Genomic DNA, 115,343 nt, shown 5'->3' on the forward strand with positions numbered 1-115,343 from the left:
GGCGCGGTCTTGCCGTCCGAGCCGACCACTTCCTTGCCGTCCATCTTCAGCGTCGGTGTCGCGGAGACGCCGCTCTTGTCGAAGGTCTTGGACATCTCCAGCGCCCACCTGTCGTAGGTGCCGTTCTTCACGGCCGCCTGGAAGGACTTGTTGTCCTTGAGGGCGTCCACCGTGTTCGCCACCTTGATCAGGTACGCGTCGTCCTTGAACTTGTCGTCCGTCTCCGCGGGGTGGTACTTCGCCGAGTAGAGGGCGGACTTGTACTCCAGGAACGCGTCGGTGCTCACGTTCAGGGCGGCGCCCATGGCGCTCAGCGCGTTCTTGGACCCCTCGCCGCGCGAACCGATCTGCCCCTGGCCGAGGCTGTCGCCGTCGAGGAACGAGGCGCCGACGTACCGGATCTTGTACTTGCCGTCCTCGACGTCCTTGTCGACGGTCGAGCCCACCGTCTGCTCGAAGCTCGCGCAGATCGGGCAGCGCGGGTCCTCGTACATCTCCAGCGTCTTCCCGGCACCGCTCGCGCCGATGACGACGGTCGTGCCCTTCGCGCCGGTGGTGTGGGCCGGCTTGACCAGCTTCTGGTCCTTGGCCTCCTCCCAGTACCCGGGCTTGTTGTTCTGGACGACGGCGTACCCGATGCCGCCGGCTATCGCCAGGACGCCGACGACCGAGCAGGCCACGACGACCTGTCGCTTGGCCTTGTCGCGCTTGGCCTGGCGCTCGCGCTCCTGGCGCAGCCGCTCACGGGCCGCCATCTTCGAGGCCTGGCTGTTCCGCTTGCTCATAGTGGTGATCTCCATGGGGGACGCGCACACCCGGTACGCGCAATACGTATGGGGGACTGCCGGCGCTCAGGCCGTCGCCGGGCACCTGCTCAGGCGGGGAGAGCCGAGCGGGGCGGTCCGCGCCGTGCCAGGGAGTGCACGAACAGGAACGTCCGGGCGGCGGCGGCGCGGCGCAGCGGCCGCGGCAGCGGGCGGACGGGCGCGAGCGGGGCGGTGACGGCCGCGGCGGCGAGCAACAGGGGCCGGAAGCCGGCGGCGCCGACCGCGCGCAGCAGCTGCGCCAGGGCGCGCTCGCCGCGGCGCAGCCAGGCGGCGGCGAGCAGCCCGACGCCGATGTGCGCGCCCAGCAGCAGCCAGGCGGCACCCGGGTCGGCATGGGCGAGCAGGGCCGCCGGCGAGCCGCCGTGGCCGGCGGTCACGCGGGCGAGCGGGGCGCCGACGTCGGAGCCCCCGCAGAGCATGTCGAGGCCGACGGAGCGCAGCGGGCCGGCGACGGGCCCGCCCGCCCGGCCGTAACAGACGTGCTGGCCCGTGGTGAACACCGTGTCGGCGGCCAGCTCCAGCGGGATCAGCAGGGCCGCGATCCGGCCGAAGCCGCGTTCGCGGCCCGCCAGCGCGTAGGCGACGACGAAGACGGCCCCGGAGATGGCGGCGACGGTGCTCAGGGGAAGCGGCAGCCGGGACAGCAGCACGTGGGACGCCGTCGAGAGCGTCACGACGACGGCCGTGAACAGAGCCGCGCGAAGCGCTCTGAGCTGGGTCCCGGATATGTCCATAGCGCTGGAGAGTGTCCCACGGTCCGCCGTAAGGGCCCCCTAAAGGGTTCCTGTGCGTTACGCGAGCGTTGTACGGCGGGGACCCCTCTCCCGGCCGTGAAACCCCGGCCGGGAGGGGGAGGGACCACGAGGCCGGGGATCCGGCCGGGGGTACTACAGGCCGGGGATCCGGCCGTTGCGGAAGAGGTCCACGAAGATCTGGTGGTCGGCACGCGCGCGTGCCCCGTACTCGTGGGCGAAGTCCACCAGGAGGTCGGCGAAGCCGTCCTCGTCGGCCGCGATCGCCGCGTCGATGGCCCGCTCCGTGGAGAACGGCACCAGGTCCGAGTGGCCGCTCTCGTCGTCCGCCGCGGCGTGCATCGTGGCCGTGGCCCGGCCGAGGTCCGCGACGACCGCCGCGATCTCCTCCGGGTCGTCGATGTCGCCCCAGTCGAGGTCGACCGCGTACGGCGACACCTCGGCGACGAGCTGGCCCGCGCCGTCCAGCTCGGTCCAGCCGAGCCACGGGTCGGCGTGCGCCTGGAGGGCGCGCTGCGAGATCACCGTGCGGTGGCCCTCGTGCTGGAAGTACTCGCGGATGGAGGGGTCGGTGATGTGCCGGGACACGGCCGGGGTCTGGGCCTGCTTGATGTAGATCACCACATCGTTCTCCAGGGCGTCGCTGTTGCCCTCCAGGAGGATGTTGTACGACGGCAGCCCCGCCGAGCCGATGCCGATGCCGCGGCGGCCCACGACGTCCTTCACCCGGTAGGAGTCGGGGCGGGAGAGCGAGGACTCCGGGAGCGTCTCCAGGTAGCCGTCGAAGGCGGCGAGCACCTTGTAGCGGGTGGCCGCGTCCAGCTCCACCGAGCCGCCGCCCTCCGCGAAGCGGCGCTCGAAGTCACGGATCTCCGTCATCGAGTCCAGCAGCCCGAAGCGGGTCAGCGAACGCGCGACGCGCAGCGCGCCGAGCAGCGGGCCCTCGGCGGTGTCCAGCGTGAACGGGGGAACCTCGTCGCTCTTGGCGCCGGTGGACAGGGAGTGGATGCGCTCGCGGTAGGCGGTCGCGTAGACCCTGACCAGCTCGGTGATCTGCTCGTCGCTGAGGGCCTTCGCGTACCCGATCAGCGCGACGGAGGCGGCGAAGCGCTTGAGGTCCCAGGTGAACGGGCCGACGTAGGCCTCGTCGAAGTCGTTCACGTTGAAGATCAGCCGGCCCTGGGCGTCCATGTACGTGCCGAAGTTCTCGGCGTGCAGGTCGCCGTGGATCCACACGCGCGTGGTGCGGTCGTCCAGGTACGGGCCGCCCCGCTTGTCCGCGTCCAGGTCGTGGTAGAAGAGGCCGGCCGTGCCCCGGTAGAACGCGAAGGCGCTGGCCGCCATCTTGCGGAACTTCACGCGGAACGCGGCCGGGTCGGCGGCCAGGAGCTCGCCGAAGGCGGTGTCGAAGACGGCGAGGATCTGCTCGCCGCGTTGCTCGGCGCTGAGCTGCGGGACCGACATCGCTGGGTGCCTCCTGGTGCAGGGTGATGCGTGACATGGGGGACGGCCGGGCCGCCCCGCACGGGGACGGCGGCCCCGTCCACTGACAACGGACGAAGGTACGCGGGAGTGCCCACGCCCCTGCACGAAGGTACGGGGGAGAGCCCCCGGAGTGTCAGTGCCGCGGCATAGACTTCGACGCTGTCCCCCCGGACCGTTCGCAGCCCGCCGCCGATTGTTCTTCCGCTCTTCCTGGAGGCCGAACCCGTGTCAAAGCCGCCGTTCACGCACCTGCACGTCCACACCCAGTACTCGCTGCTGGACGGTGCCGCGCGGCTCAAGGACATGTTCGCCGCGTGCAACGAGATGGGCATGACGCACATCGCGATGAGCGACCACGGCAACCTGCACGGGGCGTACGACTTCTTCCACTCGGCGCAGAAGGCGGGCGTCACGCCGATCATCGGCATCGAGGCGTACGTGGCCCCGGAGTCCCGGCGCAACAAGCGCAAGATCCAGTGGGGCCAGCCGCACCAGAAGCGCGACGACGTGTCCGGTTCGGGTGGCTACACCCACAAGACGATCTGGGCGGCGAACAAGACGGGCCTGCACAACCTGTTCAAGCTCTCCTCGGACGCGTACGCCGAGGGCTGGCTGCAGAAGTGGCCCCGCATGGACAAGGAGACCATCTCCCAGTGGTCGGAGGGGCTCATCGCCTCCACCGGCTGCCCCTCGGGCGAGCTGCAGACCCGGCTGCGCCTCGGCCAGTTCGACGAGGCCCTGAAGGCGGCCGCCGAGTACCAGGAGATCTTCGGCAAGGACCGCTACTTCCTGGAGCTGATGGACCACGGCATCGAGATCGAGCGCCGGGTCCGCGACGGCCTCCTGGAGATCGGCAGGAAGCTCGGCATCCCGCCCCTGGTGACGAACGACTCGCACTACACGTACGCGCACGAGGCGACGGCCCACGACGCCCTGCTCTGCATCCAGACCGGCAAGAACCTCTCGGACCCGGACCGCTTCCGCTTCGACGGCACCGGCTACTACCTGAAGTCCACGGACGAGATGTACGCGATCGACTCCTCGGACGCCTGGCAGGAGGGCTGCGCCAACACCCTCCTGGTCGCCGAGCAGATCGACACCACCGGGATGTTCGAGAAGCGCGACCTCATGCCGAAGTTCGACATCCCCGAGGGCTACACCGAGGTCACCTGGTTCCAGGAGGAGGTCCGGGTCGGCATGAACCGCCGCTACCCGGGCGGGGTCCCCGAGGACCGCCAGAAGCAGGCGGAGTACGAGATGGACGTCATCATCCAGATGGGGTTCCCGGGCTACTTCCTCGTCGTCGCCGACTTCATCATGTGGGCCAAGAAGAACGGCATCGCGGTCGGTCCGGGCCGAGGCTCCGCGGCCGGTTCGATCGTCGCCTACGCCATGGGCATCACCGACCTCGACCCGATCGAGCACGGACTGATCTTCGAGCGGTTCCTCAACCCCGAGCGCGTCTCCATGCCCGACGTCGACATCGACTTCGACGAGCGCCGGCGCGTCGAGGTGATCAGGTACGTGACCGAGAAGTACGGCGCCGACAAGGTCGCCATGATCGGCACGTACGGAAAGATCAAGGCGAAGAACGCGATCAAGGACTCCGCGCGCGTGCTGGGCTACCCGTACGCGATGGGGGACCGGCTCACCAAGGCCATGCCCGCCGACGTCCTCGGCAAGGGCATCGACCTGAACGGCATCACCGACCCCTCGCACCCCCGCTACGGCGAGGCGGGCGAGATCCGCGGGATGTACGAGAACGAGCCGGACGTCAAGAAGGTCATCGACACGGCCAAGGGCGTCGAGGGACTGGTCCGGCAGATGGGCGTGCACGCCGCCGGCGTGATCATGTCCAGCGAGCCCATCGTCGACCACGCCCCGATCTGGGTCCGGCACACCGACGGCGTCACCATCACGCAGTGGGACTACCCCCAGTGCGAGTCGCTCGGCCTGCTGAAGATGGACTTCCTGGGCCTGCGCAACCTGACCATCATGGACGACGCCGTCAAGATGGTGGAGGCCAACAAGGGCGTCAAGCTGGAGCTCCTCGAAGTCCCGCTCGACGACCCCAAGACGTACGAGATGCTCTGCCGCGGTGACACGCTGGGCGTGTTCCAGTTCGACGGCGGGCCGATGCGTTCGCTGCTGCGCCAGATGCAGCCCGACAACTTCGAGGACATCTCCGCCGTCTCGGCCCTGTACCGGCCGGGCCCGATGGGCATGAACTCGCACATCAACTACGCGGAGCGCAAGAACGGGCGCCAGGAGATCACGCCGATCCACCCGGAGCTCGAAGAGCCCCTGAAGGAGACGCTCGGCCTGACCTACGGCCTGATCGTCTACCAGGAGCAGGTGCAGAAGGCCGCCCAGATCATCGCCGGGTACTCGCTCGGCGAGGCCGACATCCTGCGCCGCGTGATGGGCAAGAAGAAGCCCGAGGAGCTGGCGAAGAACTTCACCATCTTCCAGGCCGGGGCCAAGAAGAACGGCTTCTCGGACGAGGCGATCCAGGCCCTGTGGGACGTCCTGGTGCCCTTCGCCGGCTACGCGTTCAACAAGGCGCACTCCTCCGCGTACGGGCTGGTCACCTACTGGACCGCGTTCCTCAAGGCCAACTACCCGGCCGAGTACATGGCGGCGCTGCTGACCTCGGTCAAGGACGACAAGGACAAGTCGGCCGTCTACCTGAACGAGTGCCGCCGCATGGGCATCAAGGTCCTCCCGCCCAACGTGAACGAGTCCGAGCACAACTTCGCCGCCCAGGGCGACGACGTGATCCTCTTCGGCCTCTCCGCCGTGCGCAACGTCGGCACGAACGTGGTCGAGGCGATCATCCGCGGCCGCAAGGCCAAGGGGAAGTACGCGTCCTTCCCCGACTACCTCGACAAGGTCGAGGCGGTCGCCTGCAACAAGCGCACCACCGAATCGCTCATCAAGGCGGGCGCGTTCGACACGATGGGGCACACCCGCAAGGGCCTCACCGCGCAGTACGAGCCGATGATCGACAACGTGGTGCAGGTCAAGCGCAAGGAGGCCGAGGGCCAGTTCGACCTCTTCGGCGGCATGGGCGACGACGCGGCGGACGAGCCGGGCTTCGGCCTCGACGTCGAGTTCACGACCGACGAGTGGGACAAGACGTATCTCCTCGCCCAGGAGCGGGAGATGCTCGGCCTGTACGTCTCCGACCACCCGCTCTTCGGCCTGGAGCACGTCCTGTCCGACAAGGCGGACGCGGGCATCTCCCAGCTCACCGGCGGTGAGCACGCGGACGGCGCGGTGGTCACCATCGGCGGCATCATCTCGGGCCTGCAGCGCAAGATGACCAAGCAGGGCAACGCCTGGGCCATCGCGACGGTGGAGGACCTCGCGGGCTCCATCGAGTGCATGTTCTTCCCGGCGACGTACCAGTTGGTGTCGACCCAACTGGTCGAGGACGCCGTGGTGTTCGTCAAGGGCCGCCTCGACAAGCGCGAGGACGTGCCGCGGCTCGTCGCGATGGAGCTGATGGTCCCCGACCTGTCGAACGCGGGCACCAACGCGCCCGTGATCCTGACCATCCCGGCGGTGAAGGTCACCCCGCCCATGGTCAGCAGGCTCGGGGAGATCCTCACCCACCACCGGGGCGACAGCGAGGTCCGCATCAAGCTCCAGGGCCCCCGCAAGACGACCGTGCTCCGGCTCGACCGGCACCGGGTGAAGCCCGACCCCGCTCTCTTCGGCGACCTGAAGGTGCTGCTCGGACCGTCCTGCCTGGCGGGCTGACGAGCGGACGGCGGCCTGGAGGGGCCGACGGGAAGAACGCAGCGAGGGGCGCACCCACAAGCGGGTGCGCCCCTCGCTGCGTGCTCGGGCTCAACGGCCCTGGCGACGGCCGTTAGTTGTGGCCGAAGCGCTTCTGGTGCTTACGGGCAACATCGGCAGGGCTGCCCTGGACCTGGGCGAGATGCTGTGCCTCGCTCGCGGAGGACCGCGAGTGCTCCGGAGCCTGGTCCGGCTGCGCGGAACGGTCCTGGGCGGCGCCCTGCTTACGGTTCTTGTTCTTGGCCATGGTGATCTGCCTCCTGAAGGGGATCTAGGGGCCAGGGCCGGAACCAGATTCACATGGCCCGACAAGCCGCGCATGTCGGAGAATTACCGTGCGTGACAAGCGCTGTCGGAGAGCGGTCCGCCATTGCGCCACGCCGAAGATCGAGTTCGGGCCGTTAACCTTCGCGCCGTCGGGCAGACTCGAAGCAAGCCCGAAGCAAACCTCCCGGAAACCGGAAAGAGGGTGGACCCGTGGACCGCTGCATCGTCCTGGTGGACGCCGGGTACCTGCTCGGGGCTGCCGCCAGTCTTCTCGCCGGGGAACCCTCACGCTCCCGGATCACCGTCGACCACGCCGCCCTCATCCAGGGGCTGCGCGAGCGCGCCGAGTCCGACACGGAACGGCCCCTGCTGCGCATCTACTGGTTCGACGGCGCCCCCGACCGCGTACCGCAGCCCGAGCACCGCAGACTGCGCGTGATGCCGCGCGTGACGGTGCGCCTGGGCGCGCTGACCCGCAGCGACGGGCGGTGGGCGCAGAAGGGCGTGGACGCCGCCATGCACGCCGAACTGACCGAACTGGCACGCAACCGCGCCTGCTCCGACGTGGTCCTGGTGACCGGCGACGGCGATCTGCTGCCCGGCATGATGGCCGCGAAGGAGCACGGGGTCGCCGTGCACCTGTGGGCCGTGCAGGCCGCCGACGGCGACTACAACCAGTCCGAGGACCTGGTCGCCGAGGCCGACGAGCGCCGCGTCCTCGACCGGATCTGGATCACCAAGGCCGTACGGGCCAAGGACGTGGGCGGGGTCTGCGCACCCCCGCCCGTGCCGCGGCCCGAGATCGCCGCCATCCTCTCCGCCCCGCTGCCCGACTCGGCGCTCGCCACCGGGGCCGACCGCTCCACCGACCGGACCGAGCACGTGACGGCGGCCGAGCCGCACGACGGCCCCCAGGAGCGGGTCCCCGCGGCCAAGGGCGTCCCCACCCCCAAGGACCTGGCCGCCCTGCGCGGGCCCGGCACCCAGCCCGCCCAGCACCCGACGAGCGCGACCCTGCGCTGGTCCTCCGACAAGGGCTGGGTGGAGCGGCCGGGCGGCGCCACGGAGTCCGCGGACGCCGCCTCGCTGCCCACGCTCGCCCAGCTCACCTCGGCCGAGCAGCGCTGGGCGGACCGCGAGGAGGACATCACCACCGTCGGCGGCGACCCGTTCGAGGTCGGGCAGGTCTTCGCGCGCCGCTGGATGGCCCGCCTCACGGACCAGACCCACCTGCAGAAGCTCTCCGCGATGTACCCGCGCGTCCCGCACCGGGTGGACGGCGAGCTGTTGCGCTACGCGGCCCGCTTCGGGCTCCTCGCCCACAAGGACGACCAGATCGACGAACACGACCGGTACGCGATCCGGGCCGGTTTCTGGCGCGAGATCGACGTGCGCACGGCGGCGGAACACGCGCCCGCCGGGGAGTGAGCCACGGCCCCGGGCGCATAACGGGGCATCGGACCCCGTAGTCTCGTCCCTCGTGAGTACGCGCACGGCACAGGCAGTCCGCAGGGGACACGGTGGTGCCGTCGTGTGCGCCGTGCGGGGCCTGACGAAGACCTACCCGGCGGTGCGCGGACGGCGCGGCAGCCCCGCCACGCCCGAGGTGCGGGCCACCGACGAGGTGCGCCTCGACATCCGGCGCGGCGAGATCTTCGGACTGCTCGGGCCCAACGGCGCCGGCAAGTCCACCCTCGTACGGCAGCTGACCGGACTGATGAGGCCCGACAGCGGCAGCGTCGAGATCCTCGGGCACGACATCGTGCGCCACCCGGAGCGGGCGGCGCGCATCCTCGCATACCTGGGCCAGGAGTCCACCGCCCTCGACGACCTGACCGTGTCGCTCGCCGCGGAGACCACCGGCCGGCTGCGCGGACTCGCACTGAAGCAGGCCCGGGCCGAGACGGACGCCGTCCTGGACGAGCTCGGTCTCACGCCGCTCGCCTCCCGCCCGCTGCGCAGGCTCTCCGGCGGACAGCGGCGGCTCGCCTGCTTCGCCGCCACCCTGGTGGGCGAGCGACCGCTGCTCGTCCTGGACGAGCCGACCACCGGCATGGACCCCGTGGCCCGCCGGGCCGTGTGGGCCGCCGTGGACCGGCGCCGGGCCGAGCACGGCACGACCGTCCTGCTGGTCACCCACAACGTCATCGAGGCCGAGACGGTCCTCGACCGGGTCGCCGTCCTCGACCGGGGCCGGGTCATCGCCTGCGACACGCCCTCGGGGCTGAAGGAGCAGGTCGCGGGAGAGGTGCGGGTCGAGCTCGTCTGGCGGCAGAGTGCTCCGCTGCACGTCCCCGAGGTCGCCGCGCTGCGCGACCGCGCCGTCGAGTCGGGCCGCCGCTGGACCCTGCGGCTCGGGCCCGAGGAGGCCCGCGCGGCCGTCGCGACGGTCACCGGGGGCGCCGCCTTCGCGGCCCTGGACGACTTCACGCTGACCACCCCGAGCCTGGAGGACGTGTACCTGGCGCTGGGCGGCAACGGGCAGGGGCTGGTGAAATCGTGAGCGCACAGGCCGCGGTATCCGTACGTGACGCCGGAGGTGCCGCCGCGGGCCGCCCGCGCGGTGTCGCGGGCGCCGGGAAGAGCACGGCTGCCGGAGCGAAGAGGAGCAGCTCGACGTGAGTGTCGTACCCGCTGAGGTGCTGCCCGGCAGTGCCCTGCCCGTCGCCGAGGACGCCGGCGACGCCGCGGAACTGGGGCCGCGGGCCCGGTTGTGGCCGTCGCTGGCCGCCGTGTACCGGGCGCAGCTCTCCCGGGCCCGCGTCGCGCGCATCCCGCTGCTGTTCGTGGCCACCTTCCAGTCCGTCGGGATCATGATCCTGATGCGCGGCGTGGTGGACGGCGGCGGCGAGGCACGGTCCGTGGTGGCCGGGGCGTCGGTCCTGGTGGTGGCCTTCGTCGCCCTCAACCTGCTCGCCCAGTACTTCGGGCAGCTGCGGGCGGGCGGCGGACTCGACCACTACGCCACGCTGCCGGTGCCGCCCGCCGCCGTGGTGCTCGGTGCCGCGGGCGCGTACGCCTCGTTCACGGTGCCGGGGACCTTCGCCACCGCCGTGTTCGGCTGCGTGCTCTTCGGGCTGCCGATGACCCACCTGTGGGTGCTCGTCGCGGTGATCCCGCTCGCGGGTGCCGCGCTCGCCGGACTCGGCGCGGCGCTCGGGCTGCTCGCCCCGCGGCCCGAACTCGCCACGCTCCTCGGGCAGCTGGGCATGTCGGCGGCGCTGCTGCTCGGCGTGCTCCCGCCGGAGCGGCTGCCGACGGTGGTCCGGTACGCCCGTGACCTGCTGCCCTCGACCTACGGCGTCGAGGCGTTCGCGCGGGCCTTCGACACCCACCCCGACTGGGCCTTCGTCCTCGGCGACCTGGGGGTGTGCGCCGGGGTCGGCGTCGCCTCGCTGGCGGTCGCGACCTGGGCGTACCGTCGGGCAGCCGTCCGGTGACGCGGGCCGGAGGCGGGCCTGGCACGATGTCAGGGTGACCGCACCGCTGACTCCGCCTCCGCCGCCGCACCAGGGTCCCCCGCACAACGCCTGGCAGGCACCGCCCGCCGGTGCCGCCGGGGTTTCCGAGTACGAACAGGACGGTCCCGGGATGAAGACCGAAGTGCGGGAGGGCGTCCTCGTCGCTCTGGCCGTGGCGCTCGGCGGGGTGCTGCTCGGTCTGCTGTGGTGGTGGCTGGCTCCGCACGTGCCGCTCGTCGGCGGCATCGTCGACAAGAAGTGGGTCGTCTACTTCAAGGACACCGAGGGCGAGCAGGCCATCGGGGTGGACGGAACGTTTACCCTGCTCGCCGTCGCCTTCGGGGCGCTCAGTGCGCTGGCCGTGTTCCTGGTGCGGCGGCGCGGGGGCGTGCCGCTCGTGGTGGGGCTCGCCGCGGGCGGGCTGCTCGGGTCGGTGCTCGCCTGGCGGATCGGGGTGTGGCTCGGGCCCACCGGGGACGTGATCGCCCACGCCAAGGCCGTGGGCAGGGGGGTGACCTTCTCGGCGCCGCTCAAGCTGAACGCCAAGGGGGCGTTGCTGGCGTGGTCGCTGGCCGGGCTGGTCGTTCACCTCGGGCTGACCGCGCTGTTCGGGCCGCGGGATCCCGAGCCGTATCCCGGTGGGTACGCGGGGGCGTCCGTGCCGCCGGCCGGGTCCTAGGCTCGCGCCCGTCGGTGGGGCCGGTGGTGGGTTCGCCCCCTCCGTCCCTTCCCCGGGGGCTGCGGCCGCCGGTCCCCCCGTCGCGCTTCGCGCTCGTCCTCAGGCGCCGGACGGGCCGGGGATTTCCGCTCGGTCCGTTCGTCGGGGCCGTGCCGGTGCCGGACGGGCCGGACACGTCCGCTACGCCGGGCGCCTGCCGTGGTTCGGGCGGCCCTTGCGTGTGCGCCATTTCCGCTTGCGGGTTCTTTTCGACATGTTCCTGGTACTTAACCGAGGAACGGGTGTCCGTCGAGGGGTCAGGGGCGGGCGACGGGGGCGGAGACCGCTTCCGTGAGGGTGGCGAGGTCACCGGGGGCGAGTTCGACCTCCAGGCCGCGGCGGCCCGCCGAGACGCAGATCGTGCTGTGGCGGGCGGCGGACGCGTCGAGGACGGTGCGGAGCTTCTTGCGCTGCCCCAGCGGGGAGATCCCGCCGCGCACGTAGCCGGTGGTGCGCTCGGCCGCCGCCGGGTCCGCCATGGCGGCCCGCTTGCCGCCGACCGCCGTCGCCAGCGCCTTGAGGTCCAGCGAGCCCGCGACGGGCACCACGGCGACCACGAGGGCGCCGTCGACGTCCGCCACGAGGGTCTTGAAGACCCGGTCGGGGGAGACGCCCATGGCCTCGGCGGCCTCCTCGCCGTACGAGGGGTGCGCCGGGTCGTGCTCGTACGCGTGGACCGTGTACGGGACGCCTGCGGCCGTCAGGGCCACCGTCGCCGGTGTGCCGCCGGGCTGCTGCTTCTTGGACTTCTTCGCCATCGCCTTCTCGGATCCGGGAGACGGGTCGGGACGGACGTCAGTTCAGGCTCGTCGGGCCGCGCGTCAGCTCCGACGCCGGCAGGGACGGCAGGTTGCGGATGATGGCCGTCTCGGCGCGCAGCAGGTTCAGCTCGTCGCGCAGGCGGGCCGCGGTGTCCGGGGCCTGCAGCAGCCGCTGCTTCACCGGGATGTCGTGCATCATGGCCGCGGCCACGAGGTACGAGACGACGGACGGCTCGTCCGGCAGGTCGGCGCCGGTGGCGAGCGAACGCTCCCGGGCACCGGCCAGTCGCTTCTGGTACTGCCGGAAGGCGCGCAGCACGCCCTCGGCGAGCGCGCCGGCCTCGTCGCCCGGGTCCTCCTCCAGCTCCTCCAGCTCGGCCGTGAGGTAGGCGCCCGACGCGTCCACGGACACCAGCCGTACCCGTGTCGTGCCGGTGGCGAGGACCTCGAAGCTGCCGTCGGCGCGCTCGCGGATGGTGGCCGCGTCGGCGATGCAGCCCACCTCGTGGAAGGCCGACGCGGGCTCCTCGCCGAAGCCCGCGGCGGGTCCCCGGTCCAGTACGGCTGTCGGATCCGGCATGCCGGGTGCGCTGGGCGCGACTTCGTGGCCGTCGCGGATGGCGACGACGGCGAACCGGCGCGGTTCGTCCTCGGGGGTCTTCAGAAGATCGCGCATCATGGCGCGATAGCGCTCCTCGAAAATGTTCAGTGGAAGCACGAGCCCCGGGAACAGAACCGAGTTCAGCGGGAAGAGCGGGAGCCGGACGGTGGTCACGACGGCACAGCCTAATGGTCGCCGGAGGCGGGACGTCCGCCCCGCCCACCTTGTGGATGTCCGGCCCGCCCCGACGAGCCCAGCGGGAGCCCGCAGGCCACCTCCAGGCGGATCCCGTCGCGCAGCTCCAGGAACTGCCCCAGCGGGTCCTCCGAGACCCGGTCCCACGGGAACGACGTGGCGTACGGGCCGATCCGCCGCAGCTGTTCCAGGGCGTCCTCCCAGCGTTCGAGCATGACCAGGACGCAGGTCAGGAGATTGCGGACCTCGGCGGGCCACGGATCGGCCGAAGGGTAGGCGGCGGAGACCTCGATGGCGAGGTCGGCCGCCGCGTCCAGCCGGTGGCGCGGCACCGCGGGCCCGCCGCCCTCGGTCAGATGGGCGAAGGCGGCGCGGACGGGCAGCGCCTGCACCAGGGACCCGGGCAGGGCGTCCTGCGCCGCCCGCTCGGCGAAGTCGAGGCACTCGTGATGGGAGCCGTACCAGGCGGCGGAGAGGTACTGCAGCGCCGCCACGTGGCAGCCGTAGTGATGCGGGGAGCGGCGTACGGCCTCGCCCCACAGCTTCTCGAACTCGGTGTGCCCGGCGTTCGTGCCACGGGCGTGGTCCAGCGCGATCCGCCAGGGGACCGGGTCCCGGGGGTCGCCCTCCGCGGCCGCCCCGATCAGCGGGGCGACCTGGCGCAGCAGCTCGACGCGGGCGGGGGACTCCCAGCCCCGCCGGACCGCGAGTTCGGCCTTGACGAGCAGGGCGTCGGGGTCGTGCGGTGCGGCGGCCTGCCACGCGCGGAGCCAGGCGTCGCGGGAGCGCGCGAAGGTGGCCAGGCGGATGGTGTACCGGTCGCGGTTCTCCCACTCGGCGGCGTCCCGCGTGGTGGCCAGGAGCTTGGCGGCGGGTCCGTGATCGCCGCGGCCCGCCGCGACGAGCGCGGGCCCCAGACGCTCGTCGGGCGCGTCGAGGAGCACCTCGTCGTCGGTGGGGAGTCCGGCCGAGAGGCGTGACGTGTGGGCCGCCATCCGGGCCGTACGAATGAGCGCGCGCAGCAGTGCCATGGTGGCCCCATTGAAAACCGCAGGTGGGGACAGGGCCAGGGGGTATGCGGTGACGCTTTCGTAACCGTCGTCCGGTTGCTCGGCCGCCGGTCAAGGGAGGGTAAAGGATCATCCCGGGCCGCCCTGCCGCGGGGCGGCCCGTCAGTTCCTGCGCAGGGTGCGGGTCGCTCCCGCCGCCACCGTCGTCGCCAGGATCCAGCCGAGCAGGATCACGACCGCCGCCAGCCACTGCCAGCCGCCCCGCAGCTGCCAGTAGCCGACCTGGCCGAGATCGATGACCGGCAGCAGCAGGTCCAGGGCGAACAGGGCGGGGTTCCAGGACGGATGCTCGCCGTCCTTGATCGGCGGATGGCTCGCGTGGGCGAAGGCGAAGGAGCCGGCCGCCCACAGCACCGCCATCCAGACGGCGGCCCGGCCGGGGCGGTACCCGTAGGCGACCGTCCAGTCCTGGGCGTACCCCCACAGCTTGCCCGCGAGCGGCAGCGTCTCGCGGCGCCGGCGCTGCTTCTCCAGGAGCACCTCGCGGGCGTCCTCGTCCTCGCCGGAACCGCGCAGCACGGCCGCGAGGCGTTCGTAGGGCTCCGGGTTGTACTCGGCGGTCGCGGCGGCCACCCACTCCAGGCGCCGGGTCAGCGGGAACGCGCCCTGCGGCACCAGGTTCTCGTAGCTGAAGCCGCCCATGTGCAGGCTGCCGGGGCCCGGCCAGCTGGCCGCCCGGTCGACCAGGTTCACCACCCGCGCACCCGACAGGACGACCTTGCCGCGTTCCGGCCTCTCGCCGAGGAAGCGCAGTTCGGGCGTCTGCACCCGGCGCAGCGAGAGCTCCTGGTCGTCCTCCAGGACGAGGCGGGCCTGGTCGAGGTCGAGGGCGTCCCCGAAGCGTCCGTCGTCGAGCCGGATCCCGCCCTGGCAGACGAACCGCTGGAGGCGGGTGCCGCGCGCCGGGGTCCCGCCGCCGGTCAGCAGCGGGCTGCCGACCCCCGCCGGGGTCAGGTACAGCGTGCGCTCGACCGTCAGCTGCGGGGCGTTCAGCGCGAGGCGGCCGTAGGGGTTGGTGAGCCGGCTGCCGCGCAGGCTGAGCGAGACGCCGACCTGGGCCCCGCGCAGGCTCAGCTCGCCGTGCGACTCCAGCAGCTCGGCCTGCAGGTCCTGGCCGACGCTCATGCCGTCGCCGGTGAGGGACCGCATGCGCCGGTCGCGGTAGACCACGGCCTGGTTGAGCAGCAGGTCGGTGCCGATTCGCGCGTCGGTCAGCCGTACGCCGTTGTGGAAGCGGCAGCGGGGCAGATGCAGGTCGCCCTCGGTGTGCACCCGGGCCGCCTCCAGGCGGGGCACCGAGCAGTCGACCAGCCGGACGGTCGTGAACCGGGCCTCCGGCAGGAGGATCTCCTTCTCGAACCGGCACCCCTTGAGCTCCAGGTACGGCTGGATCGTGCCGCCCGCGAGGTCGAGGGTGTCCATGATCTGTACGCCGGTCAGCTTCAGCGAGGAGACCCGGCCGTCCAGCGCGGGCGGGCCGTCCAGCAGCAGCCAGGCCACGATCCGCGCCCGCACCCTGCGCTCGGGCCCCCAGGGATGGCCCCCGTGCGGATCGTCCACGACGGTGTCGCCGCTGCGCAGGTCGTACACGCTGCCGTTGCGGAAGGCCTGCCACATCCCGGCCTCGGCTGCGGTCAGCTCGTCAGGCAGGTCCCCGTTCCTGACGCCGGCACCCTCGGTCACAGTGACATCCTTCCTCCCCGGCTACTCGCCGGTTTCGCACACCCGTTCAATGCCCGTTCGGTGACGGGCGGAACGCTAGCGGTGACGAGGATCTTGCGGGGCGACTGTCGGCCACCGGTTCCGGCCACGGTCCGGCCGTCTGTCCAGGGCTTGTATCAGCCATTGATACGGGCGTCCGGGGCCCGACGGCGGTCTGAGAGAATTGGCCATGTGATCTCCCGAATCGATCTGCGCGGCGACGCCCTCCCCGAGGGCTCCGCCCTGCGCGACCTGCTGCCCCGAGCCGACTTCGACGTATCGGCCGCCCTGGAGAAGGTGCGACCGATCTGCGAGGCCGTGCATCATCGGGGCGACGCGGCGCTGATCGACTACGCGGAACGGTTCGACGGCGTACGCCTGGAGTCCGTACGGGTCCCCGCCCGGGCGCTCACCGACGCCCTGGAGCGGCTCGACCCGGCCGTGCGCGCGGCCCTGGAGGAGTCGATCCGCCGCGCCCGCATCGTCCACCGCGAGCAGCGCCGCACCGCGCACACCACCCAGGTCGTCCCGGGCGGCTCGGTCACCGAGAAGTGGGTGCCCGTGCGGCGCGTCGGGCTGTATGCGCCGGGCGGCCGTTCGGTCTACCCCTCGTCCGTGATCATGAACGTGGTCCCGGCCCAGGAGGCCGGCGTCCGGTCGATCGCGCTCGCCTCGCCCGCCCAGGCCGACTTCGGCGGGCTGCCGCACCCGACGATCCTGGCCGCCTGCGCGCTGCTCGGGGTCGACGAGGTGTACGCGGCGGGCGGCGCCACCGCCGTGGCGATGTTCGCGTACGGCACCGAGTCCTGCGCGTCCGCCGACATGGTCACCGGCCCGGGCAACATCTGGGTCGCCGCCGCCAAGCGCTACTTCGCGGGCCGGATCGGCATCGACGCCGAGGCCGGTCCGACCGAGATCGCGATCCTCGCGGACGACACCGCCGACCCGGCGCACGTCGCCTCCGACCTGATCAGCCAGGCCGAGCACGACCCGCTCGCGGCGGCCGTCCTCGTCACCGACTCCGTCGCGCTCGCCGACGCCGTCGAGAAGGAACTGGCACCCCAGGTCGCGGCCACCAAGCACGTCGAGGACCGGATCGCCCCCGCCCTCGCCGGCCGGCAGTCCGCGATCGTGCTGGTCGACGGCGTGGACGAGGGACTGCGGGTCGTCGACGCGTACGGCGCCGAGCACCTGGAGATCCAGACGGCCGACGCGGCCGCCGTGGCCGACCGGGTCACGAACGCGGGCGCGATCTTCGTCGGCCCCTGGGCGCCGGTGTCGCTCGGCGACTACTGCGCCGGCTCCAACCACGTGCTCCCCACCGGCGGCTGCGCCTGCCACTCCTCGGGCCTGAGCGTGCAGTCCTTCCTGCGCGGCATCCACATCGTGGACTACAGCCGCGACGCCCTCGCCGAGGTCGCCCACCACGTCGTGACGCTCGCCGAGGCCGAGGACCTGCCCGCCCACGGCGCCGCGATCAAGGCGCGCTTCGGATGGAAGGTGCCCACCGAGTGACCGGCATCGACGACCTCCCCGTCCGCGACGAACTGCGCGGCAAGACCCCCTACGGCGCACCCCAGCTCGACGTGCCCGTACGCCTGAACACGAACGAGAACCCGTACCCGCTGCCCGAACCGCTCGTCGAGCGGATCGCCGAGCGCGTGCGCGAGGCCGCGCGCGGCCTCAACCGCTACCCCGACCGGGACGCGGTGGAGCTGCGCACCGAGCTGGCCCGGTACCTGACGACCACCGGCAAGTACGCCGTCGGACCGGAGAACGTCTGGGCGGCCAACGGCTCCAACGAGGTCATCCAGCAACTGCTGCAGACCTTCGGCGGCCCCGGCCGGACCGCGATCGGCTTCGAGCCCTCGTACTCGATGCACGCGCTCATCGCGCGCGGCACGGGCACCGGCTGGATCTCCGGGCCGCGCAACGAGGACTTCACGATCGACCTCGCGGCGGCCGAACAGGCCGTCGCCGAGAACCGGCCGGACGTCGTCTTCATCACGACGCCGAACAACCCCACGGGCAACTCCGTGCCGCCCGAGGCGGTCCTCGCGCTCTACGAGGCGGCCCAGGCGGCGAAGCCCTCCATGGTCGTCGTCGACGAGGCGTACATCGAGTTCAGCCACGGAGCCTCACTCCTGCCGCTGCTCGAAGATCGGCCGAATCTCGTCGTCTCCCGGACGATGTCGAAGGCGTTCGGTGCCGCCGGACTGCGCCTCGGCTACCTCGCCGCGCACCCCGCGGTCGTCGACGCCGTCCAGCTCGTCCGGCTGCCCTACCACCTGTCGGCCGTCACCCAGGCGACCGCGCTGGCCGCCCTGGAGCACACCGACACCCTGCTCGGCTATGTCGAGCAGCTGAAGACCGAGCGGGACCGGCTGGTCGCCGAACTGAGCGCGCTCGGCTACGAGGTCACCGCGTCCGACGCGAACTTCGTCCAGTTCGGGCGGTTCGAGGACGCGCACGAGGTCTGGCAGAGGATCCTCGACCGGGGCGTCCTGGTCCGGGACAACGGCGTACCGGGCCGGCTGCGGGTCTCCGCAGGCACCCCGGCCGAGAACGACGCGTTCCTGGACGCGGTCCGTGAACTGAAGAAGGAGCAGAGCGCATGAGCCGCGTAGGCCGCGTGCAACGTACGACGAAGGAGACGTCGGTCGTCGTCGAGATCGATCTCGACGGCACCGGCAAGGTCGATGTGGCGACGGGCGTCGGCTTCTACGACCACATGCTCGACCAGCTCGGCCGCCACGGTCTGTTCGACCTGACCGTGAAGACCGAGGGCGACCTCCACATCGACTCGCACCACACCATCGAGGACACCGCCCTCGCCCTCGGCGCCGCCTTCCGGCAGGCGCTCGGCGACAAGGTGGGCATCTACCGCTTCGGCAACTGCACCGTCCCGCTGGACGAGTCGCTCGCGCAGGTGACCGTCGACCTCTCGGGCCGCCCGTACCTGGTGCACACCGAGCCGGAGAACATGGCGCCCATGATCGGCGCCTACGACACGACGATGACCCGGCACATCCTGGAGTCCTTCGTCGCCCAGGCGCAGATCGCCCTGCACGTACACGTGCCCTACGGACGCAACGCGCACCACATCGTGGAGTGCCAGTTCAAGGCGCTGGCCCGCGCCCTGCGGTACGCGAGCGAGCACGACCCGCGTGCCGCCGGCATCCTCCCCTCCACGAAGGGCGCGCTGTGACCGGCCTGTCGAGCATTCTGATCGTCGTCGGCCTCTTCCTGCTCGGCGGTATCTACTCCTTCGTCAAGCAGGGCATGCCGAAGAACCTCATCGTGCTGCTCTCGATCGGCGCCGCGATGTGCCTCGTCGCGGGCGTCATGAGGCTGGAGGTGTGGAATTGAGCACCGGCAGGAAGGTCGTCGTCTTCGACTACGGCTTCGGCAACGTCCGGTCCGCCGAGCGCGCCCTCGCCCGCGCCGGGGCCGACGTCGAGATCACCCGTGACTTCGACACCGCCATGAACGCGGACGGCCTGCTGGTGCCGGGCGTCGGTGCCTTCGCCGCCTGCATGCAGGGCCTCAAGGAGGCGCGCGGCGACTGGATCGTGGGCCGCCGCCTGGCGGGCGGCCGCCCGGTGATGGGCATCTGCGTCGGTATGCAGATCCTCTTCGCCCGCGGCATCGAGCACGGCGTGGAGACCGAGGGCCTCGACGAGTGGCCCGGCGCGGTCGAGCCGCTGCAGGCCGACATCGTGCCGCACATGGGCTGGAACACCGTCGAGGCCCCGGCCGGCTCGCAGCTGTTCGCGGGACTCGACGCCGACGCGCGCTTCTACTTCGTCCACTCCTACGCCGTCCACGACTGGTCCCTGGAGACCGCGAACCCGGCGCTGCGGGCACCGCTCGTGACCTGGTCGACGCACGGCAAGCCCTTCGTGGCCGCCGTGGAGAACGGCGCCCTGTGGGCCACCCAGTTCCACCCCGAGAAGTCCGGCGACGCCGGAGCGCAGCTGCTGAACAACTGGATCGGAACCCTCTGATGCCTTCGAAGCTCGAACTCCTCCCCGCCGTCGACGTCCGCGACGGCCAGGCCGTCCGCCTGGTGCACGGCGAGTCCGGGACGGAGACGTCGTACGGCTCCCCGCTGGAGGCCGCCCTCGCCTGGCAGAACTCGGGCGCCGAGTGGCTGCACCTGGTCGACCTGGACGCCGCGTTCGGCACCGGCGACAACCGGGCGCTGATCGCGGAGGTCACGGGGGCGATGGACATCAAGGTGGAGCTCTCCGGCGGCATCCGCGACGACGACACCCTGGCCGCGGCGCTCGCCACCGGCTGCACCCGGGTGAACCTCGGAACGGCCGCCCTGGAGACCCCCGAGTGGGTCGCCAAGATCATCGCCGAGCACGGCGACAAGATCGCGGTCGGTCTCGACGTCCGCGGCACGACGCTGCGCGGCCGGGGCTGGACCCGTGACGGCGGCGACCTGTACGAGACCCTGGAGCGCCTCGACTCCGAGGGCTGCGCCCGGTATGTCGTCACCGACATCGCCAAGGACGGCACGCTCCAGGGACCGAACCTGGAGCTGCTGCGGAACGTGTGTGCGGCGACGGACCGCCCGGTGGTGGCCTCCGGCGGGGTGTCCTCCCTGGACGACCTGCGGGCCATCGCCGAACTCGTGCCCCTCGGTGTCGAGGGCTCGATCGTCGGGAAGGCCCTGTACGCGAAGGCGTTCACCCTGGAAGAGGCCCTGGAGGCGGTTGCTCAGTGAGCGACGTACGACGTGTGACGACGGGCGCCCCCTGGGAGGAGACCTTCGGGTACTCCCGCGCGGTGCAGCTGCCGAACGGCCTGGTGCTGGTCTCCGGCTGCACCTCGATAGTGGACGGCGAGATCGCCGGCGGCGGTCCCTACGAACAGACCATCAACGCCTTCAACGTCGCGCTGGCGGCGCTGAAGCAGCTCGGGCTGGAGCGGGAGGACGTCGTCCGTACACGGATGTACCTCACCCACGCCCGGGACGTGGACGACGTCGGGCGGGCGCACAAGGAGCTGTTCGACTCCGTCCGGCCTGCCGCGTCCATGCTCATCGTCTCTGGTTTCGTCGACCCCAGCCTGGTGGTCGAGGTCGAGGTGGAGGCGTACCGCTCGGGGGCCGGCGCATGACCCTCGCCGTACGCGTCATTCCCTGCCTGGACGTGGACGGCGGCAGGGTCGTCAAGGGCGTCAACTTCCAGAACCTGCGCGACGCGGGCGACCCCGTCGAGATGGCCAAGGTCTACGACGCCGAGGGCGCCGACGAGCTGACCTTCCTGGACATCACGGCGTCCTCCGGCAACCGCGAGACCACGTACGACGTCGTGCGCCGTACGGCGGAGCAGGTGTTCATCCCGCTGACGGTGGGTGGGGGCGTGCGCACCGCCGAGGACGTGGACAAGCTGCTGCGGGCGGGTGCGGACAAGGTGGGCGTGAACACGGCCGCCATCGCCCGCCCCGACCTCATCCGCGAGATCGCCGAGCGGTTCGGCCGGCAGGTGCTCGTTCTGTCGGTGGACGCGCGTCGCACCGAGTCCGGCTCCTTCGAGGTCACCACCCACGGCGGCCGCAAGGGCACCGGCATCGACGCCGTCGAGTGGGCGCACCGGGCCGCCGAGCTGGGCGCGGGTGAGATCCTGCTCAACTCGATGGACGCGGACGGCACGAAGGACGGCTACGACATCGAGATGATCGAGGCCGTCCGCAAGCACGTCGGCGTGCCGCTCATCGCCAGCGGGGGAGCGGGGCGGCTCGACGACTTCGCGCCCGCCGTCGCCGCGGGGGCCGACGCGGTGCTGGCCGCGTCCGTCTTCCACTTCGGCGATCTGCGGATCGGTCAGGTGAAGGGAGCCCTCCGGGAGGCGGGCCACCCCATCCGCTGACGCATCCCACGACTCGGCCGAACGGCCCGTGTCCGGGCAGCCCCGCCGCTGCCGGACGCGGGCCGTTCCGCGTGCGCGGATGAGGAATCCTCCTGGGGACCGCGAGTCGGGGCGGAACGCTGCCGTCGGGCGGGCGCCGGCCCTGGCGCGGAGCGGGGTGCGGCCGGTGGGCCCGGGCCATGGGGTGGGGCTCGGTTGTCGTGGGGTGTGCGCCGGGCGAAGGGCGGGGTGCGGGGCGGCCGTTGGGCGGTGGGCCCGGGGCCATGGGGTGGGGCTCGGTTGTCGTGGGGTGTGCGCCGGTCGAAGGGCGGGGTGCGGGGCGGCCGTTGGGCGGTGGGCCCGGGGCCATGGGGTGGGGCTCCGTTGTCGTGGGATGTGCGCCGGGCGAAGGGCGGGGTGCGGGGCGGCCGTCGGGAGCCCGCCGCGCCGGGAGGTGGACAGGGTGCGGTCCTCGGACGGCCGCTCCCGGCGGGGGGCCGGAGCGGGCGGTCCGGGGTGGCGGTGCCGTCGGCGTCCCGGGCGAGACCGGTGATTCTGCCGATGTGCGGGCGCGGGCGGGCCGGGACAGTTGCCGCTGCAACCAACCGAGACGGACCCCGCCGTGCCGGAGGCGTTCCCTTCCGGCGCCCCACGCCGTGGCGGCACGCCGACCCGCGGCCGGGTCCGTCGCCCCTTCCGAGAGGATGCACACCGTCGTGCAGCAGCCGAGCAGCGAACTCCCCACCGCCGCACCCGTCGACACCGCTTCCGCCGGTCCCCGGCCGAGCCGCCTCAAGTCCCGCCTCGTACGGTCCGGCCTCGCGGCCCTCCTCGCCGTCGGCGGGCTCGTCGCCGGTCAGGCCACCGGAGCGCAGGCCGCCGGGACGGAGGCCGCCGCGAACCCCTACGAGCGCGGTCCCGCGCCGACCGAGTCGAGCATCGAGGCCCTGCGTGGCTCCTACGCCGTCTCCGAGACCTCCGTCTCGTCCCTCTCCGTCACCGGCTTCGGCGGCGGCACCATCTACTACCCGACCTCGACCAGCGACGGCACCTTCGGTGCGATCGCCATCTCGCCGGGCTACACCGCCTACCAGTCGTCCATCGCCTGGCTCGGACCGCGGCTCGCCTCCCAGGGTTTCGTCGTGTTCACCATCGACACCAACACGACGCTGGACCAGCCCGCCAGCCGCGGGGACCAGCTGCTGGCCGCGCTCGACTACCTGACCTCGCGCAGCACCGTCCGTACGCGGATCGACAGCAGCCGGCTCGGCGTCATGGGCCACTCCATGGGCGGCGGAGGCACGCTGGAGGCCGCCAAGGAACGGCCCTCGCTCCAGGCGGCGATCCCGCTCACCGGCTGGAACCTCGACAAGACCTGGCCGGAGATCAAGACGCCGACCCTGATCTTCGGGGCCGACGGCGACACGATCGCACCCGTGGCCACCCACTCGGAGCCCTTCTACACGAGCCTGCCCAGCTCGCTCGACAAGGCGTACCTGGAGCTGAACGGCGCCACGCACTTCACGCCCAACAGCTCCAACACGACGATCGCGAAGTACAGCATTTCCTGGCTGAAGCGGTTCATCGACAATGACACCCGCTACGAGCAGTTCCTCTGCCCGCTGCCCAGGCCGTCCCTCACGATCGACGAGTACCGCGGAAACTGCCCGCACACCTCCTGATTCCGTCGGCGCCACCCGTTGCACCGATGACGGCCGTGTGACACGCGGCCGTCATCGGCGTGTCCGGCCGCGCCCGGCACCGATCGGCGCCGCTCCGGGGCGGCTTGACGGGCTGTGAGGCGTCCCCGGCGCTGTGCGGCTGCACAAGCTTGTCGCGCCGGAGGTGGGACGGTGCCCAGCGGCCGGCGTCCCGACGGGCATGTCCGGGCTGGTCACACGGGTTCTGCGGGCGCACGGGACAAGCGAAGGCGGGACTTCCGCGTTCGGTTACGCGGAAGTAACGTGACGGACGTGACCGGAATGACGACTGCGCGAAGTCCACTCCGGATATACGGCCGGAGTGCTGAACAGCCGCCCGCTCTGGGGGCGTCGGAGGAGCCGGGGCCAGGCCTCGGACATGAGTCGCTGCCCGCTCCCGGGCCGGTGACCGGGCCCGCCCGGACGCCGGCCGACGCTCCCGCGGCGGGGGTCCCGGCGCGGCAGCCGGGCCCGCCCCGGGATCCCGCCGTGACGGATCCCGCCGTATACGGCACCGCGACCGGTGGCGCGCGGGACGGGGGGTGCGGGTGCGCGGCCTCGGCGGCCACCGGCCCCGGTGAGGCCCGAAGCGGGCTCCCGGACAACGGACCTGATGCGAGGTCAGGAAGCCTCTCCGGTGCTGCTTCCCGGGGCGGGAGGCGCGAGCCGCGCGAGGAAGCCGCCCACGGTGCGGGGGAGGAGCGGCGGCCCGTCGACGGGGCCGCGGCCGAGCCGGACGGACTGCTCGCGGCCGTAGGGCAGTTGATGCTGCTGGCGGCGGCCGAGCAGGAGCGGGACGCGGGGGCGGCCGGTGTCGATGCCGGGGTGGTGCTGCGGGCCGCCGAGTCCGCGGGACTGGACGCCGGTGCCGTGGAGGCGGCCGAGGCCGCGGGGGTCGTCCGGCTGGCCGGGGGCCGCCTCCGTTTCGTTGACCCGCTGCGCCCTCGCACGGTCTACGCCGCGGCCCCCCGCGCCCGGCGCCGCGCCGCCCACCGCCTCCTCGCCGACGCGCATGCCGCGGACGGACGCGTCCCGGCGCCCGGCCCGGGCGAACCCCCCGCCGGGGACCGGCACGCGGTGCCGGTGGAGTCCGGCGGGGGCTCGGTCGCGTCCGCCGTGGGTGAGGAGGGCTCCGGTGGTTCCTGCGGTGCTCCGGCGGCGGGCCGGCGTTCCGTGCCGGACGCTGCCCGGCCGGGCTCGGCCGCGGGGGACGGGGGCTCGGGGGACGGGGGCCCGGGGGCTAGGGGCGGGGCCCCTGCCGGGGCCCGGACGGGGGGCCTGCACGCGTTGCCGGTGCTGTACCACCGGGCCTCCGCCGTCGAGGGGCCCGCGCCTGAGCTCGGGGACGAACTGGCCGCCGCCGCGGGTGCCGCCGCCGGTCCGCACCGGCGTCCGACGCACCCGGAGCGTGCGGCCGCGTACGCACGGGCCGCGGAACTCGCCGCGGACGAGGGGCGCCGGGCCGTCCGGCTCACGGCCGCGGCGGAGCACGCCCGGCTCGGCGGACTCCCGGACCGGGCGCGGGAGTTGCTGGAGGCGGCCGGCCGCGAGGACCTGCCGGACGCCGTGCGCGGCGCCGCCGAGCTCGTCCGCGGCCGGCTCTCGCTGGGCGACGGCCCCGTGGCCGACGCCCGCGAAACCCTGCTGCTGGCCGCCGAGTTGCTCGCCCCGCACGACCCTCCCGGCTCCCTCACCGCGCGTCTCGCCGCCATGGAGGCGGCCTGGGCGATGGGCGACGCGGCGGCCTACCTGGAGGCGCTGGACCACCCCTCGGCGCGCAGCGACCCGGACCGGCGCCTCGCCGGATTCCGCGCGGGAATGTCCGAGGTGATGCACGGACGCCTGCACGCGGGCCGGGCGAGGTTACGGGAGTACATGGCCGGCGGACCGGCCGAGACCGTCGACGACCCGGAACGCCTGTTGCGCACCGGCGTCGCCGCCCTCGTCGTCGGCGACCTCGCCGCGGCCTGCCGGCTCAACTCCCGCGCCCTGGCGGTCGCCCGGGCCGGGGGGCCGTACATCCTCGTGCCCCAGGCCCTGGAGCACCTGGCCTACGGCGAACTGCGCGCCGGCCGGCACGCCCGCGCCCGCGCCCACGCGGAGGAGGGCCTGCGCGCCGCGCTCGGCACCGGGCAGCACAACAGCGCGGCGCACCACCACGCCATCCTGGCGCTGGCGGCCTCCGTCGAGGGCGACCCGGACGCCGTGGCCGAGCACGCCGCCGCCGCCGAACGCGTGGCCGCGCCGCACGGCCTGGTGCAGGCCGCCACGCTCGCGCAGTGGGCCCGGGCGCGGGCCGACCTCGGCCGGGGCAGGGTCCCGGAGGCCGCCGCCCGCCTCGGCCCGCTGGTGGGCCCCGGCCCCCGGCACGGCCACTTCGCCGTGCGCATGCTGGCCATCCCCTGCTTCGTGGAGGCGTCGGCCCGGGCCGGTGAACCGGAGGCCGCCCGTGCCGCGGTGGCCGGGTTCGCCCACTGGGCCGCGCAGGGTGCCGACCCGCAGGCCCCGGCCCAGCTGGCCCGCTGCCACGCGCTGCTGGCCGGGCCGGAGGAGTGCGAACCCTTCTTCGCCACGGCGCTGGCCGCCCACGACCGGGCGGGCGGTGACTTCGAGCGCGGTCGCACCCTGCTGCTCTACGGTGCGTGGCTGCGGCGGCGGCGCCGCCCGGGCGAGGCCCGGGGGCGGCTCCGCGACGCCCTGGTGTCCTTCGAGCGCGGCGGCGCCCTGGGCTGGGCCGCGCAGGCACGGGCGGAACTGCGGGCCACCGGCGAGGCCGGAGCCCAGGAGTCGCCGGGGCTCCTGGCGCTCCTCACGCCGCAGCAGCTGCGGATCGCCCGCTGCGTCGCGGAGGGCGCCACCAACCGGGAGGTGGCCCTGCGGCTGTCCGTGAGCCCGCGCACAGTGGACCACCACCTGCGGAACGTCTTCGCAGCTCTGGGGGTCCGTTCCCGTGTGGAGCTGTCCCGACTGGTGGACCGAGCGGAGAAGACCGTCGCACACCCCTAGGTACCGACCGGGCGGTATGTCATCCTGCGGGCTCAGGAAGGTCCGGCGGGACCGGCGTGCCGTGCGGCGGCGCACCGTGCCCGGCCGGTCCGAGCCGATTCCGGTGGAGGACAGCGATGCAGCACCTCGTACAGGACCACGTCCGGACCGTGTCCGGTCCGCGGCCACCCGTACCCGCCACCCGCTCGGCCGTCGACGCGGAGGCGCTCTCCGTGCTGCACCGGTCGGCCCGGGTCCTGCTGGCGGGACTTCCCGAGCTCACCGAGCGTCTGATGGCGGTCCTGCGCGAGCGCGAGCCGGCGTACCGCGCCGCCATGCAGACGGACGTCGACGGCGTGCGCGAGGAGGTGCAGCGCTCGCTGCGGCTCAACGTGGGCTCCCTGCTGCGGCCCGGCGAACTGCGCGAGGCCGCCCGCCGCTGCTCCTGGGGGATCGGCCGGACGCGCGCCGAGCGAGGTCTTCCGCTGGACGCCCTGCTGCGGGCGTTCCGGCTGGGCGGCGGCATGGTGTGGCAGGGCCTCGTCGACGAGACCACGCGCCGCCACCCCTCGGACGTACGCCTTCTCGTGCACGTGGCCGCCGACGTGTGGAACTTCGTCGACGAGCACTGCGCGATCGTCACCGACGCCTACCGGCAGACCGAGCGCGAGCTGACCTGGCGCAGGGAGAACCGGCTCCGGCTGATGACCGCCGCGCTGCTCGACGGCACCGCGCGCATCGCCGACCTGCCGGCGACGGCCACCGCGCTCGGACTCCCGGAGCGTGGGCGGTACGCGGTCGTCCTCGCCCAGCTCCCGCCGGGCCCGGCGCTGGTGAACGGCCGGGCCCCGGTGGATCTCCCGGGCCTGCGCGTGCAGTGGTACCGGGAGTCGGGCGGCGACTACGGCATCGTCCTGCTCGGCGGTCACCCGCACGGCGACGGTCACCCGTTCCCCGGCGGCGAGCGCGGGGACGGCCGCGCCGACGGGGAGGTGCGTCCCCTGCGCGGCCACCTGCCGGCCGAGGGCGAGCACCTGCCCCGCGGCGGCTCGCGTACCGGGGGCGATGCCGAGCACGACCGGGCGGACGGTGACGCGGCGGACGGCGCGGGCGAGGGGGGCGGGGGCCGGGAACGCGCCCGCGCCCACGGCCTGGCCGAGGACGCCGCCGACATCGCGGGCCTGCTGACCGCGCCGCCCGGCACGCGGATCGGGGTGAGCCCGGTGGTCGACGGCCTGGCCTCGGTCGGGGACGCCCGGCGGCTCGCCGACACGGCGTTGCGCGCCTGCCCGCGGGCCGGGGGGACGGTCGTGCTGGAGGAGAACCTCCCCGCCGCCCTGGTCGTCTCCGCGCCCGCCCTCGGCGCGGCGCTCGCCGAGCGGGTCCTCGGTCCCCTGCTGCGCCTGGACCCCTCCGACCGCGACATCCTGCTGGACACCCTCACGGCCTGGCTGGCCTGCGACGGCTCCGCCCAGCGGTCCGCCGCCCGGCTCTACTGCCACCGCAACACCGTCCTGAACCGGCTCCGCCGCTGCGAGCAGTTGACGGGACGCTCGCTGACCCGTCCGTCGGACGTGGTCGAGCTGTCGCTCGCCCTGGCCGCCCGCACCCTGCTCGACCCCTGCCGGACCGGCCGCGCCGGGAGCGGCGGCCCGGAGGGGCCGGTCCGGCAGGAGCCGAGGAACGAAAGGAAAGTTGCGCAGTAGTAATTGCGCAACTTTTCCTTCGTAACTTATCGTGCGGTCATGGCCGACGATCAGCAGCGCCGCATCACGGACCTGGGCACGCTCAAAGCGCTTGCCCACCCGCTCCGTTCACAGCTGTACCGGGCGCTGGTCATGGCGCGCACCGCGACCGCCTCGCAGTTGGCCGAGCAGGCGGACGAGGCGGTCTCGCTGGTCAGCTACCACCTGCGCAAGCTCGCCGACCACGGCCTGATCGAGGAGGCCGAGCCGCAGCGCAAGGACGGCCGTGAACGCTGGTGGCGGCCCGCGTCGGACGGCGTGAACATCCGCGAGGAGGACTTCCGCGACGCACCGGAGAAGGCCGCCGCCCACCAGGCGGCCACCCGCCTCTTCCACGAGCAGCGCACCGAGGCCTACCGGCGCCACCTCGACGAGCGCGCCGCCTGGGACGTCGAGTGGCGCGACGCGTCCGCCGACTCCGAGGCGCTGATGCGGCTGACGGCCGGTGAGCTGTCCGCGCTGACGAGCGAGCTGCTCGGCGTGCTGAAGTCGTACGAGCAGCGGGGCCGCGCCGCCGAGGCGGCCGGTGACACGGAGGGGCGCGAGAACGTGGCGCTGTACGTGCTCGGCTTCCCGTTCCGGGCCTGAGAGGACGCCGCCCATGACCGTCGGCACCGCTCACGCCGCCCCGCCCGCCACCGCGGGCCGGCCCGCCCACCGCGACGGCAACGTCCTGCGCTGGCTCGCGGCCTACACCGCCTCGATGGTGGGCGACAAGGTGTACTACATCGCCCTGTCCTGGGCCGCCGTCCGCGCGGGCACGCCCTCCCAGGCCGGGCTCGTGATGGCGGTCAGCGCCGTGCCCAGGGCCCTGCTGATGCTCGGCGGGGGAGTCGTCGCCGACCGGTTCGGGCCGCGGAAGGTCGTCATCGGCAGCGACGCCGTGCGCTGTGCGGCCGTCCTCGCGGTGGCCGCGCTGCTGTTCGCGTCCGAGCCCGGTCTGTGGCTGCTGGCGCTGCTCGCGCTGGTCTTCGGCACCGTCGACGCCGTCTTCATGCCGGCCGTCGGCGCACTTCCGGCCCGCGTGACCACCCGCGGCCAGCTCGCCCGCGTGCAGGGCATGCGCGGCCTGGCGATCCGCTTCGCCAACGTCGTCGGTGCCCCGCTCGGCGGGCTCGGTGTGGCCGTCGGCGGCGCCGCGGCCGCGTTCGGTCTCGCCGGCCTGCTGATCGCCGTGTCGGTGCCGCTGCTCGTGTCGGTCCGCATGAGGGCTCTCCCGGTCGACGCGTCCGAGGGTGCCGCCGCGTCCGACGGGGCGGATGCGTCCGGTGCGTCCGAGGGGGTGGACGGAAAGACCGCCGGAGAGGCGTCCCGGACCGCCTGGCGGGACCTGCGCGACGGTCTCCGCTACATCCGGCGCCACCCGGTGCTGGCCCCGCTGATCGTCGCCATCGCCCTCGGCGACCTCGGGTTCGTCGGCCCGCTCAACGTCGGACTCGCCCTGCTGGCCGACCAGCGCGGCTGGGGCGCCTCCGGCATGGGCTGGGTGCTCGCCGGCTTCGGCACCGGCGCGGGCCTCGTCTCCCTGCTGCTGACCGCGCGCGGACGCCTGCCCCACGCGGGGCGCGTCATGTCCGTCGCGATCCTGCTGGGGTGCGTGGCGATCGGCTCCCTCGCGTACGTCCCCGGCGTGGCGGTCGCCGTGGGCGTGGCCCTGCTCGTCGGACTCCTCGCCGGGCTGAGCGGCGCGCTGTGCGGCGCCCTGCTGCAGACCGAGACGGACCCCGCCTACCTCGGCCGGGTCAGCGCGGTCGCCGGCCTCGTCAGCCTCGGCTTCGCCCCGCTGAGCATGCCGGTGTCCGCCGCCGCCATCGGACTGTGGGGCACGGGCCCCGTCTTCGTCGTCAGCGCCGCGGTCTGCGGCCTCGGCGGCGTCGTCGCCCTGTGCTCGCCGCCCCTGCGCCGCGCCGAACTGCCCCGGTAGGCGGCAGCGGCACGGACCCGGGGCGCGCGGGGCACCAGGGGGAGGTCAGAGGCCCAGCTGCTTGGCCTCGTTCAGCCGGACGATCGCGTCCTTGTCGCCCTCCAGCTCCACGTCCGCCACGTTCTGGCGTCCGTAGGTGAAGAGGAGCAGCTCGGAGGGCTCGCCGGTCACCGTCACCACCGGCGTGCCCTTGCGGGCGACCGCCGTCTGGCCGTTCGGGCGGCGCAGCACCAGGCCGGTCGGCGCGCCGCGGCCCACCAGCCGCGCCGTACGGTCCAGCCGCGACCACAGCGCGTCCTGGAAGACGGTGTCCAGAGGCCGGGGCGTCCAGCCGGGCCGGGCCCGGCGCACGTCCTCGGTGTGGACGTAGAACTCGATCGTGTTCGACGCCTCGTCGATCTGCTTCACCGAGAACGGCGAGAACTTCGGGGGCCCCGTACGGATGAGCCGGATCAGCTCCTCGTACGGCCTCTCGGCGAACTCCGCCTGGACCCGTTCCAGCCGGGGCATGAGCTGCTTGATCAGGATCCCGCCCGCGGCGTCGGCGCGGCGCTCGCGCACCACGACGTGCGCGGCGAGATCGCGGGTGGTCCAGTCCCCGCACAGGGTGGGGGCGTCCGGTCCCTCGGCCTCCAACAGGTCGGCGAGGAGAAGTCGTTCACGCTTCGCATGGGTCGACATGTGAGCCAGCCTACGACCGTGGCACCGGTCCGCCCAGTGGAGATACGGCCCCGGCGCCGCGCGGTCCGCCCAGTGGACGTCCTCCGGGTGCGCCCGGCCGGGGCGGCACAATGGTCGGCATGACCAGCACGCCCCCTCCCAGCAGCCTCGACCCCGCGATCGCCGCACGCCTCCGGCGCAGCGCCGACGGGCTCGTCCCCGCCATCGCCCAGCAGTACGACACCGGTGAGGTGCTGATGCTCGGCTGGATGGACGACGAGGCGCTGCATCGCACGCTCACCACGGGCCGCTGCACCTACTGGTCGCGCAGCCGCCAGGAGTACTGGGTCAAGGGCGACACCTCGGGACACGTCCAGCAGGTGAAGTCCGTGGCGCTCGACTGCGACGCCGACACCGTCCTGGTCAAGGTCGACCAGACCGGCGCGGCCTGCCACACCGGCGCCCGCACCTGCTTCGACGCCGACGTCCTGCTCGCGGACGCCGTGTCCGGCACACCGGCCGCCGGTCAGTAGGGTCAGCCGCCATGGACCTCGAGACGTTCCGCAAGCTGGCCACCGACCGCCGGGTGATCCCGGTCAGCCGCAAGCTCCTCGCGGACGGCGACACGCCCGTCGCCCTCTACCGCAAGCTGGCCGCCGAGCGCACCGGCACCTTCCTGCTGGAATCGGCCGAGAACGGCCGGTCCTGGTCCCGCTACTCCTTCGTGGGCGTCCGCAGCCACGCGACGCTGACCGAACGCGACGGACAGGCCCACTGGCTCGGTACGCCCCCCGTCGGCGTGCCCGTCGGGGGTGATCCGCTGGTCGCCCTGCGCGCCACGATCGAGGCCCTGCACACGCCGCACGCCGGAGACCTGCCCCCGTTCACCGGCGGCATGGTCGGCTACCTCGGCTACGACATCGTGCGCCGCCTGGAGTGGATCGGCCCCGGCGAGCGGGACGACCTGCGGCTCCCCGAGCTGACCATGCTGCTCACCAGTGACCTCGCCGTCCTCGACCACTGGGACGGCACGGTCCAGTTGATCGCCAACGCGATCAACCACAACGACCTCGACACGGGGGTCGACGAGGCGTACGCGGACGCCGTCGCCCGCCTCGACGCGATGGAGGCCGACCTCTCCCGCGCGGTGTCCCAGCCCCCGGCCGCGCTCCCGCCGTCCGAGCTGCCCGAGTACACCGCGCTGTGGGGCGGCCCGGACTACCAGGACGCCGTCGAGGACATCAAGGAGCGCATCCGGGCCGGCGAGGCCTTCCAGGTCGTCCCGTCGCAGCGCTTCGAGACCCCGTGCACGGCGAGCGCGCTCGACGTCTACCGCGTCCTGCGGGCGACGAACCCCTCGCCGTACATGTACCTATTCCGCTTCGACGGCTTCGACGTCGTGGGCTCCTCGCCCGAGGCCCTGGTCAAGGTCGAGGACGGGCAGGCGATGGTCCACCCGATCGCCGGCACCCGGCCCCGCGGCGCCACCGTCCAGGAGGACCAGGCACTCGCCGACGAGCTGATCGCCGACCCCAAGGAGCGCGCCGAGCACCTGATGCTCGTCGACCTCGGCAGGAACGACCTGGGCAGGGTCTGCGAGCCCGGCTCGGTGGAGGTCGTCGACTTCATGTCCATCGAGCGGTACTCGCACGTCATGCACATCGTCTCGACGGTCACGGGCCGGGTCGCGCCGGGGCGTACGGCCTTCGACGTGCTGACCGCCTGCTTCCCGGCGGGCACCCTCTCCGGCGCGCCCAAGCCGCGCGCCATGCAGATCATCGACGAACTGGAGCCCTCCCGGCGCGGGCTGTACGGCGGCTGCGTCGGCTATCTCGACTTCGCCGGCGACTCCGACACGGCCATCGCCATCCGCACCGCGCTGCTGCGGGACGGCACGGCGTACGTGCAGGCCGGTGCCGGCGTGGTGGCGGACTCCGACCCGGTCGCGGAGGACGACGAGTGCCGCAACAAGGCCGCGGCGGTCCTCCGCGCGGTGCACACGGCGAACCGGCTCGGGAAATAGGACGCGTCTCACGTGAACCCCGGGTGACGGTTCGCCCGGGGTTCAGGCGATAGTGGAGTACGTGACTGCTGTACCTCGCCCCCGATCCGAAGCCGCCGCAGGACCCACCGGGTCCGGCCGCCGCAGCCTCGCCACAGCCCTGTTCTGCGGCGCGCTCGGCGCGGCCGTGACGCTGCTGTCCACCCGGCGGAACTGGTCGGAGGGCACCGCCTCGGTGGCCGGCGGCGAGTTCCCGCTGACCGCCAGCGGCAGCGACGTCACGGGGGTGCCGGCCGCTCTCGCCGTCGTGGGCCTCGCCGCGCTCGTCGCGGTCTTCGCCGTACGCCGGTCCGGGCGGCTCCTGGTGTCCGTGCTGCTCGCGCTGTCGGGCGCGGGCACCGTCGCCGCGGCGCTGCTGGGCGCGAACGACAGCTCCGCGCTCGACGAGAAGGCGGCCGAGGCCTCCGGTGACACGTCCGCCACGGTGGACGCGCTCAGCCACACCGCCTGGCCCTACGTCGCGGCCGTCGGCGGAGCACTCATCCTCCTCGCGGGGCTGCTCGCGCTGCGCTACGGACGGCTGTGGCCGGCCATGTCCGGCCGCTACGAACGGGACGGCACGCCCCGGCCGCGCAAGGCCAAGCCCGTGGACCCCGACCGGCCGGAGGACCTGTGGAAGGCCCTGGACCGCGGAGAGGACCCGACGGGCACCTGAGGGGTGTGATCCAGGCAACACTCCCTGGAGGACCCCGGCCCCTTGCGGGCCCCGGTCGGCGGGACCTTCGGCCCGGGACGTCCGTCCCGACCCGGTCCGCCCGGCCGAAGAGGAGACACCCCGCGCTCAAGGCAGACGCGCGCATACGGGACAATGGACGGCGAGCGTCCGACTCACACACGCACACAGCAACGAGGAGCAAGTCATGGCGGGCAGCAGCCACGGTCACACCCCGGCCGCCTGGACCGGTGTCATCATCGCCTTCATCGGTTTCTGCGTCTCCGGTGCCTTCATGGTGCTGGCCAACCCGCTGGGCTTCTGGGCCGGCATGGTCATCGTCGTCCTCGGTGGTGTCGTCGGCATGGTCATGCGGGCGATGGGCCTGGGCCAGCCGAAGGAGGCGCACGTGCAGAGGCCGCACACGGCGCCCCAGGTCGCGGGCGCGGAGAGCTGATGCCCGCCGCGGCGAACCCGGCCGCGGCAACCTGAAGACGTCGGAAAGCGGCCCCCGGAGCCCTCGGGGGCCGCTTCTGCGTGTCCAGGGACGTCCCGGACCGTTCCGGACGCTCCGAGTGCCGCCGCCCCGCGAGCACCGGCTGTCCCACGTGTGACGGGCGCGCGCGGCGCGCGCGGGGCAGAATGCGTGGGGTGAACGCCGAATCCCAGAGCGTGACTCCGCCCGGAGCCGCCACCCCCGGCCCGGTCGCCGGGGCGGTGCGGCGACTGGCGGTGCCCGCGGGCGTCCTCGCGGTCGTCGTCGGCGCCTTCGCCTACGTCGGAGCCGTCGACCCCAACGAGCCCGGGCACTACCCCGTCTGCCCGCTGCTGCGCTACACCGGGCTCTACTGCCCCGGCTGCGGCGGACTGCGCAGCGCGCACGCGTTCGTGCACGGGGACGTCGCGACGGCGCTCACGGACAACGCGCTCGCCGTCGTGGGATACCTGGTGTTCGCGGTGGTGTGGGCCGTCTGGGCGGTCCGGTCGGCCCGCGGCCGGCCGGTGCGGATCGACCTGGGGACCGCGCAGCTGTGGGGCGCCGGCGTGTTGCTGCTGGTCTTCACCGTTGTCCGGAACCTGCCGTTCGGTGGCTGGCTGCACCCTTGATCATGTGGCAAATGTCCAGGTAGTGGGACCGGCGTCAACCGGATGCGAGGCCTTCGCCTTCCTCCGGATACCATCGCAGTGACCCGTCTGAACCGTCAGGTACGGCGAACCCGGGTCGACCGCTCGACCGCTTCAACCGTCCACCGCTGGGAAGGGGGCCGCTCGCGTGAGTGTGCTCGACGAGATCATCGACGGAGTCCGTGCCGACCTCGCGGAGCGGCAGGCGCGCGTCAGCCTCGACGAGCTCAAGGAGCGCGCCGCCAAGGCTCCCGCGGCCAAGGACGGGGTCGCCGCCCTGCGCGGTGACGGCGTCAAGGTCATCTGCGAGGTCAAGCGCTCCAGCCCCTCCAAGGGCGCGCTGGCCGCGATCGCCGACCCGGCCGCCCTCGCCGCCGATTACGAGGCGGGCGGTGCGGCCGTCATCTCCGTACTGACCGAGCAGCGCCGCTTCGGCGGTTCGCTCGCCGACCTGGAGGCAGTCCGCGCCAAGGTCGACATCCCGGTGCTGCGCAAGGACTTCATCGTCACGTCGTACCAGCTGTGGGAGGCCCGGGCGTACGGCGCCGACCTCGCCCTGCTGATCGTGGCCGCCCTCGACCAGGCCGCCCTGGAGTCCCTCATCGAGCGCGCCGAGTCCATCGGGCTCACCCCGCTCGTCGAGGTGCACGACGAGGACGAGGCCGAGCGGGCGGTGGACGCCGGAGCGAAGGTCATCGGCGTCAACGCGCGCAACCTGAAGACGCTGAAGGTGGACCGCACCACCTTCGAGCGGGTCGCCCCCGAGATCCCGGACTACCTCGTCAAGATCGCCGAGTCGGGGGTCCGCGGACCGCACGACCTGATCGCGTACGCCAACGCCGGCGCCGACGCCGTCCTGGTGGGCGAGTCCCTGGTCACCGGCCGCGACCCGAAGGCCGCCGTCTCCGACCTCGTCGCGGCCGGCGCCCATCCCGCCCTGCGGCACGGACGGGGCTGACGCACCCGTGACCGAGCCGATCGTCTCCCGCCACCGGGTGAGCCTGCGCTCGCCCGGTGCCGACGGGTGCCTGCGATCGGCCGCCCCGCTCCCCGCCGCCCCGGCGGCCCGGGACCCCTACGCCCGACTGGCCCGCGGCTGCCGTCCGCGCGGCTGCCGGGCACCCGCCCGCCGTGTGCACGGCCGCCGGGTCCGTTACGTCATCGGGGACGAACCGGGGCAGGTCAACGGCATGCGATGGCGTCGGCGCGTGCATGCGCCGACGCCGACCCCGGCCCGGACCGCCCTCCCGGCGGTCTGACCGGTCCCTCCACCGCCGCCCCGTGGCCGCGGCGACGGGGACGGGCCGCCGGGTCCGGCGCCCGCGGCGCGTTGTGCGCGTCCGTGGACGAACGTGATCCCAGTCCGACCCCAACCGGGGCAGACGCCCCTGCGAGGTAACCGCATGCCCAGCGAGTTCTTCATTCCCGACCCCGACGGTCAGGTCCCCAGCGCCGAGGGCTACTTCGGCGCGTTCGGCGGCAAGTTCATCCCGGAGGCGCTGGTCGCCGCCGTGGACGAGGTCGCCGTCGAGTACGACAAGGCCAAGGCCGACCCCGAGTTCGCCCGTCAGCTGGACGACCTGCTCGTCCACTACACGGGGCGCCCGAGCTCCCTCACCGAGGTGCCGCGCTTCGCCGAACAGGCCGGCGGCGCCCGGGTGTTCCTCAAGCGCGAGGACCTGAACCACACCGGCTCGCACAAGATCAACAACGTGCTCGGCCAGGCCCTGCTCACCAAGCGCATGGGCAAGACCCGGGTGATCGCCGAGACCGGCGCGGGCCAGCACGGCGTCGCCACCGCCACCGCCTGCGCGCTCTTCGGCCTCGAATGCACCATCTACATGGGCGAGATCGACACCCGGCGCCAGGCGCTGAACGTGGCCCGGATGCGCATGCTCGGCGCCGAGGTCATCGCCGTGAAGTCCGGCAGCCGCACCCTGAAGGACGCCATCAACGAGGCGTTCCGCGACTGGGTCGCCAACGTCGACCGCACGCACTACCTCTTCGGCACCGTGGCGGGCCCCCACCCGTTCCCGGCGATGGTGCGCGACTTCCACCGGGTGATCGGCGTCGAGGCGCGCCGGCAGATCCTGGAGCGCGCCGGACGGCTCCCCGACGCGGCCATCGCCTGCGTCGGCGGCGGTTCCAACGCCATCGGGCTCTTCCACGCCTTCATCCCGGACGCGGACGTCCGCCTCATCGGCTGCGAGCCCGCCGGGCACGGCATCGGGACCGGCGAGCACGCGGCCACGCTGACCGCCGGCGAGCCGGGCATCCTGCACGGCTCGCGGTCCTACGTGCTGCAGGACGAGGAGGGGCAGATCACCGAGCCGTACTCCATCTCGGCGGGACTCGACTACCCCGGCATCGGCCCGGAGCACAGCTACCTCAAGGACAGCGGCCGCGGCGAGTACCGCGCGGTCACCGACGACGCGGCGATGCAGGCACTGCGGCTGCTCTCCCGCACCGAGGGCATCATCCCGGCCATCGAGAGCGCGCACGCGCTGGCCGGCGCCCTGGAGGTCGGCAGGGAGCTGGGCAGGGACGGACTGATCGTCGTCAACCTGTCGGGGCGCGGCGACAAGGACATGGACACGGCCGCCCGCTACTTCGGCCTGTACGACACGGATGCCGTCGTCGAGGCGGACGAGGCCGGCGACGGCGCCGAGATCGAGGGGGATGCCAAGTGAGCGGCAACATCCAGCTGCTGAGCGACACGCTCGCCGGTGCCCGGGCCGAGGGCCGGTCCGCGCTCATCGCCTACCTCCCGGCCGGCTTCCCGACCGTGGACGGCGGCATCGAGGCCGTGAAGGCCGCCTTCGACGGCGGCGCCGACGTCGTCGAGGTGGGGCTGCCGCACAGCGACCCCGTCCTGGACGGGCCCGTCATCCAGACCGCCGACGACATCGCCCTGCGCGGCGGCGTGAGGATCGCGGACGTGATGCGCACGGTCCGCGAGGCGTACGCGGCCACCGGGAAGCCGGTGCTGGTGATGACGTACTGGAACCCCATCGACCGCTACGGCGTCGAGCGCTTCACCGCCGAACTCGCCGAGGCCGGCGGCGCCGGGTGCATCCTGCCCGACCTGCCGGTGCAGGAGTCGGCGCTGTGGAGGGAGCACGCCGAGAAGCACGGCCTCGCGACCGTCTTCGTCGTCGCCCCCAGCAGCAAGGACACCCGCCTCGCCGAGATCACCGCGGCGGGCTCCGGATTCGTGTACGCCGCCTCGCTGATGGGCGTCACCGGCACCCGCGAGTCGGTGGGCGCCCAGGCGCAGGACCTGGTGCGGCGCACCAAGGCCACCACCGAGCTGCCCGTCTGTGTCGGCCTCGGAGTCTCCAACGCCGCGCAGGCCGCCGAGGTGGCCGGCTTCGCCGACGGGGTGATCGTCGGCTCCGCCTTCGTGAAGCGCATGCTCGACGCGCCGGACGAGGCGGCCGGACTGGACGCCGTGCGCGCCCTCGCGAGCGACCTGGCGAAGGGCGTGCGCGGCACGGCCTGACCTCGTCCGTGCGGGCGCGCGGGGCATCCGGCCCCGGGCGCCCGTGCCCGGACGCGCGGCCGGATACCCGCACGTAAAGGACAATCCACTCACTCGAACGGGTGGACCTCGGGCCGGGGAGGCGCGCTGCGCCTCCCCGGTTCGTTCTGCCGGATGTGAGCGAGAAGAACCGTGACGGAAAGCGCAGCGCCCGCGAGCGGCTGGCGGTCGAGCGAGAGAAGCAGAAGTCCGCGGAGAAGCGCCGCCGCGCGCTGATCGTGGGGGCGTCGGTGGTCTGCGTCCTTGGTCTCGCCGCGGTGGTGGGCGTCCTCGCCGCCGGCGCGGGCAAGGACGACAAGAGCGACGCGGCGGGCCCCGTCGTGTCGCCCTCCGGGGCGCAGGGCAAGGACGGTCTCGCGATCCCCGTCGGCCAGGACGGCGCCAAGTCGGCCCTCACGGTCTACGAGGACTTCCGCTGCCCCGCGTGCAAGTCTTTCGAGACGGTCTACCGCCCGACCATCCACGAACTGGTGGCCGCCGGTCAGCTGAAGGTCGACTACCACCTCGCCACCCTCATCGACGGGAACATGGGCGGCAGCGGCTCCCGCCAGGCGGCCAACGCCGCCGCCTGCGCCCAGGACGCCGGGAAGTTCACCGAGTACCACGACGTGCTGTACGACAACCAGCCCCAGGAGACCGACGACGCCTTCGCCGACACCGGCAAGCTCATCGAGCTGGCGGGGAAGGTCGACGGGCTGGACACCCCGGCGTTCCGCACGTGCGTGAAGGACGGCACGCACAACAGCTGGGTCGTGAAGTCGAACCAGGCCTTCCAGGCCGGTCACTTCGGCGGCACGCCGACGGTGCTGCTCGGCGGCAAGAACATCTACGCGGACCGGACGATGACCCCGGCCAAGCTGAAGCAGCTGGTGCAGGCCGAGAACAAGGGCTGAACCGCCCGCGAAGCCCCCCGGCAGGCACGTGCCCCCGGTCTCCCGCAGGCCGGGGGCACTCCCCGTTATGGACCCGTAGCCGGGCTGCCCGCCGTGGGCCGCGTCCGGCACGGTAGCGTCGACCCTGCCATGGAACTTGCCTACATTCCCAGCCCGTCACGCGGTGTGCTGCACCTCGGCCCCATTCCGCTGCGCGGCTACGCGTTCTGCATCATCATCGGCGTCTTCGTGGCCGTCTGGCTCGGCAACAAGCGCTGGATCGCCCGCGGCGGGCGTCCCGGCACGGTCGCCGACATCGCGGTCTGGGCCGTGCCGTTCGGCCTCGTCGGCGGACGGCTCTACCACGTGATCACGGACTACGAGCTGTACTTCAGCGAGGGCCGCGACTGGGTGGACGCCTTCAAGATCTGGGAGGGCGGCCTCGGGATCTGGGGCGCGATCGCACTCGGCGCCGTAGGTGCGTGGATCGGTTGCCGCCGCCGCGGGATCCCGCTGCCCGCGTGGGCCGACGCCCTCGCGCCCGGCATCGTCTTCGCCCAGGCCATCGGCCGCTGGGGCAACTGGTTCAACCAGGAGCTCTACGGCCGGGAGACCTCCGTCCCCTGGGCGCTGCACATCACGTCCTCGACGGACGGGCGGGTGCCGGGCTACTACCACCCGACGTTCCTGTACGAGTCGCTGTGGTGCGTCGGCGTCGGTTTCCTCGTCATCTGGGCGGACCGCCGCTTCAAGCTGGGGCACGGCCGGGCGTTCGCGCTGTACGTCGCCGCGTACTGCGTGGGCCGCGGCTGGATCGAGTACATGCGCGTCGACGACGCCCACCACTTCCTGGGCCTGCGCCTGAACGACTGGACCGCGATGGTGGTCTTCGTCCTCGCCGTGGTCTACATCGTCCTCTCGGCGCGGATGCGGCCGGGACGCGAGGAGGTCGTCGAGCCGGGAGCCGGCACGGAACCCTCGGCAGGGACCGACGGTGACGCCGACGGCCCGGCGGACGACACCAAGGCCGACGGCAAGGCCGACGGTGACGCCGTGGACCTCGGCAAGAAGCCCGGCGCGGCGGACGGGGAGAAGCCCGGCGCGGAGCCCGACGCCGAATCCGCGGAGCCGGCCGGGGCCGAGGCCGCCGCCGACACGGGGACCGACGACTCCGCCGCCCCCGACGACTCCGCCGCTCCCGACGACTCCGCCGCAGCGAAGAAGGACGAGGCGGGTTCGGCCAAGAAGGGCTGACACACCCCTGCATGACGGAGGGCGCCGGATCACGGATCCGGCGCCCTCCGCCCGTGTGCGGGTGGCCGTGGGCACGGATGCCTCATCCGCGGCGGCGGGCCAGGGACAGGGTGCGCCGGGCGCCCGCCACCACCGCCGCGTCCACGAAGCGGCCGTCGGGCAGGGCCTGGGCGCCCGGGTGGGCGGCGGCGGCCTTGAGCACGGCCTCGGCGTACTCGGTCTCCTGTGCCGTGGGCAGATACGCCCGCTCGATCACGGGGAGCTGCCGGGGATGGATGGCCGCGCGCCCCAGGAAGCCCAGCGCATGGCCGTGGGCGCAGGACACGGCCAGCCCGTCCAGGTCCCGGATGTCCGGATAGATCGACTGGGTGGGCGGCGCCAGACCGGCGGCCCGCGCGGCCACGACCACACGGGCACGCGCCCAGTCCAGGCCCGCGTCCTCCCGTACGCCGAGGTCCGCCCGCAGATCGGCCTCGCCGAGCGCGATCCCGCGCAGCGCGTGGTGCGAGGAGGCGATGGCGAAGGCCTGCTCCACGCCGAGGGCCGTCTCCAGGAGCGCGTACAGCCGCGGGGCGCCGCCCTCGGCGGGGACGGCGCTCTCCGCCACGCGCACGACGTCGCGGGGCGAGGTCACCTTCGGGAGCCGCAGACCGGACAGGCCCGGCAGTGGGGCGAGCACCTTCAGGTCGTCCTCGGCCAGCGGCCCGTCCAGGGCGTTGACGCGGACGTGGACGGCGACCGGGTGGACATCGGCCAGCAGGTCCGCCGCGGCCCCGCGCGCGTACTCCTTGCGGTCGGGGGCGACCGCGTCCTCCAGGTCGACGATGACGACGTCCGCGCCGGAGGCGAGGGCCTTGACCATCACGTCGGGGCGGTCGCCGGGTACGTACAGCCAGGTGAGGAGCGGCTCCGGGGTCACAGGGCGCCCTCCGACCGCAGACCCTCGATCTCGGGCTCGGTGAGACCGAGTTCGGCCAGGACCGCCTCCGTGTCCGCGCCGTGCGGGCGGCCCGCCCAGCGGATCGCGCCGGGGGTGGAGGAGAGCCGGAAGAGGACGTTCTGCATGCGCAGCGGGCCCAGTTCGGGGTCGTCGACGGTGGTGAGGGTGTCCAGCGCCGCGTACTGCGGGTCGGCCATGACGTCCCGCACGTCCTGGACGGGCGCCACCGCAGCCTCGGCCTTCTCGAAGGCCTCCAGGACCTCCTCGCGGGTGTGGCGGGCGATCCAGGTGCCGACGGCCTCGTCCAGGACGTCCGCGTTGCGGGCCCGCTCCGCGCCCGTCGCGAACCACGGCTCGTCGATCAGCTCCGGGCGGCCGACCAGGCGCATCAGCCGCTCGGCGACGGACTGCGCCGACGTCGACACCGCGACCCACATGCCGTCGGCCGTCCGGTAGGTGTTGCGGGGCGCGTTGTTGGCGGAGCGGTTGCCGGTACGGGGCTGTACGTGACCGAGCTGGTCGTACCAGAGGGGCTGCGGACCGACCACGGTGAGGATCGGCTCGATGATCGCCATGTCGACCACCTGGCCCTCGCCCGTGCGGTCCCGGGCGGTCAGCGCCGTCATCACCGCGTACGCCGTCGCCAGGCCGGCGATCGAATCGGCGAGGCCGAAGGGCGGCAGGGTGGGCGGGGCGCCCGGTTCGCCGGTGATCGCGGCGAACCCGCTCATCGCCTCGGCCAGTGTGCCGAAACCGGGCCGGTGCGCGTACGGGCCGAACTGGCCGAAGCCGGTGACACGGGCGAGCACCAGCCGCGGATTGACCGCCGACAGCTCCGTGAAGCCGAGACCCCACTTCTCCAGCGTGCCGGGGCGGAAGTTCTCGACGACCACGTCGGCCGTCGCGGCGAGGCGGAGCAGGGTGTCGCGGCCGCCCGGGCTCGACAGGTCGAGTGTGATCGTGCGCTTGTTGCGGCCGAGGAGCTTCCACCACAGGCCGATCCCGTCCTTCGAGGGGCCGTGGCCCCGGGACGGGTCGGGCTTGGCCGGATGTTCCACCTTGATCACCTCGGCGCCGAAGTCGCCGAGCATGGTGGCGGCCAGCGGTCCGGCGAAGAGGGTCGCCAGGTCGAGCACGCGCAGGCCGGTGAGCGGGCCGTGTTCCGTCGCCGTACCGGCTCCGTGCTCGACCGCCGTGCCGGCTCCGTGTTCGGCCGCCGTGCCGGCTCCGTGTTCGGCCGCGGTGCCGGTGAGGTGGTCCGGACGGGCGCTCATGACGCGGGCCGCGACGCCTGGGCGTCGATCTCGGAGCGGAAGGGCATCGAGGACGAGGCGCCCGCCCGCTGCACGGAGAGGGCGGCGGCCGCCGAGGCCCAGGCGAGGGCCGACCGCATCGGCCGGCCCTCGCCGAGCGCGACGGCCAGGGTGCCGACGAAGGTGTCACCCGCGCCGGTGGTGTCCACGGCGGTCACGCGCGGCACCGGGACGCTGATGGGGTCCGAGTCCCGGGCGACGTACAGGCAGCCTCCCGCGCCCAGCGTGACGATCACGGCCGGGACCCGGGCGAGCAGTGCCTTGGCCGCCTCCCGGGGTTCGGAGATCCCGCCGAGTGCCGCCGCTTCGTGCTGGTTGGCGATCAACAGGTCGATGTGGTCGAGGAGTTCGGGTGGCAGGGGCTGGACGGGGGAGGGGGTCAGCACCGTGCGGACGCCGTGGCCGCGGGCGGCCTCGGCGCCCGCGACGACGGCCGCCAGCGGGATCTCCAGCTGGAGCAGCAGGGCGTCCGCGGTGGCGATGAGGGCCTCGTCGCCGGGGGCCAGGTGGTCGACGGTGCCGTTCGCGCCCGGGATGACGACGATGGCGTTGGCGCCCTCGTCGTCCACCACGATGTGGGCGGTGCCGGAGGGGCCCTCGGTGGTGCGCAGGTGGTCGGTGTCCACGCCGGAGTGTTCGAGCGTGGACCGCAGCGCGGTGCCGAAGGCGTCGTTGCCCACCGCGCCGATCATCGAGACGTCGGCGCCCGCGTGGGCCGCGGCGATCGCCTGGTTGGCGCCCTTGCCGCCGGGGATGGTGCGGAACTCCCTTCCCGTCACGGTCTCTCCGCGCTGCGGGGCCCGTGCGACGTAGGCGACGAGATCCATGTTCGTGCTGCCGAGCACGGCGATGTGGGTCATGGGCGGCAGGCCTCCTGGTGGCTCTGGCGGTGGGTGAGCTGGGCGAGGGTGTCGAAGCCGACGCCGTTGAAGTCGGCGATCGAGGTGGCCAGTCGGTTCTTCAGGGGAGCGGTCCACCGGTCGGGCAGGGCTCCGGGGTCCCCGGCGAGCAGACCGGCCACGCTGCCGGCCGTCGCGCCGTTGGAGTCCGTGTCCCAGCCGCCGGACACCGCACGGCAGACGGAGCCCGAGAAGTCGCCGTCCGCGTGGGTGAGCGCGGCGGCGAGCAGGGCGGTGTTGGGGACGGCGTGCACCCAGTGGTAGGCGCTGTGGGTGGCGTGCAGCTCGTCCACGACGACATCGAAGTCCGCTGTCGTACGGGCGAGCCGGACGGCGTGGCGGACCGCCCGGGCCAGCCGGGAGCCGGACGGGACGACGGCGAGGCCCGCCCGGACACAGGCGTGCACGTCGCCGCCTCCGCCGGCCGCCTCGGCGAGGGTCGCCGCCGCGAACATCGCCGCGTACACGCCGTTCGCCGTGTGGGTGAGGACGGCGTCCCGGTGGGCCTGCTCCGCGGCGGCGGCCGGGTCGCCGGGGTTGGTCCAGCCGTGGACGTCGGCGCGGATCAGGGCGCCGATCCACTCGCGGAACGGGTTGCGGTGGCGGGCGGTGCGCGGCGGCTCCACACCGGAGAGGAGGTTGCGGTAGGCGACGCGCTCCGCGGTGAACGTGCGGCCCGCCGGGAGTTCGTCCAGCCAGAGGCGGGCCACGTCCGCGGTCCCGAAGCCCCGGCCGTAGCGCTGGAGCAACAGCACGTTCAGCAAGGGGTAGTTGAGGTCGTCGTCCTCCGGCATGCCGTCGATGTTCTCGGCGAGGGAGGTCGGCGCCGAGCGCGTGTTCCAGGGGTACGCCGCCGCCAGTTCCCCGGGGACTCCGCGGGCCGTGAACCAGGTGTGCAGCGGCCAGTTGCCGGTCGCCCGGGCCAGCGCGCGGATGCCTTCCAGGGGGAGCTTCTCCACGGGCTTGCCGAGGAGGCAGCCCACGGCCCGGCCGAGCCAGGCGGCCTCCAGGGCGCCCGGTCCCGCCGTCCCGGCCGGACCGCGCGCCCGGCGTACCGGCCAGTCCGGGCAGCGGTCCTTGATGAGTGCGAGACCGGTGGGTTCCCGGTCCGCCAACCCGCTGGGCAGATCGGCCAGTTCGTCGAGCAGGTCCTCCGCCAGGACCCGCAGGTACGGGGAGACCGGTGCCGGCGAGGCACCCGCCCGGGTGGGCGCCTCGGGGCCGCCCGCCGCCCGCCAGCGTGCCGCGACGGCCCCGGCCTCACGGCCGTCCTGGGCGGCCTGGCGCAGTTCGTGGCCGAGCAGGTCCTCGGGCTGCACCCAGGTCAGCCGGAGCACGGCGCCCCCATGAGCCCGGCGAACGCGGCCTCGTGGGCGCGCCGGCGCCGTACGTCCCGCTCGAAGATCTCGCGGGTGACCTCGGCGAGCGCCGCCGCGGGCGCGTCCAGGTCGAGACGGCTCGACTCCGCGACCGTCTTGGACCAGTCGCGGGGGATCTCGGAACCCAGGGCGCCGGCGAGGGCGCCGGCCATCGTGGCGATGGAGTCGCAGTCCCGGCCGTAGTTGACCGAGCCCAGCACCGCGTGGCGAAAGTCCCCGTCGGCGACCAGCAACATGCCGAGGGCGACGGGGAGTTCCTCGATCGCGTGCAGCCGGGAGGGGCGGCGGGCGCCGAGCGAGGGGGCGCGGTAGTCGGGGCCGACGGTGTCGTAGGGGGTCACCGCCTCCCGCAGCGGCCGGAGCGCCGACTCGAAGTCCGTATGCCGGGCGGCGACCTCGCAGACCGCCTCCACCGCGGCCCGGGTGCCGTCCTTGGCCAGGGCCAGGCAGGCCTCGACGACGGAGGCGGGGGTGGCGCCGGGGGCACACGCGGCGGCGACGGCCGCCGCGAAGACACCCGCCGCCTCCCGGCCGTAGGACGACTGGTGCGCGCCGGCCACGTCGACCGCCTCGGCGTACGCGGCGGCCGGGTTCGCCGCGTTGACCAGGCCGACCGGGGCCATGTACATCGCCGCACCGCAGTTGACGATGTTCCCGGTGCCGGCCTCACGGGGGTCGACGTGCCCGTAGTGCAGCCGGGCCACCAGCCACTTCTCGGCGAGGAAGATCCGCTGCAGGGGCAGCGCCTCCGCCTCCAGCTCGGGGATCCAGCGCGGGGTGCCCATGAGGTCGGGGACCAGGTGCTCGGCGATCGCGTAGGCGTCGAGGTGGTCGCGGACCCGGGTGTACACGCGCACGAGGGCGTGGGTCATCAAGGTGTCGTCGGTGACGTGTCCGTCACCCTTGTGGTACGGGGCGATCGGGCGCGCGGTGCGCCAGGCGTCGCCGTTCCAGGGGCCGACGACGCCGTGCACGCGGCCGCCGTGCCGTTCGAGGATCTGCTCGGGCGCATACCCCTCGACCGGACCGCCGAGGGCGTCGCCGACGGCGGCTCCGACGAGGGCCCCGGTGATCCGTTCTTCCAGGGTTTCCATGGGTGTGGGCGTCATGCCCGAATCATCCTCCTGGTGTGCTCAGTTCCGTGGCTGCCAGGAGTCCGGCGAGTTCCACCAGGTCGGTGCCCGTGAGACGGGGCAACGCGCAGCCGGAGAGGGTCCGGCAGGCCTCGCGCCAGGCGGCGGGGACCGTGTCGCCGCCGCCGAGTGCGCCGGTCAGGGCACCGGCGAGGGCGGGGGCGGAGTCGGCGACCCGGGACAGGCACGCGGCGGCCGGCACGGCTTCGGCGATCCGGCCCCGTGCGACGAGGGCGAGGGCCAGGGCGACGGGGACGGTCTCCGCGGCGGCGATGCCGTAGCTGTAGACGTGGTCGACGATCTGGTGCTCCAGCAGGGGTACGAGGCCGAAGGTGCTGTCCGCGGCGCGGGCGAGGGCGATCGCGTGCCGGGCGTTGCGGCCGATCTCGGTCGTCTCGGGCAGCTCGGCCAGTGCGGCCGTCACGCACGCGTCGACGTGGGCGCCGCTCAGGGCCAGCGCGAGGGCGGCGGCCATGGCGCGGGCCCCGTGCACGCCGTCGCCGTCCTGGGTGTAGCGGGCGTCGAACTCGGCCAGTTCCGCGGCGAGTCGGGGGTCGCCGGGGTGGGCGACGGCGAGGACGCAGGCGCGTACGCAGGCGGCGTCGTCGAAGTAGTGCGGATTGTCGTGGCCGGTGGCGGGCGGGCGCAGACCGGTGGCGAGGTTGCCGAGACCGGCCCGCACCGAGATCCGGGCGCGCAGCGGCAGCACGGCCGACTCGACCTCCGGTGCGCGTTCGGCCGCGGCGGCCACCTCGCCGGCGACGGCGTTCCACGCCAGGTCGATCGCCGCGCGCATGCGGCGTTCCCGGCTCAGGTCGCCGAGGGCGCCCTCGTCCCCGGCCCGCAGGACGGCCTCGGCCGCGAAGGCCGCCCACTCGGCGTCGTCCGAGGGGCCGAGCCGCAGGGGCTCGGGCGGCTGGTTCAGGGCGATGGGGACGGGCAGGGTGGTGGTCGCGTTCTGCTCCGCGAACGTGTCCAGCTCCCGGGTGAGGCGCCGCGTCCACTCGGGCATCCGCGCGGCCCGGTGCCGGGCCGCCGGCCAGCCCGCCGCGTCCCCCGCGGCCAGCCCCAGCAGCAGCCCCTCGATCCGCCGCACGGACACACCGGCACGGGGCACGACGGCCACGCCGGGCCGCCCTCCTCGCTCGTCGGCGTCCGTCCGCCCGTTCTGCGTCGACCTGACACCGGTCCGGGGTTCGGCGTCCCCGCTCGGCTGGTCGGTGTCTCCGGCCTGCGCGGTGTCCGGCGGTCTCGCGCCGGTCCGGGTGCCGGGGTTCGCCGGCCGCGTCCGCCCCGGCGGCCGGACGCCACGGCGGACGGCGGTCACCGGTGGTCGCCCCCGGGTCCCCGTACCGGCGCCCACCACGCGCCGGCCCGCCGCCGCTCCCGTGCCGGTGTCGTCGGCCGGTCCTGCGTCGGTCCCTGCGTCGGTGTCTTCCGTCGGTTCTGCGCCGGTCCGCGTGCCGGTGTCGTCGGCCGGTCCTGCGTCGGTCCCTGCGTCGGTGTCTTCCATCGGTTCTGCGCCGGTCCGCGTGCCGGTGTCGTCGGCCGGTCCCGCGCCGGTCCCTGCGTCGGTGTCCTCCGTCGGTCCTGCGCCGGTCCGCGTGCCGGTGTCCTCCGTCGGTGACGCGGCGGGCCGTGCTGCCGTCCGTACCGTTGCCGTAGCGTCCGTGAAGGTCGGCGCCTCGGTGGCCGGGGGGACCTCGGACGCCGCGCCCTCGCGGGGTTCGTCTCCTACCAGGCCCGGTGTCATGGGCGTACCTCGTCGGGCTCGGCGGCGGTGAACACGCGGTCGGGGGAGAGCCGGGTGACCTGGAGGGCGGGGCCGGTGCCCGCGAGCACCCCGGCCGGACGGGTGTCGTCGTCGTCCGGCGTCAGCAGGTCCGCCACGTCCAGTACGTGATGGCCCGCCATCGACGGGAGGCAGCTGCCCCGCGCGGGTCCGATGGCCGCCGCCCAGGCCTCCGGGATGGAGCCGGCGCCCCGCGTGGCACCGGCCAGCGCTCCGGCCACCGCCGCGGTGGTGTCGGCGTCGCGGCCCATGTTGACCGCGGTGAGCACCGACTCCGTGAAGTCGCCGTCGGCCGCCGCGTACGCGCCGAAGGCGAGGGCGACGGCCTCCGGCGCCAGGTCCGTCCACGGGTAGCCCCCGACGACCACCGCCGAGCGGACCGCGCGTTCCCCCCGGTGGGCCACCGCGACCGCGCGCCGCAGGGACCTGGCCGTCCACGAGTCGTCCGGGATCACGGCCAGGGCGCAGGCCACGACGGCGATGGCGGGAGCGCCGGTCATCGCCGCCGCGACCCCGGCCGCCACCGCCTGGCCGCCGTAGATGCCCTCGCCCTCGTGACTGACCGAGCCGTCGATCGCCACCAGCCGGGCCGCCTCGGCGGGACGGCCCGCCGCGAAGACGCCGAAGGGGGCCGCGCGCATCGCGAGTCCGTCGCTCCAGGCGTGCCGGTGCTGGGCGGAGATGGGCGCCGTGAGCCCTCTCCGCAGGTTCTCCAGCGTGCCCCGCTCGCTGAAGCCGGCGCCCCGGAAGGGCCCCTCGTCCCGGTCCGCGATCCAGTGGTGCCAGGCCGTCTCCACGTGGGCCGCCGTGAGCGCCGAGCCGTGGCGCGCCAGGAGCAGCCCGGAGAAGATCGCGTACTCGGTGTCGTCGGTACCGGCCGGATGCTCGGCGACGTACCCGGTGATCCGGCCCCACCGGGCGCGGATCTCGGAGGGCTTCATGTTCTCGGCGGGTGCCCCGAGCGCGTCCCCGACGGCGAGGCCGAGCAGCGCACCGCGCGCCCGGTCACGCAGATCGGCGCCGCCCTGGGGTGCCGGGACCGAGGGAATGCAGGCGATGGAAGCCATACGGTGCCTCTCCTCTCGGGGCTCCCGTCGCCGCACGGCGCCGCGGCGCGGAAGCGTGCGGGAACCGCCGTGCGCGAACCGCGGTGCGGAGACCGTGCGCGAACCGCGGTGCGGAACCGTGCGCGGAACCCTTTGCGGATCTGTCCCACCTGAGCGGTTCGGCACTGCCTCACGGCCCGCAGCGTCACCCGGTCGACATCTGTGCGACTCCGACCACGGATGAGCGTCAGAGGGTAAAAGCGCAGGTTAGCGCAGCCTTTCCTTGCTGGCGGAAGAGAAATTCGAGGCGTACCTTCGTTGTTGTCGAAAAGTAGAACACGTCCAAAGAGACCTGCTGGGGGACCGAGATGGCGATCATCGACACCGAGGCCGCGCTGCACGACGCGCACCGCGACAACCACACCCACCGCGACGTCAACGGCGGCTGGCTGCGCCCCGCCGTGTTCGGCGCGATGGACGGCCTCGTCTCCAACCTCGCCCTGATGACGGGTGTCGCCGGCGGATCCGTCGCGCACCAGACCATCGTCATCACCGGCCTCGCCGGTCTCGCGGCCGGCGCGTTCTCGATGGCCGCCGGCGAGTACACCTCCGTCGCCTCCCAGCGTGAACTGGTCGAGGCGGAACTCGACGTCGAGCGGCGGGAATTGCGCAAGCACCCCCAGGACGAGGAGCGCGAGCTCGCCGAGCTGTACGTGGGCCGCGGGGTCGAGCCCGAGCTGGCCAGGGAGGTGGCCAGGCAGCTCTCCCGCGACCCCGAGCAGGCGCTGGAGATCCACGCGCGCGAGGAGCTGGGCATAGACCCCGGCGACCTGCCCTCGCCCACGGTCGCCGCCGTCTCCAGCTTCGGGTCCTTCGCCCTGGGTGCCCTGCTCCCCGTACTGCCCTATCTGCTCGGTGCGACCGCCCTGTGGCCCGCGCTGCTGCTGGCGCTCATCGGACTCTTCGCGTGCGGGGCCGTCGTGGCCAAGGTGACCGCGCGGTCCTGGTGGTACAGCGGGCTGCGGCAGCTCGTCCTTGGGGGCGCCGCGGCGGGTGTGACGTACGCCCTGGGCAGCTGGTTCGGTACCGCCGTAGGATGAGGCCCGGCTCACTTATGCACGGGACTGCATAAGTAGTCGTTACCCGGCGGTTTCGAACGCTTAACCACCGGGCATGAGCCGTAAGCGCTGTGGGCAATGAGGCCCGCGCCGCACCCTGCGCGACGGGCGACGTTGCCCATCGCGACCGGACCCGCGGACATCGATCTGTCCGCTCGGTCCCACCCACTTCACCGCCGTGCGCGGTACCCCCGCCGCGACCCCGCGGTGTCCGCATGTTGGAACGAAGTATCCGGTTCCCGAGAACCGCTCCATCATGTAACCTGCACGAAATTTTGCACTCCACAGCAGAGGGCCAACGTCGTCCCTCGGCAAAACGCTCCCCCAGAGCCGCAGAGCCTGGGAGGTGCCCCCAGCCACGACGACGACGGGAGAGCCGATGCGTTCGCCGCGCCAGCCGTCCCAGCACTCCACGCATGGCCAGAACTGGTCCTTCATGGATGCTCGCCCTGCCGCGCAGGGTATGTACGACCCCCGCAACGAGCACGACGCCTGCGGCGTCGGCTTCGTGGCCACGCTCACCGGCGAGGCGAGCCATGCGCTGGTCGAGCAGGCGCTCACGGTTCTGCGCAACCTGGAGCACCGCGGTGCGACCGGCTCCGAGCCCGACTCGGGCGACGGCGCCGGCATCCTGTCCCAGGTCCCGGACGCGTTCTTCCGTGAGGTCGCGGCCTTCGAGCTGCCCGAGGCCGGTTCGTACGCGGTGGGCATCGCCTTCCTGCCCGAGGACGGCGCCGACGCCGCCGTCTCACGGATCGAGACGTTCGCCGCGGAAGAGGGCCTCACCGTCCTCGGCTGGCGTGAGGTCCCGGTCGCCCCGCAGCTGCTCGGCGCCACCGCGCGCTCGACCATGCCCGCCTTCCGTCAGATCTTCGTGACCGACGGGACCAGCACGGGCATCGCGCTCGACCGCAAGGCGTTCGTGCTGCGCAAGCGCGCCGAACGCGAGGCCGGCGTCTACTTCCCGTCCCTGTCGGCCCGCACCATCGTCTACAAGGGCATGCTGACCACCGGCCAGCTGGAGCCCTTCTTCCCGGACCTGTCCGACCGCCGCTTCGCCTCCGCGATCGCGCTCGTGCACTCCCGGTTCTCCACCAACACCTTCCCGAGCTGGCCGCTCGCCCACCCGTACCGCTTCGTCGCGCACAACGGCGAGATCAACACGGTCAAGGGCAACCGCAACTGGATGAAGGCCCGCGAGTCGCAGCTGGTCTCCGACCTGTTCGGCAGCGACAAGCTCGACCGCATCTTCCCGGTCTGCACGCCCGACGCCTCGGACTCCGCCTCCTTCGACGAGGTCCTGGAGCTGCTGCACCTCGGCGGCCGCTCGCTCCCGCACTCCGTGCTGATGATGATCCCGGAGGCGTGGGAGAACCACGACTCCATGGACCCGGCCCGCCGCGCCTTCTACCAGTACCACGCCACGCAGATGGAGCCCTGGGACGGTCCCGCCTGCGTCACCTTCACCGACGGCACCCAGGTCGGCGCGGTCCTCGACCGCAACGGCCTGCGCCCCGGCCGCTACTGGGTCACCGACGAGGGACTCGTCGTCCTCGGCTCCGAGGTCGGCGTCCTCGACATCGACCCCGCGAAGGTCGTCCGCAAGGGCCGCCTGCAGCCCGGCCGCATGTTCCTCGTGGACACCGCCGAGCACCGCATCATCGAGGACGACGAGATCAAGTCGGCGCTCGCCGCCGAGAACCCGTACGCGGAGTGGCTGGAAGCCGGCGAGATCGAGCTGTCCGACCTGCCCGAGCGCGAGCACATCGTGCACACGCACGCCTCGGTCACCCGCCGCCAGCAGACCTTCGGCTACACCGAGGAGGAGCTGCGCGTCATCGTCGCGCCGATGGCCAAGGCCGCGGCCGAGCCGATCGGCTCCATGGGCACGGACACGCCCATCGCCGCGCTCTCGCAGCGCCCGCGTCTGCTCTTCGACTACTTCACGCAGCTGTTCGCGCAGGTCACCAACCCGCCGCTGGACGCCATCCGCGAGGAGCTCGTCACCTCCCTGCGCTCGTCGCTGGGCCCGCAGGGCAACCTCCTGGAGCCGACCGCCGCGTCCTGTCGCAGCGTCACCCTGCCCTTCCCGGTGATCGACAACGACGAGCTGGCCAAGCTCATCCACATCAACGCCGACGGCGACATGCCGGGCATGAAGGCCGCGACGCTCTCCGGCCTGTACCGGGTCTCCGGCGGCGGCGACTCGCTGGCCGCCCGCATCGAGGAGATCTGCACCGAGGCCGACGCCGCCATCGAGAACGGCGCGCGGCTGATCGTCCTCTCCGACCGGCACTCCGACGCCGAGCACGCGCCGATCCCGTCGCTGCTGCTCACCGCGGCCGTCCACCACCACCTCATCCGCACCAAGCAGCGCACCCAGGTGGGCCTGCTGGTCGAGGCGGGCGACGTCCGCGAGGTCCACCACGTGGCCCTCCTCATCGGCTACGGCGCCGCCGCCGTCAACCCGTACCTGGCCATGGAGTCCGTCGAGGACCTGGTCCGCGCGGGCACCTTCCTCCAGGGCATCGAGCCCGAGCAGGCCATCCGCAACCTGATCTACGCCCTCGGCAAGGGCGTCCTCAAGGTCATGTCGAAGATGGGCATCTCGACCGTCGCCTCCTACCGCGGCGCCCAGGTCTTCGAGGCCGTCGGCCTGGACCGGGCCTTCGTCGAGAAGTACTTCAACGGCACCGCGACGAAGATCGGCGGCGCCGGACTCGACGTCATCGCCAAGGAGGTCGCCGCCCGCCACGCCAAGGCGTACCCGGCCTCCGGCATCGCGCCCGCGCACCGCGCCCTGGAGATAGGGGGCGAGTACCAGTGGCGCCGCGAGGGCGAGCCGCACCTGTTCGACCCCGAGACGGTCTTCCGCCTCCAGCACTCCACGCGCACCCGCCGCTACGACATCTTCAAGAAGTACACGGACCGCGTGAACGAGCAGTCCGAGCGCCTCATGACGCTGCGCGGCCTGTTCGGCTTCACCTCCGGCCGCGAGCCGATCGCCATCGACGAGGTCGAGCCGGTCAGCGAGATCGTCAAGCGCTTCTCCACCGGCGCCATGTCGTACGGCTCCATCTCCAAGGAGGCGCACGAGACCCTCGCCATCGCCATGAACCAGCTGGGCGGCAAGTCCAACACCGGTGAGGGCGGCGAGGACGCGGACCGGCTGTACGACCCCGCGCGCCGTTCGTCGATCAAGCAGGTCGCCTCCGGCCGCTTCGGCGTCACGTCCGAGTACCTGGTCAACGCCGACGACATCCAGATCAAGATGGCGCAGGGCGCCAAGCCCGGCGAGGGCGGCCAGCTGCCCGGCCACAAGGTCTACCCCTGGGTCGCCAAGACCCGGCACAGCACCCCCGGCGTGGGCCTGATCTCCCCGCCGCCGCACCACGACATCTACTCGATCGAGGACCTGGCTCAGCTGATCCACGACCTCAAGAACGCCAACCCGCAGGCCCGCATCCACGTGAAGCTGGTCTCCGAGGTCGGCGTCGGCACGGTCGCCGCGGGTGTGTCCAAGGCGCACGCGGACGTGGTGCTGATCTCCGGCCACGACGGCGGTACGGGTGCCTCCCCGCTCACCTCGCTCAAGCACGCGGGCGGCCCCTGGGAGCTCGGCCTCGCCGAGACCCAGCAGACGCTGCTGCTCAACGGTCTGCGCGACCGCATCGTCGTGCAGACCGACGGCCAGCTGAAGACCGGCCGCGACGTCGTCATCGCCGCGCTGCTCGGCGCCGAGGAGTTCGGTTTCGCGACCGCGCCGCTCGTCGTCTCCGGCTGCGTCATGATGCGCGTCTGCCACCTGGACACCTGCCCGGTCGGCATCGCCACGCAGAACCCGACGCTGCGCGACCGGTTCGCCGGCAAGGCCGAGTACGTCGTGAACTTCTTCCAGTTCATCGCCGAAGAGGTCCGCGAGATCCTCGCCGAGCTGGGCTTCCGCTCCATCGAGGAGGCCGTCGGCCACGCCGAGGCGCTCGACGTCACCCGCGCCGTCGACCACTGGAAGGCGCAGGGCCTGGACCTGTCCCCGCTCTTCTACGTGCCCGAGCTGCCCGAGGGGGCGGCCCTGCACCAGGTGATCGAGCAGGACCACGGTCTGGAGAAGGCGCTCGACAACGAGCTGATCAAGCTCGCCGGCGACGCCCTGGCCGCGAACTCGCAGGCCGACGCCCAGCCGGTCCGCGCCCAGGTCGCGATCCGCAACATCAACCGCACGGTCGGCACCATGCTCGGCCACGAGGTGACGAAGAAGTTCGGCGGTGCGGGCCTGCCCGACGACACCATCGACATCACCTTCACCGGCTCCGCGGGCCAGTCCTTCGGCGCCTTCCTGCCGCGCGGCGTCACGCTGCGCCTGGAGGGCGACGCGAACGACTACGTCGGCAAGGGCCTCTCCGGCGGCCGGGTGATCGTCCGCCCCGACCGGGGCGCCGACCACCTCGCCGAGTACTCGACGATCGCGGGCAACACGATCGGGTACGGCGCGACCGGCGGCGAGCTCTTCCTGCGCGGGCGCACCGGTGAGCGCTTCTGCGTCCGCAACTCCGGTGCCACGGTGGTGTCCGAGGGCGTCGGCGATCACGGCTGCGAGTACATGACCGGTGGTCACGCGGTGGTGCTCGGCGAGACGGGCCGCAACTTCGCGGCCGGTATGTCCGGCGGCATCGCGTACGTCATCGACCTGGACCCCGACAACGTGAACGTGGGCAACGTGAACGCGGTCGAGGCCCTCGACGACACCGACAAGCAGTGGCTGCACGACGTGGTGCGCCGCCACCGGGAGGAGACCGGCTCGACGGTCGCCGAGAAGCTCCTGGCCGAGTGGGACACCGCGGTGGACCGCTTCAGCAAGATCATCCCCAGCACGTACAAGGCAGTGCTCGCCGCCAAGGACGCCGCCGAGCGAGCCGGTCTCTCCGAGACCGAGATCACCGAGAAGATGATGGAGGCGGCGACCAATGGCTGATCCCAAGGGCTTTCTCAACCACGGCCGCGAGGTCGCGCGCAGCCGCCCCGTCGAGGAGCGCGTGCGCGACTGGAACGAGGTCTACGTTCCCGGCTCGCTGCTGCCGATCATCCCCACGCAGGCCTCGCGCTGCATGGACTGCGGCATCCCGTTCTGCCACAACGGCTGTCCGCTCGGGAACCTGATCCCGGAGTGGAACGACTACGCCTACCGCGAGGACTGGCAGGCCGCCTCGGAGCGCCTGCACGCGACCAACAACTTCCCGGAGTTCACCGGTCGCCTGTGCCCGGCCCCTTGCGAGTCGGCCTGTGTCCTCGGCATCAACCAGCCCGCCGTGACCATCAAGAACGTCGAGGTCTCGATCATCGACAAGGCGTGGGACACCGGGGACGTCAACCCCCAGATCCCCGAGCGCCTCAGCGGCAAGACGGTCGCCGTCGTCGGCTCGGGCCCGGCGGGTCTCGCCGCCGCCCAGCAGCTGACCCGGGCCGGTCACACCGTCGCGGTGTACGAGCGTGCGGACCGCGTGGGAGGCCTGCTGCGGTACGGCATCCCCGAGTTCAAGATGGAGAAGCGGCACATCAACCGCCGCATCGAGCAGATGCGCGCGGAGGGCACCCGCTTCCGCACCGGCATCGAGATCGGCCGCGACCTGAAGGCGACGGACCTGCGCAAGCGGTACGACGCCGTGGTCGTCGCCGCCGGTGCCACCACCGCCCGCGACCTGCCCGTCCCGGGCCGCGAACTGAACGGCATCCACCAGGCGATGGAGTACCTGCCCCTCGCCAACAAGGTGCAGGAGGGCGACTACGTGGCGCCCCCGATCACCGCCGAGGGCAAGCACGTCGTCGTGATCGGCGGCGGTGACACCGGCGCGGACTGCGTGGGCACCGCCCACCGCCAGGGCGCCGCCTCCGTCACCCAGCTGGAGATCATGCCGAGGCCCGGCGAGGACCGCGCCGCGCACCAGCCGTGGCCGACCTTCCCGATGCTGTACAAGGTCACCTCCGCGCACGAGGAGGGCGGTGAGCGGGTCTACTCCGTCAACACCACCCACTTCGAGGGCGACGAGGACGGCAACGTCCAGTGGCTGCACCTCGTCGAGGTGGAGTTCGTCGACGGCAAGCTCACCCAGAAGCCGGGCACCGAGCGGAAGATCCCCGCCCAGCTGGTGACGCTGGCGATGGGCTTCACGGGCACGGACGTCCAGAACGGCCTGGTCTCGCAGTTCGGGCTCGACCTCGACGAGCGCGGCAACATCGCCCGTGACGGCGACTACCACACCAACGTGCCGGGCGTCTTCGTCGCCGGTGACGCGGGCCGCGGCCAGTCGCTCATCGTGTGGGCCATCGCGGAGGGCCGCTCGGCCGCCCGCGGGGTCGACCGCTTCCTGACCGGTGCCAGCGACCTGCCGGCCCCGATCCGCCCGACGGACCGCTCGCTGATGGTCTGACGCTCCACCCCACAGTCGTCCCGCACAAAGGCGTGCGGAACTGAACGCGGCGCCTGCCCGTCCCCGACCGGACCTGGGTGGGCGCCGTGGTGCGTCCGCCCGCGGCCGGGTCCGGGTGGGCACGGTGGTGCGGCCTGCGGCCGGCTACTCCACCTCGTAGGTCTCCCCGTAGACCTTCCACGTCAGCGGGGTGTCCAGGTCCAGGTTGCCGTCGTAGAGGAAGCGCCGCTGGGCGGTGTCGATGCGGGTCGTGTCGCGGTGGTCGGGCGAGGCCTTCATGGCCCGTCGGCGGACGTCGAGGAAGATGTCGAGGTACCTCTCCTCGGAGCCGCCCTCGGCCGGGGTGTCCGCCTCGGCCACCGCGCGCTCGCGCAGCCCGTCGAAGCCGTCGCGGCCCCGGCCGGCGCCGTGCATCACCATCGCGTCGTAGTAGACGAACTGCCCGAGCGTGCCGAGGCCGTCGAGCTTGGCGCGCCGGACCGCGGGATCGAAGTACACGCGGTCCCGCTCCTCGTCCTGGACCCGGCGGAACGCCGCGACGCGCGCCTCCGCCTTCCAGGCCCGGGTGAATTCCGGGCCGAGGCCGCGGTGGGAGTCGGTGCCGTCGACCTCGCGCAGGGCGGGGAGGAAGCGGGCGAGCGGATTGCCGGGGTGGTCCTCCGTGTAGAGCTGCACCACCGTGAGCAGGTCGTGGGTGCCGGAGCAGAAGCCGACGATGCCCGCCGTGTAGCCCCGGCCGTCGCCGATGTCCTCGATGTAGCCGTACTGCCCCCGCCAGTCGAGCGTGGAGTTCTCGGCGCTCGAGATCAGCTGCTGGGCCAGTTCCTTCTTGGCCGGTGCCTCCAGGCCGGGCGGCAGGTCCGCCGACCGGCCGCCGTCGGAGGCCGTCGGCCCGGCCGGGGTGGGGTCGGGCCTGGCCTGCCGTGACGCGGCCGCCCGGCCCCTGCCGTCCTCGGTGCCCGTCGGATCGGGCAGCGCGTACCAGACGGCCGCCGTGGCCACGAGGGGGACGACGGCCAGCAGCAGCCCGGCGGCACGTTTCATGGCGCACAGGGTACGGCGGGGCCGCGTGCGCGAGGGGACCCGGGCCGGACGGGTCAGGCCGCTCCGCTCCTCAGGGCCGAGACCTTGGCCACCGCCAGCACCACCAGGAGCGCCGGCAGCACCACGCACGCTCCCGCCTGCACCCAGGCCCTCCTGCGGTCGCGGGGTGCGTAGGCGTAGCCGAGGGTCACGACGCCGCCCGCCAGCAGCCCGCCCAGGTGCCCCTGCCAGGAGGTCAGGCCCGCCGAGATCAGCAGCCAGAGCAGCAGGGCTCCGATCAACCGGTTGACCGGCTGCATGTTCCCGCCGAGCCGGCGGGCCATCACGTAGTACGCGGCACCCAGCCCGAAGATCGCGCCGGACGCGCCGACCGTCGGCGTGGTCGGTGCGATCAGCAGGACGAGGACCGAGCCGCCCAGGGCCGAGAGCAGGTACAGGGCCAGGAAGCGGACCCGTCCGAGCTGGGACTCCACGACGCGGCCAAGGTTCCACAGGCAGGCCATGTTCATCACGAGATGCATGATCCCCAACGGGTTGTCCGCGGCGGAGAGATGGAGGAACGCCCCGGTCAGCAGCCGGTACCACTCCCCGTCGACGAGCCCCTCCGGGTGGTACCCGGCGGGGTAGGCGGACTGCCAGACGTAGTGCCCGCCGTCCGGTCCGGCGAGGCCGGCGCCCAGCATCCGGAAGCGGTCGACGACCTCGGAGCGCGCCAACTCCGCCAGGTAGGCGAGCACGTTGAGCCCGATCAGGACGTACGTCACCACGGGCACCGTCGAGATCCGGCCGCCGAAGACGGTGCGGGCCTGCCGGATCGAGCGAGCGCCCTCCTTCACGCACTCGACGCACTGGTGGCCGACGGCCGCCTCGCGCATGCAGGACGGGCAGATGTAGCGGTCGCAGCGCGTGCAGCGCACGTGCGACTCCACCTTGGGGTGGCGGTAGCAGGTGGTGACGGTGGATTCGCACTCCACGCCGGCTCCTCGGAGTTACGGGTGACACGGGAACGATGAGCCGGTGGGGTCGGCGCCGAACAAAATAGCGAACGCAGGTGGGAGGGCCGGGACGGGGTCCGGGTGGGGCGATCCCGGTGACGTAATCTCGGCACTCCCGTCACCGCACAGCGCACCGAGAAGGGAGCCCGCATGGCCGGGATCAGCCTCACCAAGGTGGAGGAGACGGCGCCCGCGCTCGTCAGCCTGTACAAGACCGCGGGGGTCTCCCTCACCAAGCACGGGCTGAACGGACAGCGGGCCGCCGTCTATCTCGTCGTCGACTACTCGGGCTCGATGAAGCCGTACTACAAGGACGGCAGCGTGCAGGCGCTCGCCGACCGGGTGCTGGGCCTCGCGGCGCACTTCGACGACGACGGATCGGTCCCGGTGGTGTTCTTCTCCACCGACATAGACGCCGTCACCGACATCGCGCTCGTCAACCACCGGGGCCGGATCGAGCACATCGCGGCCGGGCTGGGGCACATGGGCAAGACCAGCTACCACCTGGCGATGGACGCGGTCATCGACCACTACCTCGACAGCGGCTCCACGGACCCGGCCCTGGTCGTCTTCCAGACCGACGGCGGGCCGATCAACAAGCTCGCCGCCGAACGGTATCTGTGCAAGGCGGCCCGACTGCCGCTGTTCTGGCAGTTCATCGGCTTCGGTGACCCCGGCAGCAGGCAGTTCGAGTTCCTGCGCAAGCTGGACGAACTCGCCGTCCCGCACAAGCGCGTCGTCGACAACGCCGGTTTCTTCCACGCCGGTTCGGATCCGCGGAAGGTCTCGGACGGGGACCTGTACGACCGGCTCGTGGGCGAGTTCCCGCAGTGGCTGGCGGCGGCCCGGGCGCAGGGGATCGTCCGGTGATCCGGCTGCTGCCCGCCGCCGGACGGGCCGCCGTGCCCTGGCGGAACGGCGGCGGCGTCACCCGGGAGATCGCCGCCGGGCCGCCGGACGCGGACCTCGCGGACTTCGCGTGGCGGGTGAGCCTCGCCGAGGTCGGCGCGGACGGGCCGTTCTCCGTGTTCCCCGGGGTCGACCGCACCCTGACCGTCGTCGAGGGCGCCGGAATGGACCTGACGGTGGGCGGCGAGCGCCGGCTCGTCGACACGCGCCACGTCCCGCAGGACTTCCGCGGCGACCTGCCGACCCACTGCCGGCTGCTGTCCGGACCCGTCGTGAACCTCAACGTCATGTGGCGCCGGGACGGCGCCCGCCCGGCCCCGACCGTCGCGGTCGTGCGCGGCCGGCTGCCCCTGTCCGCCGGGCCCGCCCTGGTCGTCGCGCTCGACGGGCCCGCCGAGGTGGCCGGGACGGTTCTCGGGCGGTACGACGCGGTGCTGCTGAGCGGTGGGGGCGCGGTGCTGCACGCGCCGGGCCGTACGGCCGTCGTCGGCCTCGCGCCACCGGACTGAGTCGGTCCGCTCTTTTTTCGTCAACTCGCCTGCGGGCAGGCCCCGTTGGCTTCGTGGGGCTCGCGTGACACCCTGGGGTGGTCCGAGGGGAGCGGGGCAATGGGCGTACAAGAGATCGAACCCGGCCGGAGTGCGGGGACGTCGCGGGCCGAGCGGACCGCGCAGCCGGGCAAGGGTGAACGGCTGGCGGACTGGGCGGACGGCCGGGTGGGCCTCTATCCGCAGGCCAAGTTCCTGATGCGCAAGGTGTTTCCGGACCACTGGTCCTTCATGCTGGGCGAGGTCTGCCTCTACAGCTTCATCATCCTGATCCTCACGGGGGTCTACCTCACCCTGTTCTTCGAGCCGAGCGGCGTCGAGGTGGTCTACCACGGTTCCTACGAGCCGCTGAACGGGATCATCATGACCCGGGCGTACGAGTCGACGCTCGACATCAGCTTCGACGTGCGCGGCGGCCTGCTGATCCGGCAGATCCACCACTGGGCGGCGCTGGTCTTCCTCGCCGGGATGCTCGTGCACATGATGCGGGTGTTCTTCACCGGGGCGTACCGCAAACCGCGCGAGGTCAACTGGCTGTTCGGCTGGACGATGCTGATGCTCGCGCTCATCACCGGACTCACCGGCTACTCGCTCCCGGACGACCTGCTGTCCGGCACCGGCATCCGCTTCGCCCAGGGCGCCATCCTGTCGATACCGATCGTGGGAACGTACCTCTCGTTCTTCCTCTTCGGCGGGGAGTTCCCGGGGCACGACATCATCCCGCGGCTGTTCCCGATCCATGTGCTGGTGCTGCCCGGCATCATCCTGGGGCTGATGGTCGCCCATCTCGCCCTGGTCTTCTACCACAAGCACACGCAGTACCCCGGGCCCGGACGGGACGAGAAGTCCGTCGTCGGCATGCCGTTCATGCCGGTCTACGCCGCCAAGGCGGGCGGCTTCTTCTTCCTCGTCTTCGGCGTCCTGTCCTTCATGGGGGCGATCGCGACGATCAACCCGGTGTGGGCCTTCGGGCCCTACCGGCCCGACCTGGTCACCACCGGCGCCCAGCCCGACTGGTACCTGGGCTTCTCCGAGGGACTGATCCGGGTGATGCCGGGATGGGAGATCAACGCCTGGGGCCACACCCTGCAACTGGGCGTCTTCATCCCCTTCATGCTCTTCCCGCTCATCCTCACCGCCATCGGCGCCTATCCGTTCGTCGAGGCGTGGATCACCGGCGACAAACGCGAGCACCACATCCTGGACCGGCCGCGCAACGTGCCCACGCGCACCGGACTCGGCGTCGCCTTCCTCACGCTGTACACGGTGCTGCTGATCGGCGGCGGCAACGACCTGTGGGCCACGCACTTCCACCTGTCGATCAACACGATCACCTGGTTCGTGCGGATCGCGTTCTTCGTCGGGCCGGTGCTCGCCTTCGTCGTCACCAAACGCATCTGCCTGGGGCTGCAGCTCCGCGACCGCGAGAAGGTGCTGCACGGCCGGGAGTCGGGCACCATCAAGCGCCTCCCGCACGGCGAGTACGTCGAGGTCCACGAACCGCTCTCGCAGGCACAGCGGTTCACCCTCACCCAGCACGAGCAGACGGAGCCGTACGAGGTGGGCCCGCTCGTCGACGGGGGCGGCGTCACCCGCCGGGTGGCCCCCTCGCACCGGCTGCGCGCCAGGCTGGCCCGGGCCATGTACGGGCCGGGGACGCAGATCCCCAAGCCGACGGAGGAGGAGTACCGGGAGCTCACCAGCGGCGACCACCACCACTGAGCACCGCGGCCCGGCACGCGGAGGGCGAGCCCCACGCCGTCCGCAGGGCGCGGGCCTTGGTGAGCCAGAGCGAGAGGTCGTACTCGGCGGTGTAGCCGATGGCGCCGTGCAGCTGCAGGGCGGTCCGTGCCGTGGTGTACGCGGCCTCGCAGGCCATGACCTTGGCCGCGGCCACGTCGGCGGGGTCCAGTGTGACGGCGGCCCCGAACAGCATCGGCCGGGCGAACTCCAGGGCGGTCGTGGCGTCGGCGAGCCGGTGCTTGACGGCCTGGAACGAGCCCACGGGGACACCGAACTGGGTACGCCGCCCCACGTACGCGACCGTCCGGTCGAGCAGGGCGAGCCCGGCGCCGAGGGCCTGGGCGGCGGTCGCGAGCCGGGCCCAGGCGAGGGCGCGGGCGCTCGCGCGGACGACGTCGGGACCGGCGGCGAGGAGCTCGCCCCCCGGCCGGGGGAGGGTCAGCCGACGGGCCCGGTCCAGGGAGACGCGCACCGGGCCGTGACCGGGGGCCGCCCGCAGTTCGTCCCCGGTCACCACGAGCAGCACCGAGGCCGCCTCGCCGTCCAGGGCGTACGCGTCCCCGAGGGCGAGGGTCGCGACGGCGCCGCCCGACGCCAGCGCCGGCAGCAGCCGCTTGGCCGGACCCGGGTCGTCGAGGTCCGCGAGCAGTACGGCCGACGCCACGGTCTCCACCAGCGGACCGGGCACCCCGTGCCGCCCCAACTCCAGGAAGGCGACGGCGAGTTCCACGGGAAGCGGGCCGACCCCCTCGTAGGCCTCGGGCACCGGCAGGGCGAGGACGCCCGCGTCGGCGAGCCGGGACCACAGGGTGCGTCCGGGCCCGCGGTCGCCCGCCCCCCAGGCGCGGACGACGGCGGGGGTGTCCGCGGCCGTCAGCATCGCGTCCAGGGAGCGGGCGAAGGCACGCTGTTCGGTGTCGAGGAGGAATCGCATCAGCGGCGGCCCTTCGGCAGGCCGAGCAGCCGCTCGGCGACGATGTCGCGCTGGATCTCGTTGGTGCCCGCGTAGAGGGGGCCGGCGAGGGAGAAGACGTACCCCTGCGACCAGCCGGTGTCGGCCGGTTCCCCCTCCGCGCCCAGCAGATCGAGTGCCGTCTCGTGCAGGGAGATGTCGTACTCCGACCAGAAGAGCTTGTTGAGGCTGGACTCGGGGCCGAGGGACTCGCCCGCGGCGAGGCGGGACGCGTGGGCCCAGGTGAAGAGCTGGTAGGCGCGGGCGCCGATCACCGCGTCGGCCACCCGGTCCCCGAGAGCGGTGTCCGACGGGGCCACCGTGTCCCGCCACAGCGCGGCCAGCCGGTCGGCGGCGGCGAGGAAACGTCCCGGCGAGCGCAGCGTGAGACCGCGTTCGTTGCCCGCCGTCGCCATGGCGACCCGCCAGCCGCCGCCCACCTCGCCGATCACGTCCTCGTCCGGGACGAACACCTCGTCCAGGAAGATCTCCGCGAACGCCGGCTTCCCGTCGAGGCGGCCGACGGGGCGGACGGTGACACCGGGTGCGCGCAGGTCGAACATCAGATACGTCAGTCCCTGGTGCCGCTTCGGGGCGTCCGGGTCGCTGCGGAACAGCCCGAACGCCCGGTCCGCGAACGCCGCCCGCGACGACCACGTCTTCTGGCCGGTCAGCAGCCAGCCGCCGGCGGTCCGCACCGCACGGGAGGTGAGGGAGGCGAGGTCGGACCCCGCCTCGGGTTCGGACCACGCCTGCGCCCAGACGACCTCGCCGCGGGCCATGGGCGGCAGGACGCGGGCGCGCTGCTCCTCGGTGCCGTGGTCGAGCAGGGTCGGGGCGAGCAGGCTGATGCCGTTCTGGCCGACCCGGCCCGGGGCGCCGGCCGCGTAGTACTCCTCCTCGAACAGGAGCCAGCGGAAGACGTCCGCGTCCCGGCCGCCGTACGCCGTCGGCCAGGACACCACCGACCAGCGGTCCGCGGCGAGTTCGGCCTCCCAGGCGCGGTGGGCGGCGAAGCCCTCCGCCGTCTCCAGGGAGGGGAGCGGGTCCGGGGGGACGTGGGCGGCGAGCCAGGCCCGGGCCTCGGCGCGGAACGCCTCGTCGGCGGGGGAGTGCGTGAGATCCATGCGCGGCACCTTTCGGCGGCGGGCTCGGGACGGTTGCGGGTCCTGGCCGGGAGGCTCGGGGTGGCGGTGGGCTCGGGCCGGTGCCGGGCCGGGGACGCCGCCGGGCGCCTTCCCTAACAAGTGTTTGGTAGGTTAGCTTGGGGTCATGAGCGACGTCGAGAGTCCGGCGTACGTCCCCGGGCACGGGCTGCTGAGCGGCCGCACCGCCGTCATCACCGCCGCGGCCGGCGCCGGCATCGGCGGGGCCACCGCCCGCCGCTTCCTGGAGGAGGGCGCACGGGTGCTGATCAGCGACGCGCACGCCCGGCGCCTCGACGACACCGCCGCGGCCCTGGCCGGGGAGTTCGGCGCCGCGAACGTCGCCGCCCTGCCCTGCGACGTGACCGAGGAGGACCAGGTCCAGGCCCTCTTCGACACCGCCGCCCGGCTCCACGGCGGTCTGGACGTCGTCGTCAACAACGCCGGTCTGGGCGGCACTTCGTCCCTGGTCGACATGACGGACGAGCAGTGGTCGAAGGTGCTCGACGTGACCCTGAACGGCACGTTCCGGTGCACCCGGGCCGCGCTGCGCCTGCTGCGACGGCACGGCCGGGGCGGCACCGTCGTCAACAACGCCTCCGTCGTCGGCTGGCGCGCCCAGGCCGGGCAGGCCCACTACGCGGCGGCCAAGGCCGGGGTCATGGCACTCACCCGGTGTGCGGCCGTGGAGGCCGCCGCCTACGGGGTGCGGGTCAACGCCGTCGCGCCGAGCCTCGCCATGCACCCGCACCTGGTGAAGGTGACCACGCCCGAACTCCTCGCGGAACTCACCGCCCAGGAGGCGTTCGGCCGGTACGCCGAGCCCTGGGAGGTGGCCAACGTGATCGTCTTCCTGGCGTCCGGCTACTCGTCCTACATGACGGGCGAGGTCGTGTCCGTCAGCAACCGGCGTGCATAGCACCGCCGGGCGAAGGACCACAATGGACCCGTGCCTACCAAGAAGAAGCCTCAGGTGACCGCGTCACCGGAGCGACGCCGTGAACTCCTCGGCACGGCCGCCGAGGTCTTCGCCGAACAGGGCTACAACGCCACCACCGTACGCAAGATCGCGGACCACGCCGGAATGCTCGCGGGCAGTCTCTACTACCACTTCGACTCCAAGGAATCGATGCTGGAAGAGATCCTGCGGACCTTCCTCGACGAACTCTGGGACGGCTACGACACCGTCCTGACCGCCGAACTCGGCCCCAGGGAGACCCTGGAGGCCCTCGTCACCGAGTCCTTCCGGGAGATCGACCGGCACCGCGCCGCCGTCGCGATCTACCAGAAGGAGTCCCGGCACCTCGCCGCGCAGGAGCGGTTCGCCTTCCTCGCCGACTCGCAGCGCAACTTCGAGAAGGCATGGCTGAGCACCCTGGAGCGCGGCGTCGCCGCCGAGGTCTTCCGAGCCGACCTGGACATCCGGCTCGCCTACCGGTTCGTGCGCGACACCGTATGGGTCGCCGCGTCCTGGTACCGGCCCGGCGGACAGCACAGCCCGGAGGAGATCGCCCGGCAGTACCTGTCGATGGTGCTCGACGGGATCTCCCTGCGCGACACCTGACCCTGGAGGGACACCGTCATGGCCGAGGCCTACATCGTCGAAGCGGTCCGCACCCCCGTCGGGCGACGGGGCGGGGGACTGGCCGGGGTGCATCCGGCGGACCTGGGCGCCCACGTCCTCACGGCCCTCGTCGATCGCTGCGGGGTGGACCCCGCCGCCGTCGAGGACGTCGTCTTCGGATGCCTCGACACCGTCGGGCCCCAGGCCGGGGACATCGCGCGCACCTGCTGGCTGGCGGCCGGGCTGCCCGAGGAGGTGCCGGGTGTCACCGTCGACCGGCAGTGCGGATCCTCCCAGCAGGCCGTCCACTTCGCGGCCCAGGCCGTCCTGTCGGGCACCCAGGACCTGGTGGTCGCGGGCGGCGTCCAGAACATGAGCATGATCCCCATCGCTTTCGCGTCCCGGCAGGCCGCCGAACCGCTCGGCCTCACCGAGGGCCCGTTCGCGGGCAGCGCGGGCTGGCGGGCGCGCTACGGCGACCTGCCCGTCAACCAGTTCCACGGCGCCGAATTGATCGCCGCCAAGTGGGGCATCACCCGCCGCGACCAGGAGGAGTTCGCCCTGCGCTCGCACCGGCGTGCCCTGCGCGCCGTCGACGAGGGGCGCTTCGCGCGCGAGACCGTCGCCCACGGAGAGGTCGCGGTCGACGAGGGCCCGCGCCGGGACACCTCCCTGGAGAAGATGGCCGGCCTGAAACCGGTCGTCGACGGCGGCACGATCACCGCCGCGTGCTCCTCGCAGGTCAGCGACGGCGCCGCCGCGATGCTGCTCGCCTCCGAGCGGGCGGTGCGGGAACACGGGCTGACGCCGCGAGCGCGGGTGCACCACCTCTCCGTACGCGGTGAGGACCCCGTCCGCATGCTGTCCGCGCCCATCCCGGCCACCGCCCACGCCCTGAAGAAGACCGGCATGTCCATCGACGACATCGACCTCGTCGAGATCAACGAGGCGTTCGCGCCGGTCGTCCTCGCCTGGCTCAAGGAGACGGGGGCGGATCCGGAGAAGGTCAACGTCAACGGCGGCGCGATCGCCCTCGGCCACCCGCTCGGCGCCACCGGCGTGAAGCTGATGACGACCCTGCTGCACGAACTGGAGCGCACCGGTGGCCGCTTCGGCCTGCAGACGATGTGCGAGGGCGGCGGCCAGGCGAACGTGACGATCATCGAACGCCTCTGAGGCCCGCCACGCGGGACTGCGCGGGCCCGCCATGCCGGGCTGGTTGCGCCGGTGCGCCTATGCCGGGCTGCGTGTGCGGGTACGCCTGCGCCGGGCTGTGTCTGCACCGCGTCCACGCCGGGCTGCGTGGGCCGGTGCCCCACCACGGACCGCCTGCGCCGGAGCGCTGCGCCGGATCACGGGCGTGGCCGCGCCGAGGCCGGATGGCCTAGGCAAGGGCCCCGCGCCGGTCGCTCCTGGCGACCGGGGCGCCCCGGACATCCGGGTGGTCCCGGGGGCCGGACGCACCGGTCCGCTCACCCGGCCGGGGACGACGCGGGCCCGGTGCCGTCCTCCGGCACGGGCAGCGCGCGGAGGGTCGCGTGGGCCTGCGCCATCACCCGGTCGACCAACTCGGCGCACGAGGGCAGGTCCTCGATCACGCCCGCGACCTGCCCCGCCGCCATCACCCCGAGGTCCGTGCGGCCGTCGACCATCGAGGCCCTGAGCAGCATGGGGGTGTTGGCGGCGAGCAGGACCTGGCCCCAGGTGAGGTCCTTGCCGTGCTTCAGGGCGAGACCGTCGCGGACCATGTCCGACCAGGAGAGGCCGGAGATCCGCCGGAACCTGGCTGCCCGCCGGACGGCACGGGCCAGTGCCCCGGCACGGCCCGACCGCTCCAGGGAGTCGACGAGGCCGGAACGCAGCATGCGGTGCGGGAGACCGTCCACGGCCGTCGTGACCGTGACGTCCTTGACCGTGGCCGCCAGGTACCGCGCCTTCACGGCGGCCGGAACCGTCGAGTCGGACGTCAGCAGGAAGCGGGTGCCCATCGCCACGCCCGCCGCCCCGTACGCCAGTGCGGCCACCAGACCACGCCCGTCGTGGAAGCCGCCCGCCGCGACGACCGGGAGGGCCACGGCGTCCACCACCTGGGGCAGCAGCACGGACGTGGCCACCTCGCCGGTGTGCCCACCTCCCTCGCCGCCCTGCACGATCACCGCGTCGGCGCCCCAGGCGGCCACCTTCTCGGCATGCCGCCGCGCCCCGACCGAGGGGACGACGACGACGCCCGCCGCCTTCAGCTCGGCGATCAGCTCGGGCGAGGGGGAGAGGGCGAAGGAGGCGACGCGCACCCCCTCCTCGACGATGATCCGCACCCGGTCGCCCGCGTCGCCGGCGTCGGCACGCAGGTTCACCCCGAACGGCGCGTCCGTGCGGGACCTGACCTCGCGGATCGCCTCGCGCAGCCGGTCGAGCGTCATCGTCGCGGAGGCCAGGATGCCGAGGGCGCCGGCGTTCGCCGCGGCGGAGACCAGCCGCGGGCCCGCCACCCAGCCCATCCCGGTCTGCACGATGGGGTGGCGGACGCCGACGAGCCGGGTGAGTGCCGTCTCCATCAGCGCCCCGCCTGCCGTCCGGTGGCGGCACCGGGATCGGCGACCTCGCGGTCGCGGGCACCCTCCGGGTCGAGCACCTCGCGCAGCAACTCCCTCTCGTCGGACGTCGGTTCACGGGTGTGGGGCACCTGGTCGGGGACATGGAGCCGGAAGCCGGTCGCCGCCTCGACCTGCTCGACCGTGACGCCGGGATGAGTGCAGACGAGGCGCATCGAGTGGTCGGGGGTCGCGAAGTCGAAGACGCCGAGGTCGGACACGACGCGCCGGAGGCCGTGGAAACGGGTGGCGCTCGGGCCCGCCGCCGCGGCCCGGTCGTACCCCACCCCGCACACGACGTCGACCGCCGCGACGAAGATGCGCCGGGAGTGTCTCGGAACCCAGTAACTGGTCGGGTTGTTCAGCGTGTTGACCGGGGCGCCCCGCATGCCGAGCAGCTGGCGGGCGGGCCGGGACCAGTCGCCGATGCACGAGATGTTCTGGTTGCCGAAGCGGTCGAGCTGGCTCGCACCCATCATCACGTGCCGCCGGCCGCCGGTCACCATGGCCAGGTGCTGCCGGTACGGCAACCAGCCCTCCGGCGTGCCGTCCGGCCGGACGAGCATCGCCTCGCCGTCCGTCAGCAGCAGGTCGGGTGCGAAGGTGAGCCTGGCGAGACGGGCGCCCAGGGACGGGATCGCGCCCATCGGGGAGGCGATCACCTCGCCGTCGCCCCGCCAGGCCTCGGCGCACGCGATCACGCAGTACTCGGCACGGGAGGGCGGGGCCCCTGCCGCGTTCCCGGTGGGCGGTGGTGGTGCCGCGGGTGTGCTCATGAGGTCCGCTCCTTCTGCCAGGCCCGGACGGCATGCTGGTAGGCCTGTTCGTCGCCGCCGAGGAAGCGCTCGGCGAACTCGGCGTACGGCGTGGTCGCGTACAGCTTCTGGAAGGCCTCGTCGCGGCCGTGGTCCGGCACGCAGGAGGTGAAGTGCGCGCCGTTCGGTGTCTCGATCACACCCGTCACGTACGAACGCTTCAGCAGCAGTGTCCGGGGGTCGGCCTCCTTGGTCAGCTCCGCGGTGTCCACGAGCCGCTCGCACGAGACGTAGGCCGCGTCGGCCGCCTCGCAGAACAGGTCGTCGAAGTACGGGTCGGGGCCCAGGTACTGGCCGTTGCCCAGGCGGTCCGCGCGGTTCATGTGGACGAGCGCCGCGTCCAGGCGCAGGGCGGGCATGGCGACGAACTCCTCGCGGAGGCCCGTCGAGGGGTCGGCGTAGGGCGAAGTGACCGTGCGCAGGTCCGGGTTGACCCGCATCACGTCCGAGCCGATCCCGGCCCGCACCGGCAGGAACGGCAGCCGGTTCGCCGCCGCGTGCAGTCCCCACAGGAACATCGCCTCGTCCACTTCCGTCAGCTTGAAGGCGGCCCGCTGCCGCGCCGCGCGGTAGTGCGGTTCGAGGGGGATCGAGTCGAGGGTCACGAAGGCGGTGACGAGCCGGCGGATCCGCCCGGCGGCGGCGAGCAGCCCGACGTCCGGGCCGCCGCAGGAGACGACGGTGAGATCGGTGATCCCGGACCGCAGCAGCGCTCTCACCAGGGCCATCGGCTTGCGGCGCGAGCCCCAGCCGCCGATGCCGAGTGTCATCCCGCTCTCCAGGCGGCCGACGGCCTCCTCTGCGGACATCGTCTTGTCGCTCACCGCGCCTCCTCCTCCCGCCTGCCGAAGCTCTCGCGGACCCGCCCGGCGACTCCGCTGAGGTTGGCCTCGAAGGTGAAGCCCTGCTCGAAGCGGTAGCTGCGGCGCACGTCGACGGGGTCGATGCCGTTGATGGCGGCCTTGGCCAGCCGGATCAGACCGCCGTCCTTGGCGGCCATCTCCCGGGCCAGCTCCAGCGCCTGGTCGTGCAGGCGGTCGCGTGGCACGACCTTCCAGACCGAGCCGTGCGCATGCAGCTCGGCCGCGGTCGCGGTGCGCGAGGTGAAGTACAGGACCCGCATCAGATGAGGCGGCACCAGCCGGGCCAGATGCGTGGCCGCCCCGAGGGCGCCCCGGTCCAGCTCGGGCAGCCCGAACGTGGCGTCCTCGCTCGCCACGATCGCGTCCGCGTTCCCCACCAGGCCTATGCCGCCGCCCAGGCAGAAGCCGTGCACTGCGGCGACGACGGGCACCTCGCACTCGTAGACCGCGGCGAACGCCTCGAAGCAGCCGCGGTTCGCCCCGATGAGCGCGCGGTGCCCCTCGGTGTCCCGCTGCATCTCCTTGATGTCGACGCCCGCGTTGAAACCGCGGCCCTCGGCCCGCAGCACGACGCAGCGGATCCCGGGGTCGCGGCCCGCCGACCGCACGGCGTCGGCCAGGGCGAACCAGCCCCGCACCGGCAGCGCGTTCACCGGCGGGTAGTCGACCGTGACGACGGAAATCCCCTTTTCCGGGGACGAGGTGGAGACACCCATGGGCGCATCAGCTACCTTTCCACCAAACGTTTGTTAGGTGCACTGCCGAAGCTAGCAGCGAACCGATCCGAGCGGGAGGCCCTGTGGACAACGTGGATCTCGGCGGCAGGACCGTCGTCGTCACCGGCGGCACCCGCGGAGTCGGCGCCGGGATCGCGCGCGCCTTCGCCGCAGCGGGCGCCGAGGTCGTGACCTGCGCGCGCAGGCCGCCTCCGCGCCCCCTGCCGGGCGTCGCCCACACCGCCCTGGACCTGCGCGACCCCCTCGCCGTCCGCGACTTCTTCGAGGGACTCGACCGGGTCGACGTCCTGGTCAACAACGCCGGCGGCACCCCCCACCGGCTGCTCGCCGACTCCGAGGCCGAACGGCACGCCCGCGTGATCGAGCTCAACCTCACCGCGCCGCTGACCGCCTCGCTCGCCGCGCGCAGCCGGCTCCTTCGGGCCCGCGGCGCGATCGTGATGATCGGCAGCGTGAGCGGCGGCCGACCGTCGCCCGGCACGGCGGCGTACGGAGCGGCCAAGGCCGGACTGGAGAGCCTGGCCCGCTCGATGGCGGTCGAGTGGGCCCCCGACATCCGGGTCAACACCCTGGTCGTCGGCATGGTCCGCACCGAGCGGTCGTCCCTGCACTACGGCGGCGAGGACGGGCTCGCCGCCGTCGCCCGGACCGTCCCGCTGGGCCGGCTCGCCGAACCCGCCGACGTGGGCCGGGCCGCCGTCTTCCTCGCCTCCGACGCCGCGGCGTACATCAGCGGCGCGAGCCTGCTCGTGCACGGCGGCGGGGAACGGCCCGCCTTCCTCGATGCCGCAACCGTCAACAAGGGGAGCTGAGATGAGCGCACCGCTGCTGTGCGAGGGGCGGGTCGTGGTGGTGACGGGCGCGGGCCGCGGGCTCGGCCGGGCGCACGCCCTCGCGTTCGCGGCCGAGGGCGCGCACGTCGTCGTCAACGACCTCGGGGTCGGCCTGGACGGCACCCCGGACCCGGACAGCCCGGCCGTGCGGGTGGCCGAGGAGATCCGCGCCGCGGGCGGCACGGCGGTGGCCCACGGCGGCGACGTCGCCACGGCCGACGGCGCCGCGTCCCTCATCCGCACCGCCCTGGACACTTACGGGCGCCTGGACACCCTGGTCAACAACGCCGGTTTCCTGCGCGACCGGATGCTCGTCAACCTCGACGAGGACGACTGGGACGCCGTGCTGCGCGTCCATCTCACGGGGCACTTCCTGCCGCTCAGGCACGCGGCCGCGCACTGGCGCGCCGAGACGAAGGCGGGCCGTCCGCCGCGGGCCCGGATCGTCAACACCAGCAGCGGCGCGGGCCTCGCGGGGTCGGTCGGACAGGGGAACTACAGCGCCGCGAAGGCCGGGATCGTCGGGCTGACCCTGGTCGCCGCCGCCGAACTCGGACGGTACGGCGTCCAGGTCAACGCGATCGCGCCCGCGGCCCGTACCCGGATGACCGAGCGGGCCTTCGCCCGGACCATGGCCGCGCCCGGCACCCCCGACGCCTTCGACGCGATGGCGCCCGAGAACGTGTCGCCGCTGGTCGTCTGGCTCGGTTCCGCACACTGCACGGGTGTCACCGGACGGGTCTTCGAGGCCGAGGGCGGACGCATCACGGTGATGGAGGGCTGGCGCCCCGGCCCCACCGCCGACAAGGGCGCGCGGTGGACGCCCGCACAGGCCGGGGAGACGGCGCGGGAGCTGCTGGCGGAAGCGGTGGCACCGGTGCCCGTGTACGGCACCTCGTAGGGCGCGGATGGCCGGCCCGCGGTCCACCGGGACGGGCCCGGGACGGCCGGGTCAGGTGTCGCACTCCAGCACCGTCCGGCACAGGGCGCAGCGGGCCCGTACGCGGCCGCGCACCGGGACGCGGATCCGCTGGTGGCAGGTGGGGCAGGGGAAGGAGACGCGGAGGGGACCGCCGCTGTCCGGGGTGAAGGAGTAGCGGGCGTCCGGCGCGGGCTGCGGCGCCGACCGGTGGTCCTGGGCGTGACGGCGGTCCTTCGCGTAGCGGCGGCGGCCCGCCCAGCCGGCCGCGGTCAGCGGGGGCTGCTGCTCGTCGCGACGGGCCTGGGCCATGCCCTTGGTGTACGCGGTGTACGCCTGCGGACTGGTGAACCAGATCGACGGATCCTCCCCGAAGACCAGGGCGCGCTTGGCCAGGACGTAACCGAACTCCTCCGGTGTGAGGTAACCGAGCTTCTGCGAGGAGGCCGCGTCCTCGCGGAAGGCGTCCAGCAGGAGCCAGCCCGCGCCGAGATACGCCGCCGCCGTGTCCGTGAGGATCTCGTTGTCCCGGGTGCCGGGGAAGGCGAGGTCCAGGCGGTGCAGGTAGACGTGCATCACCTCGTGGGCGAGGGCGGCGCCGATGTCGCGCCGATGGCTGCGGAAGCGGTCGTTCAGTTCGACGAAGTACTCCGGCCCGGCGGTGAGTTCGACGTTCGCCGCATGCGTCATCTCGCGGAAGCCGACGACCATCCGGGCGTCCGGCAGCCGGTAGTGGCGCACCATCTCGCGTGCCACGCGCTGGGCGCCCAGGTGCAGGTCGTCGGTGTCGCAGAAGGCCACGTCGGCGGGGGCCACGCTGCTCGCGAAGGTGCGGACGGTGTCGTAGGACAGCCGTTTGTAGAGCGCGGTGATCGCCGCCCGCACGGTGTCCAGGTGCGGGTAGCCGTGCTCGACCGGTCCGCCGTTCGCCACGTCCGCACCCCCTGAAGACGCCGGAACAGGCCCTGGCAAGGCCTGGACTCCCGTCTCCACTCTAGAGCGCCGGGCGCCGCGGGGAGGCATCGCCGCGGGGCGGGGCGGGCGGTGGGCCGGCCGACGGTCTCGGCCCGGGGCCCCGGGCGGAGTGCGCGGTCGAGGGGCCGGCGGGGCCGGGGCGGGGTGCGCGGTCGATGCAGCGGGTGGGTGCGCGGTCGAAGGGGTCGGTGGGGCCCGGGTGGCACGCGGTCGATGCGTCCCGCGGGCGCCGGCAGGCGCGACACGGCGAAGCCGGTGGGGGCGTGGCCGGAAAGGTCGCCTTGTGGGGTGGCCGCGGGGCTCTCGATAATCCAACCGCGCGTTGGCGGGGTCATGCCATACGGGCTCCGCTTCCTTGTGCAACCCCCCACGAAAGGAAGCACGTTGAAGTCTCTCCGTCATCTCACCGGGCTCAGACGGCTGCTCGCGGCCGGTGCCGTGGCCCTCGCCGCCGTCTCCCTCCAGCCGCTGTCCGCGCAGGCCGCTCCCCAGCCGGTCGTCGGCGGAACCCGCGCCGCGCAGGGCGAGTTCCCGTTCATGGTCCGCCTCTCCATGGGCTGCGGCGGCGCCCTGTACGCCAAGGACGTCGTCCTGACCGCCGCCCACTGCGTGAACGGCTCCGGCACCAACACGTCCATCACCGCCACGGCCGGCGTCGTCGACCTCCAGAGCGGCAGCGCGACCAAGGTCAGGTCGACCAAGGTGCTCCGGGCCCCCGGGTACAACGGCAAGGGCAAGGACTGGGCGCTCATCAAGCTCGCCCGGCCGATCGAGCTGCCCACCCTGAAGATCGCCACCACCACCGCGTACAACAGCGGAAACTTCACCGTCGCCGGATGGGGCGCCGCGCGCGAGGGCGGCGCACAGCAGCGGTACCTGCTCAAGGCGACCGTCCCGTTCGTCGACGACGCCACCTGCCGGCAGGCGTACGGGAGCGACCTCGTCCCCGGTGACGAGATCTGCGCGGGCTTCCCGCAGGGCGGGGTCGACACCTGCCAGGGCGACTCCGGCGGGCCCATGTTCCGCAAGGACGACACCGGCGCCTACCTCCAGGTCGGGATCGTCAGCTGGGGCGAGGGCTGCGCGCGGGCCGGGTATCCCGGCGTCTACAGCGAGGTGTCGACCTTCGCAGCGGACATAGCCCGGGCGGCGGCCGGTCTGTAACCCCCGGCTGACGGCTGACGGCTGACGGCCACCGGGGCCACGGCACGGCTCCGCGCTTCGGCACACCGGATGCACAGAGCAAGGGACGCCCGCGGCCCCGGCCGCGGGCGTCCTGCCGCCGTACACCGCCGTACACCGCCGTACACCGCCGTACACCGCCGTACACCGCCGTACACCGCCGTACGCGGCCGGAGCGCCGCCGGTGCCGTCCCGCCGACTCCTCCCCCCCCCGCCACCCCGCCACCGCGGACCGTCCCCCCGTCGTCCGGCGGCCCGCCGTCGTCCCGATGGAGGAGACGCGCGCCCGGCAACTCGCCGTCGTGCTCCTCCCGTTAGTCCAACTACCGCTCCTCCTTTGTCCATGGGCGCCCCCGTGCCCGGCGGCGCAAGGTGGCGGGCATCGACCGCCGCCCCCCGAGGAGGAGCGCCTTGCAGACGTCAGACACGTACGGCCCGAGTCGCAGAGCAGTCGTCGCCGCGGGAGCCGCCGCCGGGGTCACCGCCGCGTTCGGCCCGCCCGCGGCGGAGGCCGTCGCCTCCGCCGGAGCGGCCGGTGCGCCGCCCGAGGCCGTGATCCGCTCACGCGAGCTGGAGGTGCGCGTGGCCGCCGCCTTCCCGCAGGTCCTCTCCTACACCGACCGTGTCACCGGCGCCGTCCTCCACGGCGGGCAGGACGCCGTCACGTCGGTCCTCATCGACGGCGCCGAGCGCACCCCGACGGTCACGGCCACCCCCGGCGAGGACCGCGTCGCCTACCGGCTCGCCTTCGACGGCGGCACCACGATCGACGTCGTCGTCGAGGTGTCGGGCCGCCGCGTCCACTGGCGGGTGACGCGGATCGCGGACACGGCCGCCCTGCCGGTCGGCACCCTCCAGGTCCCCGGCCTCGCCCTGCTCACCGTGCGCAGCGACCAGCCCGGCGCCCACCTGCTGGCCGCCCGCATCCAGCTGGACAAGGCGAAGAGCGGTGACACCCTCGTCACCCCGGCCCCGGACACCCCCGAGGAAGCGCCCACCGGATGCGCGTACGCCGTCGTCGCGCACGCCGGACTCGCCGCAGCCGTGGAGACCAACACCGTCTACGACCGGCCCGACAGCGCCGCCGGCACCACCTGGGAGAACGGCCGGCTCTGGCGGCGGACCGTCCGCAGGGACGGATACAGCGAGGCGCAGCTGGCACCCGGCCAGTGGACCCACCGCGCGGCGACCTCGCCCGACACCGAGCCCCTGCCCTACGCCACCGTGATCGTCACGGGCGACCGCAACGGTGACGGTGTCGTCGACTGGCAGGACGCCGCGATCGCCTTCCGCGACATCATGGTCACCCCGCTCGGCGCCGACCTGCAGCACCTGCGGGTCGTTCCCCACATCCCCTTCAACTTCGCCTCGCAGGCCACCCATCCGTTCCTCGCCACCCTCGACGACGTCAAGCGGATCCACCTGGCCACGGACGGACTGCGCCAGTTCACCCTGCTGAAGGGCTACCAGTCCGAGGGCCACGACTCCGCCCACCCCGACTACGCGGGCAACTACAACCGGCGGGCCGGCGGTCTCGGCGACCTCAACACGCTGCTCGCACAGGGCGGCAAGTGGAACAGCGACTTCGCCGTCCACGTCAATGCCACCGAGTCCTACCCCGTCGCGCACGCCTTCTCCGAGACCCTGGTCGACAAGACGGACGAGCAGTGGGACTGGCTCGACCAGAGCTACCGCATCGACCAGCGCCGCGACCTCGTCTCCGGTGACATCGTGCGGCGCTTCGCCGACCTCCGTGCCGACACCCACCCCGCCCTCAACTCCCTCTACATCGACGTCTTCCGCGAGTCCGGCTGGACCTCGGACCGGCTCCAGCGCGCGCTGCGGGAGCAGGGTTGGCACGTCACCACGGAGTGGGGCCACGGACTGGAGCGCTCCGCCCTGTGGTCCCACTGGGCCACCGAGACCGACTACGGGCCCGACACCTCGCGCGGCATCAACTCCCGGCTGATCCGCTTCATCCACCACCACCACAAGGACGTCTTCGCCGACAAGTGGCCGACCCTGCTCGGTGTCGCCCGCATGGGCAACTTCGAGGGCTGGACCGGCAAGACCGACTGGAACCGGTTCCACCGGCTGATCTGGACCGACTCACTCCCCGCCAAGTACCTGCAGGCCCACCCGATCAGGACCTGGCGCGAACACGAGATCACCTTCTCCGGCCCCGGAGCCACCACCGTCACCGACACCGACGGCGTCCGGCGCATCACCACCGACGGACGGCTGGTCTACGACGGCGGCCGCTATCTGCTCCCCTGGGAGCCCCGCCGGGCCACCCGCCTCTACCACTACAACCCGGACGGCGGCAGCAGCACCTGGCACCTCCCAGGGCGTGGGAGAACCTCACGCGCGTCGCCCTGTACCGGCTCACCGACCAGGGCCGCGTCTTCCTCGGCCACCTTCCCGTCCGCGCGGGAGCGATCACCATCGACGCACAGGCCGACCAGCCGTACGTCGTCCACCCGACGCGCGTCCCCGACCCCCTGTCCCCCGACTGGGGACAGGGGACCCCGCTGTACGACCCCGGCTTCAACTCCGGTTCGCTGAAGGGCTGGACGGTCACCGGACCCGCCTCCGTCGAGCGCAGCGGTACCGGTGACCACGAGCTGGTGATCGCGCCGGGCGGCGCCGCGTCCGTCGGACAGCGGCTCACCCGCCTGCAACCGGGCACCTACGCCGCCTCCGTCCAGGTCGAGGTGGGGGAGAAGCCCGGCGAGAGCCGCACGGCGTCCCTGCGGATCCGCACCGCCGACGGGGTCACCGCGGCCAACTGGACCCGGACGTCCACGGCCGTCAACCACGTCGCCGCCGACCGCAAGCACGGCACCCGCTTCCAGCGCATGTTCACCTGGTTCACCGTCCCCGAGGGCGGCGGCCCCACCGACCTCGCCCTGTGCGCCGACGCCGGCCGCGCCCGCGTGCGGTTCGACAACGTGCGGATCGTGCCCGCCCGGCGATCCGCCAAGGAGGGAACCCTCGTCTTCGAGGACTTCGAGAACGTCCCCCAGGGCTGGGGCCCGTTCGTGAAGGGCGACGCCGGCGGCGCCACCGACCCGCGCACCCACATCGCCCAGCGCCACGCCCCCTTCACCCGACGCGGCTGGAACGGCAAGGTGATCGACGACGTGATCGACGGCTCGCAGTCGCTGAAGTCGCGCGGCGAGAACGGCGGACTGGTCCACCGCACCGTGCCGCACACCGTCCGGTTCCTCCCCGGCCGCCGCTACCGGGTCTCCTTCCGGTACGAGAACGAGAAGGCCGGCCAGTACGCCTGGATCACCGCCGTCGACCGGGCCGCCGGCACCCGCGAACTCCACCGCCAGGACCTGCCCGCCACCGGCGAACCGGCCACGCACTCCTACGAGTTCACCGCACCGGACCAGGGCGAGGCCTGGGTGGGGCTGCGCAAGACCGGGGACGACGGCACCGCCGAGTTCGTCCTGGACTCCTTCGAGGTCGTCGAGGTCGTCGAGGCCGGGGAGGCCGGCGGAACCGGCTGACCGGCGCCCTCGCACTCCAGCACCCACACCTCGTTGACGCCCTCCCGCAGGACCGGCCCCGGCACGTACAGCGCGTGCTGCGGGCCGGCCGACCAGTAGCGGCCGAGGCAGAAGCCGTTGATCCACGCGAACCCCCGCGTCCAGCCCGGGAGTTCGAGATAGGCGTCACCGGCGCCGCGCACCGTGGCCGTGCCCCGGTACAGGCCGGGGGCGCCGTCCGCCGGCACCTCCTCCAGGGGGACTCCGCCGACGTCGTCCAGCGCGTCGAGCCGCAGCCCGCGCGCCCGCACCCCGTGCAGGTACTGCCGCTCGTGCAGCAGCCCGCCGGTGATGCCCTTCGCCTCACCCGTGCGCGGACCGTAGTTGACCCTCCCCAGCGACTCCACCCACAGCTCCACCCGCGCCGGCCCCGCGACGGGTTCCGCGAGCCGCTCCTCGTCCCCGGTCAGCACCCCCGCGGGCACGCCGTCCACCGTCACCCGGGCGAGGTCCCGCAGCCCGCGCACGGTCAGCGGGTAGGGCCGCCGGGGCCCGGGCACGGTCACCTCGTATTTCACCAGCCCTCGGTCCACGTCCAGCTCCTCGAACGTCGGCGGCACCGGATACTCCCCGCCGGGACCGCCCAGCACCTCCAGCACGGTGTCCAGGGACGCCCACCCGCGCAGGTCCGTCACCGCGGCCGCGCCCAGCGCCGCCGGCGCGGGCGGCACCTCCGGCAGCGGCCCCGGCGCATACGCGGCGAGCACCTCGCGGAAGCGCCGGAACTTCTCCGTGGGGCGGCCCAGTTCGTCGATCGGGGCGTCGTAGTCGTACGAGGTCACGTCCGGCTCCAGCGGTCCCTCGTGCAGCTCGCCGCCGCCCCGGTTGGCGCCCGCCCAGCCCGCGAAGCTCGTCCCGCCGTGCGCCATGTACAGATTGACGGACGCCCCGCACTCCAGAATCTCCCGCAGCGCCTCCGCCGCCTCTCCGGGATCCCGCACGACGTGCTCGGCCCCCCAGTGGTCGAACCAGCCGCACCAGAACTCCATGCACATCAGCGGACCGTCGGGCCGGTGCCTGCGCAGCGTCGCGAACGCCTCCCGCGCCTGCGAACCGAAGTTGGCGGTCGCCAGCACGCCCGGCACGCTGCCGCCGGTCAGCATGTGGTCCTCCGGCCCGTCCGAGGTGAACAGCGGCACGCTCACCCCCTCGGCCCGCAGCAGAGCGGCGAGCCGGTCCAGATACACGTGGTCGGAGCCGTAGCTGCCGTACTCGTTCTCCACCTGCACCATCAGCACCGGACCGCCGCGGTCGACCTGCCGCGGCACGATCTCGGGCAGCAGCCGGCCGAACCAGCGCTCCACCGGTCCCATGAACCGCTCGTCACGGGTACGGAGCGGCACACCGGCACCGGTGAGCCAGTGCGGCAGGCCGCCGTTCTCCCACTCCGCGCAGATGTACGGCCCCGGACGCACGATCGCCCACAGCCCGGCCTCACGCACCGCGTCCAGGAATCGGCCCAGTCGCCCCACATCGTGGAAGCGGCCCGATGACGGCTCGTGGAGATTCCACGGAACGTACGTCTCCACGCAGTTGAGGCCCATCGCGGCCAGCATCCCCAGCCGGTGCCCCCACTGCGCCTCGTGCACCCGGAAGTAGTGCAGCGCACCGGACAGCAGCCGCACCGGGCGCCCGTCCAGCAGAAAGTCGGTGTCCCCCACCGTGAACTCGCTCATGGCGCCACCCTCACCTCTGGCGGCGGCCCCGTCCATGGACAAAGATCAGCGCTGGTTGGACCAATGGAAGCCCCAGGACACGGCCGGCGGTGGCCTCGGCACCGGGTGGAAGGGCGGGACGAAACGGATGTACCACACCTGGATGCGGTATTTCACGCCCGGCCCCGCCCACCACCGGCTCGGGCTCGCCTGCCTCGGCGTGGGACTCCAGCACGGGGAGCTGCCCGTCGTCGGACCCCGCACCCTCGACCACCACGTGGCCGTCGTGATCAGCGCGGGCAGCGGCTGGTTCCAGGACGTCCACGGACGACGCCACCCCGTCACCGCCCCCGCCCTGCTCTGGCTCACCCCCGGCGTACCGCACCACTACGGACCCGACCCCGGCTGGGACGAGTGCTTCGTCGACTTCACCGGGCCCGCCGCCGCCACCTACACCGAACTCGGCTACATCGAACCCGGCCGGCCCGTCGTCCCCCTCTCGGACGCCGCGGGCGCCCGCGGCGTCGTCGGCCGCATCGCCCGCGCCGCCCGCCGCGGCAACCCCCTGCTGGAGGTCGAGACCGGTGCCGCCGTCCACGAACTCCTGGTCGCCCTGCGCCGCGCCCGCGCCGACCTCGCCCCCGACGGCGACGAGGTGCTGCAGGCCCTCGCCCGCGACGCCTTCCAGCCCCTCACCGTCGCCGAACACGCCGCACGGCACGGCATGACCCCCGCCGAACTGCGCACCGCCGTCCGCCGCGGCGCCGGCTCCAGCCCCAAGGACTACCTCGTCGGCATCCGTCTGGGCCGCGCCAAGGAACTCCTCGCCGCCACCGACCTGCCCGTCGCCGCGGTCGCCCGCCGCGTCGGCTACGACGACCCCGCCTACTTCTCCCGCCTGTTCACCCGCCGCGTCGGCGTCCCGCCCGTCCGCTTCCGGGAACAGCAGGGCCGCACCGTGCCCGGCGGCTGGAGCAACCGGATACCCGACCCCGACGATCCGCCGATCATCGAAGGGCCCTCGGCCCCTTAGGGTGGACCCCCATGACCAACGGCAACACCACCGCAGCGACCACCCCGGGCGACGGCAGCGGCATCGACCCCGCCGTGCGCGCCGAACTCGGCAGGCTCCGCGACAGCATCGACAACATCGACGCCGCCGTCGTCCACATGCTCGCCGAGCGCTTCAAGTGCACCCAGCAGGTCGGACACCTCAAGGCCCAGCACCAGCTGCCGCCCGCCGACCCCGCCCGCGAGTCCCGCCAGATCGCCCGCCTCCGCCAGCTCGCCGAGAACGCCAAACTCGACCCCGCCTTCGCGGAGAAGCTCCTGAACTTCATCATCGCCGAGGTGATCAGGCACCACGAGCACATCGCCGACCACGCGGGAAGCGGTCCTTCCGGTCCGGGGGAGTGACAGCGCGCTCGCGCGCGGGCCCCGGGCCCGGGCACTCCTTGTCAGGCCATGGGCACATGCCGTGAACGCGGCCGGGGTCTAAGCTGGTCGGCCAAGCACGGGGGACGTCGGGCCGAGGGGGCGCCGGGCAATGCCGTCGGATGCCAAGATTCTCATCGTCGACGACCATGAGGACACGCTGTACGCGCTGGAGAGCGCACTCGCGCCGCTGGGCTACCGGCTGTCGCGCGCGACCAGCGGCGACGAAGCGCTGAAGGAAGTCCTGCGGGGCCAGGTCGGCCTGCTCCTGCTCGACGTGCGCATGCCCGGCGTCAGCGGCCTGGACGTCGTGCGCTACATGCGCCGCCTGGAACAGACCCAGCACATCCCGGTCATCCTGCTCACCGGCTTCGGCCCCGACTCCGAACTCACCGCCACCGCCTTCCAGCTCGGCGTCGCCGACCTCGTCATGAAACCCGTCGACCCCTGGACCCTGCGCACCAAGGTCCGCTACCTGTACGACGCCCACCGGCGCTCCCGGGCCCTGGAACGCGACGTCCGCGAGCTGCGCGCCCGCGTCGAGGAGCTCTCCCAGGGCCCCGCCCTCGCCCACCCCGACACCCGCGTCCCCGTCCAGCGCGAGGCCCCCGGAACCCGGCTCGAACAGGACCGGACGTGACCGGACGCCCCACGTGAACCGGGGCCCGGCGGACAAAGGGCGCGTACCGATCCGACGCTGTGTCATCCCGGGGGCATCGGGCAGCATGTCCCCCATGTCCGTACTGACGCGCGACGAAGCGCAGACCCGTGCCAAGCTCCTCGACGTCCACCGCTACACGATCGCGCTCGACGTGACCGGCGGAGCCGAGACCTTCGACTCCCGCACCGCCATCCACTTCACGGCCCACGCGGACGCGGACACCTTCGTCGAGCTCAAGCCCGCCGACCTGCGCTCCGTCACCCTCGACGGACAGCCCCTCGACCCGGCGACCCTCACCGGCAACCGGCTGCCGCTGAGCCTCACCGCGGGCAAGCACGAACTGCACGTGGACGCCACCATGCGCTACTCCCGCACCGGCGAGGGCATGCACCGCTTCACCGACCCCGCCGACGGCGAGACCTACCTCTACACCCAGCTGTTCATGGACGACGTCCAGCGCGTCTTCGCCGCCTTCGACCAGCCCGACCTGAAGGCCGTCTTCGAGCTGTCCGTCCAGGCCCCCGACGGCTGGACCGTCCTCGCCAACGGCATCACCGAACACCTCGGCGAAGGCCGCTGGCAGGCCGCGCCCACCCCACCGGTCTCCACCTACCTCGTCGCCGTCGCCGCCGGCCCCTGGCACTCCGTACGCACCGAACACCAGGGCCTGCCCTTCGGCATCCACTGCCGCCGCTCCCTGGCCCCGTACCTGGACGCCGACGCCGACGAGATCCTCGACGTCACCCGCGCCTGCTACGACCGCTACCACGAGAAGTTCGAGGAGCCCTACCCCTTCGACTCCTACGACCAGGCGTTCGTCCCCGAGTTCAACGCCGGCGCCATGGAGAACCCCGGACTCGTCACCTTCCGCGACGAGTTCATCTACCGCTCCGCCGTCACCGACACCGAACGCCAGACCCGCGCCATGGTCATCGCCCACGAGATGGCCCACATGTGGTTCGGCGACCTCGTCACCCTGCGCTGGTGGGACGACATCTGGCTGAACGAGTCCTTCGCCGAGTACATGGGCTACCAGACCCTCACCGAAGCCACCCGCTTCACCGACACCTGGACCGACTTCGGTGTCGCCCGCAAGTCCTGGGGCTACGACGCCGACCAGCGCCCCTCCACCCACCCCGTCGCCCCCGACCCCGACGCCGTCCCCGACACCGCCTCCGCGATGCTCAACTTCGACGGCATCTCCTACGCCAAGGGAGCCTCCGCACTCCGCCAGCTGGTGACCTGGCTCGGCGAGAAGGACTTCCTCGCCGGCATCAACGCCCACTTCGCCCGGCACAGGTTCGGCAACGCCACCCTCGCCGACTTCATCGAGTCCCTCGCCGGCGCCACCGAGCGCGACGTCCACGCCTGGGCCGGGGCCTGGCTGCGCACCACCGGCGTCGACACCCTCACCCCCGCCGTCACCGCCGGCGACGACGGCACCTGCACCCTCACCGTCGGCCACGCCGGCAGCCGCCCGCACCGCATCGCCGTCGGCCTCTACGACCACGACCTGACCGACGACGGCCGCCTCACCCGCCGCGGACGCCTCGAACTCGACATCCCGCAGAGCACCCCGACCTCCATCGGCAAGCGACCCGCCCTGCTCCTCCTCAACGACGGCGACCTCTCCTACGCCAAGATCCGCTTCGACCCCGACTCCTTCGCGACCGTCCGCACCTCCCTCGCCGGACTGCCCGAACCGCTCACCCGTGCCGTCGTGTGGAACGCCCTGCGCGACAGCGTCCGCGACGGCGAACTCCCCGCCGCCGCCTACGTGGAGGCCGCCCGCGCCCACCTCCCGTACGAGACCGATCTCGCCGTCGTCCAGGGCGTGCTGTCCTTCGCCGGCGCCCACGTCGCCGACCGCTACCTCCCCGCGGCGGACCGCCCCGCCGCCCTCGCCACCCTCACCGACCTCTGCCGCGACCTCATCCGCCGCACCGAGGACGGCTCCGACCCCGGCCTCCGGCTCACCGCCGTACGCCACTTCATCGACGTCGCCGCCCACCCCGACACCATCAGCGCCTGGTTCTCCGAGGGCACCGTCCCCGGCGGCCCCGAACTCGACCCCGAACTGCGCTGGCGCATCCTCGGCCGGCTCGCCGTCCTCGGCGCCATCGACGACGCCGTCATCGAAGCCGAACTCGTCCAGGACCCAAGCGCCACCGGACAGGAAGGCGCCGCCCGCTGCCGCGCCGCCCTGCCCGACCCGCAGGCCAAGAGCAAGGCCTGGGACGAGATGTTCGCCTCCGACGACCTCTCCAACTACCTGTTCACCGCCACCGCGCAGGGCTTCTGGCAGCCCGAGCAGAGCGACCTGCTCCGCGGCTACGTCGAGCGGTACTGGCAGGACGCCGTCGCCGTCGCCGACCGCCGGGGCCCCGCCATCGCCGACGCCGCGGGACGCTGGGCCTTCCCCGTCCACGCCGTCTCCGCGGACACCCTCCACCTCGGCGAACGGTGCCTGCGCGACGACGACCCCATCCCCGCCCTCCGCCGCAAACTCCTCGACCAGCTCGACGACCTGGCCCGCGCGCTGCGCGTCCGGGAGGCGTGATCGACGGGACGGAACGGGACGACGTCCCGGCCGTACGACACAAGGGGCGTCCGGTACCCACCGGGCGCCCCGTCCCGCGCCCGGACGGTCGGCAGCCGCCCGTCCGGGAACCGGCACCCCCTAGCACCCCCGAGCTCCCCACACCTTCCCCCCGCACGGCAGTACCCCCTTTCGGGTTCCGGTCGTTGGGCATTCCGGGCGCGCCGACCCCCCGCGCGTACAAGCTGGAACTCCCCGCCCTGCGCCCCTCGGAGGACGCCCATGAGCTCGCCGCTCCTCGCCTCAGGCCCCGACGGCCCCGACGCGCTGCGGCCGCTGCTCGACACCGTCCTCCACGCGCTGCGCGCCGGCACCGCGGCACGCGGCGGTCCACTGCCGGCCGGCGGTCCGCACGCCGTCACCCGGCGCCTGACCGACGCCGTCGGCGAGGTACTGCCCCGCGAAGGCTCCGCGGACGCCCTGGGACGCCTCGTCCGCGCCCTCGCCGAAGGCGCCGCCGACCCCGCCGACCCCCTGTGCGCAGCCCACCTCCACTGCCCGCCCCTCGCCGTCGCCGCCGCCGCCGACCTGGCCGCCTCCGTCCTCAACCCCTCCATGGACTCCTGGGACCAGGCCCCCGCCGCCTCCGCACTCGAAGACCTCGTCACCGACGCCCTCGCCGCCGAGATCTACCCCGCCGGCCCGACACCCCCACCCGAACACGGCAGCGAGCCGAACGTGCCCCGGGCGAACGGGAAACCGAAGAAAGGTGCCGCCGTTGTCACCACCGGCGGCACCGAGTCCAACCAGCTCGCCCTGCTCCTCGCCCGCGAACACCACAACGGCGTCCAACTCGTCTGCGCAGCCAACGCCCACCACTCGCTGCGCCGCGCCGCCTGGCTCCTCGGCCTGCCCGAACCCGTCGTCGTCCCGGCCCCCGCCGGCACCATGGACCCCGCCGCCCTCGACGACGCCCTCACCGACCTGCCCGGCCCGCGCGGCTCGTTCCTCGTCGCCGCCACCGCCGGCACCACCGACGCCGGACTCGTCGACCCGCTGCCCGACATCGCCGACCTGTGCGCCGCCCACGGCGTCCGCCTCCACATCGACGCCGCGTACGGCGGCGGCCTCCTCCTCAGCGACCACCACCGCCACCGGCTCGACGGACTCGCCCGCGCCCACTCCGTCACCCTCGACCTGCACAAACTCGGCTGGCAGCCCGTCGCCGCCGGGCTCCTCGCCGTACAGGACCCCCACGACCTCCACGTCCTCGGCCACCCCACCGACTACCTCAACGCCGACGACGACACCCGGGCCGGCCTGCCCGACCTCCTCGGACGCTCCCTGCGCACCAGCCGCCGCCCCGACATCCTCAAGATCGCCGTCACCCTCGGCACCCTCGGCCGCCAAGGCCTCGGCGACCTCGTCGACCGCGTCTGCGCCCACGCCCGGGAACTCGCCGACCTCGTCGACGCCCACCCCGGCTTCGAGCTCTACGACCGGCCGACGATCAGCACCGTCCTCTTCCGGCCCGCCGAAGCCGACGACCACACCGTGGCCGCCGTCCGCCGCACCCTCCTGACCGAGGGCCGCGCCGTCCTCGGCCGCGCCGCCCTCGACGGCCGCCTCTGGCTCAAGGCCACGATCCTCAACCCGCACGCCCGGTCCGGCGACCTGGCCGCACTCCTCGACCTGGTGGAAGGACACACACCACGATGAGCCCGACGCCCATTCCCCCACGCCACGAACCCGAAGCACCCCGCGACCTGGTGGGCATCGGCATCGGCCCCTTCAACCTCTCCCTCGCCGCCCTCGCCCACCCCCTCACCGAACTCGACACCGTCTTCTACGAACAACGCCCCACCTTCGACTGGCACCCCGGCCTGCTCATCGACGGCACCACCCTCCAAGTCCCCTTCCTCGCCGACCTCGTCACCCTCGCCGACCCCGCCAGCCCCTGGTCGTTCCTCAACTACCTCAAGGCCCGCGACCGCCTCTTCCCCTTCTACTTCGCCGAGCGCTTCCACATCCAGCGCGCCGAGTACGACGGCTACTGCCGCTGGGTCAGCGACAGCCTCCCCGGACTCCACTTCGGCCACCAGGTCGACGCCGTCCGCTGGAACCCCGAACGCGCCCTCTTCGAAACCGACTACACCCAACTCGACACCGACGGCGAAGCCGAGGCCCTCGGCCGCACCTACACCCGCAACATCGTCATCGGCGTCGGCACCACCCCCCACATCCCCGACGCCCTCCAACCCCTCGTCGACGCGCCCGGCGTGCCCGTCATCCACGCCGCGGACTACCTCGAACACCGGGACCAGTTCCTCACCGCCGACCACATCACCGTCATCGGCGCCGGACAGTCGGGAGCCGAAGTCTTCCTCGACCTCCTGAAGAACCGCCCCGCCGGCCGCGAGAAAATCCACTGGCTCGCCCGCACCGAGGCCTTCGCCCCCATGGAGTACTCCAAGCTCGGCCTCGAACACTTCACCCCCGACTACACCCGCTACTTCCACGCCCTCACCGAACCCGTACGCGACCGGCTCCTCGCCGCCCAGTGGCAACTCCACAAGGGCATCGACGCCGACACCATCGCCGCCATCCACGACGAGCTCTACCGCCGCACCCTCCACGGCGGCTGGCCCGACGCCGTCCTCACCCCCGCCGTCAACGTCCGCACCGCGGGACGCGTCGCCAACACCAAGGTCGAACTCCACCTCGAACACGTCCAGCAGGGCACCCGCTCCCGCCTCACCACCGACGCCGTCGTCCTCGCCACCGGCTACCGCGAACGCCCCCTCGGCCGCATCCTCGCCGGACTCGACCCCTACCTGCGCCGCGACAGCGCCGGACGCCCCCGCATCGACGACCGGTTCCGGCTCGTCCTCGACCCCTCCGTCACCGGCCAGGTCTACGTCCAGAACGCCGAACTCCACACCCACGGCGTCGGCGCCCCCGACCTCGGCCTCGCCGCCTGGCGCAGCGCCACCATCCTCAACACCCTCACCGGCAAGGACCCCTACCCGCTCCCCGGACGGACCTCCTTCACCACCTTCGGACTCGACCCCCGGCCGCACATCCCGACCGCCCGCCGCGCCCCCGTCCTCACACCCCTGGTCGAGGACCGCTAGAAACGCACCGGAACCAGGAACACGCCCCCCGGACGGCCGCGTTGGCCCGGCATGACCACCACCTGGACCGCCGCCCACCGCGCCGCCGCCATCGACCCCCACGAGACGCTCAAGCTCTTCCCGCCCCGCGCCTTCGGCGACCAGACCCTGCGCCAGACCGTACGGCTCGCCGGCGGCGGCGAGGCGTACCGCATCCATCTCAGCAACCGCTACGGCAGAACACCCCTGGAGATCGCCGGCGCACACGCCGCCACCCGCACCCGAGGCGGCACCATCGACACCGGCACCGACACCGTGCTGCGCTTCGGCGGAGAGACCGCCGTCACCGTCCCCGCGGGCCGGGAGATCACCACCGACACCGTCGAACGCCCCGTCACCGCAGGCCAGGAACTCACCCTCAGCCTCCACCTGCCCGGCGACACCGGCCCCAGCACCTACAGCGGCGTGCCGTACGACACCGGCCACGTCGCCCCCGGCGACCAGCTCCACGCCGAAACCCTGCAGGACGCCGAAGAACTGACGACCGGTCACTTCCTCTCCGGCGTCGACGTACGCACCCCCGCGGACACCCGCATCGCCGTCGCCTTCGGAGACTCCTGGATCGCCGGAGCCTTCACCACCCCCGGCACCGACCACAGCATCCCCGGCCACCTCAACCGCCGGCTCACCCGCGGCTGGATCGTCAACCAGGGCCTGCCCGGCAACCGCCTCCTCACCGACGAAGTCGGCGAACACCTCCTCGGCCGACTCGAACGCGACGTCCTCGCCGTACCCGGCGTCAGCCACGTCCTCGTCCACATCGGCGTCAACGACCTCGGCCTCGCCGGCGCCCAGTCCTACCCCGAACCCCCCGACCTGCCCGACACCGACCGGCTCAAGGCCGGCTACACCACCCTCGCCGACCGCCTGCACGCCGCCGGACTCACCGCCATCGGCTCCACCCTCGGCCCCTACGCCGGCACCGTCTACGACGGCATCGACACCCCCGAGGGCCAAGCCGTCCGCCGCGACCTCAACGCCTGGCTCCTCGGCCCCGACCAGCCCTTCGACGCCGTCGTCGACATCGCCGCCGCCGTCGCCGACCCCCACCGGCCCGACCGGATCCGCCCCGAGTACAACGCCGGCGACGGCCTCCACGTCAACGACGCGGGCGCCGAAGCCATCGCCCGCGCCGTCGACCTCAGCCTCCTGGCGCTGTGACCACCGCAAGCGGCCACGGACCCGGGCCGACCCCCCGAGGTCCCGCCCGGCCCGCCCCACGGCCTAGAACACCGGCGTGCCGTTCCGCGTCAGCCGCCAGTCCACCGACGCGAACTCCGCCGGGTCCAGAACACCCTTGGCGGTGACCCACTCGGCGATCCGCGTACGGATCTCCGTCGACTCCGACCACAGCTCCTTCGCCGACGCCACGTGCGGGAAGGCACCACCGCCGTTCGCCCGGTAGTTGTTCACCGCGAACACGAACTGCTGGTCGTCCGCCAGCGCCGCACCCCTGTACGACAGGTTCTTGATCCGCGAACCCGGCGCCTGCGCGATGTCGATGTCGTACTGCAACCCCGACACGTAGTCGTAGTTGTAGTCCGGCCGGTTGTTCGCGTTCGTCAGCTTCTCCGTGTCCACCGCCGCGTCGGGAGCCGTCCGCACGAAGTACTCCGCCGAATACTCCAGGTACGCCCGCACCTGCGCGCCCGTCAGCAACTTCGCCACCAGCGTGTTGTCGTACACGTACAGACTCGACAGGTCCCGGATCGTCACCTCGCCCGCCGGGATCTCCGACGTACGCGAGAACGGCGACGCCTGCGCGATCACCGGCAGCGAGGCGTACTCCGTGCCCGCCAGCGCCGCCGCGACCACGTCCTCCTGCACCTTCGTGATGAGATCGATGATCGGCGCGTCCTTGTACCGCGCCTCCACCGTCGTCAGCGTCTGCGTCGCCGTCCCCACCACCTGGTTGACGTACTTCACGACCGCATCGTGCTCGTCACCCAGCAGCTTCGTGATCCGCGGATCGTCCGCGACCGTCCGCGAGTCGCGCAGCGACGCCGCCACCGACTCGACCTGCCACCGGCCCTTCTCGAAAACCAGCTCGAAGTCGAAGAGCGACAACCGCTCCGCGTAGCACAACGGCTCCGACAGCACGACCGTCCGGCCCGTCGCCGTGTTCGTGACCTTCAGCTCCGGAATCTCCACATGCGCATGCCCCACCAGGATCGCGTCGATCCCCGGCACCTGCTGCGCCACCAGAGCGGCCGAATTCTCCACGTACGGCAACTGGTCACCGTACGACGACGTCCCCGACGAACCACTGTGCGCCGACACGACCACGACGTCCGCACCCATCGACCGCAGCTTCGGCACCCACTTCGCCGCCTGCTCCTCCAGCCCCGGGAACGTCAACTTGCCCTGCACATACGCCTTGTCCCAGATCGCGATACCAGGATTCGTCAGCCCCAGCACCGCCACCCGCACCGGCGGCAGACCCGGCACCTTGAACTTCTTCATGAAGTACGGCGGGAAGGCCGGCTTCAGCGTCTTCGCGTCCAGCGCATTCGCACCCAGCAGCGGGAAGTCGCACTGCGACTCGAATTTCCGCAGCGTCTCGATCCCGTAATTGAACTCGTGGTTGCCGAGCGCCACGGCGTCATAGCCGATCGCGTTCATCGCCTGCGCCATCGGATGCACCGGACCACCCTTGGCGGTGATCGGATCCACCTTCGCGTAGTAATACGTCAGCGGAGTGCCCTGAATCGTGTCGCCCGCGTCCAGCAGCAGCGTGTTCCCGCGGCCCTTCTCCTTGCGGACCTGGTCCACCAGCGTCGAAATCCTGGCCAGGCCCATGGCGTTGCCCTTGGCGTCGGAATACTCCGCGTCCTTGAAGTAGTCCCAGTTGAAGACGTGCCCGTGCAGATCGGTCGTGCCCATCACCGTCAGCGCGTACCGCTTCGGGTGCTTCGAGGCCCCTTCCGCCACCGCCGCCTGCGCGGCCGGAGCACCCACCGCCCCGGTCAGCGCCACCCCGGCGCCCGTCACGGCGGACCTCTTCAGAAACTTCCGGCGGTTCAACGGCATGTCAGTGACTCCTCGGGGCGATGGTGAACGACGCGCGTAGATTCTGACCCGGGCGCCACACCCCCGAACAGATCCCGCAGGTTTCGATCTGGTGACCGGCAGACCCCACAACCCACCCTCCGGTGACACAGTGGGACGTATGACCCCCACCCCCGCCTCCGCCCACGGCACCCCCGACACCCCCCACCTCACCGTCCGCGGCGAAGCCCACCTCGAAGCCGACCCCGACACCGCCCGCATCGGCATCACCCTCACCGCCCGCGGAACCGACCGCCGCGCGACCCTCGCCGACCTCACCCGGCGCAACACCGCCACCCTCGACCTCGTCCAAAGCTACGGAGACGCCGTCGAACACCTCGAAACCGGCGCCCTCACCCTCAGCCCCGAACTCACCCGCCACGGCCGCGGCGAACGTGTCCGCGCCCACCACGGCCACGTCCACCTCACCGCGGAACTCAACGACTTCACCGCACTCGGCGAACTCACCGCCCGCCTCGCCGACCTCGAACTCACCCGCGTCGACGGACCCTGGTGGACCCTGCGCCCCCAATCACCCGCCCACGGCCGAGCACGCCGACAAGCCGTCCAGGAAGCCGTCCGACGCGCCCGCGAATACGCCGAGGCCCTCGGCACCACCCTCACCGCACTCCTCGAACTCACCGACACCGACACCGACCCCGCCCAACCGCTCGCCCGCGGTCTGCGGACCATGGCCTACGCCACCGACTCCGCCGAGGAAACCGCACCCCTGGACCTGGCACCGCAACGCCAGCACGTCCACGCCCAGGTCACCGCCCGATTCACCATGGCGCCCCCGAACCTGTGACACTGCGCCGCTCATCGGAGCGCCCCCGCGCACAATTCAACACTTGTCAATAGCCTTTCACGCAAAGGTCGTTGGGCAGACACGCACACCCAAATCTCTACCCGCCGGTAAGGCCTAGGCTCGAACCATGCGCCGAGCAAAAATCGTTTGTACTCTGGGGCCCGCCACCGACTCGTACGACCAGATCAAAGCACTGGTCGAAGCCGGAATGGACGTCGCCCGATTCAACCTCAGCCACGGCACCTACGCCGAACACGAGGAGCGCTACCAGCGCGTACGCAAGGCCTCCGACGAGACGAGCCGCAGCGTCGGAATCCTCGCCGACCTTCAAGGCCCGAAGATCCGCCTCGGCCGCTTCCGCGAGGGACCCGTACTCCTTGAACGCGGCGACACCTTCACCATCACCGTCGAAGACGGCGTCGAAGGCGACCGCCACACCTGCGGCACCACCTACGACGGCCTCGCCACCGACGTCACCCCCGGCGAACGCATCCTCGTCGACGACGGCAAGGTCTGCCTCGAAGTCACCTCCGTCGACGGCCCCCGCGTCCACACCGCCGTCGTCGAAGGCGGCATGGTCTCCGACCACAAGGGCCTCAACCTCCCCGGCGTCGCCGTCTCCGTCCCCGCCCTCTCCGACAAGGACGAAGCGGACCTCCGCTGGGCCCTGCGCGCCGGATTCGACGTCATCGCCCTCTCCTTCGTCCGCAGCGGCCGCGACATCGACGACGTCCACCGCATCATGGACGAGGAAGGCCGCCGCCTCCCCGTCATCGCCAAGGTCGAAAAGCCCCAGGCCGTCGACAACATCGAGGACATCGTCGCCGCCTTCGACGGCATCATGGTCGCCCGCGGGGACCTCGGCGTCGAAATGCCCCTGGAACAGGTCCCCATCGTCCAGAAGCGCGCCATCAAGCTCGCCAAGCGCAACGCCAAGCCGGTCATCGTCGCCACGCAGATGCTCGACTCGATGATCGAGAACTCCCGCCCGACCCGCGCCGAGGCCTCCGACGTCGCGAACGCCGTCATCGACGGCACCGACGCCGTCATGCTCTCCGGCGAGACCAGCGTCGGCAAATACCCCGTCGAGACCGTCCGCACCATGTCCCGGATCGTCGAAGCCGCCGAGGAGGACATCCTCGCCAAGGGCCTGCCCCCGCTGACCGAGCGCAACAAGCCGCGCACCCAGGGAGGCTCCGTCGCCCGCGCCGCCGCCGACATCGGCGACTTCCTCGGCGCCAGGTTCCTCGTCGCCTTCACCCAGTCCGGCGACACGGTGCGGCGGCTCTCGCGCTACCGCTCGCCGATCCCGCTCCTGGCGTTCACGCCCGACCCCGCCACCAGGTCCCAGCTCACCCTCACCTGGGGTGTGGAGACCTTCCTCGGTCCGCACGTCGACTCCACCGACGCCATGGTCGACCAGGTCGACGAGCAGCTCCTGAAGATCGGCCGCTGCCGGAAGGGCGACATGGTCGTGATCACCGCCGGCTCCCCGCCCGGCGTCTCCGGCTCGACCAACCTCGTCCGCGTCCACCACATCGGCGAGGACGACACCCCCAAGTAGCCGGCGCCGGGCCCCACGTGAGGAGGGGCCCACCGCGCCGGACTCAGTACTTGGGACCCACGTGCGCATCCATCAGAGCCACGTCGGCCCTGCGGGCCACGGAGATGTTGTAGGCGTTCCCGTGCCGGGTGCAGTGCGTCCACGCGACACCGAGCCGGTCGAGGGTGCCGGTGTACAGCCGGCGGATGTCGTCGGAGACGTTGGTGAAGAAGTACCGGGGATACTCATAACGCTTGCGCTCACCGGCGACGACGCGCGTCGTCCAGTTGGTGATCCGGCACCCGTCGGAGTGGATGAGCCCCCGAACGAACTCCCACGGATGAGCGTCGACGATCTCCCGCTGCCACCCCTCCAGCACGATCGCCCGCTCGTGCTTCTTGCCGGGCCCGTGCTGGGGGAAGAGGGCGGGCCAGTGCGGGTAATAGCCGACCACCGACACGCAGCCGTCGGCCTGCACGCGGTGAGCTGTGCGCGTGGGACTGATCGCGCGCATGGCCGCCTCGCAGGCCGCGACGAGCCCTGGCCACTTGTCGGCGCACGCGATGCGGAGGTAGTGGCCGGTGCCGCGCGGACCGGGGCTGATGCAGCCGTCGCCGAGATAGAGGCCCAGCAGATAGGCGTACGAAGCCCGGTCGGCCGGTGGGTCGGGCGGCGGCGGAGGTGACATGCGCGGCATCGGCTCGAGGTGTTTTTGCCAGGAGCGGATGGCCGAGCGGGAGATACCTGTCTCCCGGCTCACCGCATTCAGGCTGCGGCCCTGTTCCACCAGCTCGAGTGCTCGTCTGCGGGTGGTGATGTCGTACATGCGAACACTGTGCGAAAGAGTTCACGGAGGTGTGCGGCAAAAAGCGGATGTTCACGAGAAGGTGGACATCCGCTTCTAAGGGGTGACCTTGTAATCCAAGGAAAAGTGCCCCGGGTCGGACTCGAACCGACACTGTATGGGTTTTGAATCCATTGCCTGCTGCCAATTGGGCTACCGGGGCCCAGCGAATCCAAGGTTCACCCCGACCCGCTGCCCGACCACCTTACCGCAGCTAGGTACGCTCTTGGGAGCAGTACTTGCCTGCCCTGGAACGAGGAGCACCCCGTGACCGCCCCCGAGTCGCCCCAGCCCGTGGACGCGCCCGACGACGACAAGTCGCACGTACCTCCGCTGACGACCCGTGTCGTCATCGCCGAGGACGAGGCCCTGATCCGTCTCGACCTCAAGGAGATGCTGGAGGAGGAGGGCTACACCGTCGTCGGTGAGGCGGGCGACGGTGAGCAGGCCGTCGAGCTGGCCCGGGAGCACCGGCCGGACCTGGTGATCCTCGATGTGAAGATGCCGAAGCTGGACGGGATCTCGGCGGCGGAGAAGATCGCCGAGGAGAGCATCGCGCCGGTGCTGATGCTGACGGCGTTCTCGCAGCGGGATCTGGTGGAGCGGGCGCGGGACGCGGGTGCGATGGCGTACCTGGTGAAGCCGTTCAGCAAGAGTGACGTGGTGCCGGCGATCGAGATGGCGGTGTCGCGGTTCACGGAGTTGAAGGAGCTGGAGAAGGAGGTCGCGGACCTCAGCCAGCGGCTGGAGACGCGGAAGCTGGTGGACCGTGCGAAGTCGGTGTTGCAGACGGAGTACGGGCTGACGGAGCCGGCGGCGTTCCGGTGGATCCAGAAGACGTCGATGGATCGCCGGATGTCGATGCAGCAGGTGGCGGAGGCGGTCATTCAGGACGCTGAGGAGAAGAAGGCGTCGAAGGGCTAGTCCTCCTGGTTCGGAGCGTGTGAGAGGCCCGCGACCCCGTTGGTGGGGTGGCGGGCCTCTTCGTGTGTTCGGTGGGGGCGGTGGATCAGTCCTCGCCGAGGTAGGCCTTGCGGACGGATTCGTCGTGGAGGAGGTCCTGTCCGCTGCCGGAGAGGACGATGTTGCCGATCTCCATGACGTGTCCGTGGTCGGCGAGCGAGAGCGCCGCCTGGGCGTTCTGTTCGACGAGCAGGATGGTGGTGCCCTGGGACTTGAGTTCGGCGATGGTGGCCATGATCTTCTGCATCATGATCGGCGAGAGGCCCATGGAGGGTTCGTCGAGCATGAGCAGTTTGGGCTGGGACATGAGGGCCCGGCCCATGGCGAGCATCTGCTGTTCGCCGCCGGAGAGGGTGCCGGCGGCCTGCTTCCGTCGTTCCCCGAGGATGGGGAAGAGGTCGTAGGCGCGCTGGATGTCCTTCTCGATGCCTGCCTTGTCGTTGCGGAGGAAGGCGCCGAGGCGGAGGTTGTCCTCGATCGTCATGCGGGGGAAGATGTGCCGCCCCTCGGGGGAGTGGGCGAGCCCGAGGGAGACGATCTGGTGGGCGGGGGTCTTCTTGAGCGACTTGCCCTGGAACTTGATCTGGCCGCCGGCCGGCTTGAGGAGGCCGGAGAGGGTGCGCAGGGTGGTGGTCTTGCCGGCGCCGTTGGTGCCGATGAGGGTGACGACTTCGCCCGCTTCGACCTTGAACGAGATGCCCTTGACGGCTTCGATCTTGCCGTAGGCGACGCGGAGGTCCTCGACCTCGAGGAGTGCGGTCATCGGTCGTTCTCCTTGCCGGGCGCGGCGTCCGTGGCGGGGGCGGCCTGTGCCTCGGCGTTCTCGACTTCGGTGAGTTCGTCGTTGCCGGGGGCGCCTTCGAAGGGTTCGCCGAGGTAGGCGGCGACGACGCGTTCGTCGCCCTGGACGGTGGCGCTGTCGCCCTCGACGAGCTTCTCGCCCTGGACGAGGACGGCGACGCGGTCGCAGAGGTTGAAGATGAAGCGCATGTCGTGCTCGATGACGAGGACGGCGATGCCGCGGTCGCGGATGGCGAAGACGAGTTCCTCGGTCGCCCGCGTTTCCTGGGGGTTCATGCCGGCGGTGGGCTCGTCGAGCAGGAGCAGGCCGGGTTCGCTGGCGAGGGCGCGGGCGATTTCGAGCTTGCGCTGTTCGCCGTAGGGCAGGTTGCGGGCGAGGTGTTCGGCCTTGGCGTCCAGGCCGACGAACTCGAGGAGTTCCATGGCGTGGGCGCGGGAGGCGGCTTCGGCCTTGTGGAAGCCGGGTCCGCGCAGCAGCGCGGACCACAGGCCTTCCTTGGTCCGGGTGTGGCGGCCGACGAGCACGTTTTCCAGAACCGTCATGTTGGCGAACAGGCGGATGTTCTGGAAGGTGCGGGCGATGCCGGCCGCGGTGACCTTGAAGGACTTCGGGGGCAGGACGTTGCCTTTGAACCGGACTTCGCCCTCGGTGGGGATGTAGAGGCCGGTGAGGCAGTTGAAGAAGGTGGTCTTGCCGGCGCCGTTGGGGCCGATGAGGCCGACGATCTCTCCGGCGTTGACGGTGAGGTCGACGTTGCGGACGGCGGTGAGGCCGCCGAAGCGCATGGTGACGCCGCGGGCGTTGAGGACGGGCTCGCCGGGGGTGTGGGCGCCGGGGCCGGTGTCTTTGGTGGTGGTGTCGGTCGTCATGGTGGTCAGGCCCCTGCCTTGCTGAGGACTGCGGGTGCTTCCGCCTCTTCGTGGAACTCGAGCTGGCGCCGCCGGTTGGGGATGAGGCCTTCGGGGCGGAAGCGCATCAGGAGGACCAGCGTGATGCCGAAGGCGAGGAGCTGGTAGTCGCCGAGGAACTGGAGTTTCGCGGGGATGAGGTAGAGCAGGGCGGCGCCGACGAGGGGTCCGCTGATGGTGCCCATGCCGCCGAGGACGACCGCCGCGAGGAGGAAGGCCGAGTTGGGCGGGACGACGTGGGCGAACTGGTACTGCTCGGGTGTCACGGTGTAGGTGACGTGGGCCTGGACGGAGCCGGCGAGGCCGGCGAGGCAGGCGCCGAGGGCGAAGGCGATGAGCTTGACGCGGAAGCCGTTGATGCCCATGGCGAGTGCGGCGGTCTCGTCCTCGCGGATGGCGATCCAGGCGCGGCCGATGCGGGAGTCGCTGCTGCGCCGGAAGACCACCACGACGATGAGGGTGATGAGGAGCATCAGCAGGAAGTAGTTGGCGAATCGCGCGATGGTGAATCCGCCGAAGCTGTGTTCCTGGCCGAAGTCGAAGCCGAAGATGTTGAGGTTCGGGATCGAGGAGATGCCGTTGGAGCCGTTGGTCACGTCGGGGCCGGAGGTGCCGTCCATGTTGAGGACGGTGATGCGGAAGATCTCTCCGAAGCCGAGGGTGACGATGGCGAGGTAGTCGCCGCGCAGGCGGAGGGTGGGTGCGCCGATGATGACGCCGAAGATCATGGCGACGACGGCGCCTGCGATGGCGGAGGCCCAGAAGGGCCAGTGGACGTGGAGGGGGGAGGAGGGGGAGCCGGACACGAGGGCGGCGGTGTAGGCGCCGACGCCGAGGAAGGCGACGTATCCGAGGTCGAGGAGGCCGGCGAGGCCGACGACGATGTTGAGGCCGAGGGCGACGGTGGCGAAGATCAGGATGTAGACGCCGATGGTCGCGTAGCGGTCGTCGGACTGGGTGAACGGGAAGGCCGCGGCGGCGACGAACGCACCGGTCATGGTGATGGTGCGGTGCTTGGTCGTGATGGCCGAGACCCGGGCCACGAGCCCGGCCTTGGCGATGGCGGCGAAGCCGAAGCCGACGGTGATGAGGAAGCCGACGAAGAGTTCGTCGTATTCGGTGCCGATGCCGTACGTGAAGATCGTCAGGCCGAGTGCCATGGCCAGGATGATCACGAGGATCTCGGCGTAGGCGGGGATCTTGCGGGCGGGCCGGGTGGGACCGCTCGCGAAGGTGGCCCGGGTGACGGCGCCGGCGTGGCGGGCGTGGTGCAGGAACTGCTCCCACCGGGTGTCCTCGTCGTCGACCGGCTCGGGTGCCGGGCGCTCGAAGGGCAGGGAGAGGGCGCCGAGGAGGGCGATCAGGGTGACGGCGGCGACGATGTAGCCACCGGGTTCGAGGTTGACGACGCCACCGAGGTTGACGGTGATGGCGATGACGGTGAACCAGGCGGTGGCGAAGGTGCCGAGTGCCGCGAGCTTGAGGGCGCCGTCGGCGCCGGAGGGGGTGAGCCAGCCCAGGCCCTTGACGCCGTAGGAGGCGAGGCCGAAGAGGGTGGTGAGGAGCCCGCCGATGAGGACGAGGACCTGGAGGCCGCCGGGGTAGCCGTAGACGGTGAGGTCGCCGGGGAAGGCGGAGGTCCACGTCCAGGCGAGGAAGGTGGAGACGACCGCGAGGGCGCCGCCGCCGGTGGCGAGCGCGCGGCCGGTGGCGGGCGGTATGCCGATGAGGCCCTTGGACGCGCCCGTGGTGGGGGCGGCGGGGGTCTGGGGCGGTGTGGTCTGTGTGGTCATCGGTGTCACGCCCTGTCCGCGACGCGCTCGCCGAGCAGGCCCTGCGGCCTGAAGAGGAGCACGAGGATGAGGAGTACGAACGCCCAGACGTTGGCCCAGGACTGGCCGCCGAGCTGGTCCATGCCGGGGACGTCGGCGATGTAGGCGGTGGCCATGGTCTCGGCGATGCCGAGGACGAGGCCGCCGATCATGGCGCCGTAGATGTTGCCGATGCCGCCGAGGACGGCCGCGGTGAAGGCCTTGAGGCCGAGGATGAAGCCCATGCGGAACTGGACCTGGCCGTACTTGAGGCCGTAGGCGACGGCTCCGACGGCGGCGAACGCTGCGCCGAGGGCGAAGGCGACCACGATGATGCGGTCGGTGTTGATGCCCATGAGCTTGGCGGTGTCGGGGTCCTGGGCGGTGGCCTGCATGCCGCGCCCGGTGCGGGTCTTCATGACGAAGTAGGCGAGGATCGCCATGCTGATCGGGGCGGCGACGAGGAGGAACACGTCGCCGGTCTGGATGGTGACGCTGCCGATCTCGAACGGGCCGCCGTCGATCTCGGGGAAGTTGATGGATTCCTTGGCACCGGGGTACCAGGCCCACACGGCCTGCTGCAGGGCGAGGGAGAGGCCGATGGCGGTGATGAGCGGGGCGAGGCGTGGGGCGGTGCGCAGGGGGCGGTAGGCGAATCGTTCCGCTCCCACGGCGACGACGACTGCGGCGAGGACGGCCCCGAGGAGCATGAGCGGCAGGGCGATCCACATGGTGGTGCCGTCGGGCAGCACGTACAGGTAGACCGTGAGAGCGCCGAAGCCCCCGATCATGAAGATCTCGCCGTGGGCGAAGTTGATGAGCTGGACGATGCCGTAGACCATTGTGTAGCCAATGGCGACCAGCCCGTACATGGATCCCAGTAGCAGGCCGTTGACCAGCTGCTGCGGCAGTTCGTTCACCGCAATGTCCTCCGAGACTTTCGGACGTTCGACGGATGTGACCGGGGGTGACCCGGATGTGAGTCCGCGCGGGGCGCCTGTGGTGCGGCGCCCCGCGCGGCTCATCGGTGGTGCGGTGGGTCAGCCGGTGTAGGTACCGGACTTCACGGCCTTCCAGGCGCCGTTCTCGACGGCGTACACGGTGAGCTGCTTGTTGGTGGCGTCACCGAACTCGTCGAAGGCGACCTTGCCGGTCACACCGTCGAAGGAGACGTTCTGAACAGCGGCCGTGATCTTCGCGCGGGCGTCGGACGGCAGCTTGCCGTCGTTGTCGTCGACGACCTGCTTCACGGCCTGGATGATCGCCCAGGCGGCGTCGTAGGAGTAACCGCCGTAGGCCGCGTACTCCTCCTTGTAGCCCGCCGCCTTGTAGTCGGCGACGAACTCCTTGGCGGAGGGGAGCTCCTCGACCGGGGCACCGACGGAGGTGGCCAGGTCACCGGTGCTCTTGGCGCCGGCGAGCTTGATGAAGGTCGGGTCGTAGATGCCGTCGCCGCCGACGAGCGGGACCTTGGCGCCGGACGCCTTGATCTGCTTGCTGAGCGGGCCGGCCTGCGGGTACTCGCCGCCGTAGTAGACGACGTCGGCGCCCGAGTTCTTGACCTTGGTGGCGACCGCGGAGAAGTCCTTGGTGTCGGGGTCGATGTGGTCGGAGCCGACCACCTTGCCGCCGATCTTCTTGAACTCCTCGGTGAAGGTGGCGGCGAGGCCGGCGCCGTAGGTCTTCTTGTCGTCGATGACGAAGACCTTCTTCTTCTTCGCGTCGTTGTAGACGTACTGCGCGGCGAACGGGCCCTGGATGGCGTCCGTGGTCGCGGTGCGGAAGTACGACTTGTACGTGCGGACCTTCTTGTTCTGCCAGTCGGCGCCCTGGGTGAGGCCGGGGCCGGTGTTGGCGGGCGAGATCTCGACGAGCTTGGCGTCGTCGAAGACCTTCTGCATGGACTCCGCGACGGAGGAGTTCAGCGGGCCGACGACGCCGATGACGTCCTTGTTGGCGACGAACTGGGAGGCGTTCTGCTGGCCCGAGGAGGGCTGCGCCTGGTCGTCGAGGGCCTCGACCTTGAAGGTGACTCCGTCGACGACCTTGTCCTTGTTGGCCGTCTTGGCGGCGAGGTCGACCGAGTTCTTGATACCCAGGCCCAGCGCGGACAGGTCGCCGGTCAGCGGGGCGTCGACTCCGATGGTGACGGTGGTGCCGCCCCCGTTGTTCGAGTCCGAGCCGCCGTCGTCGTCGCGCGAACCGCAGGCGGTGAGGGTGAGTGCTCCCGCCGCCAGCGCGGCGGTGATGGCGATGAGCGAACGTTGGCGCACGATCAGTCCTTTCCCTGGCACGGCCCTTCCCCCTGGAAGCGGCCGAGTCGGTGCGCTGGGCCGAAGTGAATTTCCGGGGCGCGGTGACTGGCCGTGACTCTAAGCGGGTGTGAGGAACATCGAGGAGGGTCTGGGGGAGGCTGTGACGCTCTTGTTATGACACGACGTAATGCAGAGCGGTGCTTCATGGGCGGAACAGCGGACTTACGGCCGATTCGCCCTGTCCGCATGGTGAGAACGTGCAGGACTTGACCGCGCTTGTTCAGGTGTCTCAAGCCTTTTGCTGATTACCGAAATTCGTTGCTGCAGGCGACTTGCAGGGCCGCCGAGAGGTGCTGGGCATAGCGTGTGCCGAGGATGAAACTGTGGGCCTGTATTGCGCGCGTATTACGCAGAGTTACGTCCAGGAAAGGCAGTCCGGCGTTTTTCGGGGCCCGGCGGCAGTCCGTGACGTGCAGGGTGACCACGATCCTGCGGCTGGATCCCGCTCGCGTCCGGAACGGGGCCCGCGGCGCCGTGGTGAGGGTCAGGCCGGCGTACGGCTGGGACATGCGCGTCACGGTGACCGGGGGCCCGGAGAGGACGCTCAGTGCGACCGCGAAGCTGAAGCTGCCCGGCTGAACTCCCCTGGGTGCGGCCACCGATTCGAGGTAGCTGACGTCCACGACCTGGGAGGGGTAGGGCGGTGGTGGGGGCGGTGGCGACGGTGCCCCGTGCGGCCGGGTGGCGTAGAGGTAACCGCCGCCCGCGAGAAGGGCGGTGGCGGTGGCCGCGGCGAGCGCCGGACGCCGGTGGCGGGCGTACCAGGGCCCGATGCGGCCGCGTGAACGGGCTTGTGGGCGAGGGGAGTTCGGCTCCGGTGCGTCCCGGGCGTGCGTGCCCTCGCCGGGTTCGAGCGGGCCGACGCCGCTCACTGCCACGGCCCGTTGCTCGGGCCGCCGGTGCGGTACCACGCCTCGCAGCCCCTGCGGGCCTCACGGTCGATCAACTTCCTTGCGGCCGCGGGGCCTTGGCGTTTGCTCTCGGCCCGCGCGGCGTCCACGACGTCCCGCAGGATCTCGTACTGCCCGTTGGACAGCCCCATCGACTGGTAGTCCCCGTAGGTGTCCTCGTCCAGCACCTCGCGCGACCAGTGGGCGACGATCCGCGTGCACAGGTCCTCCGGGGGTGTGGCCGAGGCGGATGCGGACGCCGTGCCGGCGCCGGCGGTGGCCGGGCCCGTGGAATCGGAGTCTCCGCATCCGGTGAGCAGAGCGCCCGTCAGCAGCGCCAGCGCCGGCACGAGCGCGGCCGCCGCCCGGGGGGTTCCTCCCGTTGCCATGCCCTGACGCTAGGGCCTGGCGGCCGGTTCTAGCCAGAGGGGGCGCACGGCGCCGGACCCCGGCCGGCAGGGCCGCCAGGTCACGCACCGCGACGGCCGGGAGCGGCCGGCGGCCGGAGAAGGCCCGCCGCGGGCCGCCGGGACGGGCCTCGGCGGCCGCGCGACCCGTCCGGCCGCTCCGTGGGGCGATCAGCCGGCCGAGCGCACCCGCTCCGCGTCGCCCGGGTTCACGTCCCGAAGCATGCAGGTCAGCCGCGCGCTGCACACGCGCCGCCCGTCCTCGTCGCTGATCACGATCTCGTACGTCGCCGTCGACCGGCCGCGGTGCAGCGGCGTGGCCACACCGGTCACCAGCCCGGAGCGCGCGCCGCGGTGGTGGGTGCAGTTCAGGTCGACGCCGACGGCGAGCTTGGAGCTGCCGCCGTGGAGCATGGCGCCGATGGAGCCAAGGGTCTCGGCGAGGACGGCCGAGGCGCCCCCGTGCAGGAGTCCGTAGGGCTGGGTGTTGCCCTCGACCGGCATGGTGCCCACGACGCGGTCGGCGGAGGCTTCGAGGATCTGCACGCCCATGCGGGTGCCGAGGTGGCCCGCGGAGAAGAGCGCGGGCAGGTCGACGCCGAGGGAGGCGTACTCGTCGATGACCTCTTGCGGGAACTTCACGGTGTGCTGCTCGCCCATCGGGCCCGGCTCCGTTCGTCGTGGATCACGTCGTCGTGGATCACTGTTGCTGAGCAAACGCTCAGTCGGTCGCCGATTGTTCCAGACGGACGACCACGGACTTGCTCGCCGGGGTGTTGCTGGTGTCGGCGGTCGCGTCGAGGGGGACGAGGACGTTGGTCTCGGGGTAGTAGGCGGCGGCGCAGCCCCGGGCGGTGGGGTAGTGCACGACCCGGAACCCGGGCGCGCGGCGCTCGACGCCGTCCCGCCATTCCCCGACCAGGTCGACGTACGAGCCGTCGGCCACCCCGAGGGCGCGGGCGTCCTCGGGATGGACGAGGACGACGCGGCGGCCGTTCCTGATACCGCGGTAGCGGTCGTCGAGGCCGTAGATCGTGGTGTTGTACTGGTCGTGGGAGCGCAGGGTCTGCAGAAGCAGGCGGCCCTCGGGAAGGTGCGGGTGCTCGACGGGCGCGGCCGTGAAGTTGGCCTTGCCGGTGGCGGTGGGGAAGCGGCGCTCGTCGCGCGGGGCGTGGGGGAGGGCGAAGCCGGCGGGGTCGGCCACGCGCGCGTTGAAGTCGTCGAAGCCGGGGACGACGCGGGCGATGCGGTCGCGGATCGTCGCGTAGTCCTTCTCGAACTCCTCCCAGGGCGTCGCGCTGCGGTCGCCGAGCACGCGGCGCGCGAGGCGGCACACGATGGCCGGCTCGGACAGCAGATGCGGGCTCGCGGGCGCCAGGCGGCCGCGTGAGGCGTGCACCATGCCCATGGAGTCCTCGACGGTCACGAACTGCTCGCCGCCGCCCTGGAGATCGCGCTCGGTGCGGCCGAGCGTGGGCAGGATGAGGGCGCGTGCGCCGGTGACCGCGTGCGAGCGGTTGAGCTTCGTCGACACGTGCACGGTCAGGCGGGCGCGCCGCATCGCCGCCTCGGTGACGTCCGTGTCGGGCGAGGCGGAGACGAAGTTGCCGCCCATCGCGAAGAAGACCTTCGCCTCGCCGTCGCGCAGGGCGCGGATGGCCCGGACCACGTCGTAGCCGTGCTCGCGGGGCGGGGCGAAACCGAACTCCCTCTCCAGCGCGTCGAGGAACGCGGGCGCGGGTCGCTCGAAGATGCCCATCGTGCGGTCGCCCTGCACGTTCGAGTGGCCGCGCACCGGGCAGACGCCCGCGCCCGGCCGGCCGATGTTGCCGCGCAGCAGCAGGAAGTTGACGACCTCGCGGATGGTCGGCACCGCGTGCTTGTGCTGCGTGAGGCCCATGGCCCAGCAGACGATGGTGCGCCGGGAGGCGAGGACCATCCGCAGGGCCGCGTCGATCTCCGCCCGGCCGAGGCCCGTCGCGGTGAGGGTCTCGTCCCAGTCGGCGGCGCGGGCGGCCTCGGCGAACTCCTCGTACCCGTGGGTGTGTTCGCGGACGAACTCCTCGTCCACGGCGCCCTCGGTCTCCAGGACCAGCTTGTTCAGGAGGCGGAAGAGGGCCTGGTCGCCGCCGAGGCGGATCTGCAGGAACAGGTCGGTGAGGGCGGCGCCCTTGATCATGCCCCGGGGGGTCTGCGGGTTCTTGAACCGCTCCAGGCCCGCCTCGGGCAGCGGGTTGACCGTGATGATCTTCGCGCCGTTCGCCTTGGCCTTCTCCAGCGCGGACAGCATGCGCGGGTGGTTCGTGCCCGGGTTCTGGCCGGCGACGATGATCAGGTCGGCCTGGTACAGGTCGTCCAGCAGGACGCTGCCCTTGCCGACGCCCAGGGTCTCGGTCAGCGCCGACCCCGAGGACTCGTGGCACATGTTCGAGCAGTCCGGCAGGTTGTTCGTGCCGAGCTCGCGGGCGAACAGCTGGTAGAGGAAGGCGGCCTCGTTGCTGGTGCGGCCGGAGGTGTAGAAGACGGCCTCGTCGGGGGAGCCGAGCGCGGTGAGCTCCTCGGCGACGATGTCGAAGGCCCGCTCCCAGGTCACCGGCTCGTAGCGGTCGGCGCCCTCCGCCAGGTACACCGGCTGGGTGAGGCGGCCCTGCTGCCCCAGCCAGTAGCCGCTGCGGCCGGCGAGGTCGGCGACCGGGTGCGCGGCGAAGAAGTCCGGGGTGACCCGGCGCAGGGTCGCCTCCTCGGCGACCGCCTTCGCGCCGTTCTCGCAGAACTCCGCCGTGTGCCGGTGCTCCGGCTCCGGCCAGGCGCAGCCCGGGCAGTCGAAGCCGTCCTTCTGGTTGACCCGCAGGAGGGTGAGGGCGGTGCGGCGGACGCCCATCTGCTGCTGGGCGACGCGCAGGGTGTGCCCGATGGCGGGCAGGCCGGCCGCCGCGTGCTGCGGCTCGGCGACCTGCGGCGCGTCCTGGACCGGATCGCCCTTGGGCGGCTTGCTGGCCATCGCTTCGACCCCTTCGCGTGCACGCGTGTGCTGTGTTCGTCCGGGCCCCGCCCCCGGATTCCGGACGTCTCCGATCCTCGCACGGGCCGGTGACGGCGACGGCGCCCGGGCCCGGACGGCTCTCGCTGTCAGTGGGGCGTGGCAGGATCGGGGGCGTGGCAGAAACAGCATCGAAGAAGACCGAGCAGACCTCCGGCACGGGCCGTCCGCGGCTGATGCTCATGGACGGGCACTCGCTGGCCTACCGCGCGTTCTTCGCGCTCCCCGCGGAGAACTTCACGACCGCGACGGGCCAGCCGACGAACGCGATCTACGGCTTCGCGTCGATGCTGGCGAACACGCTGCGCGACGAGGCGCCCACGCATTTCGCGGTGGCGTTCGACGTGTCGCGCAAGACATGGCGCTCCGAGGAGTTCACCGAGTACAAGGCGAACCGCTCGAAGACCCCGGACGAGTTCAAGGGGCAGGTCGAGCTGATCGGCGAGCTGCTCGACGCGATGCACGCCGAGCGGTTCGCGGTGGACGGCTTCGAGGCCGACGACGTCATCGCGACGCTGGCCACGCAGGCCGAGGCCGCCGGCTTCGACGTCCTGATCGTCACCGGTGACCGCGACTCCTTCCAGCTGGTCTCCGAGCACACCACCGTGCTCTATCCGACCAAGGGCGTCTCGGAGCTGACCCGGTTCACCCCGGAGAAGGTCTTCGAGAAGTACGGGCTGACACCGGCGCAGTACCCCGACTTCGCGGCGCTGCGCGGCGACCCGTCCGACAACCTGCCGGGCATCCCCGGGGTCGGTGAGAAGACGGCCGCGAAGTGGATCAACCAGTTCGGTTCGTTCGCGGAGCTGGTCGAGCGGGTCGACGAGGTCAAGGGCAAGGCCGGGCAGAACCTCCGCGACCACCTGGAGTCCGTCAAGCTCAACCGCCGGCTCACCGAGCTGGAGCGCAACGTCGAGCTGCCGAAGACGGTCGTGGACCTGGAGCGCGCGCCGTACGACCGCAAGACCGTCGCGATGGTCCTGGACACCCTGGAGATCCGGAACCCCTCGCTGCGCGGGCGGCTGTTCGCGGTCGACCCCGGGACGGAGGAGGCCGAGGCGGCCCAGCCGGCCGCTCCGGGCGTGGAGCTGGACGGCGCGGTGCTGGGCGCGGGCGAGCTGACGCCGTGGCTCGCCGAGCACGGCGGGGCGGCGCTCGGTCTGGCGACCGTCGACGCGTGGGCGCTGGGCGCCGGCTCGGTGGCCGAGGTCGCGCTCGCCGCGGCGGACGGCAAGGCCGTTTGGTTCGACCCCTCACAGCTGGACGAGGCCGACGAGAACGCGTTCTCGGGGTGGCTCGCGGACGCCGGCAGCCCGAAGGTCCTGCACAACGCGAAGGGCGTGATGCGGGTCTTCGCCGAGCACGGCTGGACCGTCGAGGGCGTGACCATGGACACCGCGCTCGCCGCCTACCTGGTGAAGCCGGGCCGTCGCTCCTTCGCCCTGGACGCGCTGTCCCTGGAGTACCTGAACCGGGAGCTGGCGCCCGCCGCGGCGGCCGACGGGCAGCTCGCCTTCGGTGCCGACGACCAGGCCGAGGCCGAGGCGCTCATGGTGCAGGCCCGCGCCATCCTCGACCTGGGCGAGGCGTTCGCCGAGAAGCTGGAGGAGGTCGGCGCGGCCGACCTGCTGCGGGACATGGAGCTGCCGACCTCGGCGCTGCTGGCCCGCATGGAGCGGTACGGGATCGCGGCCGACCGGGCGCACCTGGAAGCCATGGAGCAGATGTTCGCGGGCGCCGTGCAGCAGGCCGTGAAGGAGGCGCACGCCTCGGTGGGCCACGAGTTCAACCTGGGCTCGCCCAAGCAGCTGCAGGAGGTCCTCTTCGGCGAGCTGGGCCTGCCGAAGACGAAGAAGACCAAGACCGGCTACACGACGGACGCGGACGCCCTGGCCTGGCTGGCCGCGCAGACCGACCACGAGCTGCCGGTGCTCATGCTCCGGCACCGCGAGCAGGCCAAGCTGCGCGTCACGGTCGAGGGCCTGATCAAGACGATCGCCGCGGACGGCCGTATCCACACCACGTTCAACCAAACGGTGGCCGCGACCGGCCGCCTGTCCTCCACGGACCCGAACCTGCAGAACATCCCGGTCCGCACCGACGAGGGCCGGGCGATCCGTCGCGGCTTCGTGGTCGGCGAGGGCTTCGAGTCCCTCATGACCGCGGACTACAGCCAGATCGAACTGCGCGTGATGGCCCACCTGTCCGAGGACGAGGGACTGCTTCAGGCGTTCACCTCCGGCGAGGACCTGCACACCACGGTCGCCTCCCAGGTGTTCTCCGTGGAGCGGTCCGGCGTCGACGCGGAGATGCGCCGCAAGATCAAGGCCATGTCGTACGGCCTCGCCTACGGGCTGTCCGCGTTCGGCCTCTCCCAGCAGCTGAACATCGACGCCGGTGAGGCGCGGGGCCTGATGGACACGTACTTCGAGCGCTTCGGGGGCGTGCGCGACTATCTCCGCCGCGCCGTCGACGAGGCCCGCGCCACGGGCTACACGGCGACTCTCTTCGGGCGTCGCCGCTACCTCCCCGACCTCAACAGCGACAACAGGCAGCGCCGCGAGGCGGCCGAGCGCATGGCCCTGAACGCGCCCATCCAGGGCACGGCGGCGGACATCGTCAAGATCGCGATGCTCAACGTGGACCGGGCGCTGCGCGAGGCCGGCCTGAAGTCCCGGATGCTGCTCCAGGTCCACGACGAAATCGTGCTGGAGATCGCCCCCGGTGAGCGGGCACAGGCGGAGGAGCTGGTCCGCCGCGAGATGGCGGGCGCGGTGCAGTTGCGGGCCCCGCTCGACGTGTCCGTCGGCTCGGGCCCCGACTGGGAGTCGGCGGCGCACTAGCCCCGCACGGGCGGAAGCCACCGACGCTGACGCGGCCCACGGGGCGTGCGGTCCGTCCGGTTTCCTTCCGCCGGGCGGCCGGTCCGTCTTCGGGCGGTCCCGTGTCGGCTCCCCGGGGTTCGGCCCGGCTCGGATCAGGTCCCCCGGGGTTCGGTCGGTCCCGGGTTGGGCCGGTCCCGGGTCAGGCCTCCGGGGGGTTCGGTTCCCCGGGGGTCGGGTCCCCGTCGGGGCCGGTCCGTTTCGGGTCCGGTCCCCCTGGGGCGGCCCGTCCCGGGTCCCGTTCTCCCCGGCTCCGGACCGTCCCGCAGTCCGGCACAGCCACGGCGGTCCACCCTGGGATCCGCCTGCGGCTCCCCACCGGCTCCGGCGGGTGGCTCCGCGGCCGGGTCGGTGCGGTCGGGCCTGCCTGCTCCCGCGGGGTGGCTCCGCGGCCGGTGCGGAAGCGGTCCGGCCTGTCCGGCCCCGGCGCCGGCCCCCTCCGCGACGCCGGGCGGGCGGGCCGGGGCCGGTCACCCGGGTGGCCCTCGCGGAGACGCACCCCCGTGCGGGGCACCGTAAGGATGCGGGCATGGGTATACGCCTGCTTCCCCGTCCCGCGGGGAGAGCCACCCCGCTGTTCCTGGCGGCCGCCCGCGCGGCCTCGCCGCGCACTGCGGCCCCGGTCTTCGCGGCCGGGGCGAGTACCGCCCGGGTACGCGCCCCCCGCCGCGGCCGCCCGCCCCGTCACCCCGCCGCCCGGCTCCACGCGCGCCTGCGCCGGGCCGGGGACGGGGCCCGGCTCGGTGACCGGTGCCGCAGGGCGCGCGCCGGGGCCGCGGGAGCGACCTGCGCCGGGGCCGGCGGGCGGAGCCGGGCCGACTCGGCCGGTGCCGTCCGCCGGCCGATCGCGGCGGCGATCACGCGCCGCGTCCGTGAACGGTGCCGCGGCCTGACCCGCCGGGAGCGGACTTCGCTGCGCGCCCTGCTCACCGCCCGGAGCGACAGCGCCGCCCGCCGACTGTGGGCCGGTCTGAGCCACGTTCGTCTCGCCCGCCCCGCGCCCGCGCCCGCCCCCGACGCGGGGACGACCCCGTAGATACGGGCGGGCCCCAGCACACCGGACACGCCGACCCGCCGGGCACGGCAAGCACGCCGGGCACGGGCGTCACCGGGGAACGCCCTCCCCGCGTACCGTCAGCGCGCCGTCTCCTGGTTCCGCTCCGCCGGAGCCTGGGCCGGGCGGGGCGGGGCCGGGCGCCGCAGCCTGACCCCGGCGCCGTAGACGACCAGCCCGAGCACGAGTCCGGCGCCCGCTCCGAAGCACACCGTCGGGATCAGCTCCCAGGGCTTCGCGTCCGCGCCCCAGTACGCCCACCAGCGCGAGGCCCGCTGCACCGCTCCCACCAGGGCGCAGCCCGCGAGCACCGCGCCCGCCAGCCAGCGGTCCGCCCGGGAGAGCACCGGCACACCCAGCGGCTCGCCGGGGAAGGTCCGCCGCAGCGCGACGACCAGGAAGGAGACGATGACGACGGCGGCCACCGCCGAACCGCCGTACTGCAGGTACCAGTACAGCGGCGAACCCGCGATCTCCCGGCCCAGGACCGGGAACACCCGCATCCCCCACCGGTCGAGATGCGTGAACGCGTCCCAGACGACGTGCGTGAGCGCGCCGAGCACGGCCGAGACGTACCAGCGCAGCAGCAGCGACGGTCCCGGGCGGGCATGCGGCGCCCCGCAGCGCAGCAGGGCCGCCACCCGCCCCTGCCCGGTCCGCGGCAGCAGGGCCACCAGCGGTTCGCGCAGGACCAGCCAGAGGCCCACGAGCACCCAGGCGATGAGGACGTCGACGGTGAAGACGCCGGTGAAGGAGTGGGTGAAGTCGCCGAACTCCATCGCCCCCGACAGCACACTCGCCGCGTAATAGGTCATGTCGGGAGCGAACGATCCGGCCACCAGGACGGCGGGCACCAGCCGGCCGCGACCGGTGCCGTCGCCGCGTACGGCGGGCAGTACGGCCGCCGCGTGGCTGAGAGTGAAAGGCAATGCGTCCCCCTGCGCCCGGAGTCGGGCGCGCGGTGCGGCCCCTGGCGATCACTCCCGCCAGTATGAAGGACGCATGAGAATGTCCCCGCGGGCCGCCCGCCGGGGGCCCGCGAACACCGGGTATATGGCCAAGCGGTGAATACCGGGCGCGAACGGGTGCCCCGGCGACGGAAGTTGTCGTAGGGTCACCTGCGTCACCGTGCTGGGGAGCACGGCAGGGAACGGGAAGAGCGCGCGGAGCGCGGGAGTCGTCCACGGGAGGGGTTCACTCAATGGCGGCGCATTTCGGCAGGCTGCGCAAGGGGGCGGCGACGACCGCCGTGGCGGCGGCCGCGGTAGCGGCACTGTCCGCTTCCCAGGCACCGGGAGTGACCGCAGACGATCCCGGCAGACAGTCGACGGGTTCCGAGTCCTCGGCCGACGGCACCGGCGGCGGCACCGCGACCGGCAACTCGCCCTACTACACCGACCTTCCGCCGCTCAACAGCCCCACGGCCACACCCTCCCCGGGCGGGGACGGCGCGACCGGGACGGTCACGGAGTCGGACATCCCCGCGACGGTCCTCGACGCCTACAAGAAGGCCGAGGCCTCGCTGCGCGAGTCCAAGCCCGGCTGCAACCTGCCCTGGCAACTGCTCGCCGCCATCGGCAAGGTCGAGTCAGGCCACGCCCGCGGCGGCCGGGTCGACGCCGACGGCACCACGTACTCGCCGATCCTCGGCCCGGTGCTCAACGGCAACGGCTTCGCGAACATCTCCGACACCGACAACGGCGCCTACGACAGCGACACCCGGCACGACCGCGCCGTCGGACCGATGCAGTTCATCCCGTCCACCTGGGAATGGGCGGGCCGCGACGGCAACGGCGACGGCGCGAAGAACCCGAACAACATCTACGACGCGGCCCTCGCCGCCGGCCACTACCTCTGCCGCTTCGACCACGACATGTCGGTCCAGTCGGAGATGAACGCCTCGATCCTCAGCTACAACAACTCGACGGCGTACCTCAACACCGTTCTGTCGTGGCTGGACTCCTACCGCAAGGAGACCCGCGAGGTACCGGACGGCACGGGCGCGCTGCCCGGGCACCGGAGCGACGACGACCGGACCGTCACGGTCCCCACCGGCCCGTCGGTCCCGGTCACGCCCAGCCCCGACCCCAAGCCGAGCCACCCCGCTCCCGACCCGGACCCGTCGACGCCCGGCACGCCGCCGACGACGCCCGGCACGCCCAGCAAGCCGCCGACCACCCCGCCCGCCACGCCCACCGACACGGTGGACCACCTGGAGGACGCCGGCACCGGCAAGCTCACCGCGACGGCGGGGGACACCTTCGACAAGCGGATCACCGCGCGCGCCGAGACGAAGGCGGGCAAGGCGGTCGCGAAGGTCCGGGTGCGGTTCACGATCGTCGGCGACACGGACAGCACGTTCACCGGCGGCGAGAGCGTCGCCACGGTCGTCACCGACAGTGCGGGCAAGGCCGTCGCGCCCGCGCTCGTGGCCGGTGAGAAGACGGGCGACTTCACCGTCCGCACCGCCGTGGTGGGCCGGACGGTGACCGGCGTCGACTACGCGGCGACCGTCACCGCCCGCCGGGCCGACGCCCTCGCCCGTACCGCCGACACCGCGCTGACCTGCACGCCGGGCGGCGAGTTCGCCGACCAGGTCGAGGTGAAGGCCACCTACCAGGGCGCCGTCGCGGACGGCGTCGCGGCCACCGCGACGCTGGTCGCGTCGGCGGAGGACGCCACCGCGAACGACAAGGGCCCGTACTTCAAGGACGCGGACGGCAAGACCGTGCGCACCCTCACGGACCTGAAGACGGACGCGAGCGGTCTGCTCAAGCTGCCGAAGCTGTACGCGGACGACACGGCCGGGACGTTCCTGCTCCGGATCACCACCACGGGCGGCGCGACGCTGACCGTGGAACTGAAGGTGGCGGCCGCCGCCTCCTAGATCCATCGGCCCTGAACCTGCGGCGCCCCTCCGGTTTCCTGCGGAGGGGCGCCGCAGTCCGTGCGCAACGTGTTCTCATCTCGCCCCGCCGTTGCTACGGTGCCCGACCTGACGGAGTATCAGTTCCTGGTGTCCGTACGTGTCCAGGTTGCCCAGCCGGCCGGGAGGTCCCGTATGCGTGCCCTGATCGCCGCCGCGGCCGGCCTGGCCCTCGCGTTCGCCCTGGTCCTCACGCTCACGGCCCTGGGCTCGCCGTCCGGCTCGACCTCGCCCGAGCCGCTGCTCACGACCGTCCCCGAGCACCCGTAGACGTCCCCGACGCACAGGGAGGGCCGCCGAGATGCGACGCAAGGCCAGCCTCGTCCTGCTCGCCCTCGCCGTGTTCTTCACGGCGCTGTCCCCGCTGCTGCGCTGGTACGCCTTCCCGCGGCTGGCCAAGATCCCCGCCGGCCAGTACCAGGACATGGTCCTGGAGGCGAAGGACGCGACCCTGCTCGACTACGGAACGATGAAGGCCGAGAAGGTCCCGAAGGTCACCATCGTGCAGACCCTCAAGGGCAACGTGGCGGCGTCGGAGGCGATCGAGCGGACCGCGGGCCGCGACGTCGTCGTCTGGGACTCCCTGTCCTACGTGGAGGGCCCCGACGGCAAGATGGTCTCCAAGCTGCCCGAGCGCTACATCTTCGACGCGCACACCCAGGAACCCGTCCACGCCACGGGCGAGTCGGTCGACGGCGACCCCGTGAAGCGGGGCGGCATCGAGTTCAAGTGGCCCTTCCGCACGGAGAAGCGGGACTACGAGTACTTCGACGCCCAAGCCCGCACCACGGCACCCATCCACTTCAAGGGCACGCAGGACTTCCGCGGCGTCGAGGTCTACTACTTCGAGCAGACCATCCCGTGGACCGAGGTCCCGTTCCCCAAGATCATGCCGGTCGAGGGGATCACCGCGGAGTCGGTCGCCGAGACGGGCACCACCCGCTGGTACACCACCGTCCGCAAGTTCTGGGTCGAGCCGGTCACCGGCGCTCCCGTGTACGGCGAGGAGATCCACCGCGAGGAACTGCGCGGCGGCACGCTCCTCGGCGGCCGCGACAAGGTGACCGCCTTCGCCGGGCACGTGAAGATGCGCGAGGACTACATCGAGTCGACGGTGTCCCTGGTCAAGTCGAACCGCACCGTCGTCCTGCTGATGACCACGTACCTGCCCTGGGGCTTCCTCGTCCTGGGCACGGGCCTGCTCGCCCTGTCCCTGTACCTGGAGGCCCGCGCCCGCAGGCCGGAGGACCCGGCGCCCGCCGGGCGGCCGGAACCGGAGCCGGTCGGCGCCTGAGCCCGGTGCCGGGCGCGAACCCGGCGACCGGTCAGCGCCCGAGGCGGGCCTTCGTGTACCGGGTCGGCTCGGCGGCGGCCGGATCCTCGGGCCACGGATGCTTCGGGTACCGGCCCCGCAGCTCGGCCCGCACGGCCCGGTACCCGTCCCGCCAGAACGACGCGAGGTCGGCCGTGACCGCGGCGGGCCGCCCCGCGGGCGAGAGCAGATGCACCAGCACGGGCACGCCCGCGACGGTCGGCGACTCGTGGAGCCCGAACATCTCCTGGAGCTTCACCGCCAGGACCGGCCGCTCGGGATCGGTGTAGTCGACGCGGATCCTGGACCCGCTGGGCACCTCGATCCGCTCCGGCGCCAGCTCGTCCAGCCGGGCGGCCTGCCCCGAGGCCCACGGCAGCAGCCGCGTCAGAGCCTGACCGGCGTCGATCCGCCCCAGGTCGGCGCGCCGGCGGGCCCGCCCCAGCTCGGGCTCCAGCCACTCGTCCACGCGCGCGTGCAGCCCCTCGTCGCCGACATCGGGCCAGGGCTCGCCGAGATGCAGCCGCAGAAAGGCCAGCCGCTGACGCAGCGTCCCGGCGTCGCGCGTCCACCGCAGCAGCTCCGGCCCCTCCTCGCGCAGCCCCTGCAGCAGCGCCCGGCGTACGAGAGCGGGGTCGGCGTTCTGCAACGGCCGCACCGCCAGCTCCACCGCCCCGAGCCGTTCGACGCGCCGCGCCACGACGTCCCCGTCGGCCCAGCGGACCTCGTCTCCCTCGGCGTGCAGGGCACCGGCTGCCCGCCGCGCCGTCTCCTCGTCGACGACGGCGCCGAGCCGCACCCGCGCGTGCCCCGCGCCCACCGGCCGGTCGGCCACGGCGACGGCCAGCCAGGGTGCGCCCCGCAGCCCCGAACCGTCGTGGACCTCGGCCCGGGTCCCGGACACCATGAGGTACGAGCCGCCCTGCGCCCGCGCCACGCGCTCGGGGAACGCGAGCGCGGCGACGAGCCCGGCGACCCGGTCGTCCCCGCTCACCCGCCCACCGTCGGCCCCGGGTCGCCCTTGCCCGGCCGCTCCGGCCCGGACACCGTCCGGCGGGGTGACGGCCGCGCCGGACGGCCCTCGCCGGGCCCGCGCGGGCGAAGGGGGCCGCCGGCCCGTTCCGGCAGCGGTCGGCCCGCCGGCCGAGCCTTCGCCGTCGCCGGTCGGCGGGGCCGCCGGTCCGGCTTCGGCGGACGTTCCGGCCGAGAGGTCCCGGGCGGCCGCGGGCAGGGCGGCCGCCGTACGCAGGCGGCGGGCCTCGGTGCGCCAGCGCGCGGCGTACGCGTCGCCCCCGCGCCGGGCCGTCCGCCAGGCTCCGGCGAGATCGTCGCCGTACTCCCGCGGCGGCTCCTCGCTCAGCAGGGCGACCACCTCGGCGGCCTGCTCGGCGCCCACTTCGGGCGCCGCGTCCAGGAGGGCCCGGGCGAGCCGCGGGTGCAGTCCCAGCCGGGACATCCGCTTGCCCCGCTCCGTCGCCCGCCCCGCCGGGCCGACCGCGCCGACCGCCTCCAGCACGGTCCGCGCCGCCGCCATCGCCCCGGCCGGGGGCGGGTCCAGCAGCGCGAGGCCGGACGCGTCCGGGTCACCCCAGCAGGCCGCCTGCAGGGCGAACGCCGTCAGGTCGGCCACCTTGATCTCCGGCGCCGGGAAGCGGGGCAGCCGTACGTCCTCCGCCTCCGTCCAGCACCGGTACACGACACCGGGTGCCTCACGCCCGGCACGCCCCGCCCGCTGCCGCCCCGCCGCCTGCGAGGCCCGTACGGTCGTCAGTGCGCTCAGCCCGCGGGCGTGGTCCACCCGCGGCTCCCGGGCGAGCCCGGAGTCGACGACCACGCGCACACCCGGGACGGTCAGCGACGACTCGGCCACCGAGGTGGCGAGGACCACCCGGCGCCCCGTGCCGGGAGACAGCACCGCGTCCTGCACGGAGGCCGGCGCCCGCCCGTGCACCTGGAGCACCTCGACCCCGCCCGCCCCGGCCAGCTGCCCGGCGACCCGGGCGATCTCGCCGACGCCCGGCAGGAAGCACAGGACGTCCCCCGCGTGCTCCGCCGCCGCCCGCCGCACCACCGCCGCGACATGCGTCAGCTGCGCCGGGTCCACCCGCATCCCGTGCGGCGGCCGGACGGGCCGGGCGGGCGGCGCCCACACCACGTCCACCGGGTACGAGACGCCCTCCGCCTCGACGACCGGCGCCCCGCCGAGCAGCCGGGCCCAGCCGGCCGCGTCGGTCGTGGCGGAGGCGGCCACCAGCCGCAGCTCCGGGCGGAGCGCCGCCCGCACGTCGAGCAGGAAGGCCGCGACGGTGTCGGCGTCCAGATGCCGCTCGTGGCACTCGTCCAGCACCACCACGTCGACGCCGCGGAGTTCCTGGTCGCGCTGAAGGCGTTGCAGCAGCACACCGGTCGTCACGACCTCCACGCGCGTGTGCCGTCCCACCACGCGTTCACCGCGCACGGTGCAGCCGACCCGCTCGCCCACCTTCTCGCCCAGCAGCCACGCCATCCGGCGCGCGGCGGCCCGGGCGGCGATCCGCCGCGGCTCGGCGACGACGACCCGGCGTGCGGGCCCCTCGCCGGTGAGTCCGGCCAGGACCAGCGGCACGAGCGTGGTCTTGCCGGTTCCCGGCGGCGCGCAGAGCACCGCGGTTCCGTGCTCCTCCAGGGCGGTGCGGAGCGCGGGCACGGCGGAACGGACGGGCAGCAGGTTCAGCTCGTCGGTACGGGTCACGTGCCCAGTCTCCACGAGCGTCCTGTCTCTCCCCGCGCGCGGGGAGAGACAGGACGGGAAGAGAGGGGAGGGAGGGGAGAGGTCAGTCGCGCTCGCACACGAAGACGGCCGTCCCCGGGATCAGCCGGCCGCGCAGCGGGGACCAGCCGCCCCACTC

At 72.7% G+C, this 115,343-nt stretch carries 96 protein-coding genes, 1 tRNA gene and 1 pseudogene (2 of these 98 only partly in view); 57 read left to right on the forward strand and 41 right to left on the reverse strand.

Annotated features, from left to right (window positions below; translation table 11 throughout):
• From ACZ4NT_RS18000 to ACZ4NT_RS18010, 3 genes are all read right to left on the reverse strand, one after another.
• A protein-coding gene (locus tag ACZ4NT_RS18000) for a thioredoxin domain-containing protein (RefSeq protein ID WP_121403543.1) crosses the window boundary here: on the reverse strand, window positions 1–785 show its 5' portion. The gene continues 52 nt to the left of window position 1, outside the view; only the first 785 of its 837 coding nucleotides appear in the window; it begins with the start codon at window positions 783–785; the stop codon falls past the left edge of the window.
• Between the two features lie 89 nt (window positions 786–874).
• A complete protein-coding gene (locus ACZ4NT_RS18005) occupies window positions 875–1,561 on the reverse strand; it encodes a hypothetical protein (RefSeq protein ID WP_467726234.1) in 687 nt (228 codons plus the stop codon).
• A gap of 153 nt (window positions 1,562–1,714) precedes the next feature.
• Window positions 1,715–3,043 (reverse strand): DUF2252 domain-containing protein, encoded by a 1,329-nt coding sequence (locus ACZ4NT_RS18010; protein ID WP_121403545.1) that lies wholly within the window; start codon window positions 3,041–3,043, stop codon window positions 1,715–1,717.
• Between the two features lie 246 nt (window positions 3,044–3,289).
• Here ACZ4NT_RS18010 and dnaE point away from each other — a divergent pair, with 246 nt between their 5' ends.
• Window positions 3,290–6,829 (forward strand): DNA polymerase III subunit alpha, encoded by a 3,540-nt coding sequence (gene dnaE, locus ACZ4NT_RS18015; RefSeq protein WP_467726236.1) that lies wholly within the window; start codon window positions 3,290–3,292, stop codon window positions 6,827–6,829.
• A 112-nt stretch (window positions 6,830–6,941) separates the two neighbouring features.
• Here the strand turns inward: dnaE and ACZ4NT_RS18020 are convergent, their stop codons facing one another.
• Complete coding sequence (locus ACZ4NT_RS18020) at window positions 6,942–7,115, reverse strand: hypothetical protein (RefSeq protein WP_183116873.1); 174 nt, start codon at window positions 7,113–7,115, stop codon at window positions 6,942–6,944.
• A 230-nt stretch (window positions 7,116–7,345) separates the two neighbouring features.
• On the opposite strand from ACZ4NT_RS18020, the gene ACZ4NT_RS18025 reads away from it, so the two are divergent.
• From ACZ4NT_RS18025 to ACZ4NT_RS18040, 4 genes are all read left to right on the forward strand, one after another.
• Window positions 7,346–8,563: an NYN domain-containing protein gene (locus ACZ4NT_RS18025; RefSeq protein ID WP_121403547.1), complete on the forward strand. Its 1,218-nt coding sequence runs from the start codon at window positions 7,346–7,348 to the stop codon at window positions 8,561–8,563.
• A 103-nt stretch (window positions 8,564–8,666) separates the two neighbouring features.
• On the forward strand, window positions 8,667–9,638 hold the full coding sequence (locus ACZ4NT_RS18030; RefSeq protein ID WP_121403548.1) for an ABC transporter ATP-binding protein: 972 nt from the start codon (window positions 8,667–8,669) through the stop codon (window positions 9,636–9,638).
• Between the two features lie 115 nt (window positions 9,639–9,753).
• Window positions 9,754–10,575, forward strand: a complete 822-nt coding sequence (locus tag ACZ4NT_RS18035) for an ABC transporter permease (RefSeq protein ID WP_121403549.1) — start codon at window positions 9,754–9,756, stop codon at window positions 10,573–10,575.
• A 34-nt stretch (window positions 10,576–10,609) separates the two neighbouring features.
• Window positions 10,610–11,275 carry an AAA family ATPase gene (locus ACZ4NT_RS18040; RefSeq protein ID WP_467726239.1) on the forward strand — a complete coding sequence of 222 codons (666 nt, stop codon included), beginning with the start codon at window positions 10,610–10,612 and terminating at the stop codon, window positions 11,273–11,275.
• 296 nt (window positions 11,276–11,571) lie between these two features.
• Here the strand turns inward: ACZ4NT_RS18040 and ybaK are convergent, their stop codons facing one another.
• From ybaK to ACZ4NT_RS18060, 4 genes are all read right to left on the reverse strand, one after another.
• Window positions 11,572–12,072 (reverse strand): Cys-tRNA(Pro) deacylase, encoded by a 501-nt coding sequence (gene ybaK / locus ACZ4NT_RS18045; protein WP_121403551.1) that lies wholly within the window; start codon window positions 12,070–12,072, stop codon window positions 11,572–11,574.
• Window positions 12,073–12,109: 37 nt separating this feature from the next.
• The gene (locus tag ACZ4NT_RS18050; protein WP_121403552.1) at window positions 12,110–12,850 is read right to left on the reverse strand and encodes an LON peptidase substrate-binding domain-containing protein; all 741 of its coding nucleotides are present in this window, start codon (window positions 12,848–12,850) and stop codon (window positions 12,110–12,112) included.
• Window positions 12,851–12,861: 11 nt separating this feature from the next.
• Window positions 12,862–13,902 carry a hypothetical protein gene (locus tag ACZ4NT_RS18055; protein ID WP_467726242.1) on the reverse strand — a complete coding sequence of 347 codons (1,041 nt, stop codon included), beginning with the start codon at window positions 13,900–13,902 and terminating at the stop codon, window positions 12,862–12,864.
• Window positions 13,903–14,043: 141 nt separating this feature from the next.
• Window positions 14,044–15,624, reverse strand: a complete 1,581-nt coding sequence (locus ACZ4NT_RS18060; RefSeq protein WP_121403554.1) for an oxidoreductase — start codon at window positions 15,622–15,624, stop codon at window positions 14,044–14,046.
• Between the two features lie 210 nt (window positions 15,625–15,834).
• On the opposite strand from ACZ4NT_RS18060, the gene hisD reads away from it, so the two are divergent.
• The 13 genes from hisD to ACZ4NT_RS18125 all read left to right on the forward strand — a co-directional run bounded on the left by hisD (window position 15,835) and on the right by ACZ4NT_RS18125 (window position 29,857).
• On the forward strand, window positions 15,835–17,157 hold the full coding sequence (hisD, locus tag ACZ4NT_RS18065; protein ID WP_121403555.1) for a histidinol dehydrogenase: 1,323 nt from the start codon (window positions 15,835–15,837) through the stop codon (window positions 17,155–17,157).
• Window positions 17,136–18,260, forward strand: a complete 1,125-nt coding sequence (locus ACZ4NT_RS18070; RefSeq protein ID WP_183116874.1) for a histidinol-phosphate transaminase — start codon at window positions 17,136–17,138, stop codon at window positions 18,258–18,260. Before hisD ends, ACZ4NT_RS18070 begins: the two co-directional genes overlap by 22 nt.
• The gene (gene hisB / locus ACZ4NT_RS18075) at window positions 18,257–18,850 is read left to right on the forward strand and encodes an imidazoleglycerol-phosphate dehydratase HisB (protein ID WP_121403557.1); all 594 of its coding nucleotides are present in this window, start codon (window positions 18,257–18,259) and stop codon (window positions 18,848–18,850) included. The genes ACZ4NT_RS18070 and hisB overlap by 4 nt, the downstream gene beginning before the upstream one ends.
• The gene (locus ACZ4NT_RS18080; protein WP_183116875.1) at window positions 18,847–19,011 is read left to right on the forward strand and encodes a hypothetical protein; all 165 of its coding nucleotides are present in this window, start codon (window positions 18,847–18,849) and stop codon (window positions 19,009–19,011) included. Before hisB ends, ACZ4NT_RS18080 begins: the two co-directional genes overlap by 4 nt.
• The gene (gene hisH, locus ACZ4NT_RS18085) at window positions 19,002–19,649 is read left to right on the forward strand and encodes an imidazole glycerol phosphate synthase subunit HisH (protein WP_121403558.1); all 648 of its coding nucleotides are present in this window, start codon (window positions 19,002–19,004) and stop codon (window positions 19,647–19,649) included. The genes ACZ4NT_RS18080 and hisH overlap by 10 nt, the downstream gene beginning before the upstream one ends.
• Window positions 19,649–20,377 carry a bifunctional 1-(5-phosphoribosyl)-5-((5-phosphoribosylamino)methylideneamino)imidazole-4-carboxamide isomerase/phosphoribosylanthranilate isomerase PriA gene (gene priA, locus ACZ4NT_RS18090; protein WP_467726246.1) on the forward strand — a complete coding sequence of 243 codons (729 nt, stop codon included), beginning with the start codon at window positions 19,649–19,651 and terminating at the stop codon, window positions 20,375–20,377. Before hisH ends, priA begins: the two co-directional genes overlap by 1 nt.
• Window positions 20,374–20,772, forward strand: coding sequence for a RidA family protein (locus ACZ4NT_RS18095; RefSeq protein ID WP_121403560.1), 399 nt, complete (start codon window positions 20,374–20,376; stop codon window positions 20,770–20,772). Before priA ends, ACZ4NT_RS18095 begins: the two co-directional genes overlap by 4 nt.
• Window positions 20,769–21,524, forward strand: a complete 756-nt coding sequence (hisF, locus tag ACZ4NT_RS18100; RefSeq protein WP_121403561.1) for an imidazole glycerol phosphate synthase subunit HisF — start codon at window positions 20,769–20,771, stop codon at window positions 21,522–21,524. Before ACZ4NT_RS18095 ends, hisF begins: the two co-directional genes overlap by 4 nt.
• A 683-nt stretch (window positions 21,525–22,207) precedes the next feature.
• Window positions 22,208–23,185, forward strand: a complete 978-nt coding sequence (bdeA, locus tag ACZ4NT_RS18105) for a bis(hydroxyethyl) terephthalate hydrolase (RefSeq protein WP_467726249.1) — start codon at window positions 22,208–22,210, stop codon at window positions 23,183–23,185.
• A gap of 507 nt (window positions 23,186–23,692) precedes the next feature.
• Window positions 23,693–26,209 (forward strand): helix-turn-helix transcriptional regulator, encoded by a 2,517-nt coding sequence (locus tag ACZ4NT_RS18110; protein ID WP_467726251.1) that lies wholly within the window; start codon window positions 23,693–23,695, stop codon window positions 26,207–26,209.
• Window positions 26,210–26,325: 116 nt separating this feature from the next.
• Window positions 26,326–27,894: a PucR family transcriptional regulator gene (locus tag ACZ4NT_RS18115; RefSeq protein WP_467726253.1), complete on the forward strand. Its 1,569-nt coding sequence runs from the start codon at window positions 26,326–26,328 to the stop codon at window positions 27,892–27,894.
• Between the two features lie 39 nt (window positions 27,895–27,933).
• Window positions 27,934–28,521, forward strand: coding sequence for a helix-turn-helix domain-containing protein (locus ACZ4NT_RS18120; protein ID WP_467726255.1), 588 nt, complete (start codon window positions 27,934–27,936; stop codon window positions 28,519–28,521).
• Window positions 28,522–28,534: 13 nt separating this feature from the next.
• On the forward strand, window positions 28,535–29,857 hold the full coding sequence (locus ACZ4NT_RS18125) for an MFS transporter (RefSeq protein ID WP_467726257.1): 1,323 nt from the start codon (window positions 28,535–28,537) through the stop codon (window positions 29,855–29,857).
• A gap of 45 nt (window positions 29,858–29,902) precedes the next feature.
• Here the strand turns inward: ACZ4NT_RS18125 and ACZ4NT_RS18130 are convergent, their stop codons facing one another.
• Window positions 29,903–30,538 carry a TIGR03085 family metal-binding protein gene (locus ACZ4NT_RS18130; protein WP_121403565.1) on the reverse strand — a complete coding sequence of 212 codons (636 nt, stop codon included), beginning with the start codon at window positions 30,536–30,538 and terminating at the stop codon, window positions 29,903–29,905.
• A 119-nt stretch (window positions 30,539–30,657) separates the two neighbouring features.
• Between ACZ4NT_RS18130 and hisI the strand changes: the two genes are divergently transcribed.
• The 11 genes from hisI (at window position 30,658) to lgt (ending at window position 40,023) form a co-directional block, all read left to right on the forward strand.
• On the forward strand, window positions 30,658–31,050 hold the full coding sequence (gene hisI, locus ACZ4NT_RS18135) for a phosphoribosyl-AMP cyclohydrolase (RefSeq protein WP_121404777.1): 393 nt from the start codon (window positions 30,658–30,660) through the stop codon (window positions 31,048–31,050).
• A gap of 11 nt (window positions 31,051–31,061) precedes the next feature.
• On the forward strand, window positions 31,062–32,540 hold the full coding sequence (locus ACZ4NT_RS18140) for an anthranilate synthase component I (protein ID WP_467726259.1): 1,479 nt from the start codon (window positions 31,062–31,064) through the stop codon (window positions 32,538–32,540).
• Window positions 32,541–32,592: 52 nt separating this feature from the next.
• Window positions 32,593–33,234 (forward strand): TIGR02234 family membrane protein, encoded by a 642-nt coding sequence (locus tag ACZ4NT_RS18145; protein WP_121403567.1) that lies wholly within the window; start codon window positions 32,593–32,595, stop codon window positions 33,232–33,234.
• 205 nt (window positions 33,235–33,439) lie between these two features.
• Window positions 33,440–33,688, forward strand: coding sequence for an HGxxPAAW family protein (locus tag ACZ4NT_RS18150; RefSeq protein ID WP_121403568.1), 249 nt, complete (start codon window positions 33,440–33,442; stop codon window positions 33,686–33,688).
• A gap of 185 nt (window positions 33,689–33,873) precedes the next feature.
• On the forward strand, window positions 33,874–34,338 hold the full coding sequence (locus tag ACZ4NT_RS18155) for a DUF2752 domain-containing protein (protein ID WP_121403569.1): 465 nt from the start codon (window positions 33,874–33,876) through the stop codon (window positions 34,336–34,338).
• A 166-nt stretch (window positions 34,339–34,504) separates the two neighbouring features.
• Window positions 34,505–35,314, forward strand: a complete 810-nt coding sequence (trpC, locus tag ACZ4NT_RS18160; protein WP_467726261.1) for an indole-3-glycerol phosphate synthase TrpC — start codon at window positions 34,505–34,507, stop codon at window positions 35,312–35,314.
• A gap of 70 nt (window positions 35,315–35,384) precedes the next feature.
• The gene (trpM, locus tag ACZ4NT_RS18165; protein WP_121404778.1) at window positions 35,385–35,615 is read left to right on the forward strand and encodes a tryptophan biosynthesis modulator TrpM; all 231 of its coding nucleotides are present in this window, start codon (window positions 35,385–35,387) and stop codon (window positions 35,613–35,615) included.
• Window positions 35,616–35,759: 144 nt separating this feature from the next.
• On the forward strand, window positions 35,760–37,046 hold the full coding sequence (trpB, locus tag ACZ4NT_RS18170) for a tryptophan synthase subunit beta (protein WP_121403571.1): 1,287 nt from the start codon (window positions 35,760–35,762) through the stop codon (window positions 37,044–37,046).
• Window positions 37,043–37,858 (forward strand): tryptophan synthase subunit alpha, encoded by an 816-nt coding sequence (trpA, locus tag ACZ4NT_RS18175; RefSeq protein ID WP_121403572.1) that lies wholly within the window; start codon window positions 37,043–37,045, stop codon window positions 37,856–37,858. The genes trpB and trpA overlap by 4 nt, the downstream gene beginning before the upstream one ends.
• Before the next feature lie 155 nt (window positions 37,859–38,013).
• Window positions 38,014–38,790 carry a thioredoxin domain-containing protein gene (locus tag ACZ4NT_RS18180; RefSeq protein WP_183116877.1) on the forward strand — a complete coding sequence of 259 codons (777 nt, stop codon included), beginning with the start codon at window positions 38,014–38,016 and terminating at the stop codon, window positions 38,788–38,790.
• Between the two features lie 129 nt (window positions 38,791–38,919).
• Window positions 38,920–40,023: a prolipoprotein diacylglyceryl transferase gene (lgt, locus tag ACZ4NT_RS18185; RefSeq protein ID WP_121403574.1), complete on the forward strand. Its 1,104-nt coding sequence runs from the start codon at window positions 38,920–38,922 to the stop codon at window positions 40,021–40,023.
• An 82-nt stretch (window positions 40,024–40,105) separates the two neighbouring features.
• On the opposite strand, the gene ACZ4NT_RS18190 is transcribed toward lgt, so the two are convergent.
• The 7 genes from ACZ4NT_RS18190 to ACZ4NT_RS18220 all read right to left on the reverse strand — a co-directional run bounded on the left by ACZ4NT_RS18190 (window position 40,106) and on the right by ACZ4NT_RS18220 (window position 48,546).
• Window positions 40,106–40,942, reverse strand: a complete 837-nt coding sequence (locus ACZ4NT_RS18190; RefSeq protein ID WP_121403575.1) for an HpcH/HpaI aldolase/citrate lyase family protein — start codon at window positions 40,940–40,942, stop codon at window positions 40,106–40,108.
• Entirely contained in the window at window positions 40,939–42,237 is a 1,299-nt protein-coding gene (locus ACZ4NT_RS18195; RefSeq protein WP_467726264.1) for a CaiB/BaiF CoA transferase family protein, read from the reverse strand. The genes ACZ4NT_RS18190 and ACZ4NT_RS18195 overlap by 4 nt, the downstream gene beginning before the upstream one ends.
• A complete protein-coding gene (gene rbsK, locus ACZ4NT_RS18200; protein ID WP_121403577.1) occupies window positions 42,234–43,136 on the reverse strand; it encodes a ribokinase in 903 nt (300 codons plus the stop codon). Before rbsK ends, ACZ4NT_RS18195 begins: the two co-directional genes overlap by 4 nt.
• The gene (locus ACZ4NT_RS18205) at window positions 43,133–44,512 is read right to left on the reverse strand and encodes an ADP-ribosylglycohydrolase family protein (protein WP_467726266.1); all 1,380 of its coding nucleotides are present in this window, start codon (window positions 44,510–44,512) and stop codon (window positions 43,133–43,135) included. Before ACZ4NT_RS18205 ends, rbsK begins: the two co-directional genes overlap by 4 nt.
• Entirely contained in the window at window positions 44,500–45,663 is a 1,164-nt protein-coding gene (locus tag ACZ4NT_RS18210; RefSeq protein WP_121403579.1) for an ADP-ribosylglycohydrolase family protein, read from the reverse strand. Before ACZ4NT_RS18210 ends, ACZ4NT_RS18205 begins: the two co-directional genes overlap by 13 nt.
• A gap of 7 nt (window positions 45,664–45,670) precedes the next feature.
• Window positions 45,671–47,053 (reverse strand): ADP-ribosylglycohydrolase family protein, encoded by a 1,383-nt coding sequence (locus ACZ4NT_RS18215; RefSeq protein WP_467726363.1) that lies wholly within the window; start codon window positions 47,051–47,053, stop codon window positions 45,671–45,673.
• A 383-nt stretch (window positions 47,054–47,436) separates the two neighbouring features.
• Entirely contained in the window at window positions 47,437–48,546 is a 1,110-nt protein-coding gene (locus tag ACZ4NT_RS18220; RefSeq protein ID WP_467726268.1) for an ADP-ribosylglycohydrolase family protein, read from the reverse strand.
• A gap of 347 nt (window positions 48,547–48,893) precedes the next feature.
• Here ACZ4NT_RS18220 and ACZ4NT_RS18225 point away from each other — a divergent pair, with 347 nt between their 5' ends.
• The 3 genes from ACZ4NT_RS18225 to ACZ4NT_RS18235 all read left to right on the forward strand — a co-directional run bounded on the left by ACZ4NT_RS18225 (window position 48,894) and on the right by ACZ4NT_RS18235 (window position 56,068).
• Window positions 48,894–49,625: a VIT1/CCC1 transporter family protein gene (locus ACZ4NT_RS18225; protein ID WP_121403580.1), complete on the forward strand. Its 732-nt coding sequence runs from the start codon at window positions 48,894–48,896 to the stop codon at window positions 49,623–49,625.
• A gap of 397 nt (window positions 49,626–50,022) precedes the next feature.
• Window positions 50,023–54,615: a glutamate synthase large subunit gene (gltB, locus tag ACZ4NT_RS18230; RefSeq protein WP_121403581.1), complete on the forward strand. Its 4,593-nt coding sequence runs from the start codon at window positions 50,023–50,025 to the stop codon at window positions 54,613–54,615.
• Window positions 54,608–56,068: a glutamate synthase subunit beta gene (locus ACZ4NT_RS18235; RefSeq protein WP_121403582.1), complete on the forward strand. Its 1,461-nt coding sequence runs from the start codon at window positions 54,608–54,610 to the stop codon at window positions 56,066–56,068. Before gltB ends, ACZ4NT_RS18235 begins: the two co-directional genes overlap by 8 nt.
• 144 nt (window positions 56,069–56,212) lie before the next feature.
• Here ACZ4NT_RS18235 and ACZ4NT_RS18240 read toward each other — a convergent pair whose 3' ends face one another.
• Window positions 56,213–57,112 (reverse strand): chitosanase, encoded by a 900-nt coding sequence (locus ACZ4NT_RS18240; RefSeq protein ID WP_121403583.1) that lies wholly within the window; start codon window positions 57,110–57,112, stop codon window positions 56,213–56,215.
• 53 nt (window positions 57,113–57,165) lie between these two features.
• Window positions 57,166–58,086: a rhomboid family intramembrane serine protease gene (locus ACZ4NT_RS18245; protein ID WP_467726271.1), complete on the reverse strand. Its 921-nt coding sequence runs from the start codon at window positions 58,084–58,086 to the stop codon at window positions 57,166–57,168.
• A gap of 171 nt (window positions 58,087–58,257) precedes the next feature.
• Between ACZ4NT_RS18245 and ACZ4NT_RS18250 the strand changes: the two genes are divergently transcribed.
• The 3 genes from ACZ4NT_RS18250 (at window position 58,258) to qcrB (ending at window position 61,286) form a co-directional block, all read left to right on the forward strand.
• Window positions 58,258–58,977 (forward strand): vWA domain-containing protein, encoded by a 720-nt coding sequence (locus ACZ4NT_RS18250; protein WP_121403585.1) that lies wholly within the window; start codon window positions 58,258–58,260, stop codon window positions 58,975–58,977.
• The gene (locus tag ACZ4NT_RS18255; protein ID WP_467726272.1) at window positions 58,974–59,525 is read left to right on the forward strand and encodes a HutD/Ves family protein; all 552 of its coding nucleotides are present in this window, start codon (window positions 58,974–58,976) and stop codon (window positions 59,523–59,525) included. Before ACZ4NT_RS18250 ends, ACZ4NT_RS18255 begins: the two co-directional genes overlap by 4 nt.
• 99 nt (window positions 59,526–59,624) lie before the next feature.
• Window positions 59,625–61,286 (forward strand): cytochrome bc1 complex cytochrome b subunit, encoded by a 1,662-nt coding sequence (qcrB, locus tag ACZ4NT_RS18260; protein WP_467726274.1) that lies wholly within the window; start codon window positions 59,625–59,627, stop codon window positions 61,284–61,286.
• On the opposite strand, the gene ACZ4NT_RS18265 is transcribed toward qcrB, so the two are convergent.
• Complete coding sequence (locus ACZ4NT_RS18265) at window positions 61,261–62,241, reverse strand: acyl-CoA dehydrogenase family protein (RefSeq protein ID WP_467726276.1); 981 nt, start codon at window positions 62,239–62,241, stop codon at window positions 61,261–61,263. The two genes, qcrB and ACZ4NT_RS18265, sit on opposite strands and share 26 nt — an antisense overlap.
• Window positions 62,241–63,386 (reverse strand): acyl-CoA dehydrogenase family protein, encoded by a 1,146-nt coding sequence (locus tag ACZ4NT_RS18270; RefSeq protein WP_467726277.1) that lies wholly within the window; start codon window positions 63,384–63,386, stop codon window positions 62,241–62,243. The genes ACZ4NT_RS18265 and ACZ4NT_RS18270 overlap by 1 nt, the downstream gene beginning before the upstream one ends.
• Before the next feature lie 145 nt (window positions 63,387–63,531).
• On the opposite strand from ACZ4NT_RS18270, the gene ACZ4NT_RS18275 reads away from it, so the two are divergent.
• The 3 genes from ACZ4NT_RS18275 to ACZ4NT_RS18285 are packed head-to-tail and all read left to right on the forward strand — an operon-like array spanning window position 63,532 to window position 66,144.
• Window positions 63,532–64,323: an SDR family oxidoreductase gene (locus ACZ4NT_RS18275; RefSeq protein ID WP_467726278.1), complete on the forward strand. Its 792-nt coding sequence runs from the start codon at window positions 63,532–63,534 to the stop codon at window positions 64,321–64,323.
• Window positions 64,324–64,353: 30 nt separating this feature from the next.
• Window positions 64,354–64,968, forward strand: a complete 615-nt coding sequence (locus ACZ4NT_RS18280) for a TetR-type transcription factor C-terminal domain-containing protein (RefSeq protein WP_121403591.1) — start codon at window positions 64,354–64,356, stop codon at window positions 64,966–64,968.
• An 18-nt stretch (window positions 64,969–64,986) separates the two neighbouring features.
• Complete coding sequence (locus ACZ4NT_RS18285; protein WP_121403592.1) at window positions 64,987–66,144, forward strand: acetyl-CoA C-acetyltransferase; 1,158 nt, start codon at window positions 64,987–64,989, stop codon at window positions 66,142–66,144.
• A 296-nt stretch (window positions 66,145–66,440) separates the two neighbouring features.
• On the opposite strand, the gene ACZ4NT_RS18290 is transcribed toward ACZ4NT_RS18285, so the two are convergent.
• Genes ACZ4NT_RS18290 through ACZ4NT_RS18305 form a run of 4 tightly spaced genes read right to left on the reverse strand, consistent with a single transcriptional unit; the run spans window position 66,441 to window position 69,953 of the window.
• Complete coding sequence (locus ACZ4NT_RS18290; protein WP_467726280.1) at window positions 66,441–67,523, reverse strand: NAD(P)H-dependent flavin oxidoreductase; 1,083 nt, start codon at window positions 67,521–67,523, stop codon at window positions 66,441–66,443.
• On the reverse strand, window positions 67,523–68,335 hold the full coding sequence (locus ACZ4NT_RS18295) for a CoA-transferase subunit beta (RefSeq protein ID WP_467726282.1): 813 nt from the start codon (window positions 68,333–68,335) through the stop codon (window positions 67,523–67,525). The genes ACZ4NT_RS18290 and ACZ4NT_RS18295 overlap by 1 nt, the downstream gene beginning before the upstream one ends.
• On the reverse strand, window positions 68,332–69,198 hold the full coding sequence (locus ACZ4NT_RS18300; RefSeq protein WP_467726283.1) for a CoA transferase subunit A: 867 nt from the start codon (window positions 69,196–69,198) through the stop codon (window positions 68,332–68,334). The genes ACZ4NT_RS18295 and ACZ4NT_RS18300 overlap by 4 nt, the downstream gene beginning before the upstream one ends.
• Window positions 69,195–69,953, reverse strand: a complete 759-nt coding sequence (locus ACZ4NT_RS18305; RefSeq protein WP_121403596.1) for an enoyl-CoA hydratase family protein — start codon at window positions 69,951–69,953, stop codon at window positions 69,195–69,197. Before ACZ4NT_RS18305 ends, ACZ4NT_RS18300 begins: the two co-directional genes overlap by 4 nt.
• Before the next feature lie 92 nt (window positions 69,954–70,045).
• Between ACZ4NT_RS18305 and ACZ4NT_RS18310 the strand changes: the two genes are divergently transcribed.
• Together ACZ4NT_RS18310 and ACZ4NT_RS18315 are read left to right on the forward strand one after the other, a co-directional pair.
• On the forward strand, window positions 70,046–70,786 hold the full coding sequence (locus ACZ4NT_RS18310; protein WP_467726365.1) for an SDR family oxidoreductase: 741 nt from the start codon (window positions 70,046–70,048) through the stop codon (window positions 70,784–70,786).
• 1 nt (window position 70,787) lies between these two features.
• Window positions 70,788–71,708 (forward strand): SDR family oxidoreductase, encoded by a 921-nt coding sequence (locus ACZ4NT_RS18315; RefSeq protein WP_467726285.1) that lies wholly within the window; start codon window positions 70,788–70,790, stop codon window positions 71,706–71,708.
• Between the two features lie 51 nt (window positions 71,709–71,759).
• Here the strand turns inward: ACZ4NT_RS18315 and ACZ4NT_RS18320 are convergent, their stop codons facing one another.
• Window positions 71,760–72,659, reverse strand: a complete 900-nt coding sequence (locus tag ACZ4NT_RS18320; protein ID WP_467726287.1) for a hypothetical protein — start codon at window positions 72,657–72,659, stop codon at window positions 71,760–71,762.
• Between the two features lie 375 nt (window positions 72,660–73,034).
• Here ACZ4NT_RS18320 and ACZ4NT_RS18325 point away from each other — a divergent pair, with 375 nt between their 5' ends.
• The gene (locus tag ACZ4NT_RS18325) at window positions 73,035–73,865 is read left to right on the forward strand and encodes a serine protease (RefSeq protein ID WP_121403599.1); all 831 of its coding nucleotides are present in this window, start codon (window positions 73,035–73,037) and stop codon (window positions 73,863–73,865) included.
• Between the two features lie 429 nt (window positions 73,866–74,294).
• Window positions 74,295–77,368 (forward strand): annotated as a pseudogene (locus ACZ4NT_RS18330) (endo-alpha-N-acetylgalactosaminidase family protein); the annotation flags it as partial.
• Here ACZ4NT_RS18330 and ACZ4NT_RS18335 read toward each other — a convergent pair.
• The gene (locus ACZ4NT_RS18335; RefSeq protein ID WP_467726289.1) at window positions 77,260–79,116 is read right to left on the reverse strand and encodes a glycoside hydrolase family 35 protein; all 1,857 of its coding nucleotides are present in this window, start codon (window positions 79,114–79,116) and stop codon (window positions 77,260–77,262) included. The pseudogene ACZ4NT_RS18330 and the gene ACZ4NT_RS18335 sit on opposite strands and share 109 nt — an antisense overlap.
• Before the next feature lie 127 nt (window positions 79,117–79,243).
• On the opposite strand from ACZ4NT_RS18335, the gene ACZ4NT_RS18340 reads away from it, so the two are divergent.
• The 7 genes from ACZ4NT_RS18340 to ACZ4NT_RS18370 all read left to right on the forward strand — a co-directional run bounded on the left by ACZ4NT_RS18340 (window position 79,244) and on the right by ACZ4NT_RS18370 (window position 88,063).
• The gene (locus ACZ4NT_RS18340; protein ID WP_467726366.1) at window positions 79,244–80,128 is read left to right on the forward strand and encodes a helix-turn-helix domain-containing protein; all 885 of its coding nucleotides are present in this window, start codon (window positions 79,244–79,246) and stop codon (window positions 80,126–80,128) included.
• A gap of 11 nt (window positions 80,129–80,139) precedes the next feature.
• Window positions 80,140–80,511 (forward strand): chorismate mutase, encoded by a 372-nt coding sequence (locus tag ACZ4NT_RS18345; RefSeq protein ID WP_121403601.1) that lies wholly within the window; start codon window positions 80,140–80,142, stop codon window positions 80,509–80,511.
• A gap of 130 nt (window positions 80,512–80,641) precedes the next feature.
• Window positions 80,642–81,169 carry a response regulator gene (locus ACZ4NT_RS18350; protein ID WP_121403602.1) on the forward strand — a complete coding sequence of 176 codons (528 nt, stop codon included), beginning with the start codon at window positions 80,642–80,644 and terminating at the stop codon, window positions 81,167–81,169.
• A gap of 85 nt (window positions 81,170–81,254) precedes the next feature.
• Window positions 81,255–83,750, forward strand: coding sequence for an aminopeptidase N (pepN, locus tag ACZ4NT_RS18355; RefSeq protein ID WP_467726291.1), 2,496 nt, complete (start codon window positions 81,255–81,257; stop codon window positions 83,748–83,750).
• Between the two features lie 261 nt (window positions 83,751–84,011).
• Entirely contained in the window at window positions 84,012–85,448 is a 1,437-nt protein-coding gene (locus ACZ4NT_RS18360; RefSeq protein WP_467726292.1) for a pyridoxal phosphate-dependent decarboxylase family protein, read from the forward strand.
• Window positions 85,445–86,863 carry a lysine N(6)-hydroxylase/L-ornithine N(5)-oxygenase family protein gene (locus tag ACZ4NT_RS18365; RefSeq protein WP_467726293.1) on the forward strand — a complete coding sequence of 473 codons (1,419 nt, stop codon included), beginning with the start codon at window positions 85,445–85,447 and terminating at the stop codon, window positions 86,861–86,863. Before ACZ4NT_RS18360 ends, ACZ4NT_RS18365 begins: the two co-directional genes overlap by 4 nt.
• A gap of 51 nt (window positions 86,864–86,914) precedes the next feature.
• Window positions 86,915–88,063 carry a GDSL-type esterase/lipase family protein gene (locus ACZ4NT_RS18370; RefSeq protein ID WP_121403606.1) on the forward strand — a complete coding sequence of 383 codons (1,149 nt, stop codon included), beginning with the start codon at window positions 86,915–86,917 and terminating at the stop codon, window positions 88,061–88,063.
• Window positions 88,064–88,126: 63 nt separating this feature from the next.
• On the opposite strand, the gene ACZ4NT_RS18375 is transcribed toward ACZ4NT_RS18370, so the two are convergent.
• Entirely contained in the window at window positions 88,127–89,932 is a 1,806-nt protein-coding gene (locus tag ACZ4NT_RS18375; RefSeq protein ID WP_467726295.1) for a bifunctional metallophosphatase/5'-nucleotidase, read from the reverse strand.
• A gap of 139 nt (window positions 89,933–90,071) precedes the next feature.
• On the opposite strand from ACZ4NT_RS18375, the gene ACZ4NT_RS18380 reads away from it, so the two are divergent.
• Both ACZ4NT_RS18380 and pyk read left to right on the forward strand, forming a co-directional pair.
• On the forward strand, window positions 90,072–90,758 hold the full coding sequence (locus ACZ4NT_RS18380; RefSeq protein WP_121403608.1) for an SIMPL domain-containing protein: 687 nt from the start codon (window positions 90,072–90,074) through the stop codon (window positions 90,756–90,758).
• A 127-nt stretch (window positions 90,759–90,885) separates the two neighbouring features.
• On the forward strand, window positions 90,886–92,322 hold the full coding sequence (pyk, locus tag ACZ4NT_RS18385; RefSeq protein WP_121403609.1) for a pyruvate kinase: 1,437 nt from the start codon (window positions 90,886–90,888) through the stop codon (window positions 92,320–92,322).
• Between the two features lie 43 nt (window positions 92,323–92,365).
• Here the strand turns inward: pyk and ACZ4NT_RS18390 are convergent, their stop codons facing one another.
• Complete coding sequence (locus ACZ4NT_RS18390) at window positions 92,366–93,127, reverse strand: helix-turn-helix domain-containing protein (protein WP_467726297.1); 762 nt, start codon at window positions 93,125–93,127, stop codon at window positions 92,366–92,368.
• A 106-nt stretch (window positions 93,128–93,233) separates the two neighbouring features.
• Window positions 93,234–93,308, reverse strand: a tRNA-Leu gene (locus ACZ4NT_RS18395).
• Between the two features lie 104 nt (window positions 93,309–93,412).
• Between ACZ4NT_RS18395 and ACZ4NT_RS18400 the strand changes: the two genes are divergently transcribed.
• Entirely contained in the window at window positions 93,413–94,069 is a 657-nt protein-coding gene (locus ACZ4NT_RS18400) for a response regulator (RefSeq protein ID WP_121403611.1), read from the forward strand.
• An 85-nt stretch (window positions 94,070–94,154) separates the two neighbouring features.
• Here the strand turns inward: ACZ4NT_RS18400 and ACZ4NT_RS18405 are convergent, their stop codons facing one another.
• The 9 genes from ACZ4NT_RS18405 to ACZ4NT_RS18445 all read right to left on the reverse strand — a co-directional run bounded on the left by ACZ4NT_RS18405 (window position 94,155) and on the right by ACZ4NT_RS18445 (window position 104,242).
• Complete coding sequence (locus ACZ4NT_RS18405) at window positions 94,155–94,871, reverse strand: ABC transporter ATP-binding protein (RefSeq protein ID WP_121403612.1); 717 nt, start codon at window positions 94,869–94,871, stop codon at window positions 94,155–94,157.
• Complete coding sequence (locus ACZ4NT_RS18410; RefSeq protein WP_121403613.1) at window positions 94,868–95,779, reverse strand: ABC transporter ATP-binding protein; 912 nt, start codon at window positions 95,777–95,779, stop codon at window positions 94,868–94,870. Before ACZ4NT_RS18410 ends, ACZ4NT_RS18405 begins: the two co-directional genes overlap by 4 nt.
• 5 nt (window positions 95,780–95,784) lie before the next feature.
• Window positions 95,785–97,611: an ABC transporter permease subunit gene (locus ACZ4NT_RS18415; RefSeq protein WP_121403614.1), complete on the reverse strand. Its 1,827-nt coding sequence runs from the start codon at window positions 97,609–97,611 to the stop codon at window positions 95,785–95,787.
• Window positions 97,612–97,616: 5 nt separating this feature from the next.
• A complete protein-coding gene (locus ACZ4NT_RS18420) occupies window positions 97,617–98,549 on the reverse strand; it encodes a branched-chain amino acid ABC transporter permease (RefSeq protein WP_121403615.1) in 933 nt (310 codons plus the stop codon).
• Window positions 98,550–98,669: 120 nt separating this feature from the next.
• Complete coding sequence (locus ACZ4NT_RS18425; protein WP_183116878.1) at window positions 98,670–99,902, reverse strand: branched-chain amino acid ABC transporter substrate-binding protein; 1,233 nt, start codon at window positions 99,900–99,902, stop codon at window positions 98,670–98,672.
• A gap of 287 nt (window positions 99,903–100,189) precedes the next feature.
• On the reverse strand, window positions 100,190–100,816 hold the full coding sequence (locus ACZ4NT_RS18430) for a Tat pathway signal sequence domain protein (RefSeq protein WP_467726368.1): 627 nt from the start codon (window positions 100,814–100,816) through the stop codon (window positions 100,190–100,192).
• The gene (locus ACZ4NT_RS18435) at window positions 100,813–101,223 is read right to left on the reverse strand and encodes a hypothetical protein (RefSeq protein ID WP_467726300.1); all 411 of its coding nucleotides are present in this window, start codon (window positions 101,221–101,223) and stop codon (window positions 100,813–100,815) included. Before ACZ4NT_RS18435 ends, ACZ4NT_RS18430 begins: the two co-directional genes overlap by 4 nt.
• Window positions 101,224–101,412: 189 nt before the next feature.
• The gene (locus ACZ4NT_RS18440) at window positions 101,413–101,901 is read right to left on the reverse strand and encodes a hotdog fold thioesterase (protein ID WP_121403618.1); all 489 of its coding nucleotides are present in this window, start codon (window positions 101,899–101,901) and stop codon (window positions 101,413–101,415) included.
• 61 nt (window positions 101,902–101,962) lie between these two features.
• Window positions 101,963–104,242 (reverse strand): FdhF/YdeP family oxidoreductase, encoded by a 2,280-nt coding sequence (locus tag ACZ4NT_RS18445; protein ID WP_467726302.1) that lies wholly within the window; start codon window positions 104,240–104,242, stop codon window positions 101,963–101,965.
• A 155-nt stretch (window positions 104,243–104,397) separates the two neighbouring features.
• On the opposite strand from ACZ4NT_RS18445, the gene polA reads away from it, so the two are divergent.
• Together polA and ACZ4NT_RS18455 are read left to right on the forward strand one after the other, a co-directional pair.
• The gene (gene polA, locus ACZ4NT_RS18450; protein ID WP_467726304.1) at window positions 104,398–107,124 is read left to right on the forward strand and encodes a DNA polymerase I; all 2,727 of its coding nucleotides are present in this window, start codon (window positions 104,398–104,400) and stop codon (window positions 107,122–107,124) included.
• A 568-nt stretch (window positions 107,125–107,692) separates the two neighbouring features.
• Window positions 107,693–108,199 carry a hypothetical protein gene (locus ACZ4NT_RS18455; RefSeq protein ID WP_467726306.1) on the forward strand — a complete coding sequence of 169 codons (507 nt, stop codon included), beginning with the start codon at window positions 107,693–107,695 and terminating at the stop codon, window positions 108,197–108,199.
• A 98-nt stretch (window positions 108,200–108,297) separates the two neighbouring features.
• Here ACZ4NT_RS18455 and ACZ4NT_RS18460 read toward each other — a convergent pair whose 3' ends face one another.
• Window positions 108,298–109,146 (reverse strand): DUF4184 family protein, encoded by an 849-nt coding sequence (locus tag ACZ4NT_RS18460; RefSeq protein WP_121403622.1) that lies wholly within the window; start codon window positions 109,144–109,146, stop codon window positions 108,298–108,300.
• Window positions 109,147–109,418: 272 nt separating this feature from the next.
• Here ACZ4NT_RS18460 and ACZ4NT_RS18465 point away from each other — a divergent pair, with 272 nt between their 5' ends.
• The 3 genes from ACZ4NT_RS18465 (at window position 109,419) to pgfA (ending at window position 112,437) form a co-directional block, all read left to right on the forward strand.
• Window positions 109,419–111,104, forward strand: coding sequence for a lytic transglycosylase domain-containing protein (locus tag ACZ4NT_RS18465; protein ID WP_467726308.1), 1,686 nt, complete (start codon window positions 109,419–109,421; stop codon window positions 111,102–111,104).
• Between the two features lie 174 nt (window positions 111,105–111,278).
• Complete coding sequence (locus ACZ4NT_RS18470) at window positions 111,279–111,413, forward strand: SPW_0924 family protein (RefSeq protein ID WP_121403624.1); 135 nt, start codon at window positions 111,279–111,281, stop codon at window positions 111,411–111,413.
• Between the two features lie 31 nt (window positions 111,414–111,444).
• On the forward strand, window positions 111,445–112,437 hold the full coding sequence (pgfA, locus tag ACZ4NT_RS18475; protein WP_121403625.1) for a cell envelope lipid trafficking protein PgfA: 993 nt from the start codon (window positions 111,445–111,447) through the stop codon (window positions 112,435–112,437).
• Between the two features lie 31 nt (window positions 112,438–112,468).
• On the opposite strand, the gene ACZ4NT_RS18480 is transcribed toward pgfA, so the two are convergent.
• Together ACZ4NT_RS18480 and ACZ4NT_RS18485 are read right to left on the reverse strand one after the other, a co-directional pair.
• Window positions 112,469–115,186, reverse strand: a complete 2,718-nt coding sequence (locus tag ACZ4NT_RS18480; protein ID WP_467726311.1) for an ATP-dependent RNA helicase — start codon at window positions 115,184–115,186, stop codon at window positions 112,469–112,471.
• An 82-nt stretch (window positions 115,187–115,268) separates the two neighbouring features.
• A protein-coding gene (locus tag ACZ4NT_RS18485; RefSeq protein WP_121403627.1) for a class I SAM-dependent methyltransferase crosses the window boundary here: on the reverse strand, window positions 115,269–115,343 show its end. Its footprint extends 738 nt past the window's final position; 75 of the gene's 813 nt are visible here — the last part of the coding sequence; its start codon lies off the right edge, out of view — the gene reads right to left on this strand; its stop codon occupies window positions 115,269–115,271.

Source organism: Streptomyces sp. NPDC026417, assembly GCF_055567695.1.

Coding starts and splice junctions, on each gene's coding strand:
- ACZ4NT_RS18250 (WP_121403585.1), top strand. CDS start 58,258: ATGGCCGGGATCAGCCTCACCAAGGTGGAGGAGACGGCGCCCGCGCTC.
- ACZ4NT_RS18070 (WP_183116874.1), top strand. CDS start 17,136: ATGGAAGGTGCCCACCGAGTGACCGGCATCGACGACCTCCCCGTCCGC.
- ACZ4NT_RS18155 (WP_121403569.1), top strand. CDS start 33,874: ATGCGTGGGGTGAACGCCGAATCCCAGAGCGTGACTCCGCCCGGAGCC.
- ACZ4NT_RS18470 (WP_121403624.1), top strand. CDS start 111,279: ATGCGTGCCCTGATCGCCGCCGCGGCCGGCCTGGCCCTCGCGTTCGCC.
- ACZ4NT_RS18360 (WP_467726292.1), top strand. CDS start 84,012: ATGAGCTCGCCGCTCCTCGCCTCAGGCCCCGACGGCCCCGACGCGCTG.
- ACZ4NT_RS18235 (WP_121403582.1), top strand. CDS start 54,608: ATGGCTGATCCCAAGGGCTTTCTCAACCACGGCCGCGAGGTCGCGCGC.
- gltB (WP_121403581.1), top strand. CDS start 50,023: ATGCGTTCGCCGCGCCAGCCGTCCCAGCACTCCACGCATGGCCAGAAC.
- pgfA (WP_121403625.1), top strand. CDS start 111,445: ATGCGACGCAAGGCCAGCCTCGTCCTGCTCGCCCTCGCCGTGTTCTTC.
- ACZ4NT_RS18020 (WP_183116873.1), bottom strand. CDS start 7,115: ATGGCCAAGAACAAGAACCGTAAGCAGGGCGCCGCCCAGGACCGTTCC.
- ACZ4NT_RS18390 (WP_467726297.1), bottom strand. CDS start 93,127: ATGTACGACATCACCACCCGCAGACGAGCACTCGAGCTGGTGGAACAG.
- ACZ4NT_RS18305 (WP_121403596.1), bottom strand. CDS start 69,953: ATGGGTGTCTCCACCTCGTCCCCGGAAAAGGGGATTTCCGTCGTCACG.
- ACZ4NT_RS18405 (WP_121403612.1), bottom strand. CDS start 94,871: ATGACCGCACTCCTCGAGGTCGAGGACCTCCGCGTCGCCTACGGCAAG.
- rbsK (WP_121403577.1), bottom strand. CDS start 43,136: ATGACCCACATCGCCGTGCTCGGCAGCACGAACATGGATCTCGTCGCC.
- hisF (WP_121403561.1), top strand. CDS start 20,769: ATGACCCTCGCCGTACGCGTCATTCCCTGCCTGGACGTGGACGGCGGC.
- qcrB (WP_467726274.1), top strand. CDS start 59,625: ATGGGCGTACAAGAGATCGAACCCGGCCGGAGTGCGGGGACGTCGCGG.
- ACZ4NT_RS18265 (WP_467726276.1), bottom strand. CDS start 62,241: ATGCGATTCCTCCTCGACACCGAACAGCGTGCCTTCGCCCGCTCCCTG.
- bdeA (WP_467726249.1), top strand. CDS start 22,208: ATGCACACCGTCGTGCAGCAGCCGAGCAGCGAACTCCCCACCGCCGCA.
- ACZ4NT_RS18410 (WP_121403613.1), bottom strand. CDS start 95,779: ATGACGACCGACACCACCACCAAAGACACCGGCCCCGGCGCCCACACC.
- ACZ4NT_RS18220 (WP_467726268.1), bottom strand. CDS start 48,546: ATGGCTTCCATCGCCTGCATTCCCTCGGTCCCGGCACCCCAGGGCGGC.
- ACZ4NT_RS18150 (WP_121403568.1), top strand. CDS start 33,440: ATGGCGGGCAGCAGCCACGGTCACACCCCGGCCGCCTGGACCGGTGTC.
- ACZ4NT_RS18465 (WP_467726308.1), top strand. CDS start 109,419: ATGGCGGCGCATTTCGGCAGGCTGCGCAAGGGGGCGGCGACGACCGCC.
- ACZ4NT_RS18350 (WP_121403602.1), top strand. CDS start 80,642: ATGCCGTCGGATGCCAAGATTCTCATCGTCGACGACCATGAGGACACG.
- ACZ4NT_RS18010 (WP_121403545.1), bottom strand. CDS start 3,043: ATGTCGGTCCCGCAGCTCAGCGCCGAGCAACGCGGCGAGCAGATCCTC.
- ACZ4NT_RS18295 (WP_467726282.1), bottom strand. CDS start 68,335: ATGAGCACACCCGCGGCACCACCACCGCCCACCGGGAACGCGGCAGGG.
- hisB (WP_121403557.1), top strand. CDS start 18,257: ATGAGCCGCGTAGGCCGCGTGCAACGTACGACGAAGGAGACGTCGGTC.
- ACZ4NT_RS18435 (WP_467726300.1), bottom strand. CDS start 101,223: ATGGCAACGGGAGGAACCCCCCGGGCGGCGGCCGCGCTCGTGCCGGCG.
- ACZ4NT_RS18130 (WP_121403565.1), bottom strand. CDS start 30,538: ATGTCGACCCATGCGAAGCGTGAACGACTTCTCCTCGCCGACCTGTTG.
- ACZ4NT_RS18445 (WP_467726302.1), bottom strand. CDS start 104,242: ATGGCCAGCAAGCCGCCCAAGGGCGATCCGGTCCAGGACGCGCCGCAG.
- ACZ4NT_RS18380 (WP_121403608.1), top strand. CDS start 90,072: ATGACCCCCACCCCCGCCTCCGCCCACGGCACCCCCGACACCCCCCAC.
- ACZ4NT_RS18370 (WP_121403606.1), top strand. CDS start 86,915: ATGACCACCACCTGGACCGCCGCCCACCGCGCCGCCGCCATCGACCCC.
- ACZ4NT_RS18055 (WP_467726242.1), bottom strand. CDS start 13,902: ATGGCACTGCTGCGCGCGCTCATTCGTACGGCCCGGATGGCGGCCCAC.
- ACZ4NT_RS18195 (WP_467726264.1), bottom strand. CDS start 42,237: ATGAGCGCCCGTCCGGACCACCTCACCGGCACCGCGGCCGAACACGGA.
- ACZ4NT_RS18225 (WP_121403580.1), top strand. CDS start 48,894: ATGGCGATCATCGACACCGAGGCCGCGCTGCACGACGCGCACCGCGAC.
- ACZ4NT_RS18285 (WP_121403592.1), top strand. CDS start 64,987: ATGGCCGAGGCCTACATCGTCGAAGCGGTCCGCACCCCCGTCGGGCGA.
- ACZ4NT_RS18375 (WP_467726295.1), bottom strand. CDS start 89,932: ATGCCGTTGAACCGCCGGAAGTTTCTGAAGAGGTCCGCCGTGACGGGC.
- ACZ4NT_RS18120 (WP_467726255.1), top strand. CDS start 27,934: ATGGCCGACGATCAGCAGCGCCGCATCACGGACCTGGGCACGCTCAAA.
- ACZ4NT_RS18240 (WP_121403583.1), bottom strand. CDS start 57,112: ATGAAACGTGCCGCCGGGCTGCTGCTGGCCGTCGTCCCCCTCGTGGCC.
- pepN (WP_467726291.1), top strand. CDS start 81,255: ATGTCCCCCATGTCCGTACTGACGCGCGACGAAGCGCAGACCCGTGCC.
- ACZ4NT_RS18415 (WP_121403614.1), bottom strand. CDS start 97,611: ATGACCACACAGACCACACCGCCCCAGACCCCCGCCGCCCCCACCACG.
- lgt (WP_121403574.1), top strand. CDS start 38,920: ATGGAACTTGCCTACATTCCCAGCCCGTCACGCGGTGTGCTGCACCTC.
- ACZ4NT_RS18115 (WP_467726253.1), top strand. CDS start 26,326: ATGCAGCACCTCGTACAGGACCACGTCCGGACCGTGTCCGGTCCGCGG.
- ACZ4NT_RS18365 (WP_467726293.1), top strand. CDS start 85,445: ATGAGCCCGACGCCCATTCCCCCACGCCACGAACCCGAAGCACCCCGC.
- ybaK (WP_121403551.1), bottom strand. CDS start 12,072: ATGGCGAAGAAGTCCAAGAAGCAGCAGCCCGGCGGCACACCGGCGACG.
- ACZ4NT_RS18455 (WP_467726306.1), top strand. CDS start 107,693: ATGGGTATACGCCTGCTTCCCCGTCCCGCGGGGAGAGCCACCCCGCTG.
- ACZ4NT_RS18340 (WP_467726366.1), top strand. CDS start 79,244: ATGTACCACACCTGGATGCGGTATTTCACGCCCGGCCCCGCCCACCAC.
- ACZ4NT_RS18290 (WP_467726280.1), bottom strand. CDS start 67,523: ATGGAGACGGCACTCACCCGGCTCGTCGGCGTCCGCCACCCCATCGTG.
- ACZ4NT_RS18125 (WP_467726257.1), top strand. CDS start 28,535: ATGACCGTCGGCACCGCTCACGCCGCCCCGCCCGCCACCGCGGGCCGG.
- ACZ4NT_RS18275 (WP_467726278.1), top strand. CDS start 63,532: ATGAGCGACGTCGAGAGTCCGGCGTACGTCCCCGGGCACGGGCTGCTG.
- ACZ4NT_RS18440 (WP_121403618.1), bottom strand. CDS start 101,901: ATGGGCGAGCAGCACACCGTGAAGTTCCCGCAAGAGGTCATCGACGAG.
- ACZ4NT_RS18005 (WP_467726234.1), bottom strand. CDS start 1,561: ATGGACATATCCGGGACCCAGCTCAGAGCGCTTCGCGCGGCTCTGTTC.
- ACZ4NT_RS18325 (WP_121403599.1), top strand. CDS start 73,035: ATGCCATACGGGCTCCGCTTCCTTGTGCAACCCCCCACGAAAGGAAGC.
- ACZ4NT_RS18335 (WP_467726289.1), bottom strand. CDS start 79,116: ATGAGCGAGTTCACGGTGGGGGACACCGACTTTCTGCTGGACGGGCGC.
- ACZ4NT_RS18210 (WP_121403579.1), bottom strand. CDS start 45,663: ATGACGCCCACACCCATGGAAACCCTGGAAGAACGGATCACCGGGGCC.
- hisI (WP_121404777.1), top strand. CDS start 30,658: ATGACCAGCACGCCCCCTCCCAGCAGCCTCGACCCCGCGATCGCCGCA.
- pyk (WP_121403609.1), top strand. CDS start 90,886: ATGCGCCGAGCAAAAATCGTTTGTACTCTGGGGCCCGCCACCGACTCG.
- ACZ4NT_RS18270 (WP_467726277.1), bottom strand. CDS start 63,386: ATGGATCTCACGCACTCCCCCGCCGACGAGGCGTTCCGCGCCGAGGCC.
- ACZ4NT_RS18315 (WP_467726285.1), top strand. CDS start 70,788: ATGAGCGCACCGCTGCTGTGCGAGGGGCGGGTCGTGGTGGTGACGGGC.
- trpB (WP_121403571.1), top strand. CDS start 35,760: ATGCCCAGCGAGTTCTTCATTCCCGACCCCGACGGTCAGGTCCCCAGC.
- ACZ4NT_RS18140 (WP_467726259.1), top strand. CDS start 31,062: ATGGACCTCGAGACGTTCCGCAAGCTGGCCACCGACCGCCGGGTGATC.
- priA (WP_467726246.1), top strand. CDS start 19,649: ATGCCTTCGAAGCTCGAACTCCTCCCCGCCGTCGACGTCCGCGACGGC.
- ACZ4NT_RS18345 (WP_121403601.1), top strand. CDS start 80,140: ATGACCAACGGCAACACCACCGCAGCGACCACCCCGGGCGACGGCAGC.